Source organism: Dokdonella fugitiva, from assembly GCF_004342425.1.
Lineage (GTDB): Bacteria > Pseudomonadota > Gammaproteobacteria > Xanthomonadales > Rhodanobacteraceae > Dokdonella_A > Dokdonella_A fugitiva.
Genome location: NZ_SLWQ01000003.1, coordinates 55,535 through 170,877, shown reverse-complemented (window position 1 = coordinate 170,877; position 115,343 = coordinate 55,535). Strand labels below are relative to the sequence as shown.

General features: G+C 71.0%; 96 protein-coding genes, 1 tRNA gene and 1 pseudogene (2 of these 98 running past the window's edge). 42 read left to right on the top strand and 56 right to left on the bottom strand.

What is annotated here, in order from left to right; all coding sequences use genetic code 11:
• A protein-coding gene (putA, locus tag EV148_RS07585; protein WP_131995965.1) for a bifunctional proline dehydrogenase/L-glutamate gamma-semialdehyde dehydrogenase PutA crosses the window boundary here: on the top strand, positions 1-326 show its 3' portion. Its footprint begins 2,824 nt before the window's first position; only the last 326 of its 3,150 coding nucleotides appear in the window; the start codon falls outside the window, past its left edge; it ends in the stop codon at positions 324-326.
• Positions 327-720: 394 nt separating this feature from the next.
• Here putA and EV148_RS07575 read toward each other — a convergent pair whose 3' ends face one another.
• The gene (locus EV148_RS07575) at positions 721-1,689 is read right to left on the bottom strand and encodes an arginase family protein (RefSeq protein ID WP_131995962.1); all 969 of its coding nucleotides are present in this window, start codon (positions 1,687-1,689) and stop codon (positions 721-723) included.
• Between the two features lie 175 nt (positions 1,690-1,864).
• Here EV148_RS07575 and EV148_RS07570 point away from each other — a divergent pair, with 175 nt between their 5' ends.
• Complete coding sequence (locus tag EV148_RS07570; protein ID WP_158287371.1) at positions 1,865-2,479, top strand: CGNR zinc finger domain-containing protein; 615 nt, start codon at positions 1,865-1,867, stop codon at positions 2,477-2,479.
• An 87-nt stretch (positions 2,480-2,566) separates the two neighbouring features.
• The gene (locus tag EV148_RS07565; RefSeq protein WP_131995956.1) at positions 2,567-3,697 is read left to right on the top strand and encodes a hypothetical protein; all 1,131 of its coding nucleotides are present in this window, start codon (positions 2,567-2,569) and stop codon (positions 3,695-3,697) included.
• A 226-nt stretch (positions 3,698-3,923) separates the two neighbouring features.
• Here the strand turns inward: EV148_RS07565 and EV148_RS07560 are convergent, their stop codons facing one another.
• The gene (locus EV148_RS07560) at positions 3,924-5,264 is read right to left on the bottom strand and encodes an OmpP1/FadL family transporter (protein WP_158287370.1); all 1,341 of its coding nucleotides are present in this window, start codon (positions 5,262-5,264) and stop codon (positions 3,924-3,926) included.
• 216 nt (positions 5,265-5,480) lie between these two features.
• Here EV148_RS07560 and EV148_RS07555 point away from each other — a divergent pair, with 216 nt between their 5' ends.
• Positions 5,481-6,368, top strand: coding sequence for an alpha/beta hydrolase family protein (locus EV148_RS07555; RefSeq protein WP_131995950.1), 888 nt, complete (start codon positions 5,481-5,483; stop codon positions 6,366-6,368).
• 5 nt (positions 6,369-6,373) lie between these two features.
• On the opposite strand, the gene EV148_RS07550 is transcribed toward EV148_RS07555, so the two are convergent.
• The 6 genes from EV148_RS07550 to EV148_RS07525 form a co-directional block, all read right to left on the bottom strand.
• Positions 6,374-6,610: a formate dehydrogenase subunit delta gene (locus tag EV148_RS07550; protein WP_241988020.1), complete on the bottom strand. Its 237-nt coding sequence runs from the start codon at positions 6,608-6,610 to the stop codon at positions 6,374-6,376.
• Positions 6,607-7,440 carry a formate dehydrogenase accessory sulfurtransferase FdhD gene (gene fdhD, locus EV148_RS07545; RefSeq protein ID WP_131995946.1) on the bottom strand — a complete coding sequence of 278 codons (834 nt, stop codon included), beginning with the start codon at positions 7,438-7,440 and terminating at the stop codon, positions 6,607-6,609. The genes EV148_RS07550 and fdhD overlap by 4 nt, the downstream gene beginning before the upstream one ends.
• Position 7,441: 1 nt before the next feature.
• On the bottom strand, positions 7,442-10,294 hold the full coding sequence (fdhF, locus tag EV148_RS07540) for a formate dehydrogenase subunit alpha (protein ID WP_131995943.1): 2,853 nt from the start codon (positions 10,292-10,294) through the stop codon (positions 7,442-7,444).
• Between the two features lie 106 nt (positions 10,295-10,400).
• Positions 10,401-12,005 carry a formate dehydrogenase beta subunit gene (locus tag EV148_RS07535; RefSeq protein WP_241988019.1) on the bottom strand — a complete coding sequence of 535 codons (1,605 nt, stop codon included), beginning with the start codon at positions 12,003-12,005 and terminating at the stop codon, positions 10,401-10,403.
• Positions 12,002-12,535: a formate dehydrogenase subunit gamma gene (locus tag EV148_RS07530; protein WP_241988018.1), complete on the bottom strand. Its 534-nt coding sequence runs from the start codon at positions 12,533-12,535 to the stop codon at positions 12,002-12,004. Before EV148_RS07530 ends, EV148_RS07535 begins: the two co-directional genes overlap by 4 nt.
• 115 nt (positions 12,536-12,650) lie before the next feature.
• Entirely contained in the window at positions 12,651-14,633 is a 1,983-nt protein-coding gene (locus EV148_RS07525) for a hypothetical protein (protein WP_131995940.1), read from the bottom strand.
• 193 nt (positions 14,634-14,826) lie between these two features.
• Between EV148_RS07525 and EV148_RS07520 the strand changes: the two genes are divergently transcribed.
• The 7 genes from EV148_RS07520 (at position 14,827) to EV148_RS07495 (ending at position 28,331) form a co-directional block, all read left to right on the top strand.
• Positions 14,827-17,613 carry a serine/threonine-protein kinase gene (locus tag EV148_RS07520; protein ID WP_131995937.1) on the top strand — a complete coding sequence of 929 codons (2,787 nt, stop codon included), beginning with the start codon at positions 14,827-14,829 and terminating at the stop codon, positions 17,611-17,613.
• 100 nt (positions 17,614-17,713) lie between these two features.
• Positions 17,714-18,235 carry a tetratricopeptide repeat protein gene (locus EV148_RS18425; protein WP_158287369.1) on the top strand — a complete coding sequence of 174 codons (522 nt, stop codon included), beginning with the start codon at positions 17,714-17,716 and terminating at the stop codon, positions 18,233-18,235.
• Between the two features lie 74 nt (positions 18,236-18,309).
• Positions 18,310-21,192, top strand: a complete 2,883-nt coding sequence (locus tag EV148_RS07515; RefSeq protein ID WP_158287368.1) for an outer membrane protein assembly factor BamB family protein — start codon at positions 18,310-18,312, stop codon at positions 21,190-21,192.
• 67 nt (positions 21,193-21,259) lie between these two features.
• The gene (locus EV148_RS07510) at positions 21,260-24,091 is read left to right on the top strand and encodes an outer membrane protein assembly factor BamB family protein (RefSeq protein WP_158287367.1); all 2,832 of its coding nucleotides are present in this window, start codon (positions 21,260-21,262) and stop codon (positions 24,089-24,091) included.
• Between the two features lie 148 nt (positions 24,092-24,239).
• Positions 24,240-24,629: a BlaI/MecI/CopY family transcriptional regulator gene (locus EV148_RS07505; protein ID WP_131995928.1), complete on the top strand. Its 390-nt coding sequence runs from the start codon at positions 24,240-24,242 to the stop codon at positions 24,627-24,629.
• Positions 24,619-26,985, top strand: coding sequence for a M56 family metallopeptidase (locus tag EV148_RS07500; protein ID WP_131995925.1), 2,367 nt, complete (start codon positions 24,619-24,621; stop codon positions 26,983-26,985). Before EV148_RS07505 ends, EV148_RS07500 begins: the two co-directional genes overlap by 11 nt.
• A 152-nt stretch (positions 26,986-27,137) precedes the next feature.
• Positions 27,138-28,331 carry a cupredoxin domain-containing protein gene (locus tag EV148_RS07495; RefSeq protein ID WP_158287366.1) on the top strand — a complete coding sequence of 398 codons (1,194 nt, stop codon included), beginning with the start codon at positions 27,138-27,140 and terminating at the stop codon, positions 28,329-28,331.
• 19 nt (positions 28,332-28,350) lie between these two features.
• Here EV148_RS07495 and EV148_RS07490 read toward each other — a convergent pair whose 3' ends face one another.
• The gene (locus EV148_RS07490) at positions 28,351-28,803 is read right to left on the bottom strand and encodes a hotdog family protein (RefSeq protein ID WP_131995920.1); all 453 of its coding nucleotides are present in this window, start codon (positions 28,801-28,803) and stop codon (positions 28,351-28,353) included.
• Positions 28,804-28,883: 80 nt separating this feature from the next.
• Between EV148_RS07490 and EV148_RS18660 the strand changes: the two genes are divergently transcribed.
• Together EV148_RS18660 and EV148_RS07480 are read left to right on the top strand one after the other, a co-directional pair.
• Entirely contained in the window at positions 28,884-31,208 is a 2,325-nt protein-coding gene (locus EV148_RS18660) for a winged helix-turn-helix domain-containing protein (protein WP_199222737.1), read from the top strand.
• Between the two features lie 184 nt (positions 31,209-31,392).
• A complete protein-coding gene (locus tag EV148_RS07480) occupies positions 31,393-32,448 on the top strand; it encodes a hypothetical protein (protein ID WP_131995917.1) in 1,056 nt (351 codons plus the stop codon).
• A gap of 1 nt (position 32,449) precedes the next feature.
• Here the strand turns inward: EV148_RS07480 and EV148_RS07475 are convergent, their stop codons facing one another.
• From EV148_RS07475 to EV148_RS18650, 5 genes are read right to left on the bottom strand one after another with little or no spacing between them, the layout of a single operon-like run.
• Entirely contained in the window at positions 32,450-34,756 is a 2,307-nt protein-coding gene (locus EV148_RS07475) for an MMPL family transporter (protein ID WP_131995914.1), read from the bottom strand.
• Positions 34,757-34,781: 25 nt separating this feature from the next.
• Positions 34,782-35,420 (bottom strand): LolA-related protein, encoded by a 639-nt coding sequence (locus EV148_RS07470; RefSeq protein WP_131995895.1) that lies wholly within the window; start codon positions 35,418-35,420, stop codon positions 34,782-34,784.
• Positions 35,362-36,339: a lysophospholipid acyltransferase family protein gene (locus EV148_RS07465; protein ID WP_131995892.1), complete on the bottom strand. Its 978-nt coding sequence runs from the start codon at positions 36,337-36,339 to the stop codon at positions 35,362-35,364. Before EV148_RS07465 ends, EV148_RS07470 begins: the two co-directional genes overlap by 59 nt.
• On the bottom strand, positions 36,336-36,614 hold the full coding sequence (locus EV148_RS18655) for an ApeI family dehydratase (RefSeq protein WP_182518451.1): 279 nt from the start codon (positions 36,612-36,614) through the stop codon (positions 36,336-36,338). Before EV148_RS18655 ends, EV148_RS07465 begins: the two co-directional genes overlap by 4 nt.
• Entirely contained in the window at positions 36,611-37,366 is a 756-nt protein-coding gene (locus EV148_RS18650; protein WP_182518452.1) for a COG4648 family protein, read from the bottom strand. The genes EV148_RS18655 and EV148_RS18650 overlap by 4 nt, the downstream gene beginning before the upstream one ends.
• A 202-nt stretch (positions 37,367-37,568) precedes the next feature.
• Between EV148_RS18650 and EV148_RS07455 the strand changes: the two genes are divergently transcribed.
• Entirely contained in the window at positions 37,569-38,888 is a 1,320-nt protein-coding gene (locus tag EV148_RS07455) for an NAD(P)/FAD-dependent oxidoreductase (RefSeq protein WP_182518453.1), read from the top strand.
• A 165-nt stretch (positions 38,889-39,053) separates the two neighbouring features.
• On the opposite strand, the gene EV148_RS07450 is transcribed toward EV148_RS07455, so the two are convergent.
• Positions 39,054-39,341 carry a phosphopantetheine-binding protein gene (locus EV148_RS07450; RefSeq protein WP_131995889.1) on the bottom strand — a complete coding sequence of 96 codons (288 nt, stop codon included), beginning with the start codon at positions 39,339-39,341 and terminating at the stop codon, positions 39,054-39,056.
• Positions 39,342-39,442: 101 nt separating this feature from the next.
• Between EV148_RS07450 and EV148_RS07445 the strand changes: the two genes are divergently transcribed.
• The 7 genes from EV148_RS07445 (at position 39,443) to EV148_RS07415 (ending at position 49,388) form a co-directional block, all read left to right on the top strand.
• The gene (locus EV148_RS07445) at positions 39,443-40,426 is read left to right on the top strand and encodes a chorismate transformation FkbO/Hyg5 family protein (protein ID WP_241988017.1); all 984 of its coding nucleotides are present in this window, start codon (positions 39,443-39,445) and stop codon (positions 40,424-40,426) included.
• 5 nt (positions 40,427-40,431) lie between these two features.
• On the top strand, positions 40,432-40,926 hold the full coding sequence (locus EV148_RS18890; RefSeq protein ID WP_241988016.1) for a c-type cytochrome: 495 nt from the start codon (positions 40,432-40,434) through the stop codon (positions 40,924-40,926).
• A complete protein-coding gene (locus EV148_RS07435) occupies positions 40,872-41,942 on the top strand; it encodes a beta-propeller fold lactonase family protein (protein WP_338419054.1) in 1,071 nt (356 codons plus the stop codon). Before EV148_RS18890 ends, EV148_RS07435 begins: the two co-directional genes overlap by 55 nt.
• Positions 41,943-42,026: 84 nt before the next feature.
• Complete coding sequence (locus EV148_RS07430) at positions 42,027-43,136, top strand: S-(hydroxymethyl)glutathione dehydrogenase/class III alcohol dehydrogenase (RefSeq protein ID WP_131995883.1); 1,110 nt, start codon at positions 42,027-42,029, stop codon at positions 43,134-43,136.
• 241 nt (positions 43,137-43,377) lie between these two features.
• Positions 43,378-45,663, top strand: a complete 2,286-nt coding sequence (locus EV148_RS07425) for a TonB-dependent receptor (RefSeq protein WP_131995880.1) — start codon at positions 43,378-43,380, stop codon at positions 45,661-45,663.
• A 253-nt stretch (positions 45,664-45,916) separates the two neighbouring features.
• A complete protein-coding gene (locus EV148_RS07420) occupies positions 45,917-48,241 on the top strand; it encodes a Tex family protein (RefSeq protein WP_131995877.1) in 2,325 nt (774 codons plus the stop codon).
• A gap of 376 nt (positions 48,242-48,617) precedes the next feature.
• Complete coding sequence (locus EV148_RS07415) at positions 48,618-49,388, top strand: glycine zipper 2TM domain-containing protein (protein ID WP_199222736.1); 771 nt, start codon at positions 48,618-48,620, stop codon at positions 49,386-49,388.
• Positions 49,389-49,436: 48 nt separating this feature from the next.
• Here the strand turns inward: EV148_RS07415 and EV148_RS07410 are convergent, their stop codons facing one another.
• Positions 49,437-50,042 carry a redoxin domain-containing protein gene (locus tag EV148_RS07410; RefSeq protein ID WP_131995874.1) on the bottom strand — a complete coding sequence of 202 codons (606 nt, stop codon included), beginning with the start codon at positions 50,040-50,042 and terminating at the stop codon, positions 49,437-49,439.
• Positions 50,043-50,081: 39 nt separating this feature from the next.
• Positions 50,082-50,942: a protein-disulfide reductase DsbD domain-containing protein gene (locus tag EV148_RS07405; protein ID WP_158287365.1), complete on the bottom strand. Its 861-nt coding sequence runs from the start codon at positions 50,940-50,942 to the stop codon at positions 50,082-50,084.
• A 436-nt stretch (positions 50,943-51,378) separates the two neighbouring features.
• On the opposite strand from EV148_RS07405, the gene EV148_RS07400 reads away from it, so the two are divergent.
• Complete coding sequence (locus tag EV148_RS07400; protein WP_131995868.1) at positions 51,379-51,942, top strand: hypothetical protein; 564 nt, start codon at positions 51,379-51,381, stop codon at positions 51,940-51,942.
• On the opposite strand, the gene EV148_RS07395 is transcribed toward EV148_RS07400, so the two are convergent.
• The 11 genes from EV148_RS07395 to EV148_RS07340 all read right to left on the bottom strand — a co-directional run bounded on the left by EV148_RS07395 (position 51,939) and on the right by EV148_RS07340 (position 59,975).
• Complete coding sequence (locus EV148_RS07395; RefSeq protein WP_199222735.1) at positions 51,939-52,421, bottom strand: hypothetical protein; 483 nt, start codon at positions 52,419-52,421, stop codon at positions 51,939-51,941. The genes EV148_RS07400 and EV148_RS07395 overlap by 4 nt on opposite strands.
• Positions 52,418-52,942 (bottom strand): TubC N-terminal docking domain-related protein, encoded by a 525-nt coding sequence (locus EV148_RS07390; RefSeq protein ID WP_131995865.1) that lies wholly within the window; start codon positions 52,940-52,942, stop codon positions 52,418-52,420. Before EV148_RS07390 ends, EV148_RS07395 begins: the two co-directional genes overlap by 4 nt.
• Complete coding sequence (locus tag EV148_RS07385; RefSeq protein WP_199222734.1) at positions 52,939-54,258, bottom strand: DUF3631 domain-containing protein; 1,320 nt, start codon at positions 54,256-54,258, stop codon at positions 52,939-52,941. Before EV148_RS07385 ends, EV148_RS07390 begins: the two co-directional genes overlap by 4 nt.
• Entirely contained in the window at positions 54,248-54,805 is a 558-nt protein-coding gene (locus EV148_RS18645) for a hypothetical protein (RefSeq protein WP_199222746.1), read from the bottom strand. The genes EV148_RS07385 and EV148_RS18645 overlap by 11 nt, the downstream gene beginning before the upstream one ends.
• Positions 54,806-55,047: 242 nt before the next feature.
• Complete coding sequence (locus EV148_RS07370; protein ID WP_131995856.1) at positions 55,048-55,584, bottom strand: hypothetical protein; 537 nt, start codon at positions 55,582-55,584, stop codon at positions 55,048-55,050.
• The gene (locus tag EV148_RS07365) at positions 55,581-55,925 is read right to left on the bottom strand and encodes a hypothetical protein (protein WP_131995853.1); all 345 of its coding nucleotides are present in this window, start codon (positions 55,923-55,925) and stop codon (positions 55,581-55,583) included. Before EV148_RS07365 ends, EV148_RS07370 begins: the two co-directional genes overlap by 4 nt.
• Positions 55,922-57,148 carry a tyrosine-type recombinase/integrase gene (locus EV148_RS07360; RefSeq protein ID WP_131995850.1) on the bottom strand — a complete coding sequence of 409 codons (1,227 nt, stop codon included), beginning with the start codon at positions 57,146-57,148 and terminating at the stop codon, positions 55,922-55,924. The genes EV148_RS07365 and EV148_RS07360 overlap by 4 nt, the downstream gene beginning before the upstream one ends.
• Positions 57,149-57,325: 177 nt before the next feature.
• Positions 57,326-57,401 (bottom strand) — tRNA-Thr (locus EV148_RS07355).
• A gap of 78 nt (positions 57,402-57,479) precedes the next feature.
• The gene (locus EV148_RS07350) at positions 57,480-58,145 is read right to left on the bottom strand and encodes an SPOR domain-containing protein (RefSeq protein WP_158287364.1); all 666 of its coding nucleotides are present in this window, start codon (positions 58,143-58,145) and stop codon (positions 57,480-57,482) included.
• Between the two features lie 73 nt (positions 58,146-58,218).
• A complete protein-coding gene (locus EV148_RS07345; RefSeq protein ID WP_131995844.1) occupies positions 58,219-58,968 on the bottom strand; it encodes a type III pantothenate kinase in 750 nt (249 codons plus the stop codon).
• Complete coding sequence (locus EV148_RS07340; protein ID WP_425479850.1) at positions 58,965-59,975, bottom strand: biotin--[acetyl-CoA-carboxylase] ligase; 1,011 nt, start codon at positions 59,973-59,975, stop codon at positions 58,965-58,967. Before EV148_RS07340 ends, EV148_RS07345 begins: the two co-directional genes overlap by 4 nt.
• 262 nt (positions 59,976-60,237) lie before the next feature.
• On the opposite strand from EV148_RS07340, the gene EV148_RS07335 reads away from it, so the two are divergent.
• The 3 genes from EV148_RS07335 to EV148_RS07325 all read left to right on the top strand — a co-directional run bounded on the left by EV148_RS07335 (position 60,238) and on the right by EV148_RS07325 (position 64,303).
• On the top strand, positions 60,238-60,612 hold the full coding sequence (locus EV148_RS07335; RefSeq protein WP_131995838.1) for a hypothetical protein: 375 nt from the start codon (positions 60,238-60,240) through the stop codon (positions 60,610-60,612).
• A 152-nt stretch (positions 60,613-60,764) separates the two neighbouring features.
• Complete coding sequence (locus tag EV148_RS07330) at positions 60,765-61,526, top strand: M90 family metallopeptidase (RefSeq protein WP_131995835.1); 762 nt, start codon at positions 60,765-60,767, stop codon at positions 61,524-61,526.
• Positions 61,527-61,609: 83 nt separating this feature from the next.
• Positions 61,610-64,303 carry a C25 family cysteine peptidase gene (locus tag EV148_RS07325; RefSeq protein WP_131995832.1) on the top strand — a complete coding sequence of 898 codons (2,694 nt, stop codon included), beginning with the start codon at positions 61,610-61,612 and terminating at the stop codon, positions 64,301-64,303.
• Between the two features lie 89 nt (positions 64,304-64,392).
• On the opposite strand, the gene EV148_RS07320 is transcribed toward EV148_RS07325, so the two are convergent.
• The 11 genes and pseudogenes from EV148_RS07320 to EV148_RS07275 form a co-directional block, all read right to left on the bottom strand.
• On the bottom strand, positions 64,393-65,367 hold the full coding sequence (locus tag EV148_RS07320) for an FHA domain-containing protein (protein ID WP_131995829.1): 975 nt from the start codon (positions 65,365-65,367) through the stop codon (positions 64,393-64,395).
• The gene (locus EV148_RS07315; RefSeq protein WP_131995826.1) at positions 65,355-66,731 is read right to left on the bottom strand and encodes a S1C family serine protease; all 1,377 of its coding nucleotides are present in this window, start codon (positions 66,729-66,731) and stop codon (positions 65,355-65,357) included. Before EV148_RS07315 ends, EV148_RS07320 begins: the two co-directional genes overlap by 13 nt.
• Positions 66,732-66,759: 28 nt before the next feature.
• Positions 66,760-67,908 carry a glycosyltransferase family 4 protein gene (locus EV148_RS07310; RefSeq protein ID WP_131995823.1) on the bottom strand — a complete coding sequence of 383 codons (1,149 nt, stop codon included), beginning with the start codon at positions 67,906-67,908 and terminating at the stop codon, positions 66,760-66,762.
• Between the two features lie 115 nt (positions 67,909-68,023).
• Positions 68,024-69,064: a GDP-mannose 4,6-dehydratase gene (locus tag EV148_RS07305; RefSeq protein ID WP_158287363.1), complete on the bottom strand. Its 1,041-nt coding sequence runs from the start codon at positions 69,062-69,064 to the stop codon at positions 68,024-68,026.
• Entirely contained in the window at positions 69,061-70,638 is a 1,578-nt protein-coding gene (locus EV148_RS07300; RefSeq protein WP_158287362.1) for a glycosyltransferase family 2 protein, read from the bottom strand. The genes EV148_RS07305 and EV148_RS07300 overlap by 4 nt, the downstream gene beginning before the upstream one ends.
• A gap of 16 nt (positions 70,639-70,654) precedes the next feature.
• Complete coding sequence (locus EV148_RS07295) at positions 70,655-73,285, bottom strand: glycosyltransferase (RefSeq protein WP_131995814.1); 2,631 nt, start codon at positions 73,283-73,285, stop codon at positions 70,655-70,657.
• Positions 73,282-73,563, bottom strand: a complete 282-nt coding sequence (locus EV148_RS07290; RefSeq protein ID WP_131995811.1) for a hypothetical protein — start codon at positions 73,561-73,563, stop codon at positions 73,282-73,284. Before EV148_RS07290 ends, EV148_RS07295 begins: the two co-directional genes overlap by 4 nt.
• Positions 73,560-74,171 (bottom strand): annotated as a pseudogene (locus EV148_RS07285) (ABC transporter ATP-binding protein); the annotation flags it as partial. The gene EV148_RS07290 and the pseudogene EV148_RS07285, both read right to left, overlap by 4 nt.
• A gap of 133 nt (positions 74,172-74,304) precedes the next feature.
• Entirely contained in the window at positions 74,305-75,066 is a 762-nt protein-coding gene (locus EV148_RS18420) for an ABC transporter permease (protein WP_158287361.1), read from the bottom strand.
• Between the two features lie 50 nt (positions 75,067-75,116).
• Positions 75,117-76,466 (bottom strand): hypothetical protein, encoded by a 1,350-nt coding sequence (locus tag EV148_RS18415; protein WP_158287360.1) that lies wholly within the window; start codon positions 76,464-76,466, stop codon positions 75,117-75,119.
• Between the two features lie 22 nt (positions 76,467-76,488).
• Positions 76,489-77,022: a hypothetical protein gene (locus EV148_RS07275; RefSeq protein ID WP_131995805.1), complete on the bottom strand. Its 534-nt coding sequence runs from the start codon at positions 77,020-77,022 to the stop codon at positions 76,489-76,491.
• Positions 77,023-77,081: 59 nt separating this feature from the next.
• On the opposite strand from EV148_RS07275, the gene EV148_RS07270 reads away from it, so the two are divergent.
• Genes EV148_RS07270 through EV148_RS07245 form a run of 6 tightly spaced genes read left to right on the top strand, consistent with a single transcriptional unit; the run spans position 77,082 to position 84,528 of the window.
• Positions 77,082-78,236, top strand: coding sequence for a hypothetical protein (locus EV148_RS07270; RefSeq protein ID WP_131995802.1), 1,155 nt, complete (start codon positions 77,082-77,084; stop codon positions 78,234-78,236).
• Complete coding sequence (locus tag EV148_RS07265) at positions 78,233-79,639, top strand: hypothetical protein (protein ID WP_131995799.1); 1,407 nt, start codon at positions 78,233-78,235, stop codon at positions 79,637-79,639. Before EV148_RS07270 ends, EV148_RS07265 begins: the two co-directional genes overlap by 4 nt.
• A complete protein-coding gene (locus tag EV148_RS07260) occupies positions 79,636-80,715 on the top strand; it encodes a glycosyltransferase family 4 protein (RefSeq protein ID WP_131995796.1) in 1,080 nt (359 codons plus the stop codon). Before EV148_RS07265 ends, EV148_RS07260 begins: the two co-directional genes overlap by 4 nt.
• Entirely contained in the window at positions 80,712-81,893 is a 1,182-nt protein-coding gene (locus tag EV148_RS07255; protein ID WP_158287359.1) for a glycosyltransferase family 4 protein, read from the top strand. Before EV148_RS07260 ends, EV148_RS07255 begins: the two co-directional genes overlap by 4 nt.
• Positions 81,890-83,290, top strand: a complete 1,401-nt coding sequence (locus tag EV148_RS07250; protein ID WP_131995790.1) for a glycosyltransferase — start codon at positions 81,890-81,892, stop codon at positions 83,288-83,290. The genes EV148_RS07255 and EV148_RS07250 overlap by 4 nt, the downstream gene beginning before the upstream one ends.
• Positions 83,287-84,528, top strand: a complete 1,242-nt coding sequence (locus EV148_RS07245; protein WP_131995787.1) for a glycosyltransferase — start codon at positions 83,287-83,289, stop codon at positions 84,526-84,528. Before EV148_RS07250 ends, EV148_RS07245 begins: the two co-directional genes overlap by 4 nt.
• Positions 84,529-84,549: 21 nt before the next feature.
• On the opposite strand, the gene EV148_RS07240 is transcribed toward EV148_RS07245, so the two are convergent.
• The 5 genes from EV148_RS07240 to EV148_RS07220 all read right to left on the bottom strand — a co-directional run bounded on the left by EV148_RS07240 (position 84,550) and on the right by EV148_RS07220 (position 88,621).
• Positions 84,550-85,890, bottom strand: coding sequence for an ATP-binding protein (locus EV148_RS07240; RefSeq protein WP_241988014.1), 1,341 nt, complete (start codon positions 85,888-85,890; stop codon positions 84,550-84,552).
• A 61-nt stretch (positions 85,891-85,951) separates the two neighbouring features.
• Positions 85,952-86,668 (bottom strand): response regulator transcription factor, encoded by a 717-nt coding sequence (locus EV148_RS07235; RefSeq protein WP_131995781.1) that lies wholly within the window; start codon positions 86,666-86,668, stop codon positions 85,952-85,954.
• Positions 86,669-86,711: 43 nt separating this feature from the next.
• On the bottom strand, positions 86,712-86,945 hold the full coding sequence (locus EV148_RS07230; protein ID WP_131995778.1) for a PepSY domain-containing protein: 234 nt from the start codon (positions 86,943-86,945) through the stop codon (positions 86,712-86,714).
• 176 nt (positions 86,946-87,121) lie between these two features.
• Complete coding sequence (locus EV148_RS07225) at positions 87,122-88,036, bottom strand: arginine deiminase-related protein (RefSeq protein WP_131995775.1); 915 nt, start codon at positions 88,034-88,036, stop codon at positions 87,122-87,124.
• Positions 88,037-88,045: 9 nt separating this feature from the next.
• Complete coding sequence (locus EV148_RS07220; protein WP_131995772.1) at positions 88,046-88,621, bottom strand: DNA-3-methyladenine glycosylase I; 576 nt, start codon at positions 88,619-88,621, stop codon at positions 88,046-88,048.
• A 65-nt stretch (positions 88,622-88,686) separates the two neighbouring features.
• Between EV148_RS07220 and EV148_RS07215 the strand changes: the two genes are divergently transcribed.
• Positions 88,687-89,565, top strand: a complete 879-nt coding sequence (locus tag EV148_RS07215) for a DMT family transporter (protein WP_131995770.1) — start codon at positions 88,687-88,689, stop codon at positions 89,563-89,565.
• A 281-nt stretch (positions 89,566-89,846) separates the two neighbouring features.
• Here the strand turns inward: EV148_RS07215 and EV148_RS07210 are convergent, their stop codons facing one another.
• Together EV148_RS07210 and EV148_RS07205 are read right to left on the bottom strand one after the other, a co-directional pair.
• Entirely contained in the window at positions 89,847-90,302 is a 456-nt protein-coding gene (locus EV148_RS07210; RefSeq protein WP_131995768.1) for a DUF2214 family protein, read from the bottom strand.
• A gap of 16 nt (positions 90,303-90,318) precedes the next feature.
• Positions 90,319-91,254, bottom strand: a complete 936-nt coding sequence (locus EV148_RS07205) for a pyridoxal-phosphate dependent enzyme (RefSeq protein WP_131995766.1) — start codon at positions 91,252-91,254, stop codon at positions 90,319-90,321.
• 98 nt (positions 91,255-91,352) lie between these two features.
• On the opposite strand from EV148_RS07205, the gene pepN reads away from it, so the two are divergent.
• Positions 91,353-94,004 carry an aminopeptidase N gene (gene pepN, locus EV148_RS07200; RefSeq protein WP_131995764.1) on the top strand — a complete coding sequence of 884 codons (2,652 nt, stop codon included), beginning with the start codon at positions 91,353-91,355 and terminating at the stop codon, positions 94,002-94,004.
• Between the two features lie 119 nt (positions 94,005-94,123).
• Positions 94,124-97,573, top strand: a complete 3,450-nt coding sequence (locus EV148_RS07195; RefSeq protein ID WP_131995761.1) for a PKD domain-containing protein — start codon at positions 94,124-94,126, stop codon at positions 97,571-97,573.
• 91 nt (positions 97,574-97,664) lie between these two features.
• Here the strand turns inward: EV148_RS07195 and EV148_RS07190 are convergent, their stop codons facing one another.
• A complete protein-coding gene (locus EV148_RS07190; RefSeq protein ID WP_131995758.1) occupies positions 97,665-97,850 on the bottom strand; it encodes a hypothetical protein in 186 nt (61 codons plus the stop codon).
• Between the two features lie 956 nt (positions 97,851-98,806).
• On the opposite strand from EV148_RS07190, the gene mnmG reads away from it, so the two are divergent.
• The 3 genes from mnmG to EV148_RS07175 are packed head-to-tail and all read left to right on the top strand — an operon-like array spanning position 98,807 to position 102,717.
• Positions 98,807-100,684, top strand: coding sequence for a tRNA uridine-5-carboxymethylaminomethyl(34) synthesis enzyme MnmG (gene mnmG / locus EV148_RS07185; protein WP_131995755.1), 1,878 nt, complete (start codon positions 98,807-98,809; stop codon positions 100,682-100,684).
• A gap of 4 nt (positions 100,685-100,688) precedes the next feature.
• Positions 100,689-101,357, top strand: coding sequence for a response regulator (locus EV148_RS07180; protein ID WP_131995752.1), 669 nt, complete (start codon positions 100,689-100,691; stop codon positions 101,355-101,357).
• Positions 101,341-102,717: a sensor histidine kinase gene (locus tag EV148_RS07175; RefSeq protein ID WP_131995749.1), complete on the top strand. Its 1,377-nt coding sequence runs from the start codon at positions 101,341-101,343 to the stop codon at positions 102,715-102,717. The genes EV148_RS07180 and EV148_RS07175 overlap by 17 nt, the downstream gene beginning before the upstream one ends.
• A 256-nt stretch (positions 102,718-102,973) precedes the next feature.
• On the opposite strand, the gene EV148_RS07170 is transcribed toward EV148_RS07175, so the two are convergent.
• From EV148_RS07170 to glyQ, 3 genes are all read right to left on the bottom strand, one after another.
• Entirely contained in the window at positions 102,974-103,786 is an 813-nt protein-coding gene (locus EV148_RS07170) for a YbaY family lipoprotein (protein WP_158287358.1), read from the bottom strand.
• A gap of 222 nt (positions 103,787-104,008) precedes the next feature.
• Positions 104,009-106,165 carry a glycine--tRNA ligase subunit beta gene (gene glyS / locus EV148_RS07165; protein WP_131995743.1) on the bottom strand — a complete coding sequence of 719 codons (2,157 nt, stop codon included), beginning with the start codon at positions 106,163-106,165 and terminating at the stop codon, positions 104,009-104,011.
• A 99-nt stretch (positions 106,166-106,264) separates the two neighbouring features.
• Positions 106,265-107,170 carry a glycine--tRNA ligase subunit alpha gene (gene glyQ, locus EV148_RS07160; RefSeq protein WP_131995740.1) on the bottom strand — a complete coding sequence of 302 codons (906 nt, stop codon included), beginning with the start codon at positions 107,168-107,170 and terminating at the stop codon, positions 106,265-106,267.
• A 70-nt stretch (positions 107,171-107,240) separates the two neighbouring features.
• Here glyQ and tfpB point away from each other — a divergent pair, with 70 nt between their 5' ends.
• Genes tfpB through EV148_RS07150 form a run of 3 tightly spaced genes read left to right on the top strand, consistent with a single transcriptional unit; the run spans position 107,241 to position 109,781 of the window.
• Positions 107,241-109,055, top strand: coding sequence for a type IV pilus assembly ATPase TfpB (gene tfpB / locus EV148_RS07155; protein ID WP_131995737.1), 1,815 nt, complete (start codon positions 107,241-107,243; stop codon positions 109,053-109,055).
• The gene (locus EV148_RS18885; RefSeq protein WP_241988013.1) at positions 109,033-109,245 is read left to right on the top strand and encodes a type 1 glutamine amidotransferase family protein; all 213 of its coding nucleotides are present in this window, start codon (positions 109,033-109,035) and stop codon (positions 109,243-109,245) included. The genes tfpB and EV148_RS18885 overlap by 23 nt, the downstream gene beginning before the upstream one ends.
• Positions 109,242-109,781, top strand: a complete 540-nt coding sequence (locus EV148_RS07150; protein WP_241988012.1) for a glutamine amidotransferase — start codon at positions 109,242-109,244, stop codon at positions 109,779-109,781. Before EV148_RS18885 ends, EV148_RS07150 begins: the two co-directional genes overlap by 4 nt.
• Positions 109,782-109,805: 24 nt before the next feature.
• On the opposite strand, the gene EV148_RS07145 is transcribed toward EV148_RS07150, so the two are convergent.
• From EV148_RS07145 to EV148_RS07120, 6 genes are all read right to left on the bottom strand, one after another.
• On the bottom strand, positions 109,806-110,021 hold the full coding sequence (locus EV148_RS07145; RefSeq protein ID WP_131995734.1) for a hypothetical protein: 216 nt from the start codon (positions 110,019-110,021) through the stop codon (positions 109,806-109,808).
• 207 nt (positions 110,022-110,228) lie between these two features.
• The gene (tatC, locus tag EV148_RS07140) at positions 110,229-110,990 is read right to left on the bottom strand and encodes a twin-arginine translocase subunit TatC (RefSeq protein ID WP_131995731.1); all 762 of its coding nucleotides are present in this window, start codon (positions 110,988-110,990) and stop codon (positions 110,229-110,231) included.
• Positions 110,977-111,291: a Sec-independent protein translocase protein TatB gene (gene tatB / locus EV148_RS19140; RefSeq protein ID WP_131995728.1), complete on the bottom strand. Its 315-nt coding sequence runs from the start codon at positions 111,289-111,291 to the stop codon at positions 110,977-110,979. Before tatB ends, tatC begins: the two co-directional genes overlap by 14 nt.
• A gap of 41 nt (positions 111,292-111,332) precedes the next feature.
• Positions 111,333-111,560, bottom strand: a complete 228-nt coding sequence (gene tatA / locus EV148_RS07130; protein ID WP_131995725.1) for a Sec-independent protein translocase subunit TatA — start codon at positions 111,558-111,560, stop codon at positions 111,333-111,335.
• Between the two features lie 39 nt (positions 111,561-111,599).
• On the bottom strand, positions 111,600-112,280 hold the full coding sequence (locus EV148_RS07125; RefSeq protein ID WP_131995722.1) for a lipid-binding SYLF domain-containing protein: 681 nt from the start codon (positions 112,278-112,280) through the stop codon (positions 111,600-111,602).
• Positions 112,281-112,347: 67 nt separating this feature from the next.
• A complete protein-coding gene (locus EV148_RS07120; RefSeq protein ID WP_131995719.1) occupies positions 112,348-113,271 on the bottom strand; it encodes an NHL repeat-containing protein in 924 nt (307 codons plus the stop codon).
• A 153-nt stretch (positions 113,272-113,424) separates the two neighbouring features.
• Here EV148_RS07120 and hemH point away from each other — a divergent pair, with 153 nt between their 5' ends.
• Together hemH and EV148_RS07110 are read left to right on the top strand one after the other, a co-directional pair.
• Positions 113,425-114,537: a ferrochelatase gene (hemH, locus tag EV148_RS07115; protein WP_131995716.1), complete on the top strand. Its 1,113-nt coding sequence runs from the start codon at positions 113,425-113,427 to the stop codon at positions 114,535-114,537.
• Positions 114,527-115,343, top strand: the 5' portion of a protein-coding gene (locus tag EV148_RS07110; RefSeq protein WP_131995713.1) for an alpha/beta fold hydrolase. 38 nt of this gene lie beyond the right edge of the window; 817 of the gene's 855 nt are visible here — the first part of the coding sequence; it begins with the start codon at positions 114,527-114,529; the stop codon falls past the right edge of the window. The genes hemH and EV148_RS07110 overlap by 11 nt, the downstream gene beginning before the upstream one ends.

The following is a 115,343-nucleotide window of genomic DNA, read 5'->3' as shown; positions in this document are numbered from 1 at the left end:
TGCTGCGCTGGAAGGGCAGCGAACTCGACCAGGTCATCGATGCGATCAACGCGACCGGCTTCGGCCTCACCCTGGGCGTGCACAGCCGCATCGACGCGACGATCGAGCACATCGCGCGCCGCGCGAAGGTCGGCAACTGCTACGTCAACCGCAACCAGATCGGCGCCGTCGTCGGCGTGCAGCCGTTCGGCGGCGAAGGCCTCAGCGGCACCGGCCCGAAAGCCGGCGGCCCGCACTACCTCGTGCGCTTCGCGACCGAACGCACGCTCACGATCAACACGACCGCGGCGGGCGGCAACGCGTCGCTGCTGACATTGGGTGAGTAAGGATCCCGCCAAGCTGCAGGAAAGGTTGCTGCATCTCGTGTTTCACCCCAAGTGAGCTGCCGCCGACATGCCAACGGAGATATCCGCTCGATCACGGGTGGCCAAACGACGACATTGTCGAATTGCTGAAAAACGCGCCGACCTGTCCGAATTCCCTACGTGATCTGGCTTCCCGACTCGGGTCGAGCGGATATTCTCCAAGCTAGTTCACGGCTTCGTTCTGGATGATTACGTCATTCCAGAATCGCCCTCACCGCATCGAGAGCTTCTTCCACCACCGCCGCAGGCGCCTTCTCGATCCTGCGCCAACCGCGCGCACGCGCGTCGACCGTGCGCGTCTGGTCACAGAGCACGACGCCCTGCGTTCGCACGCATGGCGCATTGCAAATGCCTGCTAGCGGTGGACTCCCTGAATGGACTGGGCGAGACCGAAACGCCCCGCGCGCGCGAATGCGCGTTCGAGCAGGCCGACGAGGCGCTCGGCGAGACGGCCGTCGGCGTCGAGGTCGGGATCGAAGATCGTGAGCTCGAGGCCGAGCGCGCGCGGCGAAGCGAGGGCGAATGCGAGGGCGTCCTCGAGTTCGGCGAGACGCAGGCCGCCCGGATCGGGCGAGTCGACCGCGGGCATCACCGCCGGGTCGAGCACGTCGACGTCGACGTGGATCCAGAAGCCGCCCAGTTCGCTCCGTTCGAGACGCCGCAGCGCTTCGCCCATCGTCGCGGCGACGCCGTCCGCGCGCACGCGTTCGATCGGCAGGTGCAGGAATGCGGCCCGCTCGAAGCGAGCGGTATCGACTTCATCGGGCGTGCCGTGATCGCGATACGCGTAGACGACGGTGTCGGTTTCGGCGAAGTACGGCGTGTTGCCATCGACGCCGACGAGCGCATCGGGACCGTGGCCGGTCGCGAGCGCGAGATCCATGCCGGCGGCCGTCAGCGGCCGCGCCACATGCGGGAAATAGAAATCGCTGTGGCCATCGATGAACAGCAGGCCGTGGCGACCGCGCCGGCGCAGCGCGAGTGCGCCGCCGAGCAGCACGCTGCAGTCGCCGCCGAGCACGAGCACGAAGCGGCCCTCGTCGAGGCTCGCGCCGATGCGCTCGGCCAGGCGCGGCGTATAGGCGGCGAGGCCGGCACCGTTGCGATAACCGGTTACCGGATCGGGCGAGGGATCGTAGGCCGGCGCGGCGACGTCGCCGCGATCGCGCGCGCCGAGGCGATCGACGAGCCGATGCGCGCGCAGTGCGGCCGGCGCGCGGAACGCGCCCGGCACGTGGCCCGGCCGCAGGGGGCGCAGGCCGAGGTTCGACGGCGCGCCGATGACGTCGATCCCGCCGGGCGCAGAGGCCCGCAGGTTCGGCATGGCCACGCAGGCTCCCGCGAGCGCCATCGTGCGAAGCAGGCGGCGACGCGCGGGATCGGGCGTTCCGGACGCACCCATTGACTAACCCTCCAAATGCGTTTGGACGGTTATCATGCGCCTGTCTTGCAAACCTGTCAAAATGCGTTTGATGGTTACTACGGAGCGCGCTGGCCCAATGGATCTCTCCCGGATCGAACGCGTCGGCGGCAGCCTCTGCCTCGACTTCGTCAACACGCGCGCCTCGCACTTCGACCCGGCCGCGCCCGAGTACCTCGCCGGCTACGCGGACCTGGTCGAGTGGCTGCGCGGCTGCGACGGCGGGCTGGACGCCCGTTCGGCGAGCCGGCTGCTCGTCGCCGCCCGCGCGCACCCGCGTCGCGCCGCGGCCGCGTTCGCCCATGCGCACGACCTGCGCGGGCTGCTCGAGCGCGTGTTCGCCAGGCGCGCGCATGGCCACGCGCCCGCGCCGGCGGACCTCCATGCGCTCGAGCGCGAAGCCACCGCCGCATTCGCGCATCGACGGCTCGAAGCCGGTGCGCAGTGGCAGTGGCGCTGGGACGAGGATGATGCGCTCGAGCGGCCGCTGTGGGACGTGCTCGCGTCGGCGGTCGACCTGCTTCGACACGGCGATCCCGGCCGGCTCAAGCAATGCCCCGCGCCCGACGGCTGCGGCTGGCTGTTCCACGATGCGAGCAAGAACCGGACGCGCCGCTGGTGCAGCATGCGCATGTGCGGCAACGGCGCGAAGGCGCGCCGCTTCCAGCAGCGCCGACGCGACGCGGGCAACTGATCGCATCGCGGCTTTCGCGTCGCCCGTTCGGGTTTCGCGCGCCGCTTCACGTATCAGATCGCATCATCCTGCGATCGAGGAGCCGGGATGCGAGTCGCCCTTGTTTCCACCGCCACCTGCGCGCTCGCGCTCGCGCTGGCGGCGCCCGCTTCCGCCGCGAGCTGGTGCGTGCGCGACCATGTCGAACTTCAGCAGGCCCTCACCGCCGCGGCCGCCTCGCCCGGCGACGACGAGATCCGGCTGCGCGAGGGCGTCTATACGACGTTCAACGGCCCTTTCCTGTATTCCGCGCAGACCACCGGCTGGCTGACGGTATCCGGCGGCTGGTACACGGTCGACGGCAACGACTGCGCGCAGAGGCGCATGGACGCTTCGCGCACGATCCTCGACGGCGCCGGCCAGCACCAGGTCCTGCGCATCTACCTCATCCCGCCCGCGGGTACCACGCAGGAAACGCGCCTCGCGGTGGTCAATCTCAGCGTGCGCAACGGCTACGGTGATTCGGCGACGTTCCAGCGCGGCGGCGGCATCGACATGGGTGCGTACTCGGATGCGTTCACCGAACTCTGGCTCGACAACGTGATCGTCGCGAACAACGAAGGCTACTTCGGCGGCGGTGCGAACCTCTATGCGAACTACGGCGCCGTGCGCGTCGCCAACAGCCTGTTCGACGACAACAGCGCATCGGCGTCGGCATTCGGCCAGGCCGCCATCACCGTCAACGCAACCGCCGAGGGTGTTTCGCCCGCGGTGCTCGTCGCCAACAGCACGTTCGCGCGCGGTCGTTGCGCAGGGCAGGGTTGGCGCGGCTGCGGCATCGGCGCCGGCCTTGCCGGTGGCGTGCACATGGACGTCGTCAACAGCCTGTTCTTCGACAATGCGATATCCGACCTCAACCTCGAGGGCGCCGCGGTGATCGGTCTCGGCGACGGCAGCGCGAGCGCGGACTACAGCCTCGTCGGCATAGTCGGCGGCAACCTGCCGCTGGCGAGGAACCATGAGCTCGCCGGCGATCCGCTGTTCGTCGACGCGGCCAACGGCGACTTCCACCTGCGCGACGAGTCACCCTTCATCAACCAGGCCCTCGCGCCCGTGCCGTTCCCGCCGTTGAACGTGCTCGATCTCGACGCGCTGCCGCGCGACCGCTTCGGCGCGCCCGATCCCGGGCCGTACGAGAACCAGGGCTGGGACTTCCTGTTCGCCGACGGCTACGACTAGCGCAGACGCCGCGGAGAGGGTGCGGGCGGCGGCACGCGCTGCGCGCGTACCGCCCTACACGCGAGCCCGCGCCAACGGCGAACATGTAGGGCGGGTCGAGCCGCGCAGCGGCGAGTCCCGCCGCGCCGACACGCCCCCCTCAGCGTAGCTGCGAAGCCACTCGCCCCCCAAAAGCGACAGGCACCCGAAGGTGCCTGCCGGTCCCTCCCCATCCAGGGCGCGTGCGTCAGAAGATGTACTGCGCCGATACGCCGAGCACGTTGCCCGAGCTCTGGAACGCGCCGCTCAGGTGGTTGAACGTCGACGTCGTGTGGTCGATCGAGCCGTCGTCGACCCACAGGTGGACGAAGCCCGCGTCGAAGCGCCAGTCGGCGCTCGGCTTCCAGCCGACGCCGACCGACAGCCACGTGCGGCTGCCGTCCGGCACGCGCGGCGTGCGGGTGGCGTCGATGGTCGGCGTTTCGTCGTAGGCGACGCCCGCGCGCAAGGTCCATTCGTCGTTGAGGCGGTATTCGCCGCCGAACGAATACATCCAGCTGTCGTCCCAGGTGAATTCCTGTGCGCGCGTGAACGGGCCCATCGCGGCGTCGGAATACTTGATCAGCAGCTGCTCGAAGCTCGACCAGTGCGTGAAGCTGACGTCGGCGCCGATGCTCAGGCGATCGTCGAACGTATGCCACCAGCTCGCGGTCACGTACCACGGCGTGTCGAAGTCGGCCTGGCCCTTCTGGTTGAGGAAGGCGCCACCGAGCAGCGGCAGGATGTTGCTCGGCACCTGGAAGCGCGCATCACCCTCGAGCGTGTGATCGATCTGCGAGTGGTAGTTGAGGCCGATGCGATCGCTCGAGGTCGGCTTCCACAGCAGGCCGACGGTGAATCCGTAGCCCCAGTCGTCGCCCTTGAGGCCGCCGAAGCCGTCGGCTTCCTGCGGCAGCACCGCACCATTCGTCGGCGAGGCGAGGATCGTGCCGAAGTCGACCACCTGGGTCAGTTCCGCGCTCGTGCGCTGCGCGATGATGCTGCCGCCGATCGACCACTGGTCGTTGATCTTGAACGAGGTGGCGAAGCTCAGATCGATCGACTCGAGCTTGGACAGCACGCCTTCGTAGCGCAGCACCGAGCGGTCGCCGTACTCGGTCTCGAAGCCGAACGGCGCGTTGACCGAGGCGCCGATCGACCACTGGTCGTTGATGTGGTGGGTCAGGTAGATCGCCGGCACCGGCTTGGTCACGCCACCGTCGCCGCCGTTGTTGCCGGTCAGCGGGCGGCCGAGCAGGTCGGTGCCGCTGCCGTGGAATTCGGTCTTGAAATTGATGACGTTGAGATCGACCTGGACGCAGTTTTCGCCCGGCAGGTCACCGATCGCGGCCGCGTTGTTGGCGACCATCGAGCAGTCGCCCGGCGCGGACGCGCTGCCCGCGTAGGAACGGCCCAGACCCTGGACGCTGTTTTCCTTGAGCTGGAAACCGCTCGCGTACGCGTCCTGGCCCGCGAGGGCCGCCGCGAGCGCCAATGGCAGGGCGGCGAACGACGGGACGAGCCTGGTCCGACGGGTCTTGTGCTGCATACGGCACTCCTTGGGGCGAACGGTTTCTTTGCGGGTCTGTAACGAATCCGCAGCGATCTTAACGTCAAGTTCGACGATCTGGCCATCGTGCGCTGCCGCAAACGGGTGCGTATGGTCGGCGGCCGATCGGCGCCGCCGCGGCATTCGTGACGGCGACCGCGACGGGCCTCGCCGGCGGCCGCTAACGTTCGCCCTGCCCTCCCCACGAGAAACCCCATGCGCCGATCGAGTCTCTTCAGCCTGCTGCTCGGCCTGCTCCCATACGTCGGCGTACCGGCGACCGCCGGCGCCGCGAGCACGGTGCGCCTGCCGGCGACGATGTGCCCCGGCGGCGATGCGATCTTCGACGACGGCTATGAACCCCGCGTGGTGCCGCACGATCCGTCCGGCGGCAGCGGCGGCAACTTTCCCGGCAACGTCACGCGCACGATCAGCGTGCCCGGCCTCGGCACGCGCAGTTACTACCTGCGCGTGCCGAGCGGCTACCAGCCGTCGCAGGCCGCGCCGCTGCTGCTCGCGCTGCGCGGGCAGGCGCTGCCAGCCGCGAGCGCCGCGCAGCAGGTGCGTGCCGACTGGTCGGGCTGGGCCGATGCGAAGGGCTTCCTCGTGCTCGCACCGGTCGGCAATTCGACCCAGGGCGGCTGGGGCGCGAACGGCGACATCGCGGAAATGAGCGCCGCGCTCGACGATGCGCTCGCCGCGTACAACATCGAGCGCAGCCGCATCTACCTGTGGGGCTATTCCGCCGGCGCGCACTACGGCCATGCGGTCGCGCTGTCGAATACGGACGTGTTCGCCGCCTACGGCGTGAGCGCCGGTTCACTCGAGCAGTACGCCTGCACCGACGATGGTTCGCTGCCGCCGAGCTGCGCGAGCCTGCTCGGTGGCACGCAGCCGAAGATCCCGGTCGACATCCACCTCGGCAACACCGATCCGCTCTACACGCAGTACGGCGCGGGTGGCGATGCGCAGCGCTTCCAGAACGCCGGCTGGATTCCCGGCCGCACGGTCCACTACACCTTGTTCGCCGGCGGGCACGTCTACACCGTCGCCCATCTCGGGCAGATCTGGTCGCACCTGTGCCCCTTCGCGCTCGGCCCCTGAGCGGCTCAGGCGCGGGCGGCGGGATCCTCGCGCGCGAGTTCGGCGATCGCCTCGCGCACGAGCGCGTCGAGGCCGTCGCCCCCCGCCGCGGCATGCGCGTGGATGCGCCGGCGCATGCGCGGTTCCCAGAAGCGGCGGATGTGCGTCGCGATGCCGGTGACGGCGGCGCGGTGGTCCGGTTCGGCGCGGAAGTACGCGCCGATGTCGTTGGCCATCTTCACGAGCTGGTCGAGTCCGCTCACGCGCCCGCGTCCTCCATGCCGATGATGCGCCCGGCGTGCGCGTAGGCGACATGGCTGTCGCCACGCGCGAAGCCGACGAGGGTGAGGTTCGCCTGCGCCGCGAGCTGGATCGCGAGCGCGGTCGGCGCCGAGATCGCCGCGAGCAGGCCGACGCCGAGCGTCGCCGCCTTCTGCACCATCTCGTAACTCGCGCGGCTCGTCACCACCGCGAAGCCGTCGCGTACGTCGAGGCCGCTGCGCACGAGCGCACCGAGCAGCTTGTCGAGCGCGTTGTGCCTGCCGACGTCCTCGCGCAGCAGCACGAGTTCGCCATCGACGCCGGCCCAGCCGGCCGCGTGGGTCGCGCCGGTCGCCGCCGCGAGCGCCTGCCGTGCCTGCAGCGCCGCCAGCGCGCGCGACAGTGCGTGTGCGGCGATGCGCGGCCCGTCGGCGACCGGCTGCGGCTGGCGCAACGCGTCCTCGAGCGCCTGCGCTCCGCACAGCCCGCACCCGCTGCGGCCGGTCAGGTTGCGCTTGCGCTGCTCCAGCGCAGCGGCGCGCGCGGCCGGCACGCGCAACTGGATCTCGATGCCCTCGAGCAAGGTTCGCGTCGCGGCGACGTCGAGTTCCGGGGCGTTCGCGACGATGCCTTCGCTGAGCGAAAACCCGAGCGCGAAGTCATCGAGGTCGCACGGCGTCGCCATCATCACGACGTGGGGGCGTTCGTTGTAGACGAGTGCGACGGGCACTTCCTCGGCGATGCGGTCGTCGGCGCGCTCGAGCACGCCCGCGCGCATGCGCGCGACCGGCCGCTGCACGAAGCCCGCGCGGGTTTCGGCGACGAACGGCATTTCAGCGCGGCTCGTCGATCGCGGACGCGGCGCGCGCCTGCTGCAGCAGGGCGCGTTGCCGTTCGTCGGCGGCGCGGAAGCGCCGCTGCCATCCGGACGGCTGGCTCACGCGCGTGACCTCGACCGCGGTGACCTTGTATTCGGGGCAGTTCGTCGCCCAGTCCGAGTTCTCGGTCGTGATCACGTTCGCGCCCGAACCCGGGAAGTGGAACGTCGTGTAGACGACGCCGGGTTGCATGCGGTCGCTGAGGCGCGCGCGCAGCACGGTCTCCCCGGCGCGGCTCGCGATGCCGACCCAGTCGCCGTCGCTGATGCCGCGCTGCTCGGCGTCATGCGGATGGATCTCGAGCCGGTCCTCGGCATGCCAGCGGTTGTTGTCGGTACGGCGCGTCTGCGCGCCGACGTTGTACTGGCTGAGGATGCGCCCGGTGGTGAGGATGAGCGGATGTTTCGCGGTCACCTTCTCGCTGGTCGGCACGTACTCGGTGAGCATGAAGCGACCCTTGCCGCGCACGAACGCATCGACGTGCATGGTCGGCGTGCCCGCGGGATGCTCGTCGTTGCATGGCCACTGGATGCTGCCGAGCGCGTCGATGCGCGCGAAGCTGATGCCGGCGAACGTCGGCGTGAGCCTCGCGATCTCGTCCATGATCTCGGATGGATGCGCGTAACGCATCGGGTAGCCGAGCGCGTTGGAGAGGAGCTGCGTGACCTCCCAGTCGGCATGGCCACCCCGCGGCTCCATTACCTTGCGCACGCGCGACACGCGCCGTTCGGCATTCGTGAACGTGCCGTCCTTCTCGAGGAAGGTGGACCCCGGCAGGAATACGTGGGCGAATTTCGCGGTCTCGTTGAGGAAGAGGTCCTGCACGACCACGCATTCCATCGCGGCCAGCGCGGCGGTCACGTGCTGCGTGTTCGGATCGGACTGCGCGATGTCCTCGCCCTGGATGTACAGGCCCTTGAACTCGCCGTCGAGCGCGGCCTCGAACATGTTCGGGATGCGCAGCCCTGGCTCCGCCTGCAGCGGCACGCCCCACGCCCGTTCGAACGTCGCGCGCACGGCATCGTCGGCCACGTGCCGGTAGCCGGGGAACTCGTGCGGGAACGAGCCCATGTCGCAAGAGCCCTGCACGTTGTTCTGCCCGCGCAGCGGGTTGACGCCGACGCCGACGCGGCCGAGGTTGCCGGTCGCCATCGCGAGGTTGGCGATCGCCATCACCGCGGTCGAACCCTGCGAATGCTCGGTCACGCCGAGGCCGTAGTAGATCGCCGCATTGCCGCCGGTCGCGTACAGCCGCGCGGCCGCGCGCACCTCGGCCGCGGGCACGCCGGTCACGGCCTCGAGCGCCTCGGGCGAATTCGCCGGCGCCGCGACGAACGCGCGCCAGCGTGCGAACGAATCGGCCTCGCAACGCTCGCGCACGAACGCTTCGTCGACGAGACCCTCGACGACGACGACGTGGGCGAGTGCGTCGAGCAGGGCGACATTGGTGCCCGGTCGCAACTGCAGGTGGTGGTCGGCACGCACGTGCGGCGCGCGCACCAGCTCGATCCGCCGCGGGTCGGCGACGATGAGCCGCGCGCCACGGCGCAGCCGGCGCTTGAGTTGCGAGGCGAACACCGGGTGCGCGTCGGTCGGGTTGGCGCCGATGACGAAGATCACGTCGGCGTGCATGACCGAGTCGAAGTCCTGCGTGCCGGCCGATTCGCCGAGCGTGCTCTTGAGACCGTAGCCGGTCGGCGAATGGCACACGCGCGCGCAGGTGTCGACGTTGTTGCTGCCGAACGCGGCGCGCACGAGCTTCTGCACGAGGTAGGTTTCCTCGTTCGTGCAGCGCGACGAAGTGATGCCGCCGATCGAGTCGCGCCCGTACTTCGCCTGGATGCGGCGGAATTCCGCGGCGACGTGCGCGATCGCCTCGTCCCAGCCCACCTTGCGCCAGGGATCGGAGATCCTCGCGCGCAGCATCGGCTCGAGGATGCGCTCGCGGTGCGTGACGTAGCCGGTCGCGAAGCGTCCCTTCACGCAGGAATGGCCGTGGTTCGCCTGGCCGTCCTTGTTCGGCACCATGCGCACGAGCCGCTCGCCCTGCAGTTCCGCGCGGAACGAGCAACCGACGCCGCAGTAGGCGCAGGTGGTGACGACGCTGCGCGTCGCCTGGCCATGCTCGAGCAGCGACTTCTCCATCAGCGCGCCGGTCGGGCAGGCCTGCACGCAGGCGCCGCAGGAGACGCAGTCCGAGTCCATGAACGGCTCGTCCTGGCCGGCGACGATCGCCGAGGCGTAACCGCGACCCTGCACGGTCAGCGCGAACGTGCCCTGCTGGTCGTCGCAGGCGCGCACGCAGCGCGAGCAGACGATGCATTGCGCAGGATCGAAGCGGAAATACGGGTTGGACGCATCGACCGGCCGCGGCTCCGCTTCGCAGGCGCCATAGCGCGCCACGTCCGCGCCGATCCGCTCGACCATGCGCTGCATCTCGGTGCCGAAGCCGCCGGCAAGCGCATCGGGGGGATGATCGGACAGGTACAGCTCCATCACGCCGCGACGCAGGCGCTCGACCTGCACGCCGCCGGTCGTCACCTTCATCCCCGCCGCGACCGGCGTCGTGCACGAGGCCGGGAAGCCCTTCATGCCTTCGATCTCGACGAGGCACAGGCGGCACGAACCGAACGCGTCGAGCAGCTCGGTCGCGCAGAGCTTCGGGATCTCGATGCCCGCCTCGGCGGCCGCGCGCAATACCGACGTGCCCGCGGGAACGCGCACGTCGACGCCGTCGATCGTCAGCGCGACGAGGTCGGTGGAGGTCGATTTCGGCGTGCCGAGATCGGTTTCGGCGATGGACAGCATGGTCTGTGCTCCGCATTGCCCTTCTCCCGGGGAGAAGGTGTCCCGCAGGGATGGCTAGGGCCCGGTGGGGCGAACGGCGGCGGTCGCTCCGTCGCCGCGCACCACCTTACTCCCGCGGGGTGGAAATCCCGAAATCCTCGCGGAAATGCTTCAACGCGCTGGTGACCGGATCGGGCGTTAGCCCGCCGAGCGCGCACAGCGAGGCATGGCGCATCGTCGTGCACAGGTCCTCGAGCAGGGCGAGCTGCCGCTCGCGATCGATGCCCGCGCGCAGGCGGTCGAGCACCTCGACCCCGCGCGTCGAGCCGATCCGGCACGGCGTGCACTTGCCGCACGATTCCACCGCGCAGAATTCCATCGCATGGCGCGCCTGTTCCGCCATGTCGACGCTGTCGTCGAACGCGACGATGCCGCCGTGGCCGAGCATCGCGCCGATCGACGCGAACGCTTCGTAGTCGAGCGGCGTGTCGAACTGCGATTCGGGCAGGTATGCGCCGAGCGGCCCGCCGACCTGCACCGCACGGATCGGCCGACCGCTGTACGAACCGCCGCCCCAGTCGTAGAGGAGCTCGCGCAGGGTCACGCCGAACGCCTTCTCGACGAGGCCGGTGCGTTTGAGGTTGCCGGCGAGCTGGATCGGCAGGGTGCCGCGCGAGCGCCCCACGCCGTAGTCGCGGTAGTACGCCGCGCCACGTTCGAGGATCAGCGGCACCGAGGCGAGCGAGATCACGTTGTTGACGACGGTCGGCCGGCCGAACAGCCCCTTGATCGCCGGCAGCGGCGGCTTGAAGCGTACCTGGCCGCGCTTGCCTTCGAGGCTGTCGAGCAGCGAGGTTTCCTCGCCGCAGATGTACGCACCCGCGCCGATCCGCACTTCGAGGTCGAAGCGGCGGCCGCTGCCGCGGATGTCCGCGCCGAGCCAGCCGGCGGCATAGGCGTTCGCGATCGCCGCATCGAGCGCGCGGCGGGCATGCGGGTACTCGCTGCGCAGGTAGATGTAGCCTTGCGTCGCGCCGACGGCGATGCCGGCGATCGTCATGCCTTCGACGAGGCAGAGCGGGTCACCTTCCATGAGCATGCGATCGGAGAACGTGCCCGAATCGCCTTCGTCGGCGTTGCAGACGACGTATTTCGAGGGCTGGGGGCCTGCGGCCGGCTGCGTAACCGGCGCATCGAGGACCGTCTTCCACTTGAGGCCGGTCGGAAACGCGGCGCCGCCGCGGCCGCGCAGGCCGGAGTCGATCACCACCTTCACGATGTCCGCAGGCGCCATCGCCAGCGCGTTGCGCAGGCCGCGAAAGCCGCCGTGCGCGACGTAGTCGGCGATGCCGAGTGGATCGGTGACGCCGACGCGAGCGAAGCAGAGGCGATCCTGCCGCGCGAGCCAGTCGAGCGACTCGACCGGGCCGACGCGCGCGGGATGCGCGCCCGCCCGGGTGAACCCCGCGTCGAACAGCCCGGCGACGTCACGCGCCGCGACCGGTCCATAGCCGATGCGCGTCGACGCGCCATTCGTGGCGACCTCGACTTCGACCAGCGGTTCGAGCCAGAACATCCCGCGCGAACCGGTGCGCACGAGGTCGATCGCGATGCCGCGCTCGCGCGCGACCGCTTCGATCGCGCGTGCGGTCGCGTCGGCGCCGAGTGCGAGCGCGCTCGCGTCACGCGACACGTACACGCGCAGCGGCATCGATGCTGCGGGCAGGCTCACCGCCGCAGCTCCGCGACGAGGGCATCGAACGAAGCCGGCGTCACGCGCGCGTGCAAGCCATCGTCGTCGACGAGCAGCGACGGGCCGCAGCCGCAGTTGCCGAGGCAGTACACGGGCTCGAGCGTGAGCGCGCCGTCCGCAGTCGTGCCGTGCCAGTCGATGCCGAGTACCTGCTTCACGTGCGCCTCGAGCGCGCGCGCGCCGAGTGCCTGGCACGCCTCGGCGCGGCACAGGCGCACGACGTGGCGGCCCGGCGGCGTGCTGCGGAAATGGTGGTAGAAGCTGACCACGCCGTGCACTTCGGCTCGACCGAGGTCGAGCGCGCGCGCGATCGACGGCAGCGCCGCGGGGGGCACCCAGCCGAGCGCGTCCTGGATGCCGTGCAGGATCGGCAGCAGCGCGCCCGGGCGGCCACGGTGCAAGGCGAGCACCGCGTCCACCGCGGCGCGCTGGCCGAGCGTCATGTCGCCGTCGGCCGGCGACGAATCATGCGTTGATGGCGTGTCGCCCATGCTCGTGCGCGCCACCATGCCCCTGCGACGCGAAAAATCCGGATCGGATCCCGACTCTGCACCACGACGCCCGCTGCTGCAACCGCGGAACGCGACGCTGCAGTGCGCCATGCGCCGCCGTGCACGTGGGCACTCACTCGATCCAGTCGTAGCCGTCGGCGAAGATCGTGTCGCCGAAGCGGATCGGCACGACGTACGGCAGCTCGCCTTCGCTCGCCGTCGCGGCGCCGACCAGGCCGAGGTCCATGTCGGCGGGCGGCGCGGTCGACACGAATTCGAAGTGGTAGAGCGTGCCCCAGTCGAGGCTGTTCGCACCGGCCGGAGCGCTCCACGTGACCGCCGCCGTCGTCGTCGCGACCGCCCAGTCGTTGCCGGCATCGAGGTCGGCGTCGTCGAAGCGCGTGTCGCTGACGATCGCGCCCGCGGCGAGCGGCACGCTGAAGCGCACGAAGCCGTGGTTGGCGTCGAGCTTGAGGTTCGGTTCGGACGGATGCGCCGGGTCGACCTGCGCGTGCGCGTAGTCGAAATTGGCCACCGCGAACTCGTAGCGCCAGTGCCCGCTGCCCGCGGGACGTACGCGCACCGCGACGCGTGCGCGGCCGAGCGGCGTGGCGAGTTCGGTGTTCACCGCGTTGACGAGGGCGACCGCAGGGCTCACCCAGTGGGCGAGCATGGAACCGGCGTGGTAGTCCGCGCCGGCGGGCACGTCGCCGACGAGCGTGACGTCCCACGCCGACGACGGCGGCTGCGTGCCGAGGTCGGACTTGCCGAAGGCGACTTCGCGGTAGGCCATGGAGTCGTAGATCGCGTCGTCGTCGCGCACGACGTACCAGTACTCGAGGTAGTAGCGCGCGCCGGTCGCCTTCGGCGGCGACAGGTCGCTCTCGTCGACGACCATGCGGTACTGGAACAGGTCCTGCGCGCCCGAGCCGTCGTCGTTGACGCCGTCGCAGTCCTCGTCGTAGATCGAACCGCAGCGGCCCCAGATGGCCGTGTGCGGGACGATTTCCGAACGCGGGCCGAGGTAGGTGCTGCCGTCGTTGTTGTAGTTGGAGTAGGTGTCCTCGCACTGGGGGTAGATCACGTGGCCGGGGCCGCAACCGGGATCGGTGCAGGCGAAGTTGACCGTGTAGAACGCGTGCTTGACGCCCGACGCGCCGATCTGCCGGATGCGCCCGGCCGCGTCGACGCGGTAGAGGTTCCAGATGAGGTAGGGATGCTGGTCGTTGCCGTAGGGCGGTTGCGGCACGCCTTCCGCGCCGGGCTGGTCGCGGTTGAACTTCTCGTACCACGCGACCGCGGTCGTGCCGCTGTTGCGCAGGCTGGAGTCGGCATTGACGACGATGCGGCAGTTCGTGCTCGACGGCGTGCAGTCGCCGCTGTCGCGCTTGACGTAGACCGAATCGCTCCAGCCGTTCCAGGTCACCGCGCCGTAGATCATCGAAATGCCCGCGGGATTCCCCGGCGTCGGCCACGGCGCGTCGCAGGTGCCGCCGTCGGGCGCGAACGTGGCCGACGTCGACGCGTGCAGGTCGAGTCCGCCGATCGGCGCCCCCGCACGCGCGCCGAGCAGCGCGGCGAGGCGCGGCGCGAGGCGCAGGTTCATGTGACGCATCGCGAAGACGTCGCGCGCATCGCCCTCGAAGCCGTAGTGCGCATGGTCGGCGGTGAACCAGGTGCGCCCCTGCGCGTCGACGAGGTCGAGGCCGAGGCGCGTGTCCGGGCTCGCGCGCAGGGCGAAGCCGCGCAGGTCGATCACCTCGCCGCGATGGCGCAACACGAGGCCGCCCGCGTGGCGCAGCGAGCCGCCACCGATGCCGGTCAGCACCGCGCCGCGATGGTTCAACTGCAGGTCGCTTGCGGCGAGCGCGGCGAACTCGCTGGCGTCGTAACGACGACCGGGTACGCCGGGCACGCGCTCGAGCGCGCCGTCGACGCGCTCGATCGCCAGGTCGAGGCGGCGCAGCGCATCCGGGTTGAACTCGATCCGCGTGCGACCGCCCCAGGCGAACCAGCTGCCGTCGCCCGCCGGCGCGAGCGCGCCGGACGCAGCGGACGCCGGTACGCCGGCGGTCGACACGGCGGCGACGAACATCGCGAGCAACGATGCGCGCATGGCCTCTCCGACGGGCGGCGACGCGACGCCGCCTGGTCCGATCGAGGCTAGCACAACGCCTGCGCGGCGACGTGCGCGCCGTCGCGTTTCCGGTGGTCGCCGTTGCCGCACGCGCTCCATCGCGCGGCTACACTCGTGTCCACACGGCGCTCGCCGTGGCGTTTTGCACCGGAAGTCCCGTGCAGGAACCTGGATGACCGAGCCGCTGCCGAATCTGCGCGAGTTGTTCGAATACGCGCTCGCCCTCGCGCCAGGCGAACGCGCGGCCTGGCTCGCCGACCATCCGTCGCCGACGCGCACGACGCTCGAACGCATGCTCGCGGCCGATGCGGCGCGCGACGCGCCGCTCGACGGTTCCTTCGAGGACCTGCTCGGCCGCGTCGGCGAGGCCGAGCCCGAGCCGCCGCTCGCGGAAAGCGGGGCGATGATCGGTCCGTTCGTGCTCGGCGATCGCCTCGGCGAAGGCGGCAGCTCGATCGTGTTCCGCGCGACGCGCGAGCAGGCCGGCGTGTGCCAGGTGGTCGCGCTCAAGCTGCTGCGCCGGGGCATCTACACCGCCGACGAGCAGCGGCGCTTCCGCAGCGAGCGCCGCGCGCTCGCCCAGCTGCGCCATCCGGGCATCGCGCGCCTCATCGAAGGCGGCGTGACCGAGGCAGGCGTGCCCTACATCGCGCTCGAGCTCGTCGAAGGCGTGCCGATCACCGAGCACGCGCGCCGGGCGCGGCTCGACCTGCGCGCCCGCCTGCGCCTGTTCGTCGCGGTCTGCCGCGCGGTCGAGGCCGCGCATCGCGCGCTGATCGTGCATCGCGACCTCAAGCCGTCGAACGTGCTGGTCACCGCGGACGGCGAGGTCAAGCTGCTCGACTTCGGCATCGCCAAGCTGCTCGACGCCGATGACGGCGGCGACGCGACGCGCACGCATGCGATCGCGATGACGCCGGCCTACGCGGCGCCCGAACAGTTCCGGCACGGGCTGGTGACCGCGGCGACCGACGTCTATGCGCTCGGCGTGCTGCTCGGCGAACTGCTGACCGGGCACCGGCGCGAACCGGGCGACACGCGCACGCTGTCGGCGCAGGCGCATGCCGCGACGCCCGATGCGCCGCTGCCGCCGGCGGCGCTGCGGCGCGCGTTGCGCGGCGACCTCGACAACATCGTGCTGCGCGCGATCGATGCCGAACCCGAGCGTCGCTACGCGAGCGCCGGCGCGTTCGCCGACGACCTCGAGCGGCACCTGGAAGGCCAACCCGTGCTGGCGCATCCGCCGTCGCGGCGCTACCGCGCGCGCAAGTTCGTCGCGCGCCATCGCGGCGGCGTCGCGGCGGCGCTGGTCGTGTCCGTGGCGATCGTCGCCGCGCTCGGCTTCGCGCTGTGGCAGGCCGACGTCGCCCGCGCGCAGGCGCGCCGCGCGGCGACGATCAAGGATTTCCTCATCGACATGTTCCGCGCGAGCGACCCGCGCGTCGCGCAGGACAAGCCGCGCGGCCAGGTCACCGCGCGCGAACTGCTCGACGCGACCGCGCCGCGCATCGCGGGCGAGTTCAGCGACGACGCACAGACGCAGGTCGAGCTGCTCGGCGTGGCCGCGTCGATCTACCGTGAACTCGGCGACGATGCGCGCTACCACGCGCTGCACGAGCAGCAGGTCGAACTCGCGCGGCGCGCGTTCGGCGACGCGCACCCGGCGATCATCGATGGCCTGCTCGACGACGCCTGGCACGCGAGCGGCCGCAACGACTATGCCGCCGCACGCCACCTGCTCGCCCAGGCCGATCCACTGATCCGCCGCGCGGGCCTCGACCGCAGCGTCCAGCGCGCACGCTGGTGGGTGATCCAGGCCGGGCTGTTCACCAGCAACGCGGCCGAGCGCGCGCAGTCGCGGGTCGCACTCGACCGCGCGATCGCTTTGTACGCGCGCGTCGCGCCGACCGCGCCGGGTTACGTGCATGCGCTCGGCATGCTCGCCTTCCGCCTCGCCGGCGACGATCCGCACGCGGCGGAACAGGCCTACCTGCGCGCGATCGACGCTGCCGAGGCGAGCCATCGCCGCGACGACGGCGAGTTGCAGCAGTTGATCCTGCCGGGGCTCGCCGCCGCGCGCGAGGACCAGGGCGACTATGCCGGCGCCGAGCGCGCGTACGAGCAGGGCGCCGAACTCGCGCGCCGCACGTACGGCGAGGACCACAGCACCGCATGGGTGCCCGCGGCGCAGCACGCCTGGATGGTGCACCGGCAGGGCGATCGCCAACGCGCGCTCGCCTTGTTCGACCACCTGCTCGCGATGATCCCGGCCGACTGGGACACCGATTCCTACGACGAGTACGCACGCGAATTTTACGCGGCGAGCCTCGCCGCCGAAGGCCGCGCGGCCGAAGCGATTCCGATCCTCGAGGCGGCCCAGCGCGCCTATCTCGCCCGGCCCGGCGTCGACTACGAGCTGCGCCGCAACCGGCTCATCCTCGGCGATGCCTACGACCGCGTCGGGCGCATCGACGACGCACGCGCGATGATCGAGGCATCGCTCGACGAGCGCATCGAGAAGGAGCCCGCCGACGCACGCACCCTGCTCGATGCACGCGAGCGCTGGGGCCGCTTCCTGCTCGACCGCGGCGAATTCGCCGCCGCCGAGCGCGAGTTCAGCGAAGTACTCGCCCAGCAGCACGGCCGCCACCTCGTGACGGCCGCGCTCGCCGAGGGCGACTTCGCCCGGCTCGCGCTCGCGCGCGACGACGTCGCTGGCGCGGTTGCCGCGAGCACGCGCGCGGTCGATGCGTTCGAGCACGTGGTCGGGCGCCGCGACGTGCGCAGCGGGCCGTACCTCTGGCTCGTGCACGCCGAGGCGCTGCGCCGCAGCGGCGATCGCGCGGCCGCGCGCAGCTGGGCGCAACGGGCACTCGAGGCGAGCCGGCGCTACGACGCGCCGGGTGCGGCATCGATCGCGCGCGCGGAGGCGGTGTTGCGGATGGTGGAACAGGGCTGAGGGCCGGTCGCGCTTCGCGCACCTCGTCGCATGGTGGCGGTGGAGCGGGCCCCGGTGAATACGTATGCTGCGCGCTCCCATGGAGAAGGAGTGCCATCGCATGAAGAACCGCATCGCCGTCGCCGTCGCCGTCAGCCTGTTCGTCGCCGGTGTCGGCGTCGGCTACGCCGCGCAGAAGGTCGCCGCATCGACGTTCCAGGGCAAGTCGAAGGAAGACGCCGCGCGTGCGTTGCTCGACATCGCGCGCGTGCAGGCGAAGGACGGCAGCTGGGAGCGCATCGCGATCGGCCGCGTGCTCTATCTCGGCGGACACAAGGCGGAAGGCCAGGCCATCTTCGACGGCCTGCTCGGCGGCGAGCACGAGGACAGCGACGAGTTCCGCATCGCACGCGTCTACCGCGAGGCGGGCGAGTGGGCGAAGGCGAAACCGCTGTTCGACAAGTTCGCCGCGAACAATCCGAAGGACGAGAAAGGGCTCGCCGAGATCGGCGCGTTCTACCTGCTCAACGGCGACCGCGCCACCGCCGAGAAGCTGTTCGAGCGCTCGTTCGGCATCGCCGCCGAGTTCTGGGCGACGGTCGGCGCTGCCGGCGCGTATCTCGGCGTCGTGCCCGAAGAGTGATCGCGGCGGCCGCGCGCTGCGACGCTGCAGCGCGCTGCCGCGTCGGTTCGCAGAGGGGCTCCCGGGGGACCGACGTGAAGGCCATCTGCTGCGCGGGATTCATCGTCGCGGGCGCTGCACTCGCGAATCCGGCCGGCGCGGGCGAGATCTGGCGTAACGACTTCGTCGTCTCCGCACCGCCGACGCTCGATGCGTTCGTGCCGTCGGCGGCGCCCCTGAAGCCGGCCGCGGCGGTCGCGTTCGCGGACGGCGGCGACGTCGTCTACGGGGCGCTCGCGCCGAACGCACTCGACGTCGAAGTCGTGCGCGTACGCGCCGATGGGAGCGTGCGCTGGAGTTTCGCGTTCGACACCACGGTGGCGATCGCAGCGCTGCTCGCCGACGGCGACGGCGGCGCGACCGTCGCGTACGCCGATCCCGAGGACGACGATCGCGCCAACCGCATCGTGCATGTCGGAGCCGACGGCCAGCTCGGCTGGTCGCGCACGCTGCCGTCGGGATGGCTCGCGCGCATTTCGACCGGGCGCATCGCGAGCGCGGGGCGCTCGCGCCTGAGCGTCCTCGATACGAGCACGGGCGATGTCATCTGGCAACGCGTACTTTCGCGTGCGAGCTACGGTGACGCGGGTGGCCTCGTCGTCGATGCGGCGTCGAACCTGTACGTTTCGGCGCCGTCCGGTAACGGCGCGTTCCGCACGCTCAAGTACGACGCCGACGGCACCCTGCTGTGGAGCGCGACGACGACCGACAGCGATCGCGGCGGCGTCGTTGCCGTCGGCACCGGCACGCTCTACGTGCGCGCAGGTTTCGACGTGCGCGCACTCGACGTCGCCGACGGCAATGTCGCCTGGAGTTCGTTCGTTGGCGATGCGGCGATCGTTCGCCTCAGTGCGGACTCGTCCGCGGAACCCATCGTCGCGACCGCGTCGGGCATCACGCGTCTCGTCGCCGGGGATGGCACTACGCGCTGGAACAAGCCGCTCGCGGACATCCTCGGCATCGACGTGCTCGACGATGCGCTGCTGGTCGCGACGTCGTCGAGGCGCGCACGCCTCGACCCGGACAACGGTGCGATCGTCTGGAGCGCCGTCTACGGCGACGGGCCGCGGCTGCCGCTCGGTGTCGGCGCGCGCAGCGGCAACGAAGCACGGGCGATTGCTCGCCCTGCGGCAACCGCGCCCGGCATCGCACGCGCGATCGACGAACGCATCGACCTCGCGAGCGGCGCGACGGTTGCATCGACGGACGTCGCAGCGATCGATCACGGCGTGGATGCCACGAGCGTGCTCGACGCCGACGGTCGCGTGCTCGACGCCGGTGCCAGCCAACACGCCGACGGACCGCGCCTGCAGCTGCGCGCGATCGACGGCGCGAGCGGTACCGAGCTCTGGCGCACGAACGATGCGATCGCACCGCCCGGCAATGCGTTCGCGCCCGCGCTGTCGCGCGCGCGACCGGCGGTCGCGAGCGGTGGTGACGTCGTCGCCGTCGTGCAGGTCCTCGGCGACGGCGGTCTCTGCGCGAGCAATGCCGCGTGGACGCGCGTGGCCGCATACGCTCGCGCCGACGGCACGAGACGTTGGGTGAGCTGGTTGCGCGATGCCGACGCGCTGTACTGCCCGTACGCGTCCGAACCCGTCGCTGACGCCACGGGCAACACGTTCGTCTCCATCGTCACGCTCGTCTCGTGCCCGGTGGCGCCGAGTCTCGGTTGCCAGCGCCGCACGCTGTACAAGCTCGCGGCGGCGGATGGCGCCGTGCTCTGGCGACACGACGAGGCGGTCGATGCAGGTATCGAGGGGCTCGTGCTGTCGCCGGCGCCGCTCACGCTCGTCGACGGCGACGTCGTCCTCGCCGGCGGCTTCCTCGATGCGCCGGCGACCGCGCTGCGAGTGGCCGGCGCCGACGGCTCGATCGTGTGGGGCTCGCATGTGTTCGATGGGCTCCGGCCCGGCGACACGCTCGATCGCCTCGGCGACGGCTCGCTGGTCGCTTACGGGGGCACCGATTCGAGCTATTCGTGGGCTCGCCTGGATGTCGCGACCGGCAACGCGACGTGGACGAATACGGTCTCGTGGGTGCCGTGCTACGACGCCGGTTGCAACGGTTACGGCGCGTCGCTGATCCTGCCCGGCGGCGACAAGATCGTACCGTTCCAGCGGGACTATGCGCCCTGGCTCAAACGCCAGCACAACGACGGCAGCGGTACCGTCGACGAGTGGATGCTCGGCGAATCGTCGCCCATCCTGTCCTCGTCGGTATCGCAGGTCCTGCGTGACCCGGACGGCCAACTGCATGTCTACCTGCGGCGCCGCCACCGCTTCACGGGATCGGCGACCTTCCTCGCCGCACTCGATGCGCAAGGTGCGCTGCTGGGGCAGCAGGCGGTGTACGCGTACGATGGCGATCTCACCGATGCCTCGTCATACCCCGCTCCGTTGGCGATGCCGGCGGCGAATCGACTGCTCGCGCACACGGTCGCGACGCGACTGCCGTCGCCCACGACCGCGGGCGTCGCCCTGTACGACACCAGTGTGACTGCCCACGGCAACCTCGCCCTGACGCTCGACGCCGACCGCACGCAGGTCGCCGCGGACATGCCGCTCGCATTCCACCTGCACGTCACCTACGCCGGCGACGCGCCGATCGCCGGCGCACGCCTCGTCGCGAACCTGCCGTGGGCGAGCGGCATCGCCGGCGCGACATGCGCGGTGCAGTCCGGCGGCGACTGCACGCTCGACACGCGGACCGGCAACGTGCGCGCGACGTTCGATCTCGCGCCGGGCGGCACGGTCGACGTGTCGGGTTCCGTGCGCGTGCTCGATGCCGACGGGGAAACCCCTGCGATGACCGCGACGACGTACGGCCCCACAGGCTTGAGCGAATCCGACACGATCGACAACTTCGCGCGCGTCGATCTGATCCAGAGCTTGTTCGTCGACGGCTTCGACGACTGAGGTCCCGCGGCCGATACGCGCTACAATGGGACTTTGCGCGGCGGGTCCGCTGTCAGGGGATGTGAGGATGATTGGTCGACCGACGTCATGGATCGCCGGCCTGTTCGCCGGCGCGGTGTTCGCTGCGAGCAGCGCCGCGCACGCCGGGTTCGCCTGGGAGCAGGACTGGCTCTCGTCGGCGCCGATGACGTTCGGCTGGCCACGCAGCCAGCCCGACCAGAAGGTCGCTTTCGGTGCGGACGGCGGCGTGCTCGTCGAGGGACAGTCGCCGATGTACGCGCGCTTCGACGCTGCCGGCGCGCTGCGCTGGTCGGTCGATTCCCCCCTCCTCTACTCCACCCCGGAAATGACCGCAACCGCCGATGGTGGCGCGTACATGCTGGCGACCGGCAGTGCCGAATCGCAGTTGTTGCGGATCGATCCGAGCGGATCGAAGACCTGGTCGCGTTCGATTTCGGCGCTGCATTTCGTCGAGGTCGGCAACACGCGCATCGCCGCGGTGGACGCCGCCTTCCTGACCGTGATGGACGCCGCCACCGGCGACGTCGTCTGGCAGCGGCCCATCATCGCAGGCGTCGTGAACGGAGCCGGAGCCGGCATCAGCGTGGCAGCGGACGCCGCCGGCAGCCTGTACGTGACGGCGGGTTCGGCGACGGGGTTGCGCACGATCAAGTTCGACGCCGCCGGCACCGAGCAATGGAACGTCAGCGGCGCCGCATCCGGCGAGGGAGGCATCGTCGGCGTCGGTGCGACGATGCTGTTCGAACGCTTCGGCGATCTGTTGCGCGCACGTCGGGTCGGCGATGGCGGTGTCGCGTGGACGCAGGACATCTACGCGTCCGACATCGTGTTGGCCAGCGACGACGGCACGCGCGAGCCGATCGTCGCCAGCGTCGCGAACATCCGGCGCTTCGCCGCGGACACGGGGCAGGCGCGCTGGACGACTGCGTTGCCCAATCCCGGTTATCCGGCGAGCGTCATCGGCGGCAAGCTCGTCCTGTCGAGCAATGCCCAGCTCGTCGCCGTCGACGCGGCGAGCGGTGCCACCTCATGGTCGATCTCGCGGCCGTCGACCGACGCCTACGGCAACGACCTGGCACTCGACGACATGGGCGGGCTCCAGGGCGGCGTGTTCTTCATCGTCGGCCATCCCTACGGGCACTACCAGCGCGCGCCGCTGTTCCTGCAGCGGATTCGTCTCGACAATGGCGCGTCGGCCGCGACGCCACCGACGCCGACGGTGCCGCAACGCACGCTCGTTGCCAGCATCGCGCCGGATGCCGGACACGCGATCACCGCGTCGGCGTCGCAGCACGCGTCGACGGTGGATATCCAGCTTCGCAAACTCGACGCGACGACGGGCGCGGTGACCTGGCAGATGTCGGACCCCGTCACCGAGTTCGGTGCCGATGGGCCGTTGTATCCGACCTGGCTCGCGCTCGCCGAACACGCCGGCAAGGTCGCGACGACGTCGTCGCTGCAGCAGCAGGGTTGCATCCGGTCGCCATCCGGCGCTCGCGTCTCCCTGCACGACGCGGCGAACGGCGCGCGCCTCTGGAGTGCGCTGCTGACCGACCCTGGGCGCGTCTGCACGACCGTCTACGAGCCGCAACTCGACGACAGCGGCAACGTGTTCGTCTCGACCAGCGAAGGCGCTTCCTGCGGCAACGGCAATGTCTGTTACGAGGCCGCGATCTACAAGCTCGCATCGGGCGACGGCCAGGTGGCGTGGCGCGAGGGCCTGGAAGACGGCAGTCGGACGACGCGCGAGTTCGTGCTCGCCACCGACCACGTGGTTTCGACGTTGCCGTCCGGCGGCAGTGTGACGTTCGAGGGCCTGTCCAGCGCCAGCGGCGCAGTCGCATGGTCGTCGTCGCTGTATGCCGGCTACGGCATCGACCGCCACGTGTTGAAGGTCGACGACACGCACGTCGTCGTGTTCGGCGAGACCGCTTCCGGCACCTCGTGGGCGAAGCTCGATGCCGCCACCGGCGCCGTCGTGTGGGACCGCAGCGTCGCGCATGCGCGCTGCAAGGATCTCTGCTTCGAGAACGGCCCGATCGTCCTGCCGGGCGGCGACGTGCTGATCCACGGCGCGCTCGGCTCGCGCGCACTGCTGCGGCGCTTCCACAACGACGGCAGCGGCACCGTCGACGAATGGCTGATCGGTACCGACGTCCCGCCGCAACGCACGTCGATCCTGCGCGCCGAATTGGAAGCGGGCGGAAACCTCGTGTTGCAGCTCTGGCGTCACCCGCGCGCGACGGTACTGCCTTCGTTCAAGTCGTTCGCGCATTTCGACCTGCAGACAGGCGTGCTGTCCGACGAGCAGTTCTTCGCCGCCTACGACGAAGACCCGTACGGCGAACTCACCGACCAGGACCTGCTGCGCCAGGTCGACGCCGACCGTTTCCTCGTGCAGACCTACAGGACGCACGCGCCGCAAACGGCGACGACGGGGATCGCCCTGCTCGATCTCGCGACCACCGCGCACGGCGACCTGGCGATCGAAGCGCACCTCGATCGCGCGAGCGCCGCCGTCGGGGACAGCGTGGGTTTCCACCTGCGCGCGACGTACACCGGTGACGCCGCGGTGCAGGGTGCGACCGTGTTCGCGCACATGCCGTGGCCGAGCGGCGTGACGGCACCCGCATGCACGACCAGCGCCGCCGGCAACTGCGTCGTCGACGTCGACTCGGGCGACGTGCGCGCGACGTTCGACGTCTCGCCCGGCGGGTCGATCGAGATCAGCGGCAGCGTGGGCGTGCTCGGGTATCCGGCGCGTCCGCTGCTATCGGCGTACGTGCATGGCTCGACCGCGCTCGGCGAATCGGACCTGCGCAACAATTTCGCCACCGCGGAAACGAGCCTGTTCGTCGACGGCTTCGACGCGCGCTAGCGCCGCCTGTCGCACCCGCGTCCGCCCGGCCGGAGCCTGCGACCCACGCGTTCCCGCGTGCATCGGGAGCACATGACTTCCGGCAGGTTGCGCCGGCCGCGTCGATCTACTACAACTGTAGTACTACGACTGTAGAGAGTGGACGCCGATGGCGCGGACGAAGGACGTCAGCCTCAGCGAGTTGCAGATCGCGCTCATGCGCGTGCTGTGGCGGCTCGGCGAGGCGAGCACCGCCGACGTCGCCGCAGAGCTCGGCGACGCGCGCGGGCTCAAGCACACGACCGTCGCGACCCTGCTCACGCGACTCGAGAAGCGCGGCGTCGTCGCGCAGCGGCGCGACGGCCGCCAGCTGCTCTATCGCGCGCTCGTCGACGAAGCCGATGTGCGCCGCTCGATGGTCGACGACCTGCTCGGCGCGTTGTTCGGCGGGGACGCCCGCCAGCTCGTCGCGCACCTCGTGCAGGAATCGGAGATCGCGCCCGGCGATCTCGCCAAGGTGCGGCGCCGGCTCGCCCGCGGAGGTCGCGATGAAGATTGATCCGCTCGTCGCCTGGCTGCTCACGTTCGCGCTGCACGCGGGCGCGATGCTGTCGATCGCATGGCTGCTCGATCGCACCGTCCTGCGCCGGCTGCCGGCGTGGCGCGAACTGCTCTGGCGCGTCGCGCTGTTCGGCGGCGCGCTCAGCGCGAGCGCGCAGCTCGCATTGTCGTCGCCGTTCGCGGCACGCTTCGCGTTCGAGCAGGGCGATGCCGCGGCCGCCGTGCAGGTCGCCGCGACGCGCATCGATGCTGCGCCCGTGCCGGTCGATGCGACAGAGGCGACCGACGCGTCCGTCGATGCACGGCGTACGTCCGCGTCGCACGATGCAGCCGCGCTCGCACGCGACGGCGCACGCACCGACGCGCCGGTCGTCGACCGCGCGGCCCGCGCGTCGTTCGCGCGCGTCTGGCCGGGCTGGCCACGCGTGCTCGTCGCGGCGTGGCTTGCCGGCGCCTTGCTCCTGCTCGGACGCCTCGGCCTCGCCTGGCTCGGCCTCGCGCGCGCGCTGCGCGACGCGACGCCGCTCGAGGACGCGGCGCTTGCCCGCGACGCCGACGCGCTCGCGCGCGCCGCGCACATCGAAACGCCACGCCTTGCCGCGCTCGCCGCGCTGGCGAGTCCGATCGCCGCGCACGGCCGCCGCATCGCCTTGCCGTGCTGGGCGCTCGAACTGCTCGACCGCGCGCAACTGCGCGCGATGCTCGCGCACGAAACCGCGCACCTCGCGCGGCGCGATCCCGCGTGGAAGCTCGCGACCGCGGCGTGGTGCGCGCTGCTCTGGTTCCTGCCGCTCGCGCTGCTCGCACGGCGGCGCCTCGACGAGATCGCCGAGCTGTCGTGCGATGCGTGGGCCGCGCGCCATCTCGGCGACGGCCGCCCGCTCGCCGAATGCCTCGCCGAATGCGCGAGCCGCCACGTCGGGGGCGACGACCTCGCCCTCGCGCCGGCGATGGCGCAGCGCGAGTCGCCGCTCCTGCAACGCATCGAACACCTGATCGAAGGCCACCCGATGAACACGACTCCTTCGCGCCTGCGTGCGTTCGCGGCGAGCGCCGCGCTGATCCTCGCCGCCGCATTGCTGCCCGGTTTCACCGCGGTCGCGCAGACCTCGCCGCCGGCTCCTCCGGCCCCACCCGCGCCGCCCGCGCCCCCGGCGCCGCCAGCGCCGCCGAAGGACGGCGCCTCGCGCATCCACATCTCGAGCGACGGCGGCGTGCTCGGCCAGTCCACCTACGTGGAGGTCGGCGACGGCGACCGCGAGTACCGCGCGCGCATCAAGGGCAAGATCGCGTTCAACGATCGCGACGACGACGTCGCCAGCCTCACCGACGGCGGCAGCGCGACGTTCGAGGAGTCGGCTCCCGGCCTCGACCGACGCATCGAGTACCGCAGCAACGGCGGCAAGCTCGTGCAGCGCTACTTCGTCAACGAGCAGGAGCAGCCGATCGATGCCGCGGGCCGCGCCTGGGTCGCCGGCGCGATCGCCGGCCTCGTACGCGAGAGCGCGCTCGGCGCCGAGGCGCGCGTGAAGCGGATCCACGCGGGCGGCGGCGCCGACGCCGTGCTCGACGAGATCGCGCGCATCCGCTCCGGCTACGCGCGCGGCGTCTACATCAAGCTGCTCGCCGGAATCGGCCATCTCTCCGGCGCGCAGGTCACGCGTGCGATCGGCCTCGTCGACGGCATCGATTCCGACTACGAGAAGCGCAACGCGCTCGGTGCGCTGGGTTCGGCGCGACCGTTCGACGCCGAGCAGCAGAAGCTCGTGGTCGCGCAGGCGCGCAAGATCGGATCCGACTTCGAGCGCGCCGAGCTCCTGACCGGACTGTTGCCGTCGCTCGCGCCGGACCCGTCGCTGCGCGCGGCGTGGCTCGCCGCCGCGAACGGCATCGGCTCGGATTTCGAGCACCGGCGCACGCTGACCGCGCTGCTCGCCGCGCACGAACTCGACGACGCGACGCTCGCGTCGGTGATCGACGCGTCGACGACGATCGGTTCCGACTTCGAGCGGCGCAGCCTGCTCGTCGACGCGGTCGGCCGCGTGCGCGACGCCGAACGCATCGCCGCCGACTACGCGGCCGCGAGCGCGGGCATCGGCTCGGACTTCGAGCGGCGCGAGGCGCTGCTCGCGCTGATCCGCGCGCCGAAATTCGGCGTGGCCGGCGCGCGCGCGGTGCTCGATGCGGCCGGTTCGATCGGCTCGGACTTCGAATGCCGCACCGTGCTCGTCGCACTCGCGCACGCGATGCCGAACGATCCCGCGCTCGTCGCGCGCTATCGCGATGTCGCACGCCACCTCGGCACGTTCGACCGCGGCGAGGCCGAACGCGCGCTCGACCGCTTCGCCGGCTGAACCCGCGGCAACCGCGGCGGTGCGCGCGCGTACCGCCGACGAACGCGACGCCCGCGCCGGCACGCGCGGGCGCATCGTCGTCGTGCGATGCAACCTTCCGGCGCGCCGCCGGTACCCACGCATGAATGTCCGCCACCCGCACGGAGTCCATCATGCGCATGCGCACCGCGTTTCCCATCCTCTGCCTTCTGTTCGCCGGTCTGGCGCAGGCAGAGAATCACACCGTCACCGTCAGCAGCAACCGCTTCAGCCCGGCCCAGTTGACCATCAACGTCGGCGACACCGTCACCTTCACGAATGCGGGCGGCTTCCACAACGCCTCGGCCGACGACGGTTCGTTCCGCTGCGCACAGGGCTGTGACGGCGTCGGCAACGGCAACGGCAATCCGAGCAACAACACGTGGAGCGCGACGGTGTCGTTCGACGCGCCGGGCGTGCATCCGTACCGCTGCGAAGTGCACGGCGACATGGGCATGACCGGCACGATCACCGTCGAAGGCGCGGCGCCGCCCGCGTTCACGATGAACCAGCACGGCATCGCCGGTTCCTGGGCCAATGCCGCGACCGAGTCGCAGGGCGTCGTCATGGACGTCTTCCCCGACTTCTACGCCGCCGGCACCGGCCTGCTCTTCGGCGGCTGGTTCACCTTCGACACCACTGCCGCCGGCGGCCTGCGCTGGTACACCGTCCAGGGCCAGGTCGGCAATGACGACTCCGCCACCATGGCCGTCTACCAGACCCTCGGCGGCAGCTTCGATTCCGCCCAGGCCACCACCACCCACCCGGTCGGCGAAGTCACCTTCCACTTCGACGACTGCGACCACGCCAGCCTCGACTACAGCTTCACCGACGGCTCCGGCCGCCACGGCACGATCCCGCTCACCCGCCTGCTCGGCAACCTCGCCTGCACGCCCACCGGCAGCACGCCCGGCAACCCCGGCAACTACCTGCTCGGCGGCACCTGGTACGACCCGGCCAGCAGCGGCCAGGGCCTCGTCTTCGACGTCAACGCCACCCAGGGCGTCCTGTTCGCCGCCTGGTACACCTACCTGCCGAACGCCGCCGCCGATGCGGGGGCGCCCGCGCAGAGCTGGTACACCCTCCAGGCCGCGGTCAGCCCCGGCTTCACCCACGTCGAGGACGTCGGCATCTACGAGTCCACCGGCGGCCTGTTCGACCAGCACGCCGACACCACCACGACGCGCGTCGGCACGGCCAGCCTCGTCTTCAACAGCTGCACGTCGTTGACGATGGACTACACCTTTACCGCCGGCCCGCATGCCGGCCTCTCCGGCACGCTCGACCTCGCGCGCCTCGCCCCGGTCCCGGCCGGCTGCACGCTCTGACGGCCACGCCGGCGCGCGCTCACCCGCGCGCCGGCGGTTTCGCGATCACCGCAGCACGACCCTGCGCGAGCACGACGCCGTCGTGCTCGACGCGGAACGCATACTGCCAGCTGCCGCCGTCACCGAGCAGGCACTCGGCCCGCACGTCGAGCACACCGGCGAGATCGTCGATGCGCTCGACCGAAAGATCGACCCCGCGCAACGACACGAGATAACCCGGCGCAGCCGCCGCACCCCGCGCGCTCGCGACCAGGCCGCCGTGCACGGCCATCGCCTGGGCGCCGTACTCGCACAGGTGCAGCGCACGCAGGCGACCATCGCTGCGCAGCGGATGGCCGGCACCGCGATGCGTCGACGTGCGCATGTGGATCGAGGCCGCATCCCAGGCGACGATCTCCTCGAGCAGGCACATCGTGCCCGCGTGCGGGATGAGCCGGCGCCAGCCGGACGCGGAAGGGTCGGAAACCTGCATGGCCTGCCTCGATCGGGGTCGCGATTATGCCTGCCCGGCACCGCCGCGATCCGCGCTAACCTAGTGCGATGGCAACACCGTTGATTCGCTTCGGCGCTTTCCGGCTCGATCCGCAGGCACGCGAGCTGTTCGAGAACGGCGAACGCGTCGACCTTCCGCTCAGCACGATCGACTGCCTCATCCACCTGGTCCGGCACCGCGACCGGCCGGTCGGCCGTGACGAGCTCGCCGCCGCGGTCTGGGGCCGGGTCGACGTCAGCGAGGTTTCACTCAGCCATGCGATCGTGCGCCTGCGCCGCCGGCTCGGCGACGACGGCAACGCGCAGCGCGTGATCCGCACCGTGCCGCGGCTCGGCTATCGCTGGGTCATGCCCGGCACGGTCGAGGAAGCGGCGGCCCCAGCAGCTCCCGCGCCGGCGCCACCACCGGCGCTGGCCGTCGCGCCGCCTGCCGCGCCCGTGCCCGCGCGTGCGTCGCAGGGGGTCGTCGCAGTGGTGGTCGGCGTCGTGCTCGCCGTCGCCCTCGCCGCGATCGTCTGGCGCACGCGCGAGCAGGCCGCGGCGCCTTCGCCGGCGTTGCCGGCCACCGCCGACAGCGCGCTGGTCCTGCCCGTGCAGGTCGATGCCGATGCCGAATGGGCATGGCTGCGCCTCGGCCTCATGGACCTCGTCGCGACGCAACTGCGGCGGGGCGGGCTCGCGACGACGCCGAGCGAAACCGTGGTCGCGCAGGTGCAGGCGCGCGGCGACGGCGGCGTCGACCTGCCCGCAGCCTGGCGCATCTCGCCGCGCATCGCACGCGAGCACGGGCAATGGCACCTGCGCCTCGAGGCGCGCGGCGAGGCGCGCGAGCTCGCGATCGACGCACGCGCGGCCGACCCGCTGCGCGCGGCGCGCGACGCCGCCGCCGAGCTGCTGATCAAACTCGGCCATGCCCCGCCGCCCGATGACCGCGGCGACGATGCGCTCGCCGTGGCGAGCTTGCGCCAGCGCGCCAACGCCGCCCTGCTCGCCAACCAGTTCGACGTCGCGCGCCGACTCGTCGAGCAGGCACCGGCAGGCCTGCAGGCGAGCCCCGAGATCGCATTGATCCGCGCCAAGCTCGCGTTCTATTCCGGCGCCTATGACGAAAGCGTGCAGCAGGCCGCGGCGCTGTTGGCGCAGCTTCCGGCGCAGGCGGACGCCGGCCTGCGCGCGCGTGTCGCGAACACGCTCGCCTCGGCGCAGTTCCGCCTCGCGCGCCTCGACGACGCCGAGCGCACCTATGCCGACGCGATCCGCATCGCGCGCGACGCGCACGCGCCCGACGTGCTCGCGCATGCCTACCTCGGCCGTGGCGGCGTGGCGAGCCAGCGTGCGCGGCTGGAGGAGGCAGCGGCGGATTTCGGCCGCGCGCGCACCCTGTTCGAGGCCGGCAACGATCCGCTCGGCGTCGCCGCGATCGACCTCAACCTCGCGATCAACGCGATGCAGCGCGGCCAGCCCGCGACGGCACTGCCGCTGCTCGAGCGCGTGCGCACGCGCCTGCGCGCGCTCGCCGCCGTGGACGCGCTCGCGGCGACCGAGGTGACCCTGGTCGAGGCGCAGCTCGCGTTGCTCGACCACGACGGCGCGCTGGCGACGAGCGCGGCGTTCGTCGCGGCCGGCAACGAGGACGGCAATCCACGCCGGCGCTGGCAGTTCACCTTCGCGCGCGCGGCGGCACTCGCCGGCAGCGGGCGCCTCGACGAGGCGGACGTCCTGCTCGCGCGCCTGCGCGACGCGAGCGATCCGGGTGCCGACGCGATCGCGCGCGCGCTGGCCGAATCGCTGTCCGGCGAGATCGCGCTCGCGCGCGGCGAGCCGGCGCGCGCGGCCGAGTACGCCGCCGGCGCGCTCACGCCCGTGCTCGACGCGTTCAACCACGAGCAGTACGTGCAGGCGTGGTGCGTGCGCATCCGCGCGCTGCAGCGCGCCGGCGCGGTCGCCGACGCCGCGGCGGAACTCGAACGGCTGCGCGCGCGCGTGCTCTCGCCCGGCGACGGCGTCGCCGCCGACCCGGGCGCCGAGGTACTGCTCGCGCTCGCCGGGGCGGAACAGGCCGAGGCCGAGCGGCGGCCGGAACTCGCACTGCGGCGCTATGCCGATGCGATGGCGCGGGCGACCGCACGCGCGGTGCCGGAGGAACTCGTGCGCGTCGGCGCGCCGTACGTGCGCGCGCTGGTCGCCGCCGGCCGCGCGGACGAGGCCGCATCGGTGCACGGGCGCATCGCGGCCTGGGCCGATCGCGACCTGCGCGCGGCATGGAGCGCCGCGCTCGTCTACCACGCGCTCGGCCGGCCGGCCGCCGCGGACGGCGCGCTCGCGCGGGCTCGCGCGCTCGCCGGCGAACGCAGCGTCGCCGCGCTCGAGACGGCCCTGCGCTGAGGCCGCATCACGCGCGTTACACGACCGATACATGGTTTTTACATGCCGCCGGCGCCGCGTTCGTGGATGGTCGGGACGGCACCACCTGCCGTCTCCCGTTTCCGAGGTCCCGATGATGCTGCGTCCACTCCGTCCCGTTTCGCGTCTCCGTTCCGCGCCTGCGGTGCTCGCCCTCGCGGCGAGCATGCCTGCGCTCGCCGGCACGCCGGCTCCGCTGTACCACCTCGTGACGCTCGACGCGCCCGGCGGCAGCGCGGTCATCGCGCGCGACATCAACGACGCCGGCCAGGTGGTCGGCCGCTACCTCGATGCCGACTTCAATGCGCGCGCCGCGCTGTGGGACGCCGACGGCACCCTGCACGACCTCGCGCTGCCGGGCCCCGGCGACGGCGCCGCCGCCGCGATCAACAACGCGGGCCAGGTTATCGGCACCTTCAACGACTACGAGAATCCGCAGGCCGGCCTGCTCTGGGACCCCGCCGCGTCGCCGCAGCCGACCGTCATCACTGCCGGCCCGGGCGCGTTCGTCGAGGCGATCGACATCGGCGACGGCGGCGAGGTCGTCGGCGGCTTCGGCCAGCCGGCGCAGGAGCGCGCGTTCGTCTGGACCCCGGCGGGCGGCCTCGTCGACTACGGCGTGCAGGACGAGAACGTCGAATTCCAGCAGGCGCGCTGGACCGCGGTGAACGCAGGCGGCACGCTCGTCGGCCACTGGAACCAGCATTCGTCGAACGTGCATGCGATCACGGGCGAGGTCGGCCTCGCGAGCGTGTCCGCGATGAGCGGCATGACCGAGGAATTCCCGAGCATCGCCACGGCGATCAACGACGCCGGCGTCGCGGTCGGACTCGGCCTCGCGGTCGAGGCGCCCGAACTCGTGCCGGTCGTGTTCGCCGCCGATGGCAGCTTCAGCGAGATCCCCGGTGCGACGCTCGACCAGGACAATGGCTGCGCCGCCGCGATCAACGCGTCCGGCGTCATCGTCGGCAGCGCCGGCATCGGCAGCGCGAGCGGCTGCGTGCCGGGCCTCAAGGCCTGGGTGCAGCGCGACGGCACCGTGTACGACCTCTACGACGTCGTCGACGCCCACGGCCCGTTCGCGCGCTTCCAGATCGCGCGCGCGATCAACGCCAGCGGCGTCATCGTCGGCATGGGCGTCACCGCGGACGACGAGGTGCTGAGTTTCAGGCTCGTGCCGATCGGCGGCGACGCGATCTTCGCCGACGGCTTCGACGGCTGAGTCAGCGGCGCGCGCGCGCCATCAGGATCGACAGGCAGAAGTGGAAGCCGACGCCGAGCGCGACGGTGAGGCCGATCGCGCGCAGCACCGGCAGTGACGACAGCGCCTGCAGCCCGAACACGAGCAACGCGGACGCGACGCAGACGAGCGTCGCGTGCAGGGTGCGGCGCGCCTCGGCGGGATCGGCCACCGGACGTTCGAAGAACAGCGCGTAGTGCAGGCCGAGGCCGGCCGCGAGCGTGACCGCGACGAGGTGGAACAGCGACAGCGAGAGCCCGCTCGCGCGCTCGACCACGACCACGAGCACGGTCGCGAGCGTCATCGGCGCGAGCACGTGCCAGGCGCGCCGTATGCTGCGCAACGCGACCACCACGGTCAGCGCGAGCAGGCCGAGCGCGAGGCCGAGCGCGCGCAGGATGCGTTCGCGGTAGGCGACGACGAGCGACTCCGATGCGGCCTTGAGGTCGAGCAGGCGCACCGCGCCGTGCGTCGACGCGGCGAACGCATCGAGCGCGGCCGCGTCGTGCACGCCCGACAGCGTCGCGAGGCCGAGCCAGCCATCCTCGCGCGCGACCAGCATCGCGGCGAGGCGCGCGCCGAGCGGCGACGAGGCGAACGTGGCCGGCGTCAGCGGTTCGAGCGTGCGCGCGGCCTCGACGTCGTCGACGAACGGCGCGAACAGGCCGGCGCGGAACGGCAGCTCCGCGCCCGCCGCCGCGAGCGCCTGCTCGAGCGCCGCGCGATCGGGCAGCTTCGCCTGCCGCGCGCGCTGCGTCGCGAGGCTCGGCAGGTAGCGGCTCGGCAATTCGGCCGCGTCGAGCACGTGCGCCTGCACGAGCGCGTCGAGGCGAGGCTCGATCGATTCGGACAATGCGAGCACGCCATCGGCGTCGGCCGCATGCAGCACGAGCAGGTAACGCACGTCCGGCGCACCGAGTTCGCCGCGCAGCTTCGCATCGCGCAGCAGCAGGTCCTGCGGCACCGGCGTCAGCGCGGCGAGATCGTTCTCCCATGTCGGCCCGGGCGCGCGCCAGAGCACGACGAGGCCGAGTGCGGCGAGCAGCCACGGCAGCCAGCGCGGCCGCGGCAGCGCGTCGAGCGCGCGCACCGCGCCTGCGAGCCAGGCATGCGTGGCGACGTCGTGGAAACGCGACGGCAGCACGCGCGGCAACAGGTAGCGCGTGCTGAAACCGGCCGCGAGCAGGCCGGCGATCGTGAATACCGCGAGCTGCTGCAGGCCGGTCACGCCGGAGGCGAGGAATGCGAGGTAGGCGATCGCCGCGGAGACGATCGCAGTCGCGAGCAGCGGCCACAGCGCGCGCACGCTCGCCAGCGCATCCTCGCCCGCGCGGCGATGGCTGAGCACGCGGATCGGGTATTCCTGCGCGACCCCGAGCAGGGTGAAGCCGAACGCGAGCGTGATGCCGTGTGCGCTGCCGGACAGCAGCGCGAGCGCGGCGATGCCCGCAAGGCCGCCGCTGAGCACGGGCAAGCCGGCGAGCAGCAGCGCCGGCAGGCTGCGATAGGCGAGCACGAGCAGCAGCACGAAGCCGAGCGTGCTGACCAAGCCGATGCGATCGGCCTCGCCACGCGTGCGCTCGTTGATGAGCACGGTGAACCAGCCCGGGCCGCTGATCGTGAGCTTCGCCGCGCCCACATCGGGCAATGCGCGGAACGCCGCCTGCAGCGCATCGATCGCCGCGCCCTGCACCGCCGGGTCGAAGCCGGCGCCGCGCGTCTGCGCGAGCAGCAGCGCGGCACCGTCGGACGAGAACCAGACGCCGTCGCGCACGATCGGCGCCTTCGGCGGCGACCAGCGCTGCGCGAGCGCGAGCACTTCGAGCGTCGGGTCACGCGGCAGCAAGGGTTTGAGCAACGTAGCCGCTGGCGAAGCGAGGTCCTCGACGCGCTGGCCGAGCTGGTCGGCGAGGTACTCCGCATCGAGCGCGTGCGTATCGAGCGTCGGCGACAGCAGCCAGCGGTACGGCAACAGCTTTTCATCGAGCGCGGACGGGTCGAAGGCGCCGTTGATCGCCTGCTCGAAACGGGCGTCCGCGCGCAGCGCCGCGGCGAGGCCACGGCTGAGTTCGGCGAGCCGCGCCTCGGGTGCGCCATCGATCGACAGCAGCAGCAGGCGCGAACCGGGGCCTTCGCCGATCTGCTCCATGAGCAGCTTCTGGTCCGGCGTCTGCGGCGGCGGCATGAAGCTGCGCAGGTCGGTGCCGATGCGCAGCGTGTGCCACGCGAACGCGGCGAGCGCCGCGAGCGCGAGCAGCCAGACGGCGAGCAGCGCGACGCGCGAGCGCATCAGCAGGTGGCCCGCGCGGTCCGCGTCACGGCGCGGCGCCGGAACGGCAGATCGCTTCGAGCTGCGGCTGCGACGGCCGCGCGGGCAGCTTCGCCGAGGCGAGGCGGTCGACCAGCAGCACCGCGACGTCGCCATCGCCCTCGCGCGTGACGAAGCAGAGTGGCGTATCGCCGCTGCCGTCGACGCGGATTTCACCGACGCGGCGCGCGAGGCGCGCGTCGCGCGGCTTCAGCACGAGCTGCCACGCGTGCGCGTCGCCACTCGCCGACAGCGTGAAGTCGGCCGCGAGCGTCGCCGCATCGCCGCCGAGAAGCGCGGCGAAGCCGCGCAGGAAGCCTTCGAGCTCGGGCGCCTGGCCGAGCGAGAACGTGCGCGGCGGGCGATCGCCGCGCTGCACGCTCGCTTCTCCGTCCTGCACGCGCGTCTGCTCTCGGTACGGCGTGTCGACGCGCTTGCCGAGGCGCCCGGGGCCGAGGTATTCGAGTTCCCCGCGCAGGATCAGCGGTCGCTCGAGCAGGCCGGAGAAGCGCACTTCGGTGTACGGCGTGCGCGCGGGCACGTCGCGGCGCAGGGCCGCGACGAGCGCTGCCGCATCGGGGCTCTTGTCAGCCGGCGCCGCGAACGACGACGTCGTCGCGACCCATGCCGCGAGCAGCGTGGGCACCAGCCGCCTCGACGCCGCGGCCTTCGGGATTCCAGAAGTCATGCCAGTTGAACCAGTTGTAGGGATCCTGCCGCACGTGGTGTTCGAGCCGTGAAGCGTAGCGCTGCACGACCTCGCGCAGCGCCGCCTCGCGCTCGCGCCGCGGCAGCGCGAGCTCGTCCGCGAGGGGCTCGAAGTAGAGATCGTAGCGGTTGCCGCCGCGGTACATGCCGAGGCAGAGCACGATCGGCACTTTCAGGATCGCGCCGAGCAGGAACGGCGCGGTCGGGAACCGCGCCGGCGCACCGAAGAACTCGGCGTCGATCGTCGCCTCGTGCTCGCGCGCGCGGTCGGCGAGCAGGGTCGCGAGCGCGCCTTCGGCGAGCGACTCGGACAGCGCGAGCACGATCTCCGTGCCCGGTCGCGAGGCGTCGATGACGTTGCGGCCGATTTCCGGGTTGAGCGCGTGCAGCAATTCGGTCAACGCGGGCGTCTTCTGCGTGTCGAGCACGACGCGCACCTTGATGCCGGGGCGGGCGTCCGCGGCGACGCGCAGCACCTCGAAGCTGCCGACGTGCGCGCCGAGCAGCAGGATGCCGCGATCCGGATGCATGCGCGAGGTGAGTTCTTCCAGGCCATGCATGCGCACGTCGAAGCGCGCGTAGCGCTCGGCGAGCAGGAACACGCGGTCGAGGATCGTGCCGGCGAAGCGGTGGATGTGCCGCATGACCTGCCACGCGCTCGCGCGGCGGCCGGTCGCGCGTTCGAGGAACGCATACGACACGCGCCGCTCGTACGGGCGGCGGAAATAGAAGTACAGCGTGATCGGCAGCAGGCACAGGCGCGCGACGCCGCGCCCGCACTTGAGGCCGATCGTGCGGATCAGCCAGATCGCGAACCGGCCGCCGCCTTCGGGACGCGCGCTCCAGTGCTCGCTCATGCGAGTTCACCCTCGCCGCCGAGGATCGCGACGCCGTCGCGCTCGATGCGGAAGCGCACGCGCGCACCGTCGCGCGCGAGCGTGAGCACGGCATCCTCGCCCGGGCGCAGCGGCGCGACGAACTTGACCGAATGGATGCGCCGCAGCGTGCCGCCATCGCGTTCGATCGCGGCGGCGATGCGGTCGAGCAGCACGACGCCCGGCACGACCGGGTCACCGGGAAAGTGGCCCGGCAGGCTCGGATGGTCGGCTTCGATGCGCACTGCGATCGTCATCGCGCACCCCGCGCGCGCGGATCGTCCGCATCCGCGGCGATGCCCTGCAGCAGCACCGGCCAGCGCCGCACGACGCGCGCGATGAACAGCGGCAGCGGTGCGTGCGGCACGCCGCGCAGGTGCACGCGGCGATACGCGTATTCGAGCACGAGCACGAGCGGCACGAGCGCGTAACCGCCGACGTGCAGGTACCAGCGCCAGCCCGGCGCGGCGAACGCGGCCGGCGGGGTGGCGCCCAACGCGGCGAACACGCCGCCGGGCACGAGGCCGAGGATCGCGCCGAGCACGCAGGCCTGTGCGCCGAGCAGCAGCGCCCACGCCCATGTGAGCCGGCGCGCATACGCGGCGACGCGCGGCAGCGCGAGCCGCTCGGGGCTTTCCAGGATCGCGATGAAGCGCGCGATCAACGGCTCGCGCCCGTGGCGCAGGGTGCTCGCGAACAGCGCGCACAGCGCCGCATTGACGAGGATCGGCAACGCGTCGAGCGCGAGCAGGCCTTCACCACGCGCGGCGAGCAGGCCGAGCAGCAATGCGAGCGCGCCCCAGGCGCCCCAGGCGGCGAGGCTGCGCCGGCGCAACGCCGGCGACAGGAGTGCGCCCGCGAGCACGAACACCGCGAGCGCGGCGAGACCGCCGCGACCGCTCGACCACGCCGCGAGCGCGAGCAGGAAGTACACGGCGACGCCGGCGAGCAGCAGGCGCGAGCGGCGAGCCGGCGTCTCGGGCGTAACGGCGGGAGCGGGCAGGGACACGGGAACGGACACGCGCGACGACGAGGCAGGAAAGTGCGCCCGGACTGTAGCATGCGTCCACGTCGCTTCGCGGCCGCTGCGTCGCGCGCGCCGTCGGCCCGGCGCGCGGTCGCGACGCTGCGGCGCAGGTAGCCGCAAATGGTCGGTGCAGCGGCTCGTGTTCCGGCTAGACTCGGCCGACTTCGGGTGAGGAGCGCGGGCGATGGCGAACACGATCGAATGCGACGTGCTGGTGGTCGGCGGCGGGCCGGGCGGCTCGACCGTGGCGACGCTGCTCCGCAAGCAGGGCCGCCACGTCGTGCAGCTGGAGAAGGACCGCCACCCGCGTTTCCACATCGGCGAGTCGCTGCTGCCGTCGAACCTGCCGATCTTCGACGTGCTCGGCGTGATGGACAAGGTGCGCGCGCTCGGCGTGCTCAAGCTCGGCGCCGACTTCCCGTCGAAGGAAGGCAACTACCAGACCTTCCACTTCCGCCGCGCGCTCGGCAACACGCCGCCGCACGCGTTCCAGGTCAAGCGCGAGGAATTCGACCGCATGCTGTTCGAGCACGCGCGCGAGAACGGCGTCGACGCGCGCGAGAACGTCAAGGTCGAGCAGGTCGAGCTCGGCGGCATCGGCCAGGTGGTCGCGCGCGCGAAGGACGCGGCCGGCGAGGAGCTCGTCGTGCGCGCGAAGTACCTCGTCGACGCGAGCGGACGCGACACCCTGCTCGGCAACGCGCTCAAGCTCAAGCGCAAGAACGACGCGCACCAGAGCGCGGCGATCTTCGCCCACTTCAGCGGCGTCGAGACGCGCCCCGGCGAGGACGCCGGCAACATCAGCATCTACAACTTCGAGCACGGCTGGTGCTGGTTCATCCCGCTGCGCGACGGGATCATGAGCATCGGCTGCGTGTGCCGCCCCGAATACCTCAAGCGGCGGCGCGGCCGCAACGAGGAGTTCCTGCTCGCGACCCTCGCGATGATGCCGGACGCGGTGCGCCGCATGCAGGGCGCGAAGATGGTGTCCGAGGTGCGCGTGACCGGCAACTACTCCTACACCTGCGAGCGCATGCACGGCCCGGGCTGGGTCATGGTCGGCGATGCATGGGCGTTCGTCGACCCGGTGTTCTCGTCCGGCGTCTACCTCGCGATGCACAGCGGCAAGCAGGCCGCCGCGATGGTCGGCGCCGCGCTCGACGACCCGGCGCGCGAACGCGCGCTGCAGGCCGACTTCGAGAAGCGCATCCGCCGCGGCGTGCGAGTGTTCTCGTGGTTCATCTACCGCTTCAATTCACCCGTCATGCGCAAGCTGTTCGCGAGCCCGCGCAACACCTGGCGCGTCGAGGAAGGCGTGATCTCGATGCTCGCCGGCGACGTCTTCGACAGCCCCCCGGTGATGCGCCGGCTGCACCTGTTCAAGCTCATCTACGCGACGGTCGGCCTCGCCAACCTGCGCCGCTGGCTCGGCGAACTCGGCGAGCGCCGCCGCCAGGCGAAGGTCGCGTTCACTGGCGGCAATACGCCGGTGGATCCGGCGTGAGTTGGTGATTGGGGATTCGTGATTGGGGATTCGTGATTGGGGATTCGTGATTGGGGATTTGTGATTGGTTGAAAAGCCAAGCGCCCGCATGCTTTTCACGAATCACCAATCCCGAATCACCAATCCCGAATCACCAATCCCGAATCACCAATCACCAATCCCGAATCACGACTCCCGCGCACGATGCTGCTCGATGTGCGCCGACAACGCGCGCAGGCTGCCGAAGATCGTGCGGTTGTCGGGATTGTCCGAGCGCAGCTGGAAACCGTAGCGCTTGGACACCGCGAGCGCGAGTTCGAGCGCGTCGATCGAGTCGAGGCCGAGGTCGCCGCCGAACAGCGCGGCTTCCGGATCGATCGCTTCCGCCTTGATCCAGTCGATGTTCAGGCTGTCGACGATGAGCCGGGCGAGTTCCTGTTCGGCGGGCGTCTGGGCGGTGGCGAGATCGGTCATGGCGGGCGCTGGCTCGGGTATTGCAGGCAGTGACGGTCGGGCCAGTGTATCATCCGCGACCCTTTCCGATCCGAACCCGCGCGGCACCGATGTCGACCCCGATGAGCCTGCATGCAGCGCCGGTGGCGCCGCTCGCGATTCGCTACGAGCACGCCGCGCTCGACGCGCTGCTCGCCGCGGACGACGTGCTCGCGGTGATCGGCTTCGGTCGCGCTGCGCCCGCGTCGGACGATCCGCGCGTACTGCGCGTCGGCCTCGAGCCACTCGCGGCGGAGGTGGCACCGTTCGAGGTCTGGCGCGGCGTCGCGCCGGTGCGCCATGGTCGCGACGGCGAACTCGCCTGGAGCAGCGACGGCGAACACCTGTTCTTCGCGATCGAGGTCGACGAAGCCGCACACGGCGGCATCGGCGGCGCAGCCGAACACGCATATGCCTGCCTCGGCCCCTTCGTCGCCGCGAGCGACACGCCGCACATCCTGCGCCTGTGGAACTACCTCGACGCGATCAACCTCGGCGACGGCGACGATGAACGCTACCGGCGCTTCTGCGCCGGACGTGCGCGTGGCATGGACGCGCACGTGCCCGCACGCTACCCGGCCGCGACCGCGATCGGCCGCCATGACGGCGTGCGTCGCCTGCAGGTGTACGGCCTCGCCGCGCGCCACGCCGGCACGCCGGTCGAGAACCCGCGCCAGGTCAGCGCGTGGCGCTATCCGCGCGAATACGGCCCGACCGCGCCGACGTTCGCGCGCGGCATGCGCACCGCGAGCGCGGAACTGCTGATCTCCGGCACCGCCGCGGTGGTCGGGCACGCCTCGCGCCACGCCGGCGACATCGACGCGCAGCTCGACGAGACGATCGCGAACCTGCAGAGCCTCGCGATCGAGGCGGGCGCGCGTCCGCCCGGGCTCGACGGCCACAGCGTCATGAAGGCGTACGTGCGCCGCGAAGCCGATGCGCCGCACGTCGCCGCGATGCTGCACGCGCGCCTGCCCTCGCTCGGCGGCCTCGTCCTGCTCGGCGGCGACATCTGCCGGCGCGAGCTGCTGGTCGAAGTCGACGGCGTGCACGTGCTCGGGGACTGAGCCTCGTGCTGCGGCGCCGCACCGCACGCTGCGCGCTGCTCGCGCTCGCCTGCGCCACCCTGCTCGCGGCATGCGGAACGCCGCCCGGTCCCGAGCCCGTCAGTGACGCCGCCAGGGCCGGCGGCAGCAATGAGCACGGGCTCGCACGCCTGCGCAATCCGCTCGAAGGCGACGCCGCGGCGATCGCCGCGGGCGGCGCGCTGTTCGCGGGCAGGGCCTGCGCCGGCTGCCACGGCGCCGCGGGCGGCGGCGGCATGTGCCCGCCGCTCGTCAACGACGCCTGGGTCTACGGCGACGACGACACCACGCTCTACCACCTGATCCGCGAAGGCAGCATGGCGATGCGCGCCCACGGCTACGTGCGCGGCGATGCCGAGAAGGTCGCCGGCGACATGCCGCCGTTCGGCGGCGCGCTCAGCGAGCAGGAAACCTGGCAGCTGATCGCGTGGATCCGCGCGAACCATGCGCACGCGGCGCCGACGGAGCCGGCGACACGGTGACGCCGGCGCGCGCGAGCGCGTATCGTGTCCGTCCCTGCCGTCTTGCCGGAGTCGCGATGTCCGTCCATCTTCCGCGCCTGCTCGCCGCCGCGTTGCTGCTCGTCGCCGGCACGACCGCCGCGGCGCCGCTCGCCTGGGTGCCGAACCAGAAGAGCGGTTCGATCTCGGTGATCGACACCGCGACCGACACGGTCGTGCGCACGCTGACCGCCGGCGGCGCGCTCGGCGACCGCGTGCAGGCGCTCGACGTCGATGCACGCGGCAGGACACTCTACGTCGTCGATGCCGGCCACGACCAGCTCGTCGTGCTCGATCCCGCGACCGACCAGGTGCGTGGCAAGGTCGCGATCGGCGCCGACGCCGAGGGCGTGCGCCTGTCGCCCGACGATCGCACGATCGCGATCTGCGCCGAGGGCCAGCACCAGGTGCTGCTCGTCGACGCGGCGACGCTCGCGATCAGCGCGCGCATCAAGGTGCGCGGGCGCAACCCCGAACACTGCGAGTTCTCGCCCGACGGCAAGTACCTCGTCACCAGCAACGAAGGTTCGAACGACCTCGACGTTATCGACCTCGCCACGCGCGCATCGGTCGGCTCGATCGCGACCGCGGGCCATCCGCGCGGCGCCGCGTTCCTGCCGCGCTCGTCGATGCTCTACGTCGCGCAGGAGTCGGCCAACGGCGTCGACCTCGTCGACTTCGACGCGCGCCGCAAGATCGCGACGATCGCGACCGCCGACCGTGCCGCGGGCGTCACGGTCGCACCCGACGGCAAGCGCGTCTACGTCGCCAACGGCAGCGGCAGCGTGACCGTCATCGACGTCGCCAGCAGCGCCGTCATCCGCGAGATCGCGGTCGGCAAGCGCCCGTGGAACATGGCGATCACGCCGGATGGGCGCAAGCTCTACGTCGCCAACGGCCGCTCCAACTCGGTCAGCGTCATCGACACGCGCTCGTTCAAGGTGATGAAGGAGATCGCCGTCGGCGAACTGCCCTGGGGCGTCGTCATCGCGCCCTGAGCAGCCCCTTTCGCGGCAGGCGCGCGCGGCGCGACAATGCGCACCCCGCGCCGTCCGGCGCCGATCGTTTTTACGAGGTGATCGATGAAGACCCGTGCCGCCGTCGCCTGGGAAGCGGGCAAGCCGCTGTCGATCGAGCAGGTCGACCTCGAAGGCCCGCGCGCGGGCGAGGTGCTCGTGCGCATCGTCGCCACCGGCGTCTGCCACACGGATGCGTTCACGCTGTCGGGCGCCGATCCCGAGGGCCTGTTCCCGGTCATCCTCGGCCACGAGGGTGGTGGCATCGTCGAGGAGGTCGGCCCGGGCGTCACGAGCGTGAGGCCGGGCGACCACGTGATCCCGCTCTACACGCCCGAATGCGGCCAGTGCAAGTTCTGCCGTTCCGGCAAGACCAATCTCTGCCAGGCGATCCGCGCGACGCAGGGCAAGGGCCTGATGCCCGACGGCACGTCGCGCTTCTCGCTGGACGGCAAGCCGATCCTGCACTACATGGGCTGCAGCACGTTCTCCGAGCACACGGTGCTGCCGGAGATCGCGCTCGCGAAGGTCAATCCGGCCGCGCCGCTCGACAAGGTCTGCCTGCTCGGCTGCGGCATCACGACCGGCATCGGCGCGGTGCTCAACACGGCCAAGGTGACGCCGGGATCGACCGTCGCCGTGTTCGGCCTCGGCGGCATCGGCATGTCGGTGATCCAGGGCGCAGTGATGGCCAGGGCCGAGCGCATCCTCGCGATCGACACCAACCCGGACAAGTTCGAGATGGCGCGCCAGCTCGGCGCGACCGACTTCGTCAACCCGAAGGACCACGACCGGCCGATCCAGGAGGTCGTCGTCGAACTCACCGACGGCGGCGTCGACTACTCGTTCGAATGCATCGGCAACGTCAACGTGATGCGCTCGGCGCTCGAGTGCTGCCACAAGGGTTGGGGCGAATCGATCATCATCGGCGTCGCGGGCGCGGGCCAGGAGATCTCGACGCGCCCGTTCCAGCTCGTCACCGGCCGCGTCTGGCGCGGCTCCGCGTTCGGCGGCGTCAAGGGCCGCTCCCAGCTGCCCGGTTACGTCGACCGGTATCTCGCCGGCGAGTTGAAGATCGACGAGTTCGTTTCGGCGGAACTGCCGCTCGAGCAGATCAACCATGCGTTCGACCTCATGCACGAGGGCAAGGTCATCCGCTCCGTCATCCGGTACTAGACGTCATGGCGGTGCCTGCGGTCGTGGGCACGCGACGGATCGATGTGTCGGTCCAAGGCAAGGGATGCCCGCTTTCGCGGGGATGACGGAGGTCGGGAACATTCGTCCTGTACCAGGAACCCTGCGACGGCCTGTCGCCGTCGCTGATGGAAGCGATCGCGGGACACGCGGCCAAGGCGCCCGACGTATCCGCGGGCCGGGCGTGCAATCGGCGCAGCGCGCGCGGCGTGGCGCCGCATTCATGCTCCTCGTGCTCGCGGCGCTGCGCGTCGAAGCCGCGGATGCGCAGCAGCGCGCCGACGAGGACGTCGACGCGCTCGACCTCGTGCGTGTCGTCGGCGTCACGCCGCTGACCGGCACCGAGCTGCCTGCGGCGAAACTGCCCTACGACGTGCAGTCGATCGACGACGCCGCGTTTTCGCGTGCGCAGGTGACCAGCCTCACCGACTACCTCGATCGCCATCTCGCCGGCGTCAGCAGCAACGCGGCACAGAACAGTCCGCTGCAACCGGACCTGCAGTTCCGCGGCTACACGGCGACGCCGCTGCTCGGCGGCTCCGAAGGCCTGTCGGTCTACCTCGACGGCGTGCGCGTCAATGAAGTGTTCGGCGACACGGTCAACTGGGACCTCGTGCCCGACGCCGCGATGGAACGCATGAGCCTGCTCGCCGGCGCCAACCCGATCTTCGGCCTCAACACGCTCGGCGGTGCGATCTCGATCCGTACGAAGAGCGGTTTCAGCGACCCGGGCACGCGCGTTTCGCTGCACGGTGGCTCGTTCGGCCGCAGCGACGCGACCTTCGAGACGGCCGGCAATACCGGCGCATGGGGCTGGTACCTCATGGGCCGCCGCTTCGACGAGGACGGCTGGCGCGACGCGTCACCGTCGAACGCGAAGAACGTCTACGGGACGCTGTCGTGGCGCGGCGACGCGGCGACGTTCGACCTGCACCTCGGCCACGGCGACACCGACCTCACCGGCAACGGCCCCGCGCCCGTGCAGCAACTCGCCGGGCGCTGGCCAGCCGTATTCACCGCGCCCGACGAGACCGCGAACCGCATGAACCTCGCGAGCGGCGAAGGCTCGGTCGACGTCTCCGAGCATGCCAAGCTCTCGTTCACGCTGTTCCATCGCACCGTGACGACGCACTCGTACAACGGCGACGGCAGCGACTTCGATGAATGCGACGACGACGATGCGATCCTCTGCGACGACGACGGCGAGCCCGTGCTCGACCAGCATGGCGTGCCATTGCCGGCGATGTTCGACGCGATCAACAACATCAGCCGGCGCCGCCAGCGCAGCAGCGGCGCCACCATGCAGTTCACGATCGATGCGCCACTCGCGGGGCGCGAGAACCAGCTCGTCGTCGGCCTCGATGCGAACGACGGGCGCCTGCGTTTCGATTCCGCGGTCGAGGCGGCCGTCCTCGATGCCGATCGCCACACCTCGGCGGACTCGGGGCTGTTCATTCCCGCCGATGCACTCAGCGTGCGCAGCCGCACGCGCAGCCTCGGCCTGTATGCGACCGACACGCTGTCGGTGACGGAACGCCTCGCCCTCACGCTGTCCGCGCGCGGCAACCATACGCGCACGACGATCGCCGATCTCGGCGGCGAGAATCCCGATCTCGACGGCCGCCATGCGTTCTCGCGCATCAACCCTGCCGCGGGTTTCACCTGGCGCTGGAGCGACGCACTGAACGCGTATGCGGGCTACAGCGAATCCACGCGCGCGCCGACGCCGGTCGAGCTCACCTGTGCGGACGAAGATGCGCCGTGCAAGCTGCCGAACCAGTTCCTCAGCGACCCGCCGCTGCAGCAGGTCGTCGCAAAGGGCTGGGAAGCGGGGCTGCGCGGCGCAGTCGCGCAAGGCCGTGGTGATGATCGCCTCGACTGGCGCATCGGCCTGTTCCGCACGACCAACACCGACGACATCCTGTTCCAGGCGACGGGCGGTGCGCAGTCGAACGAAGGCTTCTTCGCCAACGTCGGCGACACGCGCCGGCAGGGCGTGCAGGCAGGCGTGTCGGGCACGTCGTTCGGGCGGCGCCTCGCGTGGTACGCGAATGCGACGTGGCTGGACGCGACCTATCGCAGCGCCTTCGTCGAGAACAGCGCCAACCACCCGGACGCCGACGACGACGGGCTCATCGCGGTGCGGCGCGGCGACCGCATCCCGGGCCTGCCGCGCGCGGGCGTGAAGCTCGGCGCCGATTTCGCACTCACGCCGGCATGGTCGCTCGGCGGCGACGTGGTCGCGAACACGGGCCAGTACGTGCGCGGCGACGAGGCGAACCGCCTGCCGCGCACGGGCGGCTGGACGGTGGTGAACCTGCGCGCGGAATGGAACCTCAACGCGCACGCGAGCGTGTTCGCGCGCGTCGACAACGTGTTCGACCGCCGTTACGTCACGTTCGGCACGCTCGGCGATCCGGGCGAGGTGTTCGCGGGATTCGATGATCCGCGCTTCCTCGGCCCCGCGGCGCCGCGCGGTGCGTGGGTGGGCTTGCGGCTGTCGCTGTGACATCACGACCGCGCAGCGCCCTGCGCGCGGCGTCGCCGCCGCCGTGCGCCAACCGTGAAACGCGCGGCAAAGCAAGCCTTGACCGCACCCGGGGCATCACTACGATACGGCGCTCGCGCATGCGTGCGCGAGATGAGCGGATGCGTCGCGGCGCGATCCGTCGCCTTCTTCCACGAAGACCCTTGGACGCCCGCTCGAGCGGGCATGACGGCCTCGTGCACGGCGCGATCGCCGTCGCGACACAGGACGATCCATGCTGAGCATCGAACAACGCATCGCCGCCGACATCGCCGCGCAACCGGCGCAGGTGAAGGCCGCGGTGGAACTCCTGGACGGCGGCGCGACCGTGCCGTTCATCGCGCGCTACCGCAAGGAAGCCACCGGCGGGCTCGACGACACTCAGCTGCGCCTGCTCGAGGAGCGGCTCGGTTACCTGCGTGAACTCGAGGACCGGCGCGCGGCGATCCTCGCGAGCATCGAGGAGCAGGGCAAGCTCGACGATGTGCTGAGGGCGCAGATCCTCGAAGCCGATACCAAGGCGCGCCTCGAGGACCTCTACCTCCCGTACAAGCCCAAGCGCCGCACCAAGGCGCAGATCGCACGCGAAGCCGGCCTCGAGCCGCTCGCGCTCGGCCTGCGCGAGGATCCGACCATCGCACCGGAAGTGCGCGCGGCCGCGTACGTCGACGCGGGCAAGGGCGTGCCCGACGTGAAGGCGGCACTCGACGGCGCGCGCCAGATCCTCATGGAGACGTTCGCGGAAGACGCCACCCTCGTCGGCGGCCTGCGCGCATGGATCTGGGACAAGGGCCAGATCCGCGCCAAGGTCGTCGAGGGCAAGGAGAACGAAGGCGCGAAGTTCCGCGACTACTTCGACCATGCCGAGCCGATCGCGAAGATCCCTTCACACCGCCTCCTCGCGCTCATGCGCGCGCGCAACGAAGGCGTGCTCGCGCTCGAACTCGCGCCGACCGCGGAAGCGGAGCAGGGCCACGCCGAAGCGGAAGCGCGCGTCGCCGCGCACGCGGGCATCGCCGCGCGCGGGCGCGCGGCCGATGCGTGGCTGCTCGAGACCTGTCGCCTCGCCTGGCGCGTGAAGCTGCACCTCTCGCTCACGCTCGACCTCTTCTCGCGTGCGCGCGAAGCGGCCGAGGAAGAAGCGATACGCGTGTTCGGCGACAACCTCAAGGACCTCCTGCTCGCCGCGCCCGCAGGACCGAAGGCGGTCATGGGCCTCGACCCTGGCATCCGCACCGGCGTCAAGGTCGCGGTGGTCGACGCGACCGGCAAGCTGCTCGCGACGACGACCGTGTATCCGCACGAGCCGCGGCGGCAGTGGAACGAGTCGATCGCCGAGCTCGGCGCGCTGTGCCTCAAACACGGCGTCGAGCTCATCGCGATCGGCAACGGCACCGCCTCGCGCGAGACCGACAAGCTCGCCGGTGAAATGATCAGGAAGCTCGGCGAGCGCGCGAAGATCGCCAAGATCGTCGTCAGCGAAGCGGGGGCATCGGTGTATTCGGCGTCGGAGACCGCGGCGAAGGAATTCCCGACGCTCGACGTGTCGCTGCGCGGCGCGGTGTCGATCGCGCGGCGCCTGCAGGACCCGCTCGCCGAACTCGTGAAGATCGAGCCGAAGGCGATCGGCGTCGGCCAGTACCAGCACGACGTCAACCAGGCGCGGCTCGCGCGTGCACTCGATGCGAAGGTCGAGGACTGCGTCAACGCGGTCGGCGTCGACGTCAACACCGCCTCGGCGCCGCTGCTCGCGCGCGTCGCCGGCCTCAGCGGCAGCGTCGCCGAGAATATCGTCAAATACCGGGATGAGCATGGCGCGTTCGCGACGCGCATGGCGCTGAAGAAGGTGCCGCGCCTCGGCGACAAGGCGTTCGAGCAGGCGGCCGGCTTCCTGCGCATCCCGCACGGCGACAACCCGCTCGACGCAGGCGGCGTCCACCCGGAAGCGTATCCGGTGGTCGAACGCATCCTCGCGCGCTGCGGCCGCGAGGTGAAGCAGGTGATCGGCGACGGCGCGTTCCTGCGCAGCCTGCGCGCCGAAGACTACGTCGACGAACGTTTCGGCGTGCCGACCGTGCGCGACATCATCCGCGAGCTCGAGAAGCCCGGCCGCGACCCGCGCCCGAGCTTCGTCGCGCCCGCGTTCGCCGACGGCGTCGAGGACCTCAAGGACCTCGTCGTCGGCATGGTGCTCGAAGGCCGCGTCACCAACGTCGCCGCATTCGGCGCGTTCGTCGACATCGGCGTGCACCAGGACGGTCTCGTGCATGTTTCCGCGCTGTCGCGCACGTTCGTGCGCGATCCGCGCGAAGCGGTGAAGGCGGGCGACATCGTCAAGGTCAAGGTCATGGAAGTCGACCTGCAGCGCCAGCGCATCGCGCTCAGCATGCGCCTCGACGACGTGCCCGGCGAAGCACGCGGCGCACGCCCTGCGCGCGACGAACGCGGCGGCGGCGAGCGGAACGCGCGCCGCGACGGCTCCGCACGCAAGCCACCGGGCGCGCCCGCGCCGACGAACAGTGCGTTCGCGGATGCGTTCGCGCGGGCGCGCAAGGGCTGAGGGACCGCCGGGGGCCGAGGGCTGGGGGCATCGCGGCTTCCGCCCCGGAGAAGGCGACCATGCGAGACATCCTCATCCGTTCACCCTGAGCGCAGGCCGCGGGCCGGAGTCGAACGCCGTGCCGCGGGCGCGTTCAATGCGCTGGCTGCGCAGCTTCGCTCGACGCGAACGGAACTTCGTGGTGTGCGCGATCGCGGCGCACACGGGGAAGGCGCGCTTTCGGATTCTGTCCGCTCCGTGTGTTCGGTGCGCTCCGCGGTCCAGCTTTACCGCCCAATCTCAACCTGAGCGCGAACCGAACGGGAATCCGCCTACGGGTCGATCACGCGAAGGGCCGCCGTAGACTGTCGCGGGTTACACGATTCGGATCGCCATCATGAACATCCACACGAAAACCGGCTTGCCGATCGCGATCGCCGCCGCCGTCGCGCTCGCGGGCTGCAGCGAGAAGCCGGCGGCCACCGGCACCAGCGACGCGCCCGCCGCGAGTGCGCCCACGCAGGCATCGACGGATGCGCCACCGCGCGAAGGACTCACCGCGCGCGAGATGATCTCCGCACCGCGCGGCAGCCTGCCCTCCGCAGGCGACGCCGGCCCGCCCGATGCGGATACGGCGGCCGTGCCGGCGCCGTCCGCACGTGCCGAACTGGCCGCGGCGCCCGCGCGCGACGGCGCGGACGCTCCGCCTGCACGCTCGCAGGATCCCGGCAGCACCGCCGCACCGCATTACGCGAACGTGATCAGCGTGCAACCGGTCAAGCAGACCACGACGCGTGAACGCGAGGAATGCCGTGACGAGCGCGTCGTGCACAAGCGCCGCCCGAAGGACGACCGGCAGATCGCCGGCACCGTGATCGGCGCGGTCGCGGGCGGCGTGATCGGCCACCAGGTTGGCGGCGGACGCGGGCGCGATCTCGCCACCGTCGCCGGTGCGGTCGGCGGCGGCTACGCGGGCAAGAAGATCCAGCAGCGCCAGCAGGATCGCGACACCTACACGACGACCGAACGGCGCTGCCGCACGGTCAAGGAACCGGTCGAGGACCTCGCTTACGACGTCGTCTACGAATACCTCGGCCAGACGCACCAGGTGCGCCTCGACCACGACCCGGGCGAGCGCGTCGAACTGCCGGTACGCGGCATCGAGTAGGCGCAGCGGGCCGCTCGCGTTCTCGCGAACGGCGCTGCGCCGATGTCGTCAGGGCGCGCCGTACTTGACCGAGCAGCCGTACGGTTCCGACGTCGGCACGCTGACCGGCTTGCCCGCGGCGAGCTCCGCGAGCGCGAGCGGCACGTACTGCGTCGCCTTCGCGACGTCGTCGGCATCGGCGCTCTGGATCGAGTCGATGCCGCCCATGTAGCGCAGCACGCCATGGCCGTCGATGACGTAGAGGTGCGGCGTCGTCTTCGCATCGTACGCATGGCCCATCCTGCCGTCCGGATCGAGCAGGTATGCGTTCGCCTTGCCGCCGACCCTGGCAATCCATGCATTCGCGCCGGCCGCGTCGAAGTGGCCCTGCTTGCCGGGCGCGCCGGAATTGATCGTGAGCCAGACCACGCCCTGCGCGGCCGCATCGGCCTGCTGCTTCTGCAGGTTGCCGGCGCCATAGTGCTTGCGCACGAACGGGCAGTCGGGATTGGACCACTCGAGTACGACGGTCCTGCCCTTGTAATCGGCGAGCGTGTGCGTCCTTCCGTGGCTGTCGACCACGCTGAACGCGGGTGCGGGTGCGCCGACGACGGGCTTGGCCCACAGCGGCGTGGCGACGGTGCACGACAACGCGAACAGGAACATCGATTTCATCGCGGACTCCGATGCAATGCCGGTACGGGTTCTGGGACCTCAGTTCGCGGGCGCGGTTCCGGCCGCGTACGGCACGCGCACGTGCCAGCCGCGCGGCGCGGGGCCGTCGGTCGTCGTGACGACGAGATCGAGGTCCACGGGCGCCCGGGTGAAGTATTCGCTGCGCGCCGCTTCGATCAGCAGCGCATCGCCGTCGCGGCGGATCGAAGGCGGCGCGTTGCCGACCACCTTGCGCTGAACGACGAACGCATCGAGCCTGGCCGACATGGACGGCAGGCCGGCACCGGCGAGGCGCACGGCGATGCGCGCGCCGCCGTCGTGGGCACTGCCACTCCACGCACTCGCCTGCGGCTGCGCGAGCCGCGCCGTGGTGAACGCAGCGGCGACGCGCGCATCGGGGCGAGGCATTTCACGCGCGACGGGCAGCTCGAGCGAGAGCGTCGCCTTGCCCGGGATGCACTCCTCGCGGCAGGCGAGCCACTTCACGGTCACGGCGAGAGGCGCATTCGATCCGGCCACTGCATCGGCCGGCACCTTCAGCGCGACCGGCAACAGCACGTCGCCTTCGTAACCGATGTTGTGAAGCCCACCGACGTCGAACCGCTTCGGCACCGGCCACTCGACCTCGCCCGCCGTGTACCCGGCCGGCAGCGACCACGCGAGCGTCGTCGGCAGGCCCGAATCACCTGGATTGATCCAGTAGCTGTGCCAGTGCGGCGCGTGGCGCAGGTGCACGCCGAGCGATGACGTCCCGCCCGGCACGAGCGCCACGTGTTCGGCGACGAGTTCCGCCCGCACAGGCTCGAACGCCGTTTCGTCGGCCGCGCACGCGGGCGAGGCGTACGCGAGTGCGAACACCGCGCGATGGAACAAGGGCGGGAAGGTATACGGGAATCGCATCGGCACCGGCTCCTCGGATCTGCGCACGGTAGACGATGATGCGTTAGCCGGGCGCAACGTCGCGCGACAGAGGTGCCGCGAACGCCAAGCCGAAGTATGGAGATGGAGAATGGGAAACTGAAGCTTCGCGCCCTGGGCGTCCGGCTTCGTGTTCCACCGACACTGCTCCTCCATGCGGTCTGGACGTCGGTCGCGCGGGCATTCGCCCGCGCGATCTCGTCCGGCCGGAAGATTGACCGGCGAGCGTTGCGCCTACGAAGTGCCCCGCCTTCATTGCGCCGGATGGAGGGGATTGGTGCGCTTATCCGACCCTTAAAGATGCGGTAAGTAACTGTTTTACAGGCTCCACGACATAACTACTACGGTGCCATGCCCCCGATTATGCCCCCTACTGCGTCAAGTCGAGAAGCGTAGACTGCGGGCCGAAAACGAGGGGATGAATGCCATGCACGGAACGATGGTGAGGGTCGTGATTCAAGCTGTACTTGCGACGCAAGTACTTCTGCCGCTCGCCGTCGCAGCTGCGCCCTTCGGTGAATCAAAGACGGTAACCAACGGGACGCCGGTTTGCCCGGGCGATGGAACCCTCGCGGCAGGGGTGCTCACCACGCTACCGGTCGAAGTTGGCGTGGATTCGCGCATCTTCGTCGTCGTGAGCGTGAGTACCGGAGCGCATTCAGCGGGCGCGTATGCAGCCATAACGCGCGGAGCCAACATGCCCGTGCTCGGCACCATCGAAAACGGATTCCAGGCGTGGCAATCAGGCCAAGAGCAACAAACGCGGCCTCCGATTGTCGTCCAAGGTGTCATGCACGCCAGCTCGAATCCTGTCGACCCGAGCGCTACGCCGCTGACCCTTGCGCCTGGCTCATATCAGCTGCAGTTGCGCGTCTATTCGACCGGCAATTGCGGGCAAGGCTTCGGGGCCACGAGTGCGACGCTCACCTACATCCTTTTGTCTTCGAGCTACGACCGGATATACGCCGACGGCTTCGCCTAGCCGCTGCTCTCCAAACGTGCGATGAGGCTTTGTGCCCAAGCTCGAATTGCAGGGTTCAAGGTGGGATTCGCACGTGCCGCGACGACGAGTTCGTCCGCAATGGCCTCAGGGCTTGGAACTGCTCGGGTAGCACCGCAATGCTCGACCTCTTGTTTATCGCGCCATTTCGACCGTTGACGGTTTTTTAGCCAGAAAATCTGTGCCGTAGGATGACCAGGAATGTGCACCCCCTGACCCGTCGTATAGCCCGTCGCGCGTCGAAAGAGCGCGCGCTCCACCTCCGCGTCGGCTAGCCCCTTTCGCTTTAGGACCGCCGAAAAATCCGCGTGATCTTGCAACCAAGCCCGTATGGTCGATTCCGCGCGGTTGAGTGCGTACGCGACGTCTGCGTTTGTCGCACCAATCTCGTACATCCGCTCGGCTACGCGAGGCATCCAAGGCTCGTAATTCGATGGACGGCCTTTCTTGAGTTCAATCATCGCCCTGTTCCAATGCTGATTCTCGGCCGAGGAATATTGTGGCGTGCCCGCACATGGCACCACGGGCAACCGGCAGCCGTCGGCAAATTGCGGACTACGGGCAGCACCCGTGCAACTTCTGGCGCGGCGTAAACGGGGCCACAGTGCATGCAGCGAATCGCCGCGGTTTCGTGCGACGGCACGGAGCCGCGCTCGCGTAGGTCGGAATCGCGCAGCGCGCGGACATAGGCGCGCAGCACATCGTCCGACAGCTCCGCGCAGGCTTCCAAGCCCGCTGTGGGCAGTTCCCGCACGATGACGGTGCCAACGCCTTCAGCAAACGCAAGGCTTTCCAGCTTCGCGCGCAGTTCGCCCGTCGTGAGCGCTGCAAGGATTGCTGGCTTCGCTTCCGTAAGCGTCTGGCGAAGCTCCGGCGTAAGTGTGCCGCGCGGCGCGACAATGCGCAGGTTCTCGCCGTTGCGCGAGAGGCGAACGCCACGCGCGGAAAGATCGCGGATCATGGTTTCGGCCGTGGCGCTCATACCTCGGTTGCCTCCTCGGAATCGTCTCCCCCGTTACCGTCCAACTGCGAAACATCCGTAACATCCGTAACAGTGGGCGGCGTTGTTACCGCAGTTACCCTTGTTACGGCGCTATCGGGTTGCGGGAGAGAGGCAGGCAGGTAACGCTCCCAAGCGTCGTGCAGGTCGGTGCGGCGGTAGCCTTTCGCCGTCGTGCTGCCGACGCGCAGCGTGCGCGATGCGATCCCATACGGGCGCAAACGATGACTCAGGCCGCGGTTATCCAGCGGCTTCCCGCGCAGGTCACCCCAAGGGCTTTCCTCGATCGCGCACAGGCCATCCAGTACCGCTTGAGTGGTCAGGGCGTCATCTTCGCCGAACACGCGGCGCAGGTCCGCCAACAACTGAATCCCCAAGCTCGGCGCGCTGCGTTTCGCGTCCGCCAGCAGCGCGACAGCGGAAGCACGTGCGCGCTTCGGCCAGTCCCCGCCCGCCGCGTCCGCGACCGCGATCAGCGGTTCCCACACATCCGCGTCGCGATCATTGATCCCGTCGGGCAGTTCCGGCCACTGAATGCGAGGGCCAACCAATTCCATCCATGCGGCGAGACGCACGGCCAAGGCGTCGCCTTCGGCACTATGGACGCGGTGGCGGTACGGCTCCACGGTTTCGGATGGCGCGCGGCGGCGCATGCGCACGATCACGGCGCGCGTCAGGATCGTATCCGGCAAGTCCCCGAGTCCCGCGAGTGCGACCGCGCAGTACGCCGGGATTTCCTCCGTGAACACTTCCTTTCCACGCACGACGCAGCGCCCGGCTTTGGAGTGCTTGCGATGCCCCGCGTTCAACAGGCCGCGGATTTCCTCGTTCTCCTTGGCCTTCGGGCCGAATACGGTGTCGATTTCGTCATAGAGGATCGTCGGGCGGCCTTCGTCCGATCCGACCTTGCGGAACAGGTAGGCAGGCGTGACGTTCACCGCTTCGACCGGGTGCGGCACCAGTAGCGCGGTCACTTCCAGCGCGCGAGACTTGCCGGAACCCGGCTCCGGTGAGAGGAACGCGAGGCGCGGCGTGGAATCCCACATGTCCATCAAGTGCGTGTGCGCGATCCAGAGCGCGTGCGCGGCGTGCGCGTGCTCGTTCGGGTAAGCGACGAACCGGCGCAGGAAAGCGGTCACGTCCGCCAGCACCTTTTCGCCGGAATCGTTCGCGGGCAGCGTCGGCGTGGCGACCGCCACGCGCGGCAACGGCCTCGGGTTGCGCTTCGCGGTTTCGAGCATCGAAAGCCGCCGCTCGGCTTCCGCTTCTACGCGGCTCACGTGCGGATTAGCGGCCATGCAGAACCTCGCGTGCGTCGCGGATGCGGTTTGTCGCGAGGTGCACGCGGCCCATGTCGTCCGGCGTCATCGGCTCACCGCGCGCGATCGTTTCCGCGGCGATCTCGATGACGGTCGATTCCATCGCCAGCACGCCAAGAGCCGCGCCCCAAGCGGCCGAACGGAACGCGGCGCGTGCAGCGCGGCGGTCTTCGGGAGAATCGTTGCGGGGACGGCTTGGGAACAGGTTCGCCAGCGTCAGGCCGGCGGAGGCCACGACATCGGCAGCGGAGCATCCAGCGAAGCAGTGGAGCATCACTGCGCCGTCGTCGCGCTCGCAAATGGACAGCGAGCCGCGCGAAGAATGGCCGACTGGACAGTCCGCGCGCCAGCCATTGGCGGAGGGTCGCGCACCAACGAGGCGGCACAGCACTACGTCGAGAGGAGTTGCGCAACGCACCGGCGCGCTCACCTCCACGTCGATTCCGGAGGGGCCCCGCATGGTCGTCACCCTTCCGCTTTCGGCGCGCAGTTCTCGATTAGCGCCCGTATCGATTCGACAGACCATGCTGTGATGCGGGTGCCCAGTGCCCTTGTCGGTTGGGGATAGCGGCCAGACCGCACTCCCTGCCACCAGGTGGACCGAGAGACGGGAACAACTCGCAAAACTTGGGGAAGACGCAAATAGCCCGTTTCGGGCAGCGACGATTCGTATTTCATGATGCCGTCCTGTATCGGTCGTCGGTGGACCGGACGGCGGCGATCCTGAGCTATCGCACAGGCGACGCCTAGGGACGGAAGTGCACCGACTTACTTCCCTTTCCGTATACTTGGCCAGTTTTTCCAGGCTTTCTCGGCTACCGCCTCAGAAACGCCGAATTCCTCAGCGGCCTTCGCAATCGCCGAAGCTGAGCTTCCAAGCCCGATCGGCCTTCCGGCATCCGATAGCTCTTTGATACGAGCGGCTATACGTGACGCGCGGTAATCCGCCTCACCACGTGGGCGATTGGGCTTATGAACGAGGCCGAATGCCGCAGCAGCGTGTCTTGGGTTCAAGGCCGTTTCAATGATGGCTTTGGCCAGCCAATTCCGGACGTCGCCACCAAGCGGCTCGTTGTCCTGCAACCGCATAGCGACTGCCACGAGATATCGCGCCGTTCCGATCGGGTCGGTGCGATCGATCGCAGCAAACAACTGCGCGTCCCGCGCAATTTCATAGTGTCGCCGCTTGTTCCCCGACAGCGTTTTCAGAACCTTGCGCTCTTGTACAACCCCATCTGAAATAGCTTGCACCATGTCTGGCGTTATAGCGTCGCCCTTTCGCTGCGAAGAAGCTCTTCTTTTCATTCGGTCGAGTTCCTCGCCGGACCCTGCGCCCCAACCTGCTTGTCGCTTCGAGGCTGCTCGCCGGTGCCTTCGTCATCCGTTAGTGGAGGCACCCACGAGCCGTTACGCAAATAGTGTGTTCCCGGCGTGGGTGGCTCGCGAAAGCCGAGCAACGAAGATTCAGTCGGAAATTTCCCGGCGCACGCGGCTTCGACGATTTTTGCGACCTCGACGCCCATACCGGGCCTCACGTGACCCAGGATGCAATCGCTATAGGTGCGCGTTTGCGTGGAAAGAAGAAATCCTGCAGCGCCAGCCACAGCAATTCCGACCCAGTACGCCGCGTGAACGATCGCCTTCATCTCCGCGCCTCGCGATTGATCGGGATAATCCGAGCGCCCGTGCGCAGAGCATCAAGGTACTCAGCCCACGCCTGCATCATCTTTCGACGTGCGTCCATGTGTTGCGCTCTGTTGTAGGCGGCTCGCACCTTATTCCTTTCGGCGTGCGCAAGCTGGCGCTCGATCACGTCGGGCGGATACCCCAGCTCGTTGAGACGCGTGGACGCCATCGCGCGGAACCCGTGCGCGGTCATCTCGGCTTTGTCGTAGCCCATCCGGCGAAGCGCCGCGTTGATGGTGTTTTCCGACATGCACCCCTTCGGGTCCGTCACGCCCGGGAATACATATCGACGGCCCCCCGTAAGCGGCCTCAAGTCGGCCAGAATCGCCACTGCTTGCGGCGCCAGCGGCACGACATGAGCTTCACGCATCTTCATCTTGGCCGCAGGTATGCGCCATTCCGCACGCTCCAGATCGATCTCCGACCACTCCGCCCTGCGAATCTCGCCCGGCCGCGCGAACACGAGTGGGGACAACCGTAGGGCGCACAGCGTAATGAAGCTCCCGCTGTAGCCATCGATCGCGCGCAGCAGCTCGCCGACGCGCGCGGGATCGGTAATGGCCGCCCGGTGCTGCTTCTTCGGCGTCGCCAGTGCGCCGCGCAGATCGGCCGTAGGGTCGCGCTCCGCACGGTCTGTGGCCACGGCATAGCGAAAAATCTGCCCGCACCGCTGCTTCACGCGCTGGGCGGTTTCGAGCTTTCCTCGCTCCTCGACGCGGCGGAGCATCGACAACAGCTCCGAAGCAATGATCTCGCCAATGGGCCGCTTGCCGATCCACGGGAACGCATGCACTTCCAGTTCACGCTGGGCCTTGTCGAACGTCGTAGTCGCCATGTGCGTCTGCTTCGACAGCCACTCCCGCGCGACGATCTCGAAACTGCTCCCGAGTGCAGCGCGTACAGCAAGCTTACGTTCGCGACGCTCGGCTGCCGGATCGCGGCCATCGCGCAATGCGGCGCGCGCCTTGTCGCGCAGGTCGGTCGCTTCGGCCAGCGGCACCTCGGGGAACACGCCGAGCGCCAGGCGCTTCTCCTTGCCCGCATAGCGGTACTTCCAGCGCCAGTACTTCGCGCCGGTCGGCATGATTTCGAGATACAGACCACTGCCTGCAGCGAGACGATAGGGCTTCTCACGAGGCTTCGCTTTCGTGGCAGCGATAGCGGTCAATTGCTTGGTGGCCATGCAGTCCTCGCGACGCGATTTGTGCCCCCAGCAGGGGCAGCGGATGCCCCCGATTGTTCCCCCAGATGCCCCCGGATTCAAGCGGACTCGATTGGACGTTGGCGGATGGTCTGGCACAAAAAACCCCGCGATTTGCGGGGTTCATTGGATGCATGCGGATGCTGTCGGACTCTATTGTGGTGCCGCTTATCCGACTCGAACGGATGACCTACCGCTTACAAGGCGGTTGCTCTACCAACTGAGCTAAAGCGGCACGGTGGCGGATTCTAGCAGCATCGTCCCGCGCGGCCGGCGGCGGTGGGAGCGCGGGGCGGCGCAGTGGAAGGCAGGCCTAGTAGGCCTGGCAGCGCGTCGCTTCGAGATGCGCTTCGTGCGCGCCGGCGACGCGGCTGGCGAGGTCGGGCGGTTCGGCGCCGGCGAGCGCGAAGTCGAGCCAGTAGACGGGAAGGTCCTCGGTGCGCGTGTTGACCTTCGGCGAGAAGCCGAGCGCGGCGATTTCCGCGCGGCGACGTTCGGCGTTGCCCTGGTCGCGGAACAGACCGAGCGAGATCGTGTTCTGCTGGTCGCCGGCGGTGACGACGTAGTAGTCGTGCACGCTCTTCGCGGCGAGCGCGCGCGCGGTCGCGAGCGCCTGCTCGCGCGTCGGCATCGCGGGCAGGTAGACCCAGTAGCCGCGCGTCTGCGTCGCGTGCTCCTCGCGCACGCGGATGCGCTTGGTCAGTGGCGTCAGCGCGGTCATCGCCGCGCGTGCATCGGCCTGCGTCGGGAACGGGCCGAACCGACGGCACTGGTCGTTGGCGAGGTCGGCCGGGCTCTCCGGCGCGCTCGCGAGTTCCGCGTGGTCGTCGCCGTCGCGTTCGGCGAGCAGCTCCAGCCGCGGCACGCCGGGGTCGGTCGCCGGCGCGACGTCCGCGGGCGGGCGGTTGGCGAACGCGAGCCAGCACGCGCCACCGATATTCAGCGCGAGCAGGAGCATGAACAAGGCGCGGACGAACATGGGCGGCGTTCGGGTCGGTGATCGCGACGATTCTAGTCGAGTCGCCCGGGTTCGCGGCGCGTCGAGCCGCGCGCTACGTGCCCGGCGAAACGTCGCGCGCCCACAATGCGAGGCCATGCAGCACGAGGTCGTGCACGCGCTCGACCGGCGCCAGCAGCGGTTCGAGTTCGTCGGCGCCGCCGCCGCCGAGCAGCAGCGGCGGCAGCGGCTCGCCCGGCGGCACGAGGCTCGCGCGGAAGCGCTCGATCGCGCCGGCGGCCGCGTACAGCGAACCGGTGACGACCGCGTCGGCGGTGGAGCGTGGTCGTTCGCGCAGCTGGCCGCCGCTGGCGTCGACGCGCGCCGTACCCGCGACGATCGCCTGGCGCATCGCCAGCGGACTCGCGACGATGAGGCCGCCGAGATGGTTACCACCGGCATCGAGCGCGTCGACGGTGAGCGCCGTGCCGACGCTGACGAGCACCTGCAGCCGCGCCGCGCGCGCGTGCGCGGCGGCGAGCGCGAGGAAGCGGTCGACACCGAGCCGTTCCGGCTCCGCGTACGCGTTGCGCACGCCGAGCGCGGCGGCCGGACTGCGCACGAACTGCACGCCGAGGCCGAAGCGCTCGCGCACGAACGCGGCGAGTTCCTGCTCGCGCACGCTCGCCACGACGCTGGCGACCCAGGCGGATTGGACGCGCGCGAGACCGCCCCATTCGCGACGCAGTTCGGCGACGAGCGAGCCGTCCGCGTGCGCGAACACGCCGCCCGGTCGCAGCTGGCCGTCGGCGCCGATGCTCGCCCATTTCAGGCGCGTGTTGCCGACGTCGACGAGCAGCTTCATGCACGCACCCGCAGGCTCACTTCGCCGGCATCGACGGTTTCCTCGCCGCCGGCGAACGCGACGCGCAGGGCGCCACGCGCATCGATGCCGCGCGCGATGCCCTGGCGGCGCTCGGCGCCACGCACGACGTCGACCTCGCGCCCGTGCAGCGCGTCGTGGCGCGCGTAGGCATCGGCGAACGCGGCGAAGCCCTGCGCCTCGAAACGATCGAGTGCGGCGACGAGGTGGTCGACTAGGCTCGCGACGACCCGCGTGCGCGACGGCTCCGGCGCGAGCGTGGCGAGATCGATCGCCGCCTGGTCGATCGCCGCGGCGGCCGCGCCGAGGCGCAGGTTGATGCCGAGCCCGATCACCGCATGGCAGGGGCCGAGCGCATCGCCGCCGAGTTCGACGAGGATGCCGCCGAGCTTCGCGCCGCGCGCGACGAGATCGTTCGGCCACTTCAACGCGATTTCACCGATGCCGCACGCGGCGAGCGCGTCGACCGCCGCGACGCCGACGGCGAGGCTGAGCCCGGCGAGCGCCGCCATGCCCGCGTCGAAGCGCTTGAGCAACGACAGCGCGATGCCACCGCCGGGCGGCGTGTGCCAGCGGCGGCCACGCCGGCCGCGGCCGGCGGTCTGAATTTCGGCGAGGCAGACGAGCCGGTCGCGCGGGTCGTCCGCGGCGCGGCGCAGCAGCTCGCTGCTGGTCGAATCCAGCTGCCAGTGCACGGCGAGGTCGCCGACCTGCGTCGAGGGCGCGAGCGCGCGGCGCAAGGTCGCCGCATCGAGCAGTTCGAGCGGTGCATCGAGGCGATAGCCGCTGCCGGCCTGCGCCTCGATCGCGATACCGGCCGCGCGCAGGCGTTCGACCTGTTTCCAGACCGCCGCGCGCGAGACACCGAGGCGCCCGGCGAGCGCGGCACCGGAAATCGCGCCGTGCGCGCCGAGTTCGGCCAGCACCGCGCGCGCGCTCGGCTCGATGGCAGTGGAGGAGCGGCTCGGACGGGATGCGGCCACGCGAATCGGTCGATGGTCGGTCGAAGCTGCAGTGTAGCGGCGGCGGCCACCCGCGCGGGAACCCGTCGGCGGTGCCGTCCGGCCGACTGTCCGCGCGTGTCCGCCCGTGTCCGGCGGACACGGGCGAACGGGCGGCGGGCGCGCTGCGACCGTGCCGAAAGGCACTGGCACGCCTCGTGCTACCCGCGAGGACGTGCCGACTGGAGTCGGCCACCGGATCGTGCGAGCATTGCGGCTTCCTTCGGCCGCGCCGCCAGGGAACCGTACCATGAACAAGACCGTCATCCTCCTCGCCGCCCTCGGCTGTTCCCTGACCGCCACGGGCGCGTTCGCGCAAAGCGCGCCGCTGCGCGGCGCCGGCCTGCTCGCCCTCAACGGGGTCGATTCGAAGACATGCCCGACCGTGGTCGAGCGCATCGATACGGGCGGCGGTTCGGGCGGTTCGACCGGCGCGCGCGCGCTGCGCGGCAGCGACGCGACGCCGCGCGCGACGCAGAGCGAAAACGACGAAAGCGCGGTACCGCAACCGCCCGATCCGCTGCCCAAGCCGATCGCCGGCGGCGACCCGTCCGCACCCGCCGCGGCGACGCCGAAGCGGCCGAGCTACCGCTGGCAGTCACTGGTCCCCGGCGCAATCAAGTGAATCCAGGATGGATTCATCCCGCGCAGGCCATGCATGGTCGGCGACACGGGATCTGCCACCTTCATCCGTGGGCCATGGATGATCGATGACGCGGGATCAGGCGCCTTGACCGCGTTCGACGCAGGTCCCCGGACGCACGCGAAAACGTGCCGATGCACGGCTGGCTGACCCGGCTGCGCCGCGCGCTGCAGCCTCCCGCACGCATCGCCGACGCCGACTGGGACGCCCTGGTCGCATCGTCCGCCCTGTTCGCCCGCCTCGACGCTGCCGATCGGCTCGCGTTGCGCGCGCTCGCGGAGTGGTTCCTCGCACGCAAGTCGTTCAGCGCGGCGGGTGGCCACGTGCTCGAGCCGTCGCATGCGCTCGCGATCGCCGCGCTGGCGTGCCTGCCGGTGCTGCGCCTCGGCCACGGCGCGCTCGCCGGCTGGCGCGAAGTGATCGTCTATCCGGGCGAGTTCCGCGTGAAGCGCGAGCACCACGACGAGCACAGCGGCGTGGTGACCGAGGGCGAGGACGTGCTCATCGGCGAAGCGTGGGAACGCGGTCCTCTGATCCTGTCGTGGGCGGACGTCGCGACCGACCTCGCCCACCCGTTCGACGGCTTCAACGTCGTCGCGCACGAGATCGCGCACAAGCTCGACCTGCTCGACGGCGCGATGAACGGCGTGCCGGCGCTGCCACGATCGATCGCGCGACGCGAATGGATCGAGGCGATGCAGGCCGGCTACGACCGCCTCGTGCGCGCGGCCGAACGCGGGCGCGATACCTTCATCGACCCGTACGCGACGGAAAGCGCGGACGAGTACTTCGCGGTCGTCAGCGAGCTGCATTTCTCCGACCCCGCCGGGCTCGCGCGCGCCGAACCTGCGGTGGCAGCGCTGCTCGCGCGCTACTACGGCGGCGAAACGGCGTGAACTTGGTTGCAGCCGCGCGGTCCGACCGGTAGCCTGCCGCGTTTTCGATTCGTATGCGCGGGCGTCGTTCCGCGAACCCCGTCATGCCCATCAAGACCTTCCTGCGCCCGCTCGCGACCATCCTCGCGCTCGTTCCGCTCGCTGCCTCCGCCTGCGAAGGCGAGCTGCACATCGAACTCGAGCAGGCCGGCGTGTACGCGCTCGACCACGCCGCGATCGTCGCCGCCCAGCCGGGCCTGGCCGACTGCGCCGCGGACGACCTCTGGCTGCGCGAGGCCGGCAAGGACGTGCCGCTGCACGTCGTCGCGCGCGGCGCCCGCTTCGCCGACGGCGATCGCATCGAATGGATCGGCCGGCGCCTGCACGGGCCGGAAAGCTGGTTCGACCCGTACAGCGTGAACAACGTCTACGTGCTCGGCGCCAGCGCCGGCCCGCACGCGCGCATGCGCGTCGCCGAGGCGCACGGCGAGGGCCGCGCCACGCTCGAGCGGCGCGTCCACCTCGAGCAGGAAAACCTCATGATCCGGCTCGACCAGACCCAGCAGAAGCCGGGCGAGGAGCCCGACGTCTGGCAATGGGCGAAGCTGACCCATGTCGATCCACAACCGTTCGAGCTGCGGTTCGACCTCGCCGACCTCGATGCGCGCGGTGGCGAGGCGCGGCTTGCGCTCGCCTTCCGCGGCCTGTCGGAACTGCCGCGCTCGCGCAAGGGCAAGGACACGTCGGCCGCGATCGACGACCACGTGCTCGAACTCGTGCTCAACGGCACGCCGCTCGCCGCGCAGCAGTGGAACGGCCGTGACGAGGTCCGGCGCGAGATCGTGCTGCCGGCCGCGCGACTGAAGGCGCGCGACAACGTGCTCGTCATGCGCGTGCCCAAGCGCGCGCTGCCCTGGGCACCGTCGCAGACCGCGGTCGACGTCGTGATGTTCAACTACCTCGAGGCACGCTATCCGGCCGCAGGCGACCTCGAGGCGAATGCCGGACCGCTGTCGGTCCGCGCCGACGCCGGCGCGGCGCTGCAGCTCGCCACCGGCAACGGCGAAGCGCCCGCGCTGTACGGCGAGGACGGCGTGCTGCGCCTGCCCCGCGCCGCGGGCGCGCGTCGCCATGCCTATGCACCCGCGCCGGCCGGCGTCGAGTTGCTGCCGGCGACCGCGGCCACACTGGCCCGGCCCGTGTTCCTGCGTCCGGTGCACGGTGCGCAATGGCGCGCGCCGACGCAAGGCTACGACTACCTCGTCGTCGCCCATCCGCGCCTGCTCGACGCGATCCAACCGCTCGCCGACTTCCATCGCCAGCGCGGGCTTTCGGTCGCCGTGCTCGACATCGACAGCGTGTACGACCAGTACAACAACGGCATCACCCACCCGCAGGCGATCCGCAACCTCGTCGACGCCGCGTGGCACCGCTGGCCGTCGAAGCCGCGGTTCCTGCTCCTCGTCGGCGACTCGAGCTTCGACATCCGCCACGAGACGTACAACGATCTCGCCTACGCCAAATGGACCGACCGCGAGCTGCTCTACCCGGGCCATTTCGGCGCCGTGCCCGGCGGCACGTACGCGAACGCGCCGAAGAAGCTCGCCGACCGCAACCTCATCCCGACCTGGCAATACCCGTCGCCGGAAGGCCAGTCGGCGAGCGACAACTGGTTCGGCGCGGTCGACGGCGACGACTGGCATCCGGTCGTCGCGGTCGGCCGCTTCCCGGTGGTCGAGCCCGAGGAAGTGACCGCGATCGTCGACAAGACGATCGCCTACCTGTCCAAGCCGCAGCTCGGCGCCTGGCGTCGCGACGTGATGTTCATCGCCGACGAGATCGAGACGTTCCAGCGCGCATCCGACGAAATCGCCGGTGCGCTCGGCAAGGAAGGTTTCCTCGCCGACAAGGTCTACGCCAAGCCGGACATCACCGAGAACGCGGTGCACCAGCGCGCTATCCACGACGGCATCGACGCCGGCCGCCTGCTCGTGCATTTCATCGGCCACGGCGGGCGCTACATCTGGCGCACCGGCCCGCCGGACCTGCGCAAGAACAATGACCTCTTCACGCTCGACGACGTGTCGAAACTCGGCAACGGCGCGCGCCTGCCGATGGTGCTGTCGATGACCTGCTATTCCGCGCCGTTCGACAACCCGACCGAGGATTCGATCGGCGAGCGCTTCCTGCGCGAGAAGGACAAGGGCGCGATCGCGGTGTTCGCCGCGTCCTGGCGCAACTCGCCGTCGCCGGCGTTCAGCAAGGACGTCATCGCGCAGTTGCTGGAGCCTGGCGCGACGATCGGCGAAGCGATCGTGCGCGCGAAGCAGCGTTCGACCGATCGCGTGCTCGTGGAGATGTACAACCTGCTCGGCGATCCGGCGGTCGTGCTCGAGCGCCCGCACGACGCCCTCGTCGCCACGTTCGACGACGACCGCTGGAACCCGGGCGTGCTCGTCGACCTCGGCCAGTCCGCGTTCGGCGGCGAGGTCGCGGTCGACTGGCTCGCCGCCGACGGCACGCGCCTCGCGTCGTCGACGCATCGCGTGCACGAGCCACGCTTCCGCCTGCCCGTCCCGGCGGCGGTCGCGGGCGAGGCGACCCAGGTGCGCATCTACGCCGCCGCGCCGGCGAGCGGCCGCGATGCGGTCGGTGGTACCGACCTCGTGCGCGCGTCGTCGCCGTCGCTGGTCGCGCGTTTCGCGGCCGCGTGGAAGCAGTGGTGGCGCCCCGCGAACCCTTCGAAGCGGCACGACGACACGATCGCGATCCTCGATTTCGACGGCCCCGCGCGCTGAGGCGACCACGCCGCGGAGCGTCGCGCGCAGGGTGGCCTCGGCTCACCCTCGCGACGGGCACCGCGCCGGACAACGACCCGCGAAAAACGTCAGTCGGGCATCGACGCGCCGTCGTCGTCCGCCGGTTCCTCGCTGCGCGCGTCGTCGAGGCGTGCCTTCAGTGCGGCCGCGCCTTCGAAGAACGCCGCCGGCTCGCGCGACGGAGCAAGCCGCAGCCATGGCGGCGCGAGGCGTTCCAGCACGACCGGCTGGCCGAAGTCCGCACGCCGGTCGGCGAGCGTGAACGCCTGCGTGGCGATCGCCAGCGTCGCGAGCGCGCCGACGACGATCGCCTTCAGGCGCAGGCGCTTGTTGCCGACGACGCGCAGGTGCGCGAAGCAGGTCGCGGCGAGCGCGATCCACGCGCCGGCCCAGGCGTACAACGCGAGCCGCGGCCACGACAGCGCGAACGCGAGCAGTTCGCACGCCGGGTCGTACAGGCTGTAGGCGAGCACGCCCGCGGCGGCGACGAACAGGTGCGCGCCGAAGCGCGCATGGCCGGCGAACAGGCGCGAGACGAGCGCCCAGGCGGCCGTCCACAGCGCGAGTACGCTGGCGAGGGCGAGCGATACCGTGACGTAGCGGATCGGCTTCGGTTCACCGGTATCGCCGCGCCAGAACTCGGCGAGCTCGATCAGCACGACGAGCGCGACGAGCACGAGCGCGACCGGCCATGGCGAGCGTCGCTGCAGCGGGACCTCCGGCGCGACATCCTCGTCGCCGCGATGCAGGCGCACGAGGCTGTGGCCGACCTGCAGGGTCGTATTCGGCGCGAACATGACGCGATCGCGACGGCCGCGCTCGCCTTCAACCTGCATGCCGTTGATGCTGCCGAGGTCGTGCGCGGTCCAGGTGCCGTCGTCGCCACGCTCGAGGCGCAGGTGGTGCGCGGCGACGTGCGGATCGTCGAGCACGACGTCGTTGTCCCAGGCGCGGCCGATGGTGAGCACGTTCGCGCCGATGCGCTGGCGCAGGCCGTGCTCGCGGTGGCGCGGCAGCACCTCGATCCAGGTCACTTCGTCCATGCAACGCCCTCCAGGAAGCGGCGGCCGAGAGTCAGCGCGTTGTCGTAGGCGATGCCCTGCACGACCAGGCGCGAGACGAGCGCCTCGCGGTCGCGGTCCTGCGTGACCACGGTCAACGCGACGTCGTAGAGGTCGGCGAAGTCACGATAGGCGCGCGCGCACCAGATCGCATGCAGCGCAGGGGCCGTCGGCGAGGCGGCGACGAAGCGCTCCTCGCACTCGGGCCGCGTCAGGCGCTTGCGCTGCCAGGCGCCGGTCATGCCCGCGGAACGGAAGATCGGCAGCTGCGACACGAAGGTCGCGAACTGGAACGAATCGAGTTCGGTGCTGCGCACGTAGGCGTGGCTGAACTGCGCGCTGCCGCTCTGGATGTCTTCGGCGACGAACAGCGCGCTCGGCGTGCTGCAGGTCGCGCCGTCCACTTGCGCGCGCGGCCTGGGCGCCTTCTCCGCATTCGTCTGCGCCCAGCAGTTGAACCACGGTGCTTCGCTCTCCGGCGCCTGGTACGGGCCGAACGGCGTCGCGCGCCAGCCCTTGGCGACGAGCGCGCCGTAGAAGCCGGCCTGCCAGTCGAGCAGCTGGCGATCGATTTCCTCGCGCACGGCATCGATGCCGATCGGCGGATGGCTGCGCGCGCGCTCGACCAGCGCGGCCGCGCGGCGCGCCGGCACGAGGAAGCTCACGAGTTCGCCGTCGAGGCGCTTGGCGACGTTGACGCCGACGACGCGGCCATTCGCATCGACCGCGGGGCCGCCGCTCATGCCCGGATTGATCGCGCCGGTGAAGTGCACGCGTTCGTTGTAGCTGCGCTCGACCAGGCCGTTCCACGTGCCTTCGACGATCGTGAAGCCGAGATCGAGCGGATTGCCCATCGCGTAGGCGCGTTCGCCGCGCGGCAGCTCGCCTTCCACCGCGCGTGGATCGAAGTCGAGGTGCGGCAGGCCCGCGCCGTCGAGGCGCACGATGGCGAGGTCGTTGGCGATGTCGATCGCGAGCAGCGCGAGCGTGCCTTCGCTGCCGTCCGGACGCTTGAACTCGAGGCGGTAGGTCTTCGGCTCGAGCGCGTACTGCGAGACGACGTGGTAGTTCGTGACCGCGAGCCCGTCGGCGCCGACGAGGAAGCCCGAGCCGATCGACGACTGCCGTCCCGCGGCCGCGACGAGCGTGCGCACCTGCAGCAGGCTCGGGCGCACCTGCGCGTAGACGCGCTCGGCGGCGGCGGATACCGGCGCGTCGGCCGGCGCGGCGACGACCGCCGCGGGCGGCATCGGGTATGGCGCCGGCTCCGGTTGCGCCGACGCGATTCCGGACTGGAACACGCACAGCAACGCGAAGAGCAGGCGCCGCAGGCATTCACGATCCATCGGCGACTCCCAGCATGAGGGTCGCAGCCTATAGCACCTCACGATAGACCGCGACCGTCTCCTCGACGCAACGCGCCCAGCCGAAGCCGGCCGCGCGCCGGATGCCCGCGCCGGCGACGCGCGCGCGCCAGCCTTCGTCCTCGAGCAGGCGCGCGAGGCCGTCGCGCAACGCGCTCTCGTCGAGTGGATCGACGCAGATCGCGACGTCGCCGTCGTCGCCGCGCACGATCTCGGCCAGCGACGAACCGGCCGACGTCAGCACCGGCACGCCGCTCGCGAGTGCTTCGAGCACGGGCAGGCCGAAACCCTCGTACAGCGACGGGAATGCGAAGGCATGTGCGGCCGCATACAGCAGCGGCAGCTCCGCCTCGTCGACGTAACCGAGCCGCCGCGCCTCGCCGGCCGCCTCGAGCGGCGCGAGCGCGCGTTCGAGCTCCGCGTTGAGCCAGCCCCGCGCACCGGCCACGACGAGCGGATGGCGCCGACGCAATGCCGGCGGCAGCGCCGCGTACGCACGCGCGAGGCGCGCGAGGTTCTTGCGCGGCTCCTGGGTCGCGACGACGAGCAGGTAGTCGAGGCCGTCGAGGCCGTGACGCGCGAGCGCGGCCGCGCACCCGGCACGCGGCCGCGGCCGGTACGCGGCGTCGACGCCGAGCGGCACGACGCGCAACTTGGCCCGCGGCACGCCGAGCCGCGCGACGATCTCGTCGGCGATGAAGCGCGAGTCGGTGATGACCGCCGCCGCCTGCTCCAGCGAACGCGGCAGGTGCCGCTCGAGGAAGCGCACGCGTTCGGGCGGATGCGTTTCGGGATGGTTGAGCCAGGACAGGTCGTGCACGGTCGTCAGCGACACGCCGTCGAACGGCATCAGCACGTAGTTCGGCGTGTGCAGCAGCCAGCCGCGCATGCCGCGCGTGTGCAGGCGGAACAGGCCCGAGCGCATGCGCGTGTACAGTTCGAGCGCCGCGCTCTTGAACGGCACGTGGCGCCGCACCGCCGCGATCGTGCGGTTCGCACCGAGAGCGTGCTCCGGATCATCGACCCATTGGTAGGCCGAGTACAGCCGCAGCGCCTCGATCGCCTCGTGTCGCGCGAGCCCGCGCGCGAGCTCGAGCGCATAGCGCCCGATCCCGGTCAGCGGCGCGGTGATCGCATCGACATTGAAGATCACCCGCATGCGTTGCCCGCGCCTCGGCCGGAAAAGACAAGATGGAAACACGAAGCACACGGAGCAAACGGAGGAACAGCCCCGGAAGCTCTTCCCCGCGTCCTCCGCGTTTCAGGCTTTCGCTTCATGTCGAAGCGGCGCGTTCGCGGGCGAGGTCGGCTTCGACCATGCGGCGGGCGAGGCCGGCGAGGTCGACGCTCGGGGTGAAGCCGAGGTCGCGTCGTGCCTTGCCCGCGTCGCCGACCAGCAGCGGCGCGTCGACGGGGCGGAAGAACGCCGCGTCGACGCGCACGCGTGCGGCGCCGCTGCCGCGCTCGAGGCCGACTTCGGCGAGGCCGTCGCCGGTCCAGTCGAGGGCGATGCCGGCGGCCGCGAACGCGGCCGTGGCGAAATCGCGGATGCTCGCCGCCACGCCGGTCGCGAGCACGTAATCGCCCGGCTCGGCGCGCGCGGCCATCGCGACCATCGCGGCGACGTAGTCGGGCGCGTAGCCGAAGTCACGGCGTGCGTCGAGGTTGCCGAGCGCGACGTCCGCGGCGCGGCCGAGCGCGATGCGCGCGACCGCGCGGCTCAGCTTGCGCGTGACGAACGCCTCGTCGCGCAGCTCCGATTCGTGGTTGAACAGGATCGCGCTGGACGCGCGCAGGCCGTAGCTCGCGCGCCAGGTGCCGACCGCCGCATGCGCATGCAGCTTCGACAACCCGTACGGCGTGCGCGCCGCGAGCGGCGTCGATTCGTCCTGCGGCGCGGTCGCCGGGGCGCCGAAGATCTCCGCGCTCGCGGCGAGCACCAAGTGCGCGGCCGGCGCGTGCGCGCGCACGGCCTCGAGCAGGTTCAGCGTGCTCGTGCCATTGGCGTCCGCGCTGCCGAGCGGGTCGCGGAACGAGTCGGCGACGCGTGATTGCCCCGCGCAGTGGAACACGGCGTCCGGCTGCACGGCGGCGACGAGCCGCGCGCAGGCGTCGCGGTCGCGCGGATCGAGCGCGGCCATGCGCAGGCGCGCGTGTCCCGCGAGGCCGAGTTCGCGCAGGCGCCAGCCGGCGGCGTCGCCGCCCGGCCGGTGCGTGCCGACGACCTCGCCGCCCGCGGCGAGCAGGCGCGCGGCGAGCAGCGCACCGTCCTGGCCGCTGATGCCAGTGACGAGGGCACGTCGGATCGCATTCATGGGGCGGGGTCGTCGGGCAGGCGCGCGTGGGGCAGCCATTCTGCCGTGCGCAGCGCGGCGGCGGCAGTCCCGGCGAGCGGTTCGGCGACGCGCACGCGCGCGATGCCGAGCAGGCCGCAGAGGATCTCCACGACCGTATCGCGCGGCTCGGTGACGAGCAGCGCCTCGATCGCGTGGAGCTGCAGCCAGTCCCACAGCGTGCGATACGACGGCTCCGGGTCGCGCGCGACCCACTCGCTCGCGGCGACGATCCTGCCCGCGTGGACGAGTTCGTTGCGCGTGCGGTTCGCGCGCAGGGTCCAAACTTCGGCGTCGCCCCAAGCCGGCGCGCCCGGGCCGACCCAGAGCAGGCGCTGCAGCGGCGCACGCCCGCCGCGCGCGTCGGCGTGGATGCGCCGCACGCGCCAGTCGAGCACGCGGCGTTCGTACGAGTGCAAGGTGCGCGCAACGTCGCTTTCGTAGCGCGGCCATCGCTCGCGCAGGATCGCCATGCCGGCGCGACCGAGCGCGATGCGCCGCTCCTCGCCGAAGCTCGCGCTGCGCGCATGGCGTACGAACACGTTGCCGGCGACCACGTGGCGCAGGCCACGCTGCGCGGCGCGCTGGCTCCAGTCGTTCTCCTCGCCGTACCCCTGCGGGAACGCGGCTTCGTCGAGCACGCCGACCGCGTCGAGCGCATCGCGGCGCAGGTACATGCAAAAACCATTGCCGGTCGGCAGTTGCGGATAGGCGAGGCCCGCCCATTGCCACGCCGCCCGGGCCGCGTGTTCGGTCGTCCAGCCGGGCGGCAACGGGTTGTACTGCTCGAGTTCGGGTACCGAGAACGCGCCCGCGTTGTCGGACACCGCGGTCGCGCTGGCGATGTCGTCGGCCGCGTACGCGGCGCGGCGCAGGCCGGCGAGCCAGTTGGGCCCGACTTCGGTATCGGCATTGAGCAGCACCACGTCGGCGCGGCCGGCTTCGGCGATGCCGCGATTCGCGGTCGCCGTGAAGCCACGGTTGACGTCGTTGCGCAACACGCGGGCGAAGCCGGCGGCGCGCTCGAGCAGCGGGCCGATCGCGTCGTCGCGACTGGCGTCGTCGATGACGATCACGCGCGTCGCGGCGTCGAGGTGCGCGCGCAGCGCGGCGAGGCAGCGCTCGACGAGTTCGGGCGCGTCGTGCACGGGTACCACGACGACGACCTCGCGCGCGCAGACATCGCGGCCGAACGGTACGAGGCACGAGGCCGCCAGCGGCGCGAGCGACGCACGACGCGCACCTGCGGACGCGGTGGCGAGGCCGGGCCTGCCGAAATGCAGGCGCAGCGGGCCGGCGACCAGTGCCGCGCCGTCGCGTCCTGCGCGCAGCAACAGTTCGACCGCGTCGGTGCCGGACGGTGCGAACGGGAACGCGCAGTGCGCGCGGCCCTCCGCATCGACGGCGACGCTCGTGAAATAGCAGCCGTCCAGATCGAGCGCGATGTCGGCGAGCGCGCCCGGCGTGCACGTGGCGCGCAATTCGCGGCCGTCCCATCGCAGCTCGAGCAATGGCGCCAGGAGCACCGGCTTCGCGCGGCGCAGCAGGCCGAACATCAGGCGCGCTCCGTCATCAGGCGCTCCGTGGCACGGCGACGAGCGACGCGGGCGGCGCGTCGGCGAGGATGCTGCGATCGGCGATCGCGGCCTGCAGCGCGCGCTGCGCCGCCGTGGGCAGCGCCGCCGCTGCGCGCACGCGCTGCGCATTCGGCTCGATCCACGCCTGCACGACGTCGGCCGGCGGCAAATGGATGCCGTCGACGCCGGCGGCGCGCAATGCATCGAACAGGCGGCGCGTTTCCGCTTCCGGCTCGGCACAGAGGACGTCGTAGTCGACGACGAGGCGCGGCCAGCCGCGGCTCGCCTCGAACGCGTCGCGCGTGTAGCGCTCCCACAGCGCGAGCGCGGCCTGGGGCGTGAACCCGTCGCGCGCGGCGAGCGAATCGGCGACCGCGAACGGATCGCGCACGACGTGCACGAACAGCGGTCGCGTCAGCAACGGCAACAACTCGCGCGCGAGCAGGCACAGGCGCGGCTCCTTGAACAGCCACGGCCGCTGCGCGTCGAACTCGTCGACGAGCGCGCCGACTTCGCGGCGGAAGGCATCGACCGCGCCCGGCGTGGCCACGCCGGGCGGATCGCGCCAGTCGCCGCCGGCGGCGGCGAGCCGTCGCACGCAGGCCATGTGCAGGCGCGCGGACTCGTAGTGGCCTTTCGGATTGTCCGGACCGAGCAGCAGGTCCTGTTCCGGCCCGACCGCGACGCCCATGCGTGCGAGCAGGCCGGCGACGCTCGAGGTGCCGGACCGATGCATGCCGAGCACGATGATCTGCCCGCTCGGCGGGCGCGGTAGATCGGCCGGGCGGTGCGGCCGTGGTGCCGGCAGTGGCGCGCGCAGCCCGGCGAGTTCGCCGATGCGCGCGGCGAGCTGGTCCGCGCTCGCTTCGATGTCATGGGCGCGCGCGAACGCATCCGCGTCGTGCCGCGCACGCGCGAGCCGTTCCTCGCGGCGCGCGTGCACCTCGCGCAGCGCGGCGACGAAGGCATCGTGGTCCGGCTCGGCCCACGGCAGGCCGCTCGCGGGATCGGTCGAGCGCGCGCAGGCGACGGCGACGCCGTATGCGCGCGCGAGTTCGGCCTGGCTGCCGAAGTCGGCGGCGACGAGCACCTTGCCGCAGGCGAGCGCCTCGGCCGCGTACGGGTCCCAGCCGCCGCCGCGGCGCACCGAGACGTAAACGTCGGTGCCGGCGAGCCATTGCGCGCGCTGGTACCACGGGTGCGCCCAGTCGGCGATGACGCGGATGCGCGGGTCGCCCCCGCCCGCGCGGGCGAGCGTTTCGGTTACCGCGGGTGATTCGCCGCCGGGGCGCACGAGCACGAGCAAAGCGACCGCTTCGTCGCGATCGAACGCGGCGCGGAACGCGCGCACGAGACCATCCGGTGCATCGCGCGCGAGTGCGTCGACGACGGCGAAGAACGCGAGTCGCCGGGCCGGATCGCGCGGCGCCGGCACGCGTGGATGGCAATAGTCTGCGTCGACGCCGATCGGAAGGATCTCGATCGGCAGGTCCGCTCCGGCGGCGCGGAACGCCTCGCGCTGGAATGCATCGGGCACGAGCAGGAGATCGAGCGAGCGCGCGGCGTCGCGCCAGCCGGCAGGCACCTGCGCCCATTCACCGAAGCCGAGGCCGACGCGCACGCGGCCGCGCGCGCGCGCGAAGGCGGTGCCATCGCCGCAGACGACCGCCGCCTGCGCGGGCGGCGCCCACCGCCGCCGGCCGGCGAGGGCGAGGCGGAAATCCTCGGGCGAGGGCACTTCCGGCGCGAGCGGCACGTGCGCCATGCGCAGGCCGCGCGCATCGAGGCGGCGCACGAAGCTGCGCGCGAGGTGCGCGTGCGCATAGGGCCAGCGCGTCGTGCCCTGCCAGGCGACGTCGCCGCGATATCCGGCGCGCAGGCGGTCCTGCCAGCGATCGGCGAATGCCGCGCGGCTCGCCTGCCACAGGCGCGCGCGGAAGCCGCCGTCGTCGCGCGTCGAGCCGTGCTGCTCGTGCTGCAGCGTGACCGCGCCGGCGACGATCGTCGCCACGCCGGCATCGGCGGCGCGCAGGCAGTAGTCGGTGTCCTCGAAATAGCTGTGGAAGATCGTGTCGAGCACGCCGATGCGGTCGATGCAGTCGCGCCGCAGGTAGGCGAGCGCGAACGCGACACCCTGCACGCGGCGCGTGCGCGTGAACTGCGCGACGTCGCGTTCGAGTTCCCCCGCTTCGGTCTGCTGGCCCCACAGTTCGTCGGCCTCGATGAAGCCGCCGGCATGGTACAGGCGTCGTCCTTCGCCGAGCTGGCGGCAGCCGACGACGCCGTTTTCAGGCGCTGCGTACGCCGCGTCGCGCAGGCGGCCGAGCCAGTCGGCCTGTTCGAACACGAGGTCGTTGTTGAGCAGCACGACATCGTCGTCGGCGCGCGCGGCGTCGATGCCGGCGTTCATGCCGCGCACGAAGCCGAGGTTCGCTGGCAGCGTCACGATCCGCACCCGGTCGGCGTAGGCGGCGAGTGCCAGCGGCGTCTCGTCGCTGCTGCCGTTGTCGACGACGATCACCTGCGCGGCGTCGAGGTCGGTCGCAAGCATCGAGTCGAGGCAGCGGCGCGTGGTCGGCCACTGGTTCCACGCGAGCACGATCAATGCCGCGCCGCGGACGCTCACGGCAGTCGCACGCGCGCCGACCAGGCCATCCCGAGCGCGCGCTCGACGTCGTCGAGCGCGTAAGCCCCGGGTCCGAGCAATGCCAGCGCGGCGGCGTCCCGTGCCGGTTCGGGCGCCGCGGCGACGCGCGCGAGCTCGCGCCGCAGGCCCTCGCCGTCAGGCGGCGCATCCGCCGCGGCCGCCAGGCGCGCGACCGCGACGAACAGCGCGCGCGGTTCCACCTGCAGGCGCGCGGCGAGCGCGGCGACGCGTCCGGCATCCGGCGGGTTCGCGCTCACGCGGCCTCCGGCGGGTGGTGCAGGTCGCGGTGATAGGCCTCGAACACTTCGTCGCGCGGGCCCTCGAGCACGCTGCGCCCGTGTTCGATCCACAGCACGCGATCGCAGCGCTCGGCGATCTGCTTCTCGTCGTGGCTGACCAGCACGACGGTGTGGCCTTCGCCCATGCGCGCGCGCAGGGCCGCGCCGGACTTCTCCTGGAACTCCGCGTCGCCGACCGAGAGTACTTCGTCGATGAGCAGCACGTCGGGTTCGACCTGGATCGCGACCGCGAACGCGAGGCGCAGGTTCATGCCGGCCGAGTAGGTCGCGATCGGCTTGTCGAAGAAGTCGCCGAGCTCGGAAAATGCATGGATCGCGGGCAGGCGCGCGACGATGTCGCGCCGGCGCAGGCCGAGCAGCAGCCCGGACAGGATCGCGTTGTCGCGGCCGGACAGGTGCGGCACGAAACCGAGCGCGAGCGACATGAGCTGGCACGACACGCCGCCGCGGCGGATCGTGCCGCGGTCCGGCACGAGGATGCCGGCGAGCACGCGCAGCAAGGTGCTCTTGCCCGCGCCGTTGCGGCCGATCACGCCGAGCCGTTCGCCGCGGCGCAGCTGCAGGCTGACGTCCTCGAGCGCCCAGTAGCGCCCGCCACCGAGGCTGCGCTGCGAGGCGAACGCGATGCCGACATGGTCGAGTTCGATCACGACGTCGTTCACGCGGGCCTCGCGCGGGCGGGATGGGAGTCGTTCATCGTCAGTTGGCGAGTTTCGGGAACCGCGGCGCGAGCCGTTGCACGAACAGCACGCCGCCGGCGCAGAGCACGACCGAGATCAGCGCGACCTTGGACAGGCCGATCCAGTTCGGCAACTGCCCGTGCAGCAGGATGCCGCGCGCGTCGTCCATGACCACCGCGACCGGGTTGAGCGCCATGACCCAGCGCAGGTGCTCGGGCACCTTGTCGAGCGGGAAGATCACGCCGGACAGGAACATCACGACCATGAGCACCTGCTCGATGACGAAGCGCAGGTCCGGCACGAGCGGCACCAGCGCGGAGATCACGAAGCCGGCGCCGGCCGCGGCGAGGAAGATCGCGGCGAACACGATCGGCAGCGCCCAGTAGGCCGCGTTCGGCGGGTAGCCGAGCGCCCACAGGATCATCACCAGCAGCACGAAGATGCAGGCGAACTTGACCGTGTCCGACAGCATCGCGATGAGCGGGAACACCAGCGGCGGCAGGCGCACCTGGCGCACCATCGGCAGGCTGCCCCAGATTGCATAGCCGCCGTGCGTGATGCACGACTTCATCCACTGCCACAGGGTCATGCCGATGAGCAGGAACGGCACGTAGTCGGGGCCGCCGGTCCTGAGGATCACGTCGAACACGAGCCAGAACGCGCCCATCATCATCGCCGGCTCCAGCACCCACCAGATCAGGCCGAGGTAACTGCGCGCGGCTTCGGCGCGCAATTCGGCATAGGTGCTGAAGAGGACGAGTTCGACGAGGTGGAGACGCATCGCGAGGCAGGCACGGGGGGCGGGCGCGAGGATACCGGATTCACGCCGGCTCAGCCCGCGCAGAGGCGGTCGAGCGCGGGCCCGGCGAACGCGAGGAACAGCAGCACGGCGGCGAGCGCGGCGCCGATGCCGAGGCGCAACGGCGTCATCGTGGTCGCCTCGTCGTCGCCGCGGCGGCGCAGCGTGACGAGGAAGCTGCCGGCGAAGCCGCACAGGAACGGCAGCAGCGGCAGCAGGAAGCGCGCCTTCACGTGGATCAGCGCGAACAGCGCGAGCTGGTAGCCGGCGAACAACGCGAGCACGAGCAGGAGGCGATCGGGCCTGCGCCGCCATGCCGCGATGCCGAACGCGGCCGTGGCGAGGATCAGCGCATGGAAGGCGTCGTTGGCCCAGGTCAGCACGCGCGTGAGCACCGGCGAGCTCGTGTACACCGACAGGTGGCCCGCGCACGCGGGTCCGGGCAACTGCGACACGAGCGGCGTCTTCGCGCTGAACAGGCGGAAGTACTGCCGGCCGAGCTGCGCCATCGCGACGTCGACGACGCCGCGTTCGGCGACGAGCGCACGCACCTTGGCGAGGTAGATCGCGTTGCGCGCTTGCGGCGTGTCGGCGCTGGCGAGGAACCCGGGCAGCGTGCGACCGCCCATGTCCTCGACGTAATCGCTGCGCCAGTGGTCGTTGAGGCCGACCCAGAGGTTGTAGATCGAGCTGTCGGCGATCATCGGCTTGCCGTACTCGCGCCAGCCGTGCAGCAGCGCCGGTGCCGTGACGAGGCCGATGCCGAGCAGGAAGATCACGACGGGACGCAGGCCCGCGAGGGGCCGCTCGCCGCGCACGAGCAGCCAGGCGAGCACCGGCCAGAACGGCGACAGCAGGCTTTTCGCGAGCAGCGCGAGGCCGACGCACAGGCCGGCGGCGAAGGCGCGCGCGCGCAGCAGCAGGGCGAGCGCGCCGAGCAGCAGGAACAGGTGCGGGATCTCCGGCCACAGCCAGTGCGCGTAGGCGGCGATGCCGGGGTCGAGCAGGAACAGCGCGGCCGCGGTGTTCGCCGCGGCGACGCTGCCGCCGAGGCGGCGCCAGAGGTCGCGCAGCAGCGCGCCGCACGCGATGAACAGCAGCGTCTGCAGCAGTTGCGCGGCGAGCACGTGCACGCCGCACAGCGCGTACACCGCCGCGAGCAGCAGTGGCTGCAGCGGCGGCCAGATCGTGCCCGGCATCCATGCGCCGCCGGCGAGGATCGACAGCGCCGTCTGCTGGTAGGTCAGTTCATCGCCGATCAGCGCCTTCGCGCCCGCGCCGTAGTAGGCGTACCACAGCAGCGCCTGCGACAGCGCGAACGCGGCGACGAACGCCGCGGCGAGCACGCGGCGGCGCCGCGCGGTCGCCGCGGCGGTGTTCATCGCGGCGCGCGCGGGAACGGCATCAGCCGTTCTTCGCCGGTTCCGGCGCGGCCGCGGCGCTCGCGCGCGGACGCACCTTCGGCGGTGCGCGGAAGGTCGGCGTGAACTTCTCGTGCGAACCGCTCGTCGTGATGCCCTCGACGTAGTACCAGTATTCCTTGCACGGATCGATCGTGTCGTCGCGATACTCGTACTTGTGCGTCTCGTCCGAAGTGCCGGCGCCGAGGATCGGTTCCTTGGTCAGCTTGGTGAACTCGCCTTTCTCGCTGTCGCCGCGGAACACGTCGAAACCGAAATTGTTCTGCTCGCTGGCCGTGGTCCAGCGCGCGGTGTTGGCGATGCGCTGCTCCGGCGGCAGCTTCGACTGGTCGCCGCAGTCGCCCTCGGGGATCTCCTTGGCGGGGGCGGGCGCCGCCGCGGTCGGTTCGGCGGGCTTGGGCGCGCTGGCGGGCGTCGCGGGCGGCGCCGGCTTCGCCTCCGGTGCGGCCGGTTGCGGCGACGGACTGCAGGCGCACAACACGGCGGCGGCGAGGATGGTGAGGGCGAGCGGACGCATGCGGAACTCCCTGGGTTCGAGGCTGGACAACGGCCGGCGCCGGCAACGATAGTGGGCGGATGCGTCCACTGGCAACCGCGCCGCACTGGCGCCCGTCCCGCCTGCTGGCCGTCGCCGGCGCGCTCGCGCTCGCATCCGCTGCCGGCGTGGCGCACGCGTTCGACTGGCAGGTCGAGGTGACGCCCGCGGGCGAACTGTTCCCGGCACTGCAGTTGTCGCAGTCACCGCGCCCGCGCGCGGGCGGGTTCGGCGACGGCGATGGCCTGGTCAGCGTTAGCCTGCGCGGCAGCGACCTGCCACGCCACCTGCGCCTGCGCATCGACACGCCCGGTCTGCGCCGGCCGGTCGTGCTCGAGGCGGACGTCGAAGCCGGCGCGCACCGCGTCGACCTGCACCCGCGGCTCGAATGGGACATGGCCTGGCTGCGCACCCTCGACGCCACGCGCGAGCAACCGCTGCGCCTGAGCCTCGAGGCGGACGGCGTGACCCGCACGCATCGCGTCGACGTGCGCGTGCATGCGCTCTTCGATGCGCCGTACTACGTGCGCGAGGGGCGCGATCGCGTCGACCTCGGCTGGGCGTTCGCCGGCTACGTCGACCCGCGTGACCCGGTCGTCGACGAGATCCTCGCCGATGCGCGCCGCGCCGACGCGGGCTTCGACCGTGGCAGCGACCTGCACCGCGTCGCCGCGATCTGGGCCGCGCTCGAGCGGCGCGGCGTGGCCTACGACGCGGGCGACCCCGCGCTGAGCCGCGGCCCGGTGGTGTGGAGCCAGCGCGTGCGGCTGCCCGCGGCGGTGTGGCGTGACCGCCGCGCCAACTGCATCGACAGCAGCGTGCTTATCGCCGCCGTGCTGGAGCGGCTGGGCATGCGCGCGCTGATCGTGCTCGTGCCCGGCCACGCGTTCGTCGGCTATCGCGACCGCGACCGCGCCGAATACTTCGAGACGACCCTGCTCGGTGCCCGCCACGGGCGCGCTGCCGCGGACCCCGCCGCGAACTTCGCCGCCGCGCGTGCCGCCGGAGGCGCGCGCTGGCGGCGCGTCGCGGCGCGCCTCGATGGCCGCCACGGGCCCGACTACGCGCTCATCGATATCGGCACCGCGCGCGCGTATGGCATCATCCCGCTCGGCGCCGGGGAGCGCGCCAGCCGACATCCATCCGAGGCCACGCCGGCGCCCGCCGGATCCTCCCGACAGCGCGGGTTGCCGTGAATCACGAGTACGACGACGAACAGCTGGAGCGCGTGCACGGCGAGATCCGCGCGCAGGCGGCGGCACTGGCGCGCCGCCCGCTGCTGCCGCGCAGCCGGGCGGCGGTCGAGGCCGGCGAGATGGCGCCGCGCATCGACAGCTCGCGGCTGTCGTACGCGGTCGGCGAGCTGACCGACGCGCATCATCGTGCCTTCGTCGACGGCGCATTCCGCGCGCTGCTCAAGCGCACGCCGACAGCCGCGGAATCCGCGGCGGCGATCGCCCGCCTCGCGCGCGGCGCGGCCAAGGCCGAAGTGCTCGGCGACCTGCGCTGGTCGGCCGAAGGGCGCCGCGTCGGCGCCCGTGTCGCGGGCCTGGCGCCACGCTACGCCCTGGCCAAGCTGCACCGCATCCCGCTGCTCGGCCCGCTCGTCGATGGCCTGCTCGCGCTCGCCGGCGCGGGCGCGCAGCAACGCCACGTGCGCGCGATGGAGACCTATTTCGCCGCACGCGACGAAGACACGCGCGCCACGCTCGACGCGCTCGGCGCGCGCGCGGACCACCTCGAGGCGAACGTCGCGCTGCTCGGCCAGCGCATCGACGACCTGCACGCGTTCGTCCACCAGCTCGTGCTCGCGCGCGAAGCCGACGCGCGGACGATCGCCGCGATCGAGGTCGCGCTGCGCACGCGCGTCGAGTCGCTCGAACAGGCGAGCGAAGCGCAACGCAACAAGCTCGGCGAACTCGAGTTCGTTCGGGATCGCTTCTACGCGATCAACCACTGGCTGCACCGCCTGGAAGAGACCTTCGCCGAGGTGGAGCGCGTGGCGGACGCGCAGGTGGGCACCACGCAGGCTCGGGCGGCGCGCATCGCCCTGCAGGCCGCCGCCGGCGATGCCGCGGGCGCGTCGCGCCACGCCGGCTGGGAGGCGCGACTCGCGCCGGTCCTACCCGCGCATGCGCGCGTGGTCGCGCTTGCCTGCGACCCCGACTGGACCCGCCGGCTCGCCGCGCACGGCTTCGAGGTTTCGTGCGTGCAACCCGACCCCGTGCTCGCGCGCGAGGCACACGGCGAGGGCGTCGTCGTCGAAGTCGTGGATGCGCGCGCATTCCTCGAGCGCTGTGCCGACGCGAGCGTCGACGCGCTGACCGTGCCCGGCACCGGTGCGATCGCGGCGCAGCTGCCGGTGCTGGAACTGCTCGGGCTGGCGCACCGCGTGCTCCGTCCCGGCGGCGCGCTGCTGCTCGCCGACGCGCACGGCGGTGTCGCGGCGACGGCGGCGGAACTCGCCGGACAGGCGCGCGACGCCCGCCTCGAACGCTGGTCCGCGGCGTTGTTCGCCGCGGCGGGATTCGCCGATGCGGCGCGCATCGATGCCGCCGACGGCACGCCCGCTTGGTTGCTCCGACGCGAAACCCCATGAAGGTCGCGATCCTGGTCGCGGTGCTCGGCGAGCGCGACGCCATCGGCACCGACGCACGCGAGATGGCCGCGGCGTTGCGCCGACACGGCCACGAGGCGCGCATCTTCGCCGCCTCCGCGCCCGCCGGCGGCGCGGAGCCGCTTGCCGCGCTCGAACCGCTGCTCGACGATCCGGGTGCGGTGCTCGTCTACCATTTCGCGTTCGGCTGGCCGCCGGGCGTCGACATCCTGCGCCGGGCGCGCTGCCGGCGCGTCGTGCGTTACCACAACGTGACGCCGCCCGCATTCTTCACTGGCTGGTCGAGCGAATACGAACGCGTCTGCGGCGCCGGTCGCGACGAGGTCGCGACGATCGCCGGCCTCGATTGCGAGCTTTACCTCGGCGACTCGCCGTTCAACGTCGAGGACCTGCTCGCCGCGGGCGTGGCGCGCGAGCGCACTGCCGTGGTCGCGCCGTTCAACCGGCTCGACCACCTCGTCGAGCGGCCCGCCGACCTTGGCCTGCTCGACGCGCTCGCGCACGACGGCACGACCTGGCTCGCGGTCGGTCGCCTCGCTCCGAACAAGGCGCATCTCGCGCTGCTCGACGCCTTCGCCCTCTACCTCGACCGCTGCGATGCACATGCACGGCTGCTCGTCGTCGGCGGCGAGGATCCGCGCCTGGAACGCTACAACGCGGCGATCCGCGAGCGCGTATCGGCGCACGGGCTCGGCGCGCACGTGCGCTTCCTGCACGGCGTGCGCGACGACCAGCTAAAGGCGGCCTACCTGCGCGCCGATGCCTTCGTGTCGTTGAGCGCGCACGAAGGATTCTGCGTGCCGCTCGTCGAAGCGATGGCGCTCGGCGTGCCGGTCGTCGCCCGCGCCGCCGCCGCGCAACCGTGGACGCTCGGTGGCGCCGGCCTGCTGTGGGACGAGCCGGAGCCGGCGCTCGTCGCCGCGTCGGTCGAGCGCCTGCGCGGTGACGCCGAGCTGCGCCACGCCCTGCGCGAGCGCGGCCTGCGTCGCGTCGCCGAAGCATTTGCGCCACGCGTACTGGAACACCAGTTGCTCGCATGCCTCGAGGGGTTGTCGTGACGCGCGTCGGCGTGGTCGTCCAGCGTTGCCACGCATCGGCCGTCGGCGGTTCGGAGGCCCTCGCGTGGCAGTACGCGCGCATGCTCGCGCAGCGCCACGAGGTCGAGGTCCTGACGTCGACGGCGACCGAGCACGTACGTTGGGACGACGCCCTGCCTGCCGGGGTCGAAGTGCGCGAGGGCATCGCGATCCGGCGTTTCCCCGTGGTGATCGGCCGCACGCCGTACTGGGACGCGCTCTACCACCGTCTGCCCGCCGCGGGCGCAGTCGGCGCGACGGCGTGGACGGAGGCGCTGCAGGACGAATTCATCCGCTTCCAGGGACCGTGGTGCCCCGCCCTCGTCGACTGGCTGCGCGCGCAGGCCGGCGCGTACGACGCCGTGGTGTTCTGCACGTATCTTTATGCGACGACGTACTTCGGCCTGCGCGCAGTACCCGCGGCGAAGGCGATCCTCGTGCCGACGCTGCACGATGAACCGGCTGCGCACCTGCCGGTGTTCCGCCGTCTCTATGCGGGCGGCGCCGACTGCATCTGGTTGACCGATGCCGAACGCCGCATCGCCGAGCGGATCTGGGGGCGCGGTGACGGCGAGGTGCTCGGCATGGCGGTGGAGCAGACCGCGCCCGCCGAACCGGAAGTGCGCGAGCGGCCCTATTTCCTCTATTGCGGGCGCATCGAGGCGGGCAAGGGCTGCGACGACCTGCTGCAGGCGTTCGAGCGCATGCCGGGCCGGGAGCGCGCTTCGCTCGTCTTCACCGGTGCCGACCACCTCGGCCTGCCGGATGCACCCGGCATCGAGTACCTCGGCTTCGTCGACGAGGACCGCAAGCGCGCGCTGATGGCCGGCGCGGCCGCCTTCGTCATGCCGTCGCGCTACGAAAGCTTCAGCATCGTCACGCTCGAAGCGATGGCGCAGCGCACGCCCGTGCTCGTGAACGGCGCGTGCGAGGTGCTGCGCGACCACGTCCGCGCGTCCGGCGGCGGCATGTGCTACGACGCGCCGCAGGAAATGCCCGCGATGATGGCGTCGCTGCTCGGTGCATCGCGCGCCGAGCGGGCGCGCATGGGCGCGGCCGGGCGCGCGTACGTGATCGACCGCTACCGCGAGGAGATCGTGCGCGAGCGACTGCTCCGGCGCATCGACGCGGTCGCGGCCCGAGCCAGGAACGGATCATGACCCTGTACATCGATTTGACCACGAGCGTCCGCTGGCGCCGTCCGCCGGTCGGCATCGTGCGCGTGGAGCGCGAGTTCGCGCGCCATTGCCTGTTGCACGAACCCGGCACGGTGTTCTGCGAGATCGATGCCGCGGGCGAATACCGCGTGATCGAGCCGCGCCAGGCGCGGGTGATCCTCGACGACGCCTGGTGCCGCGCCGAACCCGTCGCGGCGATCGGCGCGCCGCCGCCGGCACCGGCGCCCGCGGCGCGCAGCCGCGTGCAACGCATGTTCGACTGGCTCGCTGCGCGCGGACCGCGGCTCGTGCCCAGGGCGGCCTACCCGCTGCTGCGCGACCTCGGCAAGGTGCTGGCCGACCATCACGCCGCGTTCGAACGGCATCGTGCGTCGAAGCGCGCCTTGCGCGAGGCGGCATCGCAGGCGGCGCCGGAACCGGCGGCACCCACCGCCGTCGCGCAGCGCATCGAGCCGACCGCGCAGGACACGTTCTACTCGATCGGCCTGCAATGGCACCACGGCGCGCTGCACGCGTGGCATCTCAAGCAGCGCACCGGCGTGCGCGTCGTGGAAGCGTGCTACGACACGATCCCGATCGACTACCCCGAATATGCCGGCAGCGCCAAGCAGCCGTTCTCGGAACACTTCACGACGGTCGCGCACACGGCCGACGTCGTGTTCGCGATCTCCGACACCTCCGCGGCCGACCTCGCCGCGTTCTACCGCCGCGTCGGCCTGTGGGACGTGCCGCCGATCCGCAGCGTGCACCTGGCGACGCCGGACGTGCATCGCGACGCCGACGTCGATGCGCTCGCCGCCGACGAGCGCGCCGCGCTCGAGGCGCTCGCACCGGGCGACTACGTGCTCTACGTGAGCACGTTCGAGACGCGCAAGAACCATCGCCTGCTGCTGCAGGTATGGAAGGAGCTGTACCGCCGTCGCGGCGATGCCTGTCCCAGGCTCGTCGTGGTCGGCATGTTCGGCTGGGGCGTGAACGACCTGTGGGCGGAGATGCAGGCGAGCGAGGTGTGGGAAGCCGGCCGCATCGTCATGCTGCATCACGTCTCCGACGCCCTCCTCGCCCATCTCTACCGCGGCTGCGCCTTCACCGTGTTCCCGTCGATCTACGAGGGTTGGGGGCTGGCCGCCACCGAAAGCCTCGCCTACGGCAAGCTCGCGATCGTGTCCGATGCGCCCGCACTGCGCGAGGCCACGCAGGGGCTGTGCCCGGCGATCCATCCGTTCGACTTCCCGCGCTGGCACGAGGCGATCACCCGTTACCTCGACGACGCCGCGGCCCGCGCCGCGGCGGAAGCGCGCATCCGCGCGGAGTACGTACCGCGGCACTGGCGCGATTTCGCGCTCGACCTGCTCGCCGCGACGAGGGCCGGCGCATGAAGCGCGTCGTGCAACTCACCACCTATCCGCTGCGCTCGCCGCGCCACGGCGGGCAACTGCGCTGCGCGGCGATCCGCGCGCGTTACCGGGACGCCGGCATCGACGTCCGCACGATCGCCGTGATGCACGAAGACACCTACCGCGGCGAGCGCGAAGCGGACGACATCGGCCTGGCGGCCGCTTTCCCGGGCTGGAATGCGGCATTGTCGCGCTTCACCGACCTGCAGACGGGCGACGCGCTCGCCGGTGACGAGCGCGCGTTCCGCGAGTTCGCCGCGCGCATGGCGCAGGCGCAGCCGGACGCGATCCAGCTCGAGCAGCCGTGGCTGTATCCGGCCGTGCGCCGCTGGCTGGACGAGTGCCTGCCGCGCGATGCGGCACGCCCGCTGCTGGTGTATTCCTCGCAGAACATCGAGTGGAAGCTCAAGCGCGACGAGATGCCGGCCGGCTTCGCCGATCCGCGTGCGTACGCGCGCGAAGTCGCGCGGGTGGAGGCGCTGGAACGCGCCGTGGTCGCCGCCGCCGACCTCGTCGTCGCGTGCACGGACGAGGAACTCGCCGAGCTGCGCGCGGCCGACGCGTCGCCGACGCGTCGCGCCTGGGTTACCGCGCACAACGCGATCGCACCGTTCGCGTTCGACACCGAACGCGTCGCGGCGATGGAGCGGCGCCTCGGCCTGCGGCGTTACCCCTTGTTCGTCGGCAGCGCGCATCCGCCGAACGTGGAAGGGTTCTGGCAGATGCTCGCGCCGTCGTTGGCGTTCCTGCGCCCCGGCGAGAAGATCGTCGTCGCCGGCGGCGTCGGCCACGTGTTGCGCCAGCACCGCCGCTTCCTCGCCTGGAGCGGCATCAACGAGCCACGCCTCGCCGTGCTCGGCGAGGTTCCGCACGAGGATCTCGTCGCGCTTCTCGGTGGAGCCGGCGCGATCCTGCTGCCGATCACCACCGGCGGCGGTTCCAACCTCAAGACGGCCGAAGCGATCTACAGCGGCCGGCCGGTGCTCGCGACGCCGCATGCGTTGCGCGGTTACGGCGATGCGCGCCATTGGCCGACGATCACCGTCGCGGCCGAAGCGGATGCGTTCCGGCGCGCGCTGCGCGCGCTGCTCGACGGCGCCGCGCCCGAAGCCGGCGCCGATCATGCGGCGCGGCGCGAGGAAGTGACCTGGGCGCATGCGCTCGCGCCGCTCGCCGAAGCGATTGCACGGCTGGTGGCGCGCGGCCCCGCCCGGGCGTGAGGCGCGCGGTGCAGCCGGCGCTCAGCGCACGCCGAGCCGCACGTTGAAGCGCGCGCCTCCGAGCGTCGGCGAGCGGTCGACGCCGAGTTCGCCGCGATAGGCCTTGACGATGTCCTGCACGATCGCGAGGCCGATGCCGTGGCCCTGCACGCGTTCGTCGCCGCGCACGCCGCGCTGCAGGAGATGCTCGACCCGGTCGTCGGGAATGCCGGGCCCGTCGTCCTCGACCGTGAACTCGAGGCCGGCGCGGCGCCCGCCGGCGGTCGCGAGCGGGCGCGCCTCGAGCAGCACGCGCCGGCGCGCCCACTTGAACGCGTTCTCGAGCAGGTTGCCGAGCAGTTCCATGAGGTCGCCCTGGTCGCCGTGGAAGCGCGCCGCCGGGTCGATGTCGAACTCGCACAGCACCGACTTGCCGGCGTATACCTTCTCCAGGCTGCGCACGATCTCTTCCGCGTACGGTTCGAGCAGCAGCGGTGCGGCGAAGGTCTGGTGGCCGGACGTCGCCGCGCGCGAAAGCTGGTAGGCGACGATCTCGTCCATGCGCCCGACCTGCTCGAGCACGGTCCAGCGCAGCGACTCGCCGTCGCTGACGGTCTCGAGCTGGCTGCGCATGACCGCGAGCGGGGTCTTCAGGCTGTGCGCGAGGTCGGACAGGGTGTTGCGGTAGCGCTTGACGCGTTCGCGCTCGGCCTCGATGAAGCTGTCGAGGCTGGTCGTGAGGCCGGACAGCTCGACCGGATACTGGTCGCCGAGGCGCTCCTGCATGCCGCGCTCGACGCGCGCGAGGTCGGTGGCGACGCGCCGCAGCGGAGCGAGGCTCCAGCGCAGCACCGCGAGCAGGAGCAGCAGCAGCGCGATGCCGAGCACGCCGAGCCAGGTCAGCAGCGTGCGGCGGAACACGTCGATCTGCGTGCGCAGCGCGTCGCTGTCCTCGGCGACGTAGAACGTGAGGTGCAGGGCCTCGCTCTTGCCCCCGCTGTTCCAGTCCACGCCCTGTGCGAGCACGAACAGGTCGCCGACGGGCGTCTCGACCGGTCCGCGGAACTGCGCGGGGCCGCGCGGCAACGGTTCCGTGAACGGCAGGTCTCGCCCGGCCGCCGACGGCGAGCGCCAGCTGCCGTCCTTCGAGCCGAGGATCTTCGTGCCGACGATGCCGGCGTAGAGGCCGCTCAGCGAAGGCCGGTCGAACCGCGGGTCCGGACCGACCTCGGGCGGGATCAGCGACCCCGCGCGCGTCGTGTCCGAACCGGCGAGGTACGCGTACATGTAGCCCTGCAGGCGCTCGCGCAGCGAGCTCTCGGCGGCCTCGTAGAACGCGCGGTCGAGTGCGATGAAGGCCAGTGCCAGGAACGCCGCGAGCACTACGCCCGCCGCCGCGAGTGAGCGCGCTTGCAGCGAAAGCGGGCGCGCCACGCGGGGGATCTCAGGCGTTTTGGGCTTGCGCGTTGTCGTCGACCGGGTTGTCGCTGCGTTCGAGAGCGAAGCGGTAACCGCGGCCGCGCACGGTTTCGATCGGTTTGATCGTGTTGTCCGGATCGAGCTTGCGGCGCAGGCGGCCGATGAACACCTCGAGCACGTTGGAGTCGCGGTCGAAATCCTGCTGGTAGATGTGCTCGGTCAGGTCCGCCTTCGACACCAGCTCGCCCGCGTGCAGCATGAGGTACTCGAGCACCTTGTACTCGTAGCTCGTCAGGTCGACCGTACTGCCGTTGACCGCGACCGTCTGCGCGGTCGTGTCGAGCACGACCGGGCCGCATTCGAGCGTCGGCCGCGACCAGCCGCTCGCGCGTCGCACGAGCGCATTGAGGCGGGCCAGCAGTTCCTCGACGTGGAACGGCTTGACGAGGTAGTCGTCGGCACCGTTCTTGAGGCCCTGCACCTTGTCCTGCCACGACGAACGCGCGGTGAGGATCAGGATCGGATAGCGCTGCCCCGCCTCGCGCAACTGCTTGACGAGGTCCATGCCGGACAGCTTCGGCAGGCCGAGGTCGATGATCGCGACGTCGAACGGTACTTCGCGGCCGAGGTACAGGCCTTCCTCGCCGTCACCGGCTGCATCCACGGCGAAGCCGTCGCGCTTGAGGCGCGCGGCCAGCGTTTCGCGCAAGGGCGCCTCGTCTTCCACCAAAAGTACGCGCATGTGTCCTCCGTCAGTCTCGTCCGTGCCCGCGCGGGCGTGCCGCCTACTGCTCGGCCTGCACCTGCACGATGCGCACCTGGCCATCGCGCGTCAGGATCTTGATGCGATATACCTTGCGCTTGCCCACATTGAGCGCCTGCACCGACAGCACCTTGCCGTCGACCTCCTGCTGCGCCTTCGCCACGGCTTCCTGCACGCTGATCTCGCGCGCATGCACGACCGTCGCGGCGAGGACGGCGCAGAGCAGGAACAGCAGGCGGTTTCGATTGGCTCGCATCACTCCGTCCGCATCATAGCGACCGCGGCCATAACCGCGGTAGCCACGATCGCCGTGGCAGGCAGTCTCGGCAGCGGGCATTGAATTCCGGCTGAACCTGCACGCGGGGCGCGGCGCCATGCGCCAGCGCGGTGCGGCGCGGCGGTTGCAGGGCGGCGCGCGAGCGCCGCGGCGGCTCAGAAGATCTCGGCCACGCAGCAGCGCAGGCTGCCGCCGGCCTTCTCGATCTCGTCGAGGTCGACCGCGCCGAGCGAGAATCCGGCGCGCTCGAGCAGCCGGCGTTGCGCGGGTTCCAGTGCGGCCGCTGCCGCCGCGCTCATCCAGACGCGGTCGGGCGCGAGTGCGATCGCGTTGCCGGCGAACGCGCGCTTCTGCGCCGGATCGAGGCGTATCGCCTGGCCACCGTAAGCGCGCGCGATCGCGTCGGGCACGGCCGGATCCGCGAAGCCGTCGCCGGCGAGGATCACCACGCGGCCGGCGAGCACGGCGAGCACGACGTTGGTGTGGTACTCGCCCGCGGCGAGCTCGAACGCGAAGGTCAGGCGCAGGCCGAATGCCTCGTGCATCGCGCGCGCGCCCGCCATGTCGCAGCGCTCGGACAGGCCGCAATAGCCGATGCCGCGCGCGCGGTCGATCACGAGCGCGCCGGTCAACTCGGCCACGTAGTCGCCGCTCGACAAGTCCAGTTCGCGATAGCCGAGCACGTCGCGGAAGAAGCCGCGGATGTCGCTCCGCGCGGCCTCGCGCCGGCGTACCGGGTGGCGCATGCGACCGACGATGAGGTTGCCGCGCGCGGTCGCGAACACGTTGTTCGGGAACATGCCGTCGGGGCAGTCGGGATCGCCGGGGAAGGTCAGCACCGGCACGTCCGCGCCGAGGCGGCGCGCGAGCTCGGCGTGCTGGCGCAGCGCGCGCACGGGGTCGGGCGTGCGCGAGAGGTCCATGTAGCGGTTGTCGCGCGCCGACTCCTCGGCGAGCACGCCGCTCGCGGGGCTCACGAGGAACGCGCTGCGCGCGGTCGCCGCGCCGCGCATCGGGTAGCGTTCGTCGCTGAACTCGGCGAGGAAGGCGGCGGGATCGGTGACGAACATGGCGCGGCCTCAGAGCACGGCGTCGTGGCGGAAACAGCCGACCAGGTGGTCGTTGACCATGCCGGTCGCCTGCATGAAGGCGTAGCAGATCGTCGAGCCGACGAAGCGGAAGCCGCGTTTGCGCAGCGCCTTGCTCATGCGATCGGAGACGTCGGTGGTCGCCGGCACTTCGGCACGCGTGCGCCAGCGGTTGCGCAGCGGCCGGCCGTCGACGAACGACCAGAGGAACGCGTCGAGGCTGCCATGCTCGTCGATCGCCTCGAGCGCCGCGCGCGCGTTGTCGCGCACCGATTCGATCTTCATGCGGTTGCGGATCAGGCCGGCATCGCCGAGCAGCCGCTCGATCCGCGCGTCGGTGAGGCGCGCGCAGCGTGCGATGTCGAAGTCGGCGAATGCGCGGCGGTACGCCTCGCGCTTGGCCAGCACGGTGCGCCAGCTCAGGCCCGCCTGCGCGCCTTCGAGGCAGAGGAATTCGAACAGCGCGCGATCGTCGTGCAGCGGCACGCCCCACTCGGTATCGTGGTAGTCGCGTTCGATTTCGCTGCCTGCGGCCCAGTCGCAGCGGACAGGCTCCCGGCCTTTCATGTAACGACCCTCGATCGTGGACACGTATCATACGCAGCCCGCCGCCCGCGCCACGCGCACGACCTGTGACCACCGTCTCATCTTCCCGCCGTCCCGCGCTCGTCGCGCTGGCGCTGCTCACGCTGGTCTGGAGCTACAACTGGATCGTCATGAAGCAGGCGCTGCGCTACAGCGGCCCGTTCGAGTTCTCCGCGCTGCGTTACGTGTTCGGCAGCGTCGTGCTGTTCGCGGTGCTGCTGCTGCGCGGCGAGTCGCTGCGGCCGCCGCCGCTGTGGCCGACTACGCTGATCGGCCTCGCGCAGACGACCGGTTTCCAGCTGTTCGTGCAATCGGCGCTGCTCGCCGGCGGCGCGGGCAGGACCGCGCTGCTCGCCTACACGATGCCGTTCTGGGTCGTGCTGATCGGCTGGCTCGCGCTCGGCGACAGGCCGACGCGCCGCCTCTGGCTCGGCCTCGCGGTCGCCGCGGCCGGCCTCGCGCTCGTGCTCGATCCGTGGCACGGGCTCGGCAGCGCGGGCAGCTCCGCGCTCGCGCTCGCCGGCGGCGCCTGCTGGGCGATCGGCGTGGTCGGCTCCAAGCGCCTGTTCCAGCGCGGCGGCACGAGTGCGCTGTCGCTGACCGCATGGCAGATGCTGATCGGCACGCTCGCCGTCGTCGTGATCGCGCTGGTCGTGCCGGAACGGCCGATCGAATGGTCGAACTGGTTCATCGGCGCGCTCGTCTACAACGCGCTGCTCGCCTCCGGCCTCGCCTGGCTGCTGTGGTCGTACGTCGTCGAGCGCCTGCCTGCGAACGTCGCCGGCCTGTCGAGCCTGGTGATCCCGATCGCCGGCGTCGGCTTCGCCTGGCTCGTCCTCGGCGAGCGACCGACACTCACCGAAGGCACCGGCATCGTGCTGATCGCGGCCGCGCTCGCCCTCGTCAACCTGCGCCGCGGCGGTTGAGCGGCGTGGCGGCTTGCTCCGTGGGAGCGGGAGCAGGATCAGGATGGATTCCCGCTTCCGCGGGAATGAAGTGATCGCGCAGCCGAGGCTGCATCGCGCGTGCATGGTCGCCGTTGCTGTTGCCTGTCGCCTTTGCTCCTCCAGGGGGCTCCTGCGTCCCGGCGACCGGGCGGAGGATCAGCCCGCAGCGGCGGCGCAGGCCTTGCGCAGCGGAACCGGACGCCTTCATGCACGACGACACGACGAACTGGATTCCGGCTTTCGACGGAACGACGGAGTGCCTACCCGTGGATCATGCCCCGCGCCATCACCACCGCCGCAAGCGGAATCAGCGCGAGCAGATGCAACTCGACGAGGATCCAGCGCCGCGCCGCGCGCCATTCCGTTTCGGGCACGCGCCACGCCGGGTCGGCGCGGCGCGCGCGACGCCAGCGCAGGAAGGCGAGGGTGGGCAGGATCGAGAGCAGGCCGACCAGCACGAACAGGGTTATCTTGAGATGGAACGCGGGGTTGTGCACATAGAACGCCCAGCCCTTGAGGCCGTATGCGGCGCGCAGCGCGCCGCTCAGCACGACGACGACGGCAAGCGCGCCGTAGCCGGCGTCGGCGCGCGCGATGCGCTCGACGTCGACGGCGCCCGCACCTGTGCGCAGCAACGTCCATTCGCGCGACAGGAACCAGATCATCGCGAAGATCGCCGCGAAATGGATATACGCGAGCAGGGCATCGGTCCACATGGTTTTCGACTCCTCGTCAGTCCACGTTGCCGCCGGAGAGGATGATGCCGACGCGACGTCCGGCGAAGGCGTCGCGCTGGGCGAAGACCGCGGCGAGCGCGATCGCCGACGACGGTTCGACGACCTGCTTGAGGCGCGCCGCGATCAACCGCTGCGCGGCGAGCGTGTCGGCATCGTCGATGGTGAGCACGCGCACCGAGCAGGCCTGGAGCAGGGCGAGATTGATCGCGCCGATCGTTCCGCGCAGGCCGTCGCAGACGGTGTCCGGCACGATGTCGGTCACGCGCACGCCGCGGCGGAGTGACTCGTACGCGTCGGCGGCGCCGCTCGGCTCGGCGGCGAACACGGCGATGCCGGGTGCGAGCGCGCGCGCGGCGAGCGCACTGCCGCCGATGAGTCCGCCGCCGCCGATCGGCGTGACCAGCACCTCGAGGCCGTCGACTTCGCGCAGCAGTTCCATCGCCGCGGTGCCTTGCCCGGCGATCACGCGCGGATCGGTGTACGGATGCACGAGCGTCGCGCCGGTCGCCTGGCGCACCGCTTCGGCGGCCTCCTCGCGCGCGGCGATCGTAGGCGCGCAGCGATGCAGCGTCGCGCCCCAGGCTTCGATCGCGGCGAGCTTGGAGCGCACCGCGCCTTCGGGCACGACGACGTGCGCGGGAATGCCGCGCGTGCGTGCGGCGAGCGCAAGCGCCGCACCGTGGTTGCCGGAGGAATGCGTGACGACGCCGCGCGCGGCATCGGCCCCGTCGAGCGACCAGACCGCATTGCACGCACCGCGGAACTTGAACGCACCGCCGCGTTGCAGGTGCTCGCACTTGAAGTGGAGCTCGGCGCCGGCGAGCGCGTCGAGCGAGCGTGAGCGCATCACCGGCGTGCGCTGCGCGTGCGGCGCGATGCGCGCGGCCGCGGCTTCGATCGCGCGGAAATCCGGCAGGGTGTGCGCTGGCATGTTCGCGGCATCAGGCGGTCGGAGCGCGCCACGATACACGCGCGCCGGGCGTGCGTGCTAGCCTGCGCTTCCGTTCCATTCTCGTGTTTTCTCCGTCGATGAGCGAGCCCGCCGGCGCCAAGCCGACCCGTTTCCTGCGCGACTACCGCGCGCCGGCCTGGCGCATCGACGACGTCGAACTCGTGTTCGACCTCGATGCCGCCGCGACGATCGTGCAGGCACGGCTGTCGTTGCGCCAGGACGACGCGGCGGCGCCGCTCGAACTCGATGCCGAAGCGCTCGAACTGCTCGAACTGCGCATCGACGGCCGCGTGCTCGGCGCGGACGAGTTCTCGCTCGCGGCCGACCGGCTCGTCGTGCCCGGCGCGCGCGGGCCGCTCGTGCTCGAGTCACGCGTGCGCATCGCGCCGGAGCGCAACACGGCCTTGCAGGGCCTCTACCTCAGCGGCACGCGCGAACAGGGTTTCCTGCTGACCCAGTGCGAGGCCGAGGGTTTCCGCCGCATCACGCCGTTCCTCGATCGCAGCGACGTGCTCGCGCGCTACAGGGTGACCTTGCGCGCCGACCGCGCGCGCTATCCGGTGCTGCTCGCCAACGGCAACGCCGACGGCGCCGGCGAACTCGGCGACGGTCGCCACTGGGCACGCTTCGTCGATCCGCACCCGAAACCGAGCTACCTGTTCGCGCTCGTCGCCGGCAGGCTCGAATCGATCGAGCGCACCTTCGTCACCGCGGAAGGACGGCGCGTGCGGCTCGTGATCCATGCCGAGGCCGATGCGATCGGCCGCTGCGGCTGGGCGATGCAGTGCCTCGAACAGGCGATGCGCTGGGACGAGGAGCGCTTCGGCCGCTGCTACGACCTCGATGCGTTCCACGTCGTCGCCACGCACGACTTCACGATGGGCGCAATGGAGAACAAGGGCCTCAACATCTTCAACGCGAAGTACCTGCTCGCCGATCCGGCGAGCGCGACCGACGACGACCATCGCCACGTGCTCGCGGTGGTCGGCCACGAATACTTCCACAACTGGAGCGGCAACCGCGTCACCTGCCGCGACTGGTTCCAGCTGTGCCTCAAGGAAGGCCTCACCGTCTACCGCGAACAGGAGTTCGAATCCGACCTCGCCTCGCGCACCTTGCGCCGGATCGAGGACGTGCGCCTGCTCTGGCGCGCGCAGTTCAGCGAGGACGCCGGCCCGCTCGCGCATCCGGTGCGGCCGGACCGTTACAGCGAGATCAACAATTTCTACACCGCGACCGTCTACGAGAAGGGCGCGGAGATCGTGCGCATGCTCGGCGTCGTGCTCGGTCGCGACGGCTTCCGCCGCGGACTGGACCTGTACTTCGCGCGCCATGACGGCCACGCGGCGACGATCGAGGATTTCCTCGCCGCGCTCGGCGACGCGAACGGCGTGGATCTCTCGCCGTGGCTCGCCTGGTACGAGCAGGCCGGCACGCCGGAACTGCGCGCGAGCGGTCGCCACGACGCGCGCCGCCGCTGCTACGAGCTCACGCTCGAGCAGCACACGGCTCCTACGCCCGGCCAGCCGCACAAGCGCGCGCTGCCGATACCGGTCGCGATCGCCCTGTTCGACGCCGCCGGGCGCGCGCTGCCGCTGCGCCTCGACGGCGAGGACGCGGACACGGCCGCGCACGAACGCGTGCTGCTGCTCGACCGGGACGCCGCCACGTTCCGCTTCGCCGACATCGACGAGGAACCGACGCCCTCGCTGCTGCGCGGCTTCTCCGCTCCCGTGCGCCTCGTCCAGGATACGCCGCCGCCGGCGCTGGCTGCACTCGCGCGCCATGACAGCGACGGCTTCAACCGCTGGTTCGCGGGCGACGCGCTCGTGCGGCGCCTGTTCGCCCAGGCGCTCGCAGGCAGCGAACCCGACGCGGCGCTGTTCGCCGCGTGGACGGCCTGCGTCGGCAGCGCGCTCGATGATCCCGGCGTCGACCCTGCGCTCGCGGCGGAGATGCTCACGATCGCCGATGCGACGTCGCTCGCCGACGGACTCGCGGACATCGACCCGGAAGCCGTGCACCAGGCGCGCGCGCGCATCGAGACCGGGCTCGCGGTCGCCCTCGCTTCGAAGCTCGTGCGACGACATGCCGCGCTCGGCGACCTCGACGACCTCGCGGTCGATCCGGCGACGCAGGCGCGCCGACGCCTGCGCAATGCCTGCCTCGCCGCGCTGTGCCGTGCCGACGCCGCGCACGCGCCGCTCGCGCGCGCGCAATACGCACGCGCGCGCAACCTCACCGATCGCCTCGCCGCGCTCGGCGCGCTGCTCGGCATGCGCGACACGGAAGCGGACGCGGCGCTCGCCGATTTCGCCGAGCGCCACGCCGGCGACGCGCTCGTGCTGGACAAGTGGTTCTCGCTGCAGGCGACCGAGGCCGACCCGCGTGCCTGCGAGCGCGTGGCGGCACTGCTCGTGCATCCGGCGTTCCGCTGGAGCAACCCGAACAACGTCTATGCCTTGCCCGGCGCGTTCGCCCTGCGCAATCCGCGCGCGTTCCACCGCGTCGATGGCGACGGCTACCGGCTCGTCGCGGACGCGATCCTGCGCCTCGATGCGCTCACGCCGCAGGTCGCCGCGCGGCTCGCGACGGCCTTCGGTGCCTGGCGGCGCTACGAACCCCTGCGCCGCGCGCTGATGCGCCGCGAACTCGAGCGGATGCTCGGCCGCGAACGCCTGTCTCCCGACCTCGCCGACATCCTCGGGCGCAGCCTCGCCGGCGCCTGAGCGCCGCCGCCGTCGCGCGCCTGATAGCCGCGCGCGCCGCAATCCGCTTACCCCCATGCACGGCCGCCATCCGGCGCACCGTCAGCGATCGCCTCGCATCGCACTTGGGGAGTACCGCCATGCATCACCCGACCGTCCCACGCCTGCTCCGGCTGGCCCTGTCACTCGCCGGCCTGTGCGCGCTCGCCGCCGGTGCCGCGCCGCTGCCGCGTTTCGCGACGCATGAGTACACGCCGCTCGATTGCGACCAGACGCCTTTCGGCCGCCACGTCACGCTCGGCGGCGAAGCCGAGTACATCGACTTCGTCGCCGCCGGCAGCGGCTTCAGCAACATCGACGAGTACCAGCCGGCCGGCCCGAGCGGCGATCCGCTCGCGCGCACGTTCCGCAACGCGCTCCTTCCCGGCGCACTGGCCGGCAGCACCTTCCTCAAGGCGATCAGCGTCGACTTCGACGGCGACGGCCGCGACGAGGTCGTCACGGCCAACCGTTCGAGCGGCGGTGCCCTCGTGCTCGGCGTGTTCGAGCGTGGCACGGGACCCGCGGCGACGCTCATCGACACCTGGACGATGGCGCAGCCGTTCAACATCGTCGACCTCGCCGCCGGCGACTTCGACGGTTCGACCGACCAGAAGCAGGAACTCGCCGTGCTCGTGCGCACGAGCACGTTCGGCCTGCGCCTGTTCGTGCTCACCGGCGCTGCCGATGGCAGCATCGCGCAGGCGGACGGCCAGGCCGCCGGCGAATGGGTGCGCACGGACCCGGTCGGGCAGGTCAGCCTCGCCGCGGGCGACATGCTGCTCGATGGCCGCACGCAGGCCGTCGTCGTCAACGAGAAGAGCTTCGGTGCATCGCGCACGCTGAACTACCACCTGCTCGAATACCTGCCGGGCACCCCGCAACTGCCGGTCGGCGCCGGCGACACCGCGATCGGCAGCAAGACGTTCACGAGCGCGATCGGCATGACTTACGAGGCGGAGAACGGCACGCCCGGCATCGACAACGTGATCAAGATCGAAGCCGACGCCGGCGACGTGGTCGACAGCGCCGCGGCCGAACTCGTCGTGCTCACGCAGTTCGAGCAGTCGGGCTCCAACTACATCGGCGCGCGCCTGCACCACTTCACGACCACGCGCGACGCCGGCAACGCGATCACCGGCATCGGTTTCGCGGGTCGCGGCGCCGGCCAGGAATACGATTCCAGCCGTATCGTGCAGGGCCAGAACGAGAGTGGCATCGCCAGCTTCGAGGCGACGGTCGCCGACGTCGACCGCGTGTCGCCGGGCGAGATCGTGCTCGCGCGCGCCGACGCGGGTTCGCGCCTGCAGGTGGACGTGTACAAGGCCGCGGTCGATCTCGCCGCCGGCTATACCTGGGTCGAAAGCGGCATGACGGTGAGGTTCACCGATACCTCGACCGGCGCGATCACGCAACGCGACTGGAACTTCGGCGACGGCACCGGCGTCATCCACGACCGCAGCCCGACGCACATCTACACGCAGGCGGGCAGCTACAACGTGGTCCTGAAGATCTACGACGGCGGCGCCACGCGCACGTATTCGCAGACGATCGCGGTGGGCACGGGCGGCAGCGGTTCGGGCGGTACCTCGCCGGGCTACATGTACCACCTGCGCGACACGCCGACCTATGCGGCCGGTTATCCCGTCGACAGCCTGCAGTCCCTCGCGTTCGTCAACGTCGCGGTCGGCGACATGGACAAGGACGGCATACCCGAGGTCATGACGATCGCGCGCAACACGACCGATTACCTGCTGCGCTCGGTCTGGCGCCTCGCCGACACGTCGGTGCCGGCGAGTTTCTCCGGACGGCATTTCAGCGAAAGTTCACCCGCGTTCCCGTCGATGACCGCACTCGACCTCGTCGCGAGCGATTTCGACGGCGACTCGGTGCAGGCCACGCTCGGCACCGATTGCCGCCAGGTCGAGGAGCCGCAGCTGCGCCAGGTCGTCTGGCTGCCGCCCTACTTCAAACGCCTGCAGGACGGCGCGGACAAGCTCGCGACGTTCGGCAAGTCGACCAGCGGCGGTTCGAGCTACGAGAAGCAGTCAGGCAGCTTCACCTCGCACGACGTGTCGGCCTACATCGGCATCGGCGTCGGCTCCGACGTGGCCGGCGTGAAGGCGTCCGTGCACGCGACCGCCGGCTACAACTACCAGTCGAGCCACGGCGCGATCCATGGCACCGAGAACACCTACACGATCAACCAGGGCTACGCACAGGACGACGGCGAGGCGCTCGCGGTGGTCGAGGAGAACAGCTTCAACTGCTACTCGTACCAGGTCGAGAGCGCCGCCGGCGGCGTCGACGGCGACAGTGCGGTGCGCATGTGCGAAGTCATCGACGGCAGCCGCTACATGTCGGCGAGCGACGCACAGTCGTGGGACAGGGAAATCCCGGCCGCCTCGCCCGGCCATCCACCGGCGCAGTGGATGCCGCTGCACCGTGACTGGAACAGCCTCGCGCTGTTCCGCCCGGTCACGAGCAACGCGTCGTTCACCACGGGCAACGGTGCCGACAAGGCGACCGACGGCCTGTTCTCGAGCGCGACCGAAGCCGGTCCGGGCACGCAACCGTACCTGCAGGTCGACCTCGGCGAAGTGCGGGACATCTCGGACATCCGCGTGTTCCCGGCACGCGGCGAGGAAGCGTCGCTGAAGGGCTTCCGCGTCTACGCCTCGATCAACCCGATGAACGGGGCCGGCGTGCCGGGCGGCGGCGGCGTGCGCGCGTTCGCGCCGGAAACCGCCGACGACGTCGGCTTCGATCGCTGGAACATCTGGACACGTGACGCGGCCAATCCGGCGAACATGCTGCGCGCGCGATACATCCGCCTGCAGAACCCGGGCACGGCGAGCCTGCGCGTGGCAGAGATCCAGGTATTCGGTGACGTCCATGCCGAACCGCCTGCCTATCCGGAAGCGGTCTGCGACCCCATCGCGGACGACGGCCTGTTCAATGCCTACGTGTGGGATTCGACGCATGCAACGTTCAAGACCATCGAAGTGCGCGGCGACATGCTCTGGAACGGCACCGGCGAAATGGACGACTGCACGAACCACTCCGGCCTCCTGCAGGCGGACATCTGGCCGGGCACCGTCGTCGGCGCGAGCGGCACGCTGACCTGGGACCTGAGCCAGGATGCGAACACACTGGTCGGCAGCAACACGAGTTTCGAGAGCTCGACGCGCGTCGGTGCGGAATTCGACCTCGAGGCCGGCTTCATCGCGACCGTGCAGGCCGGCGGCGCGTACGAGTACACGACGGGCATCACCGAGGAAGTGCAGACGACGAGCTTCTGGGGCACCGGCCTGGAGATCGGCGGCGAGATCAGCGGCTTCGCCCCGGCGTACTCGGGACTGGTCAACAGCTGCCGCTACAACCCGCGGCCATACGCCTACCATCTCGTCGACCTGTCGAATACCGGCTATCGCCACGACATCTATGCGGTCGACTATACCGTGCACCAGGGCCCGGGCTTGTGGCAGCGAGGCAGCGTGCCGGTGCTCTGCCTGCACGACGACCCGATCTTCGGGAACGGTTTCGACTGAAAAAAAAGATCGGGGCCGCGCGCCGCACGGCTCCGATCTTCCCCTGTTCCACCCGCTGGCGCGCGGCGCGAGGCCGCGCGCGTTGTTTCGATCAGGCCGGCAGCCTGCTCAGCGCTTCGTTGATCTTGGCGAAGCGCGATTCGAGCTGGTCGAGCGAACCGTTCGACGGCGCCTCGGAGCGCGCGCCTTCGATCGCCATTTCGAGGCGACCCAGTTCGATCATGAGGTCGTGACGCAGAAAGAGCGGATTGATGCTCATGGTGGCGATGTTGCTCATGGCGCGTGCTCCCGGATTCCCTGTATCCGGTGCTCAGCAAGCGGCGTGCCAACCGCGCCATCACGTATCCGCCGCGTTGCGAAGCGCATTTCCAGCGCGCATGATGGCCACGGCAGCGACGCGCTGCGTCGAAACCTGACGAGGGAAATCCCTCGCGGGCCATGGCGGGCAGGAGTTCGCGACGATCGTCACAGTCTGCCAGTGGCGGTTGCGGCTAAGGTCCGGTTATCGGTGTCGCGCGCAGCCGCGACGGCACGTCGACTGGGGAGGTTCCAGGCGGAACCCGCCGTGAGGCGGTTCCGGACGACAACCGGGAGGGCACAGGGGCCACCCGGCACTTCGCGAAACGCGCCCCACGCGCGGTCTCCACGCACATTCCGGCACGCCGCGCGAGGCGGTGTTGCCACCGTTCACTGGCGCCCGGCACACGGTCCTCTTGGATTCCCCCTGTTCCTACGACCGCCGGGCGCCAGCCTCTTCCGCAGACGCCGCACGGTCAGGCGATACGCGCATCCGTGGGCCCTGGCGCGCTCATGGCCGGGAAACCGGGGCGTACCGCTGACGCGCGCACCAGTCACTGGATCCCGGCTTTCGCCGGACGACGAGAAATGAGGTGTGCCGTGCTTTCGAGGCACGACGAATCGCGCCATCGAAACCGTGCTTCACTTGAAAGGTGCGGCCATGGACGGCCCGCTGTTGGACGATCCGAAGTCGCAAGGCCGCAGAACGCGCTTCAGTCCTTTCGGGGCGGCGATCCAGGACGGATCGCAAAAGCAGAGGTGCTCCCACCGACGCAGGCCGGCCCCTGAATTCCGGCCATCGACGTGCTCGCATACGCCGTGCGTCGGTGGGAGTGTACGTCCGATGCAGCATGTTCCATGCCAGCGCCCCGCCGCCACCTTGCTAGAATGCGCGCAAGGCCGGCGTCCCGGACCCGGCACCGGTCGACATGCACCATGTACACGTATGACGTCATCGTCGTCGGCGGCGGCCACGCCGGCACCGAAGCCGCGCTCGCGAGCGCGCGCTGCGGCGCGCGAACGCTGCTGTTGACGCACAATATCGAGACGATCGGCCAGATGAGCTGCAATCCCGCGATCGGCGGGATCGGCAAGGGCCACCTCGTGCGGGAGATCGATGCGCTCGGCGGCGCGATGGCCGCGGCGGCCGACCGCGCCGGCATCCAGTGGCGCACCCTCAACGCCTCGAAGGGCCCGGCGGTGCGCGCGACGCGCTGCCAGGCCGACCGTGTTTTGTACAAAGCGGCCATCCGGCGTCTGGTCGAGACGCAACCGGGCCTGGCCGTGTTCCAGCAGGGCGTCGATGCCCTGCGCGTCGAGGGCGGCCGGGCCGCCGGCGTCGTCACCCAGTCCGGGCTCGAGTTCCGTGCCGCGGCCGTCGTGCTCACCGCGGGTACGTTCCTCGCCGGCAAGATCCACGTCGGCATGACCCAGCATGCGGGCGGCCGCGCGGGCGACCCGCCGGCGCAGCGCCTCGCCGAGACCCTGCGCGAGCTCGCGCTGCCGGTCGGGCGCCTGAAGACCGGCACGCCGCCGCGCATCGACGGCCGCACGATCGACTGGTCCGGGCTCGAGGAGCAACCGGGCGACGACCCGGCGCCGGTGTTCTCGTTCCTCGGCTCGCCCGCCGACCATCCGCGCCAGGTCAGCTGCTGGATCACCCACACGAGCGAGCGCACGCACGCGATCATCCGCGGCGCGCTCGACCGCTCGCCGCTCTACGGTGGCGTCATCGAGGGCACCGGCCCGCGCTACTGCCCTTCGATCGAGGACAAGATCGTGCGCTTCGCCGACAAGGCCTCGCACCAGGTCTTCCTCGAACCGGAAGGCCTCGACACGTGCGAGGTCTATCCGAACGGCATCTCGACCTCGCTGCCGTTCGACGTGCAGGTCGAACTCGTGCGCTCGATACCCGGGCTCGAACACGCCCACATCACGCGTCCCGGCTATGCGATCGAATACGACTATTTCGACCCGCGCGGCCTCAAGGCCTCGCTCGAGACGAAGGCGATCGACGCGCTGTACTTCGCCGGCCAGATCAACGGCACGACCGGCTACGAGGAAGCGGCAGCGCAGGGCCTCGTCGCCGGCCTCAACGCCGCGCGCGCGGCGCGCGGCCTCGCGCCGTGGACGCCGCGCCGCGACGAGGCGTACATCGGCGTGCTCGTCGACGACCTCGTCACCAACGGCACCAGCGAGCCGTATCGCATGTTCACATCGCGCGCCGAATACCGCCTGCAGCTGCGCGAAGACAATGCGGACCTGCGCCTCACGGCGCAGGGTTACGCACTCGGCTGCGTGCCACGGGAACGCCACGACGCCACCTGCCGCAAGCGCGACGCGGTCGAACGCGAGGCGGAGCGCCTGCGCGGCCTGTGGGCGTCGCCGGCCAATCCGCTCGGCCGCGCGATCGACGCGACGCTTGGCATCACGCTCGCGCGCGAAACCAGCGCGCACGACCTGCTGCGCCGGCCGGAGGTCGGCTATCGCGATCTCGTGCGCGTCGAAGGCATCGGTCCCGGCGTCGACGACGGCGCGGTCGCCGAGCAGGTCGAGGTCGCGGTCAAGTACGCCGGCTACCTCGAACGCCAGCGCGACGAGATCGAGCGCAGCCGTCGCCACGACGACACGCCGATCCCGCCGGCCTTCGATTTCGATGCGGTGCGCGGCCTGTCGGCGGAAGTGCTCGCCAAGTTCAAGCAGGTGCGACCGCTGACGGTCGGCGAGGCGCGGCGCATCGCCGGCGTGACGCCGGCCGCCGTGTCGCTGCTGCTGGTGCATCTCAAGCGCGGCCACGGCCGCCGCGTCGCCTGACGCCGTGCGCGTGCTCGTCGTCGAGGACGATGCGCTGGTCGCCGATGCGATCCGGCGCGGACTCGGCGAAGCCGGCTATGCGGTCGACCACGTCGATTCGGCCGAGCGCGCCGGCACCGCGCTCGGCGCCGAATCGTTCGACCTCGCCGTGGTCGACATCGGCCTGCCCGGCGCGGACGGGCTGGCCCTGCTGCAGCGCATGCGCCGCAGCGGCACCGCGGTGCCCGTGCTGATCCTCACCGCGCGCGATGCGCTCGCCGATCGCGTCAATGCGCTCGACCTCGGCGCCGACGACTATCTCGTCAAGCCGTTCGCCCTGCCCGAACTGGTCGCGCGCAGCCGCGCGCTGATCCGGCGCAGCCGCTCGGCGGCGAGCGCGGAACTCGTGATCGGCACGCTGCGGCTCGACCTCGCCGCACGGCGCGCGGAGGTCGATGGCGGCGCGGTCAGCCTGACGCGGCGCGAATGGGCCGTGCTCGAATGCCTCGCGCTCAACATCGGCCGCGTCGTCGCCAAGGACCGCCTGCTGCAGGCGATCGCGAACTGGGACGAGGACATCGGCGCGAACGCGATCGAGGTGTACGTGTCGCGGCTGCGCACGAAGCTCGGCGGCGCGGCGCCGATCCGCACCGTGCGCGGGCTCGGCTACCGCCTCGATGACACGCCCGGCTGAGCCCGCGCCGTCGGTCAGCCGGCGCCTGCTGGGCCTGCTGCTGCTGCCGCTCGCGCTGCTGCTCGGCATCGGCGTGTTCTTCGATTACGTAAGCGGCTCGGCGGCGATCCGCGCCGCCTACGACCGCGCGCTGCACGAGATGGCGCTCGCGGTCGCGGCGCACCTGCGCGATGCCGACGCCGACGGCCACATCGACGCGGACCTGCCGCCGCAGGCCGTCGCCGTGCTGCGCGCCGACAGCGTCGACTCGATCTACTTCGCCGTGCGCGCGGCCGACGGCCATCTCGTCAGCGGCGACGAGGAGCTCGCGCCGCCCGCGGCCGGGGCCCGCTCCGAATTCGGCGACGGCAGCCTGCACGGCCAACCGATCCGCTTCGTCCGGCACGCGGCGGTGATCGGCGGCCGCACGCCGGTCACGATCATGATCGGCGAGACGACGCGCAAGCGCAGCGCGGCGATCCGGCGCATCATCACCAGCGTCGTGCTCACCGACATCGTGCAGCTCGCCGGCACGCTGCTGCTGGTCTGGCTCGGCGTGCGTTACGGCGTGCGGCCGCTGCGCGCCCTCGGCGAGCAGATCGCGCAGCGTTCGGCGCGCGACCTCGCGCCGCTCGATCGCGCGCAGGTACCCGCCGAGGTGCGCCCGCTCGTGCATACGCTCAACGCACTGTTCGAAACGGTGCGCGACAGCGCGCGCGCGCAGCAGCAGTTCCTCGCCGACGCGGCGCACCAGTTGCGCACGCCGCTGACCGGGATCATCGCGCAGCTCGACCTGCTCGCGCGCGAGTCCGGCAGCAATGGCCTCGCACCGCGGCTGCTCGCGCTGCACGAGAGCACCCGCCGCCTCGCGCATACGGCGAACCAGCTGCTCGCGCTCGCGCGTTCGGAGCGCTCCGCGACCACGCACGACGATTTCGCGCAGGTCGACCTCGAAGCGCTCGCGACCGACGCGGTCGCACAGTATCTCGACCGCTCGCTGCTCGCGCACATCGACCTCGGCGCGGAAGCGTCGCCGGCGCGCACGCTCGGCAGCCTCTGGCTGCTGCGCGAACTGCTGGGCAACCTCGTCGACAACGCGCTCGCCTACACGCCGGCCGGTGGCCGCGTGACCGTGCGCAGCGGCACCGAAGGCGCGCTCGCGTTCCTGGAGGTCGAGGACGACGGCCCGGGCATCCCGGCCGACCAGCGCATGCAGGTCCGCGAACGCTTCCGCCGGCTGCCCGGCTCGCCCGGCAACGGCTGCGGCCTCGGCCTCGCGATCGTCGACGAGATCGCGCATGCGCACGACGCGCGGTTCGTTATCACCGAAGGCGCGGACGGCCGCGGTACGCGCGCGCGCATCGACTTCCGCGCCGCCTGAGCGCAGCGCGATCATGACCGCGGTGTCAGGTTCGCGTAAGCGAGCCGGCGCTATCGTCGCGGCGCGATGGCGCCGGGACCTTCCACCCCAGGGGAGCAACGGCCGATTCGCACATTCGAGGCGGCCCATACCCCCAGGGTGGGCCGCCTTTTTTATGTCCGTGCGATCGTCCCTGATCGCGGCTTCGACGCTGGCGTCGCGGTCTGCAGCTTCCCGGGTGTGGAAGCTGCAGCGGCTATCCATGATTCGGGGTCATCTACTTCTTGCGGGCGGCGTCGAGTTTTTCCTGGGCCATCTGCAGTGCCTTGGTCGCCGCGTCATGCATCGCGGTGATCTCGGCCGGCGCGACCTGGCCGCCGCCGTGCTTCTCGTTGACGAGGACCGAGCCGTCGTCGGCCCAGCCGACGAGGGCGCCGCCCTTCTGCTGCACGGCCATGACCTTGCCGTCCTTGAACGCGTAGTACACCGCCGAGCGGCCGCCCGCGTCGAGTTCGGTGTTGACGCGCACGTAGCGCACGACGCCGCCTTCGCCGAAGGCGTCCCAGGCGACCGACGAGGTATCGGTCGTGTAGGTGCCGTTGACGCTCTTCATGCCGCCGATGCGACCCTGCAACTTGGTGAATTCCGCCTTGAGGTTCTCCGCCGGCGTGGCTTCCGCGGTGAGGACGATCTGCACGCTGGTGCCGGCGCCGTGGGTCAGCACCGGCGCGGCGAGGCCGGCCTGGAAGCGGCGGTCGCCGTCGACGAGCGTCGCGTTGAGCACGTAGGTGCGGCCGGCAACGATCTTCGTGCGGTCGAAGTCGAGCGAGAAGTTGAACGGCGCGTCACCGCTCACGTCGATCGTCTTCTCGGCGATCGCCGGCTGCGGCTGGGCGACGTCGACGAGGCGCAGGTCGAGCTTGCCCGCGGCGATCGTCATCGGATCATGCAGGGTCACGCTGCCGCTGATCGCCGTGCCCGGCGCGATCGCCGGCGCCACGGGTTTTCCGGGGGTCGCCGTGTCGGTCGAGGTATTGCAGCCGCCGAGCAGCGAGAGGGCGGCGATAGCCGCGAGCCAGTAGGTGCGCATGACTGTCATCTCCAACGAGAACGAAAATTATCGTGAAACCGGCCGCGCCGCGGGACCATGACGACGGCGACGCGCGGTCGCGACACCCGGAATCACGCGGTGGCGCTGGCGTGGCACGCCGAACGCCCACCATAGTCCGCACCCGCGCGCCGCGCAATCGCGCGGACGACCGCAGCGTGAACGGTGCGCAGGATCGGCAACACCTGCAGTCGCCGCACCGTGCTAGGCCGCCGGCAACTGCGAGATGTCGGCGACGGCGAGGAAGGAACCGGCGACCGCGCCGAGCAGCGACAGGCGGTTGGCCCGCACGCGTCCGTCGTCGACCATGACCATGACGTCCTGGAAGAATCGGTCGATCGGTTCGCGCAATTGCGCGAGCCGCCTGAGCATGCCGACGTAGTCGCGCTGCGCGACATGCGCCTTCGCATCGGCGGCCGCAGCGCGGAACGCCTCGCTCAGCGCGCGCTCGGCACCGTCCTCGAGCAGCGCATCGTCGACGTCGCCGAGTTCCATGCCGCCCGCCTGCCGCAGCAGGTTGTTGATGCGCTTGTTCGCCGCGGCGAGCGCGCGCGCCTCGGGCAGCGCGGCGAACTCGACCACCGCGCGCAGGCGCCGGTCGAAGTCGGCGAGATCGGCCGGGGCGAGTTCGCGCACGGCCTGGAAGGCTTCCACAGGCACGCCGCGATCGACGTAGTAACCGCGCAGGCGGTCGAGCACGAAGTCGTACAGCTCGGCGCCGAGGGCCGCACGGCGCGCGGCCGCGTCGAACACGGCGACCGTGCCGTCCTTGCCCTTCGGCAAGCCCGCGGCGAGCGCGCCGTCCGGCAGTTGCGCGAGCGCCTCGTCGAACTGCGCGCGCAGGTCCAGCGCGAGGTCGCCCTCGATCAGCGTGCGGGCGAGCCCGAGCGCGGCGCGGCGCAGCGCGAACGGGTCCTTGTTGCCGGACGGCTTCATGCCGACCGCGAAGATGCCGGCCAGCGTGTCGATGCGTTCGGCGACCGCGAGCACCTGGCCGACCTTGCCCTGCGCGATGCCGTCGCCGGCGAAGCGCGGGCGGTAGAACTCGTCGAGAGCCTGCGCGACCTGGGCGTCCTCGCCGCCCGCGGCCGCGTAGTAACGGCCCATCGTGCCCTGCAGTTCGGGGAATTCACCGACCATGCGCGTCATGAGGTCGCACCTGGACAGCGCGGCCGCGCGCGTCGCGAGCGCGGCGTCGACCGCGATGCCCGCGTCGCGCAGGCGGTTGGCGATCACGCGCGCGAGCTCGGCCACGCGCACGGTCTTGTCCCAGACCGAACCGAGTGCCTGCTGGTAGGTCACGCTCTTCAGCGCGTCCTGCTGGGAGGCGAGCGGCGTCTCGAGATCTTCGTCGAAGAAGAACTTCGCGTCGGCGAAGCGCGGGCGGATCACGCGCTCGTAGCCCTTGCGGATCTCGGCGGGGTCCTTCGATTCGATGTTCGCGACGCCGATGAAATGCGCGGTGAGGCGGCCTTCGGCATCGAAGACGGGGACGAACTTCTGGTTCGTCTCCATCGTCGTGACGAGCGCTTCCTGCGGCACGGCGAGGAATTCGCGCTCGAAGGCGCAGGCGATGCCGACCGGCCACTCGGTGAGGTTGGCGATCTCGTCGAGCAGCGCATCGGACAGGCGCGGCGTGCTGCCCGCCGGCGCGACGCGCGCGACTTCCGCGCGCACGCGCTCGCGGCGTTCGGCCGGGTCGGCGAGCACCTTCGCGGCGCGCAGCGCATCGAGCCAGCCGTCCGCGTCGGCGACATGCACGGGCTGCGGATGATGGAAGCGGTGGCCGCGCGAACTGCGCCCCGAACGCAGGCCGAGCATGTCCGCGTCGACGACGGTGTCGCCGTGCAGGATGACGAGCCAATGCGCCGGGCGCACGAACGTGTAGTCGTGCTCGCCCCAACGCATGGGCTTGGGGATCGGCAGCGCCTTGAGCGCCTCGGTGACGATCTCCGGCAGCAGCGCCGCGGTCGACTGGCCCGGCTTTTCGCTGCGCGCGACGAAGCGCTCGCCCTTCGCGTCGGTCGTGCGCTGCAGCTGGTCGACCGCGACGCCGTTCTTCGCGGCGAAGCCGAGCAGGGCCGGCGTCGGCGCGCCGTTCGCATCGAGGCCGATGTTCACGTACGGCCCGAGCGCCTCGGATTTCTGCAGCGGCTGCTGCGCGGCGACGCCGGGCACGAGCACGGCGAGCCGGCGCGGCGAACAGTAGCGCCGGGCGCCGGCGAGGTCGGCGGCGATGCCGCGCCGGGCGAGGCCATCGCAGATGCCGCTCGCGAACGCGGCCGCGAGTTCGTCGAGTGCCTTCGGCGGGAGTTCTTCGGTGCCGAGTTCGATCAGGAGGGAGGCGTGGTCTTGGCTCATGGCGGCGATCTTGGTCTGCCGTCATTCCCGCCGGGCAGGCATCCATCCTGGCGATGGAGCCGCGGTGCGCGGATGACGTCGTGATGGATCCGGTGGGTGTCAGGCAGCGGCGGACGTCTTGCGCAGTCCCGGGAAGCCGAGTTTCTCGCGCTGCGCGTAATACGCTTCCGCGACCGCGCGCGACAGCGTGCGCACGCGCAGGATGTAGCGCTGGCGTTCGGTCACGCTGATCGCGCGGCGCGCGTCGAGCAGGTTGAACGTGTGGCTCGCCTTCATCACCTGCTCGTACGCGGGCAGCGGCAGGCCGGCATCGACGAGCCGCTTCGCTTCCGCCTCGCAGGTGTCGAACCAGTCGAACAGCTTCGCCACGTTGGCGTGCTCGAAGTTGTAGGTGCTCTGCTCGACCTCGTTCTGGTGGAACACGTCGCCATAGGTGACGACGCCGTGCGGCGCCTGCGTCCAGACGAGGTCGTACACGTTGTCGACGTTCTGCAGGTACATGGCGAGGCGCTCGAGGCCGTAGGTGATCTCGCCGGTGACCGGCCGGCACTCGAGTCCGCCGGCCTGCTGGAAGTAGGTGAACTGGGTGACTTCCATGCCGTTGAGCCAGACCTCCCAGCCGAGGCCCCAGGCGCCGAGCGTCGGCGATTCCCAGTTGTCCTCGACGAAGCGCAGGTCGTGCACGAGCGGATCGACGCCCAGCGCCTTCAGCGAGCCGATGTAGAGGTCGAGGATGTCGTCCGGATTCGGCTTAAGCACGACCTGGTACTGGTAGTAGTGCTGCAGGCGATTCGGGTTCTCGCCGTAGCGGCCGTCGGTCGGCCGGCGCGACGGCTGCACGTAGGCGGCGGCCCATGGTTCCGGTCCGATCGCGCGCAGGAACGTGGCCGGGTGGAACGTGCCCGCGCCGACCTCGGTGTCGAGCGGCTGGATCAGCACGCAGCCCTGTTCGGCCCAGTAGCGGTTGAGGGTCTGGATGACTTCCTGGAAGGTCGGTCCGGGCATGCGCCAACTCACAAAGTTGCGTGCGAAAAGCGCGCTAGTATAGCGGCGATACCCCTGCCGGACTCGCACCATGGCCAGCGTGACCCAGCTTCCGGGTGCCCAGAATGCGCATCCGCTCGGCATGCATCGGCGCCTCGACCTCGACGAGACGCTCGCCGCGCTCGTCGGCGACGGCCTGCTCACCGAGGCCGACGCGAAGCGCGTGCGCGCGGACATCCGCACCGCGCGCGGGCGCAGCGAGCTGCACCCGCTCGTGCTGGTCGCCAACCTCAAGCTCGTCGACCAGCGCCAGCCGGACAAGCCGCTCAGCCTCGAAGTGCTCACGCAGTGGCTCGCCGCGAAGGCCGGCCTGCCTTACCTCAAGATCGATCCGATGAAGATCGACGTGGCCGGCGTGACCCAGGTGGTCAGCCACGCCTATGCGCAGCGCTACCGCATCCTGCCCGTCGCGGTCAGCGAGATGCAGGTCGTGTTCGCCACGTCCGAGCCGTTCGAGACGCGCTGGGTGGCCGACCTCGGCCACATCCTCCGGCGCGACATCCAGCGCGTCGTGGCGAGCCCGCTCGACGTCAACCGCTACCTCGCCGAATGGTGGAGCGTGCAGCGCTCGATCCAGCGCGCGAAGGACGCGAAGAACGACGTCCACGACGGCCGCGCGATCCTCAATTTCGAGCAGCTGGTCGAACTCGGCCGGACCGGCGAAGTCGGCGCCGACGATCGCCACGTCGTGCACATCGTCGACTGGCTGCTGCAGTACGCGTTCGAGCAGCGTGCATCGGACATCCATCTCGAGCCGCGCCGCGACATGAGCAACATGCGCTTCCGCATCGACGGCGTCATGCACAAGGTGTTCGAACTGCCGACGCCGGTGATGACCGCGGTTACCTCGCGCATCAAGATCCTCGGCCGCATGGACGTCGCCGAGAAGCGCCGGCCGCAGGACGGCCGCATCAAGACGCGCTCGCAGGGCGGGCGCGAAGTCGAACTGCGCCTGTCGACGATGCCGACCGCGTTCGGCGAGAAGGTCGTCATGCGCATCTTCGACCCGGACATCGTCGTCAAGGAGTTCCGCCAGCTCGGTTTTTCGCCGTCCGAGGAGACGATCTGGCGCGAGATGGTCGAGCGCCCGCACGGCATCGTGCTGGTGACCGGCCCGACGGGTTCGGGCAAGACCACGACGCTGTACTCGACGCTCAAGCACCTCGCCACGCCCGACCTCAACGTCTGCACGGTCGAAGACCCGATCGAAATGGTCTCGCCCGAGTTCAACCAGATGCAGGTGCACCAGGCGATCGACCTCGATTTCGCCGCGGGCGTGCGCACCCTGCTGCGCCAGGACCCCGACATCATCATGGTCGGCGAAATCCGCGACCTCGAGACCGCGCAGATGGCCGTGCAGGCGTCGTTGACCGGCCACCTCGTGCTGTCGACGCTGCATACGAACGACGCGCCGAGCGCGATCACCCGCCTGCTCGACCTCGGCGTGCCGAACTACCTGATCCAGTCGACCCTGACAGGGATCGTCGCGCAGCGCCTCGTGCGCACGCTGTGCCCGCACTGCAAGACCGAAGCGCCACTCGACGTGCAGGCCTGGGCCGCGCTTACCCACCGTCGGCACCTCGCGCCGCCGGCGAAGAGCTACGGCCCGAAGGGCTGCCTCGAGTGCCGCAAGACCGGCTTCCTCGGCCGCACCGGCATCTACGAGATGCTGCGCATCACGCCGGCGGTGCGAGCGCTGATCCAGCCCGACATGAACCTCGCCAAGCTGACCGAGACCGCCTACGCGGAAGGCATGCAGCCGCTGCGTGCGTCGGCCGCGGCGCAGGTCGCGCGTGGCGTGACCACGATCCCCGAAGTCATCAATGTCCTGCCGCCGACCGACTGAACGCCGATCCGCCGCGCGATTCCTGATCCTCCAGACCGGCAGCACGCTGCCCGCGGTACGCGCGCGCCACGGCGATTTCCCGGACTGGTTCCGCCATGGCGCCGGCCTGCACCGGCGCGAGGTCGAGGTCGTGCGCGCGCACGCGGGCGAGGCGCTGCCCGGCCCGCGCGCTATGCGGCCGCGATCGTGACCGGATCGCCGGCGATGGTCAGCGAACGGCTGCCCTGGAGCGAGGCGGCGGCGGCCTGGTTGCGCGACGCGGTCGCGCTGGGCCTGCCGATCCTCGGCGTCTGCTACGGCCATCAGCTGCTCGCCCATGCGCTCGGCGGGCGCGTCGACTACCACGCGAGCGGCCGCGAGATCGGTACGGTCGCCATCGAGCGCCTTCCCGCGGCGGCCGACGACGCGCTGCTCGCGGCGGCCCCGGCACGCTTCGTCGCCCACGCCTCGCACCAGCAGAGCGTGCTCGAACTGCCCGCGGGAGCGGTCGTGCTGGCGCGCTCGGCGCACGACCCGCACCATGCGGTGCGCTACGCGCCGCGCGCCTGGGGACTGCAGTTCCACGCCGAATTCAGCGTCGAATCATGCGCGGCTACCTGCAACGGCGCCCTCGCGCCGCCCAGGCGATTGCCCGGCGCCCTGTTGCCCGGCGCGCGCACACGCGCCCGCGCCGGCGGCCGCCGGCTGCTGCGTCGCTTCCGCTCGATCGCGCTGGCGCGCGCCTGAGCGCACTCCGGCGCCACCCCCGGACTACTTGCGGGCGCGGCCCGCGCGGCGGATCGCGGCGAGCGGGTCGCCGAGCTTGAGGCCGGACAGGTAGTCGCTGATCGCTTCGTTGGTGACGTCGTACAGCGGGCGGCCCATGACCGCCGCCGCGGCCTTGAGGCTGTCACGTACGCGCTTGGAAACGCGCAGGCTGGCGTCGCGCGCGTCGTCGGTTTCTGCAGCAACTGTGGACTTCTTCATGTTCTCTCCCGGCACCGGTGGTGTAACCGCACTTTATTTTGACTGTTTTAGAAGTGTAACTGTGATTGGGGGGCGACAGGTAGGCCCGGGCGGGCAACTGTGTGACGATTTGTAACCGGGAAGCACGCGGCGGGGCGGCCGGAGGCCGGCCCGCGGCGTCCGGCATGCAGGGGATTTGCCGCGACCGGCCGGGCGCCGGGCGGGTCGTCAGGCCCCGGAAGCGGGGTCGGTGGGGGCTGGCGCGGGGCGGGCGAAGGTGCGTGCGCCGAAGATGCCGACCTCGTAGAGCAGGCACATCGGCACGGCGAGCATCGTCTGCGACAGCACGTCGGGCGGGGTCAGCACGGCGGCGATCGCGAACGCCCCGACGATCGCGTAGCGGCGGCTGCCGGCAAGCTGTTCCGGCGTGACGAGGCCGAGCGCGACGAGGATGACCAGCACGACCGGCACCTCGAAGCAGAGGCCGAAGGCGAGGAACAGCATGAGCACGAAATCGAGGTAACGGCCGATATCCGGCGTCACCGCGACCCCCGCCGGCGCGATGCCGGTCATGAAGGCGAATACCGCGGGCAGCACGAGGAAATAGGCGAACGCGCAGCCGATGTAGAAGAGGATCACCGACGAAACGAGGATCGGCACGGCGAGCCGCTTTTCATGGCGGTACAGCCCCGGCGCGACGAACGCCCAGAGCTGGTACAGCACGAACGGGATCGCGATGAACAACGCGACGAAGAAGGCGAGCTTGAGCGGGGTCAGGAACGGCGAGGCGACCTCGGTCGCGATCATCGTGCCGCCCTGCGGCAGGTGGCGGATCAGCGGCAGCGCGAGCCAACCATAGAGCTTGTTGGCGAACGGCATGAGCGCGAGGAGCACGAGCAGCACCGCGGCGACCGCCTTGAGCAGGCGCTCGCGCAGTTCGACCAGGTGCGAGATGAAGGACTGCTCGCCGTCGTGCTCAGGTTCGCTCATCGGTCGGCGCTGCTGGCGGCGTGGTGGGGGGAGGCGTACGCACCGCGGCCTCGACGTCGGCCGCCGTCGCGTGCACGTCGGCGCGCACGTCGGCGGCGCGACGGGCCTCGTCGATCGATTTCCTGAGGTCCTCGGCGGCGAGTTCGCGTTCGATCTCGCTGCGCACGTTCTGCCAGCTCGCGCGCGCGCGGCGCACGAGCGCCCCTGCCGTGCGCGCGACACGCGGCAGGCGCTCGGGGCCGAGCACGAGCAGGGCGACGACCGCGACGAGCGCGATCTCGCTGAAGCCGACGTCGAACATGGCGAATCCCGGGGAATGGCGCGGTTGCGCGCGCCCGCGCGTCAGTCGACGCGTTCGGTCTTGCTGCTGCTCGTGGAGCCGGCCGTGTTCGACGGCGGCGGATCGGCCTTGAGCCGGGCCGGGTCGTCGTCGCCGTCCTGCATGCCCTTCTTGAAGCCCTTGATCGCCGCGCCGACGTCTTCGCCGACGTTGCGCAGCTTCTTGGTGCCGAACAGGAGGGCGATGATCGCCAGCAGGACCAACCAGTGCCAGATGCTGAAACTACCCATGGGGACTACCCGACGAAATGACCGACGCGGCGCGTCGCGTTACTTCGTAGTGTACTCCTCCAGCAGGTCGCGGAAGTCCACGACCACGTTCGGCACGCCGGACACGCCGCCTTCGAAGATGCGGCGCGCGGTCACGCCGCTGCCGTAGACGGCCTGGTTCGCGTCGTTGTCGATCTTGAGCGCGGTGCCGTCGAGCGCCGCGCCCGCGAACAGCCCGCGCGCACGCGAGTAGGAATAGATCTCGGCCTTGAGCTGGGCGTCGGTGGACGCCTGCGCGGAACGGCCGACCGGGCCGGCCGCGGCGGACGCGTCGGCGCCGAGCGTGAACTTGCCGTGCACGATCGAATCCACGCCGCGCTGCGTGCGGAAGACGAGGATCACGTCGGTCGAGGACACGCCGGCCTGGAAGCCGATGCTGCCGCCGGTCATGCTCACGAACGAAGGATTCGACCAGACGCCGTCGCGCGTCTTCACCGCGATGAGGCCTCTGCCGTGGCGGCCGCCGATGACGAGGCCGGCCTTGATCACGTCGGGCACGACCGCAATCGCATGCGCATTCTCGAGCAGGTCCCGCGGTATCGCCCTGTCGGGCGCTTCCATGACCTCCTTGAGCACGCGCACGGCATTTTCGGCGAGCTTGTTCTCCTCTTCCCCGGCGCGCGCCGGGTGGGTCATCGAGGCGAGCACGACGGAAAGCAGGACGAACAAGGCGGCACGCATGCGCGACTCCGGCAGGTGGATTCGACCCACGTTAATCGGCGCGAGCTGAGCCGGCGATGAAGCCCGTTCAGGCGGGCTGGCGGCGCCGGTGCAGCGTCGCCGCGGCGACGAGCAGGAGCGCGAGCACGCCGAGCGCGAGCGGCGTGCCGACCGGCGCGGCCGCGGGCGCGGCGCCCGCGGCACACGGACCGGCACCGGTCGTGAAGCCCTTGATGCCGACCTTGCGCAGGGATTCGGGCCCGGTGATCGGCCCGACGATGTGCACGACGCCGGTGTCCGGGTCGATCGTCGCCAGATCGCTCCAGTCGGCGATGGCGTCGTTGTCGTGCTCGGGCGGCACGTAGTTGATGACCGCCCACAGCCTGCCGGTTTCGTCGAAACTCATCGAGATCGAGTTGACCCAGCGCTGCAACTCGGGACCGAACGAGCCGATCGCGGTGGCCGCACCGGTTTCGCGATCGATCCGGTAGAACGTGTTGTCGCCCTTGCCGCCCGCGCCGTAGAGCGTGCCGCCGCGCGCGACGAGGCCGGTGATCGTGTGCCCGGTCGGCCCGACGAGGGTTGCGCTGCCGTTGGCCGGATCGACCGTCCACAGCTTGTCGGCGATCGCCGACACGAGCCAGAGCGTGCCGTCGCAACTCGCCGTCATGTTGAGGTCGAGAGCGTCGTTGTGGTTCGGATCACCCTGGCCCGAGAGGCCGAGATCGCCGACGATGCGCGCCTCGCCGGTCGAGGTGTCGAGCGCGATGAGCAGCTTCAGCGCGCCGGCCACCGCGTACATCACGCCGTCGTCCTGCGGCGCGAGGCCACTGATGTTGCCGATCAGCTGGCCGGCATGACGGCCGGCCGCGCCGACGCGGGTCGCCTCGTGCTTGTCGAGGTCGATGCGGTAGAGCGTGTCGAACGCCTCTCCATAGGCGGTCGCCGCCTGCGCCGGTACGGCGGCGACGGCAAGCATCCCTGCTGCGATGACGCAGGTCAGTGGGCGCATGGCGGCATGTTATCGTTATGGTAATCGTCAGCCCCGCGGTGTTCCGCGGTGGCGGCCCGAGTCTACCAGCAACCTCAACGCCGTCAAAACCTTAGCGTCCGGCCGCCTCGCCCCGCGGGTCGCCGCGCGATGGCGCCCCTGCCCGAAGCCACGATGCCGCGCTATTTCGGATTGTCGAACCATCGCCACGGCGACCCTGCCGCGGCCGGCGTGCTGCTCGTCAACCTCGGTACGCCCGACGCGGCCACGCCGCGGGCGGTACGGCGCTACCTCGCCGAATTCCTCGGCGACCCGCGCGTGGTCGAACTGCCGCGCTGGCTCTGGCGCCTCATCCTGCACGGCTACGTGCTGCGCGTGCGACCCGCGCGCTCGGCCGCGCTGTACCAGCGGATCTGGACCCCGGAAGGCTCGCCGCTCGCGCTCGGCACCGCCGCGCTCGCGCAGCGGCTGCAGGCCGCGCTGCAGGCGCAACGTCCCGGTCCGATCCTGGTCCGCCATGCGATGCGCTACGGCCGCCCGGGCCTGCGCGCGGCCCTGCGCGACTTCGCCGCGGCCGGCGTGCGGCGACTGCTCGTGCTGCCGCTGTTCCCGCAGTACTCGGCGACGACGACCGCCTCCGTGTTCGACGCGATCGCGCGCGAGTTCGCCGGCTGGCGCTGGCCGCCGGAGCAGCGCTTCATCAACGACTACCACGCCGAGCCGCTCTACGTCGAAGCGCTCGCGCGCAGCGTCGAGGCGCACTGGCAGCGCCACGGCCGCGCCGGGCGCCTGCTGCTTTCGTTCCACGGCATTCCTGAGCGGAACCTGCTCGCCGGCGACCCGTATTTCTGCCAATGCCAGGCGACCGCGCGGCGATTGCGCGAACGCCTCGGCCTCGAGGAGCCCGAACTGCTCGTCACGTTCCAGTCGCGCGTCGGTCGCGCGAAGTGGCTGCAGCCGTACACCGAGGCGACGCTCGCCGCGCTGCCCGGCGAAGGGATCAGGCACGTGCAGGTGCTCTGTCCCGGCTTCGCGGTCGACTGCCTCGAGACACTCGAGGAGATCGCTATCGGCAACCATGCGCGCTTCCTGCACGCGGGCGGCGAGCGGTTCGAATACATTCCCGCGCTCAACGCGGGTGACGACCACGTGGCGGCGCTGGCCGAGCTCGTGCTGCGCCACGGCCAGGGCTGGAACGAGTTCGATCCGGGCTGGGATGCGGCGCGTGCACAGGCGCAACAGGCGGCCGCGCGCGCGCGGCGCGAACGATTCCGCGATGCGCGCTGAGGAGCTGCGCATCGCCTTGCCGATGGCGACGCTCGCCGCGAAACGCTGGGGCGACGAAGGTTCACCGCCGCTGCTCGCCCTGCACGGCTGGCTCGACAACGCCGGTTCGTTCGACCAGCTCGCGCCGCTGCTCGCCGAGCGCTGGCAGGTGGTCGCGCTCGACCTGCGCGGCCACGGCCATTCCTCGCACATCGCGCCGGGGGCCTGGTACCACTACGTCGACTACTTCGACGATATCGGCGCCGTGCTCGGGCATTTCGGCTGGACACGCGTCGACCTGCTCGGCCATTCGCTCGGCGGCACGCTGGCGAGCCTGTTCGCAGCCGCCTATCCGGAACGCGTCGGTGAACTGCTGCTGGTGGAAGCCCTCGGCCCGCTGACGACGACGCTCGAGGACGCGCTGCCGCAGCTGCGCCGCGCGCTCGACCAGCATGCGGCGTTCGCCGCGCGCCGGCCGCTGCGCGTGTTCGCGACGCTCGACGAGGCGGTCGTCGCGCGCATGCTGGCGAACGACCTGTCCGATGCCGCGGCGCGTGCGATCGTCGCGCGCGGCGTGCTGGCGGTCGAAGGCGGCTGGGTATGGTCGAGCGACCCGCGCCTCACGCTCGCAAGCCCGCAACGCTACGGCGAAGAGCAGGTACGCGCGATGCTCTCCGGCATCCGCGCACGCACGCGCCTCGTGCTCGCCGACCCGCCGACGAGCTACCTGCCGGCCGCGATGATGGACGCGCGCGCGGCGTGCGTCGCGGACATCCGCGTCACGCGCATCGCCGGCCACCACCACTTGCATCTGGAAAACGCCGCGG

Coding starts and splice junctions, on each gene's coding strand:
- EV148_RS07260 (WP_131995796.1), top strand. CDS start 79,636: ATGAAGGTCGCGATCCTGGTCGCGGTGCTCGGCGAGCGCGACGCCATC.
- EV148_RS07415 (WP_199222736.1), top strand. CDS start 48,618: ATGAACATCCACACGAAAACCGGCTTGCCGATCGCGATCGCCGCCGCC.
- EV148_RS07565 (WP_131995956.1), top strand. CDS start 2,567: ATGCGAGTCGCCCTTGTTTCCACCGCCACCTGCGCGCTCGCGCTCGCG.
- EV148_RS07145 (WP_131995734.1), bottom strand. CDS start 110,021: ATGAAGAAGTCCACAGTTGCTGCAGAAACCGACGACGCGCGCGACGCC.
- EV148_RS07120 (WP_131995719.1), bottom strand. CDS start 113,271: ATGCGCCCACTGACCTGCGTCATCGCAGCAGGGATGCTTGCCGTCGCC.
- EV148_RS07360 (WP_131995850.1), bottom strand. CDS start 57,148: ATGGCCACCAAGCAATTGACCGCTATCGCTGCCACGAAAGCGAAGCCT.
- EV148_RS07370 (WP_131995856.1), bottom strand. CDS start 55,584: ATGAAAAGAAGAGCTTCTTCGCAGCGAAAGGGCGACGCTATAACGCCA.
- tfpB (WP_131995737.1), top strand. CDS start 107,241: ATGGCCAGCGTGACCCAGCTTCCGGGTGCCCAGAATGCGCATCCGCTC.
- EV148_RS07205 (WP_131995766.1), bottom strand. CDS start 91,254: ATGCCAGCGCACACCCTGCCGGATTTCCGCGCGATCGAAGCCGCGGCC.
- EV148_RS07560 (WP_158287370.1), bottom strand. CDS start 5,264: ATGCAGCACAAGACCCGTCGGACCAGGCTCGTCCCGTCGTTCGCCGCC.
- EV148_RS07475 (WP_131995914.1), bottom strand. CDS start 34,756: ATGCGCTCGCGCGTCGCGCTGCTCGCCGTCTGGCTGCTCGCGCTCGCG.
- EV148_RS07575 (WP_131995962.1), bottom strand. CDS start 1,689: ATGCCGAACCTGCGGGCCTCTGCGCCCGGCGGGATCGACGTCATCGGC.
- EV148_RS07270 (WP_131995802.1), top strand. CDS start 77,082: ATGCGTCCACTGGCAACCGCGCCGCACTGGCGCCCGTCCCGCCTGCTG.
- EV148_RS07520 (WP_131995937.1), top strand. CDS start 14,827: ATGACCGAGCCGCTGCCGAATCTGCGCGAGTTGTTCGAATACGCGCTC.
- EV148_RS18655 (WP_182518451.1), bottom strand. CDS start 36,614: ATGACGATCGCAGTGCGCATCGAAGCCGACCATCCGAGCCTGCCGGGC.
- EV148_RS07195 (WP_131995761.1), top strand. CDS start 94,124: ATGCATCACCCGACCGTCCCACGCCTGCTCCGGCTGGCCCTGTCACTC.
- tatC (WP_131995731.1), bottom strand. CDS start 110,990: ATGAGCGAACCTGAGCACGACGGCGAGCAGTCCTTCATCTCGCACCTG.
- EV148_RS07365 (WP_131995853.1), bottom strand. CDS start 55,925: ATGAAGGCGATCGTTCACGCGGCGTACTGGGTCGGAATTGCTGTGGCT.
- EV148_RS07490 (WP_131995920.1), bottom strand. CDS start 28,803: ATGCAGGTTTCCGACCCTTCCGCGTCCGGCTGGCGCCGGCTCATCCCG.
- EV148_RS07225 (WP_131995775.1), bottom strand. CDS start 88,036: ATGTTCGTCACCGATCCCGCCGCCTTCCTCGCCGAGTTCAGCGACGAA.
- EV148_RS07210 (WP_131995768.1), bottom strand. CDS start 90,302: ATGTGGACCGATGCCCTGCTCGCGTATATCCATTTCGCGGCGATCTTC.
- EV148_RS07230 (WP_131995778.1), bottom strand. CDS start 86,945: ATGCGAGCCAATCGAAACCGCCTGCTGTTCCTGCTCTGCGCCGTCCTC.
- EV148_RS07390 (WP_131995865.1), bottom strand. CDS start 52,942: ATGAGCGCCACGGCCGAAACCATGATCCGCGATCTTTCCGCGCGTGGC.
- EV148_RS07455 (WP_182518453.1), top strand. CDS start 37,569: ATGGCGAACACGATCGAATGCGACGTGCTGGTGGTCGGCGGCGGGCCG.
- EV148_RS07350 (WP_158287364.1), bottom strand. CDS start 58,145: ATGTTCGTCCGCGCCTTGTTCATGCTCCTGCTCGCGCTGAATATCGGT.
- EV148_RS07530 (WP_241988018.1), bottom strand. CDS start 12,535: ATGGTGGCGCGCACGAGCATGGGCGACACGCCATCAACGCATGATTCG.
- EV148_RS07430 (WP_131995883.1), top strand. CDS start 42,027: ATGAAGACCCGTGCCGCCGTCGCCTGGGAAGCGGGCAAGCCGCTGTCG.
- tatA (WP_131995725.1), bottom strand. CDS start 111,560: ATGGGTAGTTTCAGCATCTGGCACTGGTTGGTCCTGCTGGCGATCATC.
- EV148_RS07310 (WP_131995823.1), bottom strand. CDS start 67,908: ATGCGGGTGATCTTCAATGTCGATGCGATCACCGCGCCGCTGACCGGG.
- EV148_RS18425 (WP_158287369.1), top strand. CDS start 17,714: ATGAAGAACCGCATCGCCGTCGCCGTCGCCGTCAGCCTGTTCGTCGCC.
- EV148_RS07190 (WP_131995758.1), bottom strand. CDS start 97,850: ATGAGCAACATCGCCACCATGAGCATCAATCCGCTCTTTCTGCGTCAC.
- EV148_RS07400 (WP_131995868.1), top strand. CDS start 51,379: ATGAATGCCATGCACGGAACGATGGTGAGGGTCGTGATTCAAGCTGTA.
- EV148_RS07420 (WP_131995877.1), top strand. CDS start 45,917: ATGCTGAGCATCGAACAACGCATCGCCGCCGACATCGCCGCGCAACCG.
- EV148_RS07525 (WP_131995940.1), bottom strand. CDS start 14,633: ATGCGCGCATCGTTGCTCGCGATGTTCGTCGCCGCCGTGTCGACCGCC.
- EV148_RS07315 (WP_131995826.1), bottom strand. CDS start 66,731: ATGGATCGTGAATGCCTGCGGCGCCTGCTCTTCGCGTTGCTGTGCGTG.
- EV148_RS07305 (WP_158287363.1), bottom strand. CDS start 69,064: ATGAATGCGATCCGACGTGCCCTCGTCACTGGCATCAGCGGCCAGGAC.
- fdhD (WP_131995946.1), bottom strand. CDS start 7,440: ATGCCGTTCGTCGCCGAAACCCGCGCGGGCTTCGTGCAGCGGCCGGTC.
- EV148_RS07555 (WP_131995950.1), top strand. CDS start 5,481: ATGCGCCGATCGAGTCTCTTCAGCCTGCTGCTCGGCCTGCTCCCATAC.
- EV148_RS07235 (WP_131995781.1), bottom strand. CDS start 86,668: ATGCGCGTACTTTTGGTGGAAGACGAGGCGCCCTTGCGCGAAACGCTG.
- tatB (WP_131995728.1), bottom strand. CDS start 111,291: ATGTTCGACGTCGGCTTCAGCGAGATCGCGCTCGTCGCGGTCGTCGCC.
- EV148_RS07125 (WP_131995722.1), bottom strand. CDS start 112,280: ATGCGTGCCGCCTTGTTCGTCCTGCTTTCCGTCGTGCTCGCCTCGATG.
- glyS (WP_131995743.1), bottom strand. CDS start 106,165: ATGAGCCAAGACCACGCCTCCCTCCTGATCGAACTCGGCACCGAAGAA.
- EV148_RS18885 (WP_241988013.1), top strand. CDS start 109,033: ATGTCCTGCCGCCGACCGACTGAACGCCGATCCGCCGCGCGATTCCTG.
- EV148_RS07300 (WP_158287362.1), bottom strand. CDS start 70,638: ATGTTCGGCCTGCTGCGCCGCGCGAAGCCGGTGCTCCTGGCGCCATTG.
- EV148_RS18415 (WP_158287360.1), bottom strand. CDS start 76,466: ATGAACACCGCCGCGGCGACCGCGCGGCGCCGCCGCGTGCTCGCCGCG.
- mnmG (WP_131995755.1), top strand. CDS start 98,807: ATGTACACGTATGACGTCATCGTCGTCGGCGGCGGCCACGCCGGCACC.
- EV148_RS07320 (WP_131995829.1), bottom strand. CDS start 65,367: ATGGACGAAGTGACCTGGATCGAGGTGCTGCCGCGCCACCGCGAGCAC.
- EV148_RS07385 (WP_199222734.1), bottom strand. CDS start 54,258: ATGGCCGCTAATCCGCACGTGAGCCGCGTAGAAGCGGAAGCCGAGCGG.
- hemH (WP_131995716.1), top strand. CDS start 113,425: ATGCCGCGCTATTTCGGATTGTCGAACCATCGCCACGGCGACCCTGCC.
- EV148_RS07245 (WP_131995787.1), top strand. CDS start 83,287: ATGAAGCGCGTCGTGCAACTCACCACCTATCCGCTGCGCTCGCCGCGC.
- EV148_RS07510 (WP_158287367.1), top strand. CDS start 21,260: ATGATTGGTCGACCGACGTCATGGATCGCCGGCCTGTTCGCCGGCGCG.
- EV148_RS07250 (WP_131995790.1), top strand. CDS start 81,890: ATGACCCTGTACATCGATTTGACCACGAGCGTCCGCTGGCGCCGTCCG.
- EV148_RS07500 (WP_131995925.1), top strand. CDS start 24,619: ATGAAGATTGATCCGCTCGTCGCCTGGCTGCTCACGTTCGCGCTGCAC.
- EV148_RS07175 (WP_131995749.1), top strand. CDS start 101,341: ATGACACGCCCGGCTGAGCCCGCGCCGTCGGTCAGCCGGCGCCTGCTG.
- pepN (WP_131995764.1), top strand. CDS start 91,353: ATGAGCGAGCCCGCCGGCGCCAAGCCGACCCGTTTCCTGCGCGACTAC.
- EV148_RS07465 (WP_131995892.1), bottom strand. CDS start 36,339: ATGAGCGAGCACTGGAGCGCGCGTCCCGAAGGCGGCGGCCGGTTCGCG.
- EV148_RS07505 (WP_131995928.1), top strand. CDS start 24,240: ATGGCGCGGACGAAGGACGTCAGCCTCAGCGAGTTGCAGATCGCGCTC.
- EV148_RS07220 (WP_131995772.1), bottom strand. CDS start 88,621: ATGAAAGGCCGGGAGCCTGTCCGCTGCGACTGGGCCGCAGGCAGCGAA.
- EV148_RS07335 (WP_131995838.1), top strand. CDS start 60,238: ATGAACAAGACCGTCATCCTCCTCGCCGCCCTCGGCTGTTCCCTGACC.
- EV148_RS07275 (WP_131995805.1), bottom strand. CDS start 77,022: ATGCGTCCGCTCGCCCTCACCATCCTCGCCGCCGCCGTGTTGTGCGCC.
- EV148_RS07445 (WP_241988017.1), top strand. CDS start 39,443: ATGAGCCTGCATGCAGCGCCGGTGGCGCCGCTCGCGATTCGCTACGAG.
- EV148_RS18420 (WP_158287361.1), bottom strand. CDS start 75,066: ATGCGTCTCCACCTCGTCGAACTCGTCCTCTTCAGCACCTATGCCGAA.
- EV148_RS07410 (WP_131995874.1), bottom strand. CDS start 50,042: ATGAAATCGATGTTCCTGTTCGCGTTGTCGTGCACCGTCGCCACGCCG.
- EV148_RS07325 (WP_131995832.1), top strand. CDS start 61,610: ATGCCCATCAAGACCTTCCTGCGCCCGCTCGCGACCATCCTCGCGCTC.
- EV148_RS07480 (WP_131995917.1), top strand. CDS start 31,393: ATGCCTGCGCTCGCCGGCACGCCGGCTCCGCTGTACCACCTCGTGACG.
- EV148_RS07405 (WP_158287365.1), bottom strand. CDS start 50,942: ATGCGATTCCCGTATACCTTCCCGCCCTTGTTCCATCGCGCGGTGTTC.
- EV148_RS07450 (WP_131995889.1), bottom strand. CDS start 39,341: ATGACCGATCTCGCCACCGCCCAGACGCCCGCCGAACAGGAACTCGCC.
- EV148_RS07570 (WP_158287371.1), top strand. CDS start 1,865: ATGGATCTCTCCCGGATCGAACGCGTCGGCGGCAGCCTCTGCCTCGAC.
- EV148_RS07425 (WP_131995880.1), top strand. CDS start 43,378: ATGCTCCTCGTGCTCGCGGCGCTGCGCGTCGAAGCCGCGGATGCGCAG.
- EV148_RS07170 (WP_158287358.1), bottom strand. CDS start 103,786: ATGCGCACCTACTGGCTCGCGGCTATCGCCGCCCTCTCGCTGCTCGGC.
- fdhF (WP_131995943.1), bottom strand. CDS start 10,294: ATGCTGTCCATCGCCGAAACCGATCTCGGCACGCCGAAATCGACCTCC.
- glyQ (WP_131995740.1), bottom strand. CDS start 107,170: ATGCCCGGACCGACCTTCCAGGAAGTCATCCAGACCCTCAACCGCTAC.
- EV148_RS07395 (WP_199222735.1), bottom strand. CDS start 52,421: ATGATTGAACTCAAGAAAGGCCGTCCATCGAATTACGAGCCTTGGATG.
- EV148_RS07495 (WP_158287366.1), top strand. CDS start 27,138: ATGCGCATGCGCACCGCGTTTCCCATCCTCTGCCTTCTGTTCGCCGGT.
- EV148_RS18645 (WP_199222746.1), bottom strand. CDS start 54,805: ATGGTCTGTCGAATCGATACGGGCGCTAATCGAGAACTGCGCGCCGAA.
- EV148_RS07330 (WP_131995835.1), top strand. CDS start 60,765: ATGCACGGCTGGCTGACCCGGCTGCGCCGCGCGCTGCAGCCTCCCGCA.
- EV148_RS07345 (WP_131995844.1), bottom strand. CDS start 58,968: ATGAAGCTGCTCGTCGACGTCGGCAACACGCGCCTGAAATGGGCGAGC.